Here is a 115343-nt window from a genome sequence, read left to right as displayed (position 1 = left end):
CATTTAGCCCCTCAACCGTGGTATTAAAATGCCCCACTTTTTCGCTAATCAGCGAAATACGCGATGACACGTCAACCAATTCACGATGAGAAGTTCGTGCCAGTTCCAAATTCAGTAAGGTCGATTCCGAGATATGGTGAGTCTGGTCGGTGACTTGGTTAATGCCTTGTGTGGTTTCATCACTGGCCACCCGCACCTGCTCTGCTAACGAAGATTGCTCTTTGGCACTGGCTAATGATTCATCAACGTTCTTGAAAGAACGGGCCGACTCCATCGCAATCCGCACCGCCATCAGACGCACATTGCTGATAATTTGCCGCATCTTAGCTAAAAAGCGGTTGTACGATTCAGATAACTCACGAATTTCATCGTAAGTCATCACCGGAATATTACGCGACAGGTCACCCTCACCTTGGCCAATATCATTGAAGATGCTGATAATCAGTTTGAGTGGTCGCACTATAAGATAGCGCAGATACCACACCATAAAGCCAATAAATACTAACGAACCGCCCCAAACCAACCATAGCTGCCATAAGAGAACACGAAACTTTTCGTGCACCTCAGCAGCCACACTCGCTTCCAACTGTGCCTGAGCCAAAGTGCGATTGATATCTGCAAAGCCAACATAGACTAAAAATAGAAAAACCAACTGAAATAAACTAATAAAGAAAAAACTACATAATTTTCGGCTTAATGAATTCCAAAACGTTTTTTCTATTGTTTCGTAGAAACGCCAAAAATTGTCCATGCTATCCCCCAATCCAACCAAGATGCCAGCCAAAAATGATTTCATTTGACATTTTTTGTATATTTTTATATTGGCGGCATCGGCATAAAATATAAAAAAGAAACAGAATTCTAATGCAAGAACGGCGAGATGTTTACCAAAAATTTGGCAATTTCTATGCTGCAGCGCAAGAATTCCCTAGTAATCACACAGAATTGATATTAACAACAAGCCTATTGCATATCGTGCAAAGAGCAAGGTATTTTTTATTCGGCACGGGTAACATTAGAGATATTCCTAAGAAATAATAGATATTAAAAAATGACAAAAACTTCTATGTCACGACAACAAAAAACCTTCAACTTAGCTTAGCCAATTTTTCAATACTTGCGCAGCAAGGTCAGGGTCTTCGAGAGGAAACAGATGACTGCCTTCCACTTGAGCAATATCAAGACCAAACTTATGTTGTAGCCAAGGCAAGAAATACGGCTTCACCACATTCGATCCTTTAGCAGCAATAAAGAGGCCAGGTATCGTCAATCGGTTCCGCTCACGGTATAGCGCATGTGGCAAGGTACGATAAATTTGATATTCCACCTGAGGTCGAAAGAACAAGCGCCGGCCTTGTTGATGTTCCTCAGTGCCATAACAAGCATAATCGCGTAACACTTGTGGATGAAACTTCGCAAACACCGACTTACTGGCAAAAAATCGCTGCGCCTCGTCCACCGAGGGCCAATAATCACGCCGGTTTAAGGTGTAACGTCCGGGCGTTAATTTATCTATCCAGCCTAGTTTCTTCGCCAACCATAAACTGCGGCCACGCCACGGTGGCATCAACGGTGAATCTACAATCACCACTTTCGAAAACAAGTCAGGACGTTGTAAAGCCGCCATCAGTGTCAAATAGCCACCCAACGAGTGGCCGACACCAATCACCGGCTGCTGATAAGTCTGTTCAATAGTATGAATCGTCTCAGCCACCAGATGCGGCCATCCATCAGTAATTGGATAGTGTGGGTTGTGACCAATACGATCCAGAAATCCAATGTCGAATTCAGGCCGCAAAGCGGCAAATAAAGCGTGATAGCAACCGGCAGGAAAGCCATTGGCGTGTGAAAAGTGAATAGTTGGCTTCATCAAAACTCCAAACGATCGTTTGAAAGTAGCAACATAACATGCAATATCAGTCAGGTGTAGCCATCTATCTTCATGCGCTTAGAGCCAAGGGCTCAAGTAGTAAAGAACAAGCCCAGCGATAAGCAAAATTTTTTAAAAGTTTTTTTCTTGAAAAATCAAAAAATTAGGCTACATACGTACATTTCTCAGCGGTTTTCTGCTAAAAAATGCTTGCGCTCAAAACCCAGCCATGATTAAATGCAGTTCTTCGCTGCAGCGACAAGCAAACAGCGACGGGTGGTTAGCTCAGTTGGTAGAGCGTCTCCCTTACAAGGAGAGGGTCAGCGGTTCGAATCCGTTACCACCCACCACTGCGGAGTGGTAGTTCAGTTGGTTAGAATACCGGCCTGTCACGCCGGGGGTCGCGGGTTCGAGCCCCGTCCACTCCGCCAACGCTTTGGAGCGGTAGTTCAGTTGGTTAGAATACCGGCCTGTCACGCCGGGGGTCGCGGGTTCGAGTCCCGTCCGCTCCGCCAAAGCACCTTTGCATTGTCTATCGTTTGGGCGGTTAGTCTCAGTTGGTAGAGCGCTGCCTTCACACGGCAGAGGTCACTGGTTCGAGTCCAGTACCGCCCACCAGAATTCAAAACGGAGTGGTAGTTCAGTTGGTCAGAATACCGGCCTGTCACGCCGGGGGTCGCGGGTTCGAGCCCCGTCCACTCCGCCAATCTTGTTTTACCCATCATCAAGCAAAAATTTTAAGGCACAATAGTGCTTTTTTTGCGTTGATAAACCATGCGTTTTTTCCCTTCCATTATTTGCTTATCAGTCTTATTAGGCCTGAGTGCTTGCCATAGCCTCGAAACAGTCCCCACCAGCCAAGCCACCCCCTTTAAGCAATATCGCCACATCACTCAGCAACATATCGCGCAACAACGCCAATTTGATGGTCGTTTTGGTCAACGGTTTGAAATCGAGGCCAATAGCCCACAAGAATGGCGGCCTGCCACAGCAAACCAGCCAAGCCGAGGTATTTTATTGGTTCACGGTTTAGGTGACTCGCCTTTTTCGTTCCATGATATCGGTCAGCAATTAGCCGCACAGGGCTTTTTAGTGCGTACCGTTTTACTACCGGGACACGGTACCAAGGTCGAGGATCTGTTAACGGTACGGTTTGCTGATTGGCAACAGGTCGTCAAACAACAGACTGAGCAGCTACAACGCGAAGTCGAACAGGTTTATCTTGGTGGCTTTTCAACAGGGGCGAATTTGGTGGTGCTCGAAGCACTGCAACGGCATCACACGGCCGGTTTATTGTTGTTATCACCCGCGTTTAAATCCAGCAATGCCTATGATTGGCTCACCCCTTGGGTGGCGCCCTTCAAACCGTGGTTACGCGAGCCAAGTCCAGACCGACCACAACGCAATCCTGTGCGCTATTTCAACACCCCAACCAATGGTTTTGCGCAGTATTACCACAGCAGCCGAGCGGTACGACGTGCACTGGCAGCACAAGCTTATCGCCGGCCAGTGGTGATGGTGGTGGCAGAACATGATTCCGTGATAGATGTCGAATTCTTAGCCAAACACTTTCAACAGTATTTTCCACATTCGTGCAGTCGCTTACTGTGGTATGGCAGACCCGAGACCGCAAACAAGTGGCAGTTCCCCCAGCTCTATTTCCAACCAGACCGCTTACCAGAACAACGTATCAGTCAGTTTTCCCACATGAGCGTTATGTTTTCACCACAGAATTGGGTGTATGGGCGACAGGGCAAAGTCCGGCTTTGTCACAATGGCCAAGCGCCATCACAACAACAGCAATGTGAGCAAGGTGCAGAAATGTGGTATTCCGACTGGGGGTATCGTGAGGCAGATAAAGCACACGCCCGCCTCACGTTTAATCCCTATTTTGATTGGCAAATGCAACACGTGGCGCAGGTTTTCAATAACACCACTTGCTCAATACCAGAAAAATAATCAGTACAACACTCGACTGCGTAAAGTACCGTCTAACGCGGCAAGGGTAGCCAAAGCCGCGTCCGGAGCCTCGCTGTCAGTATCAATCACCACATAACCGATATTGTCGCGGGTCTGTAGATATTGAGCGGCAATGTTGACGCCCGTGGTTGACAGCGCTTCGTTAATCCGCGCCAACATCCCGGGGCGATTTTCATGGATATGTAGCAGGCGTTTCTTGCCACCATGCGCCGGCAAAGACACCTCGGGGAAGTTCACCGCCGTGACAGTGGATCCATTATTGGAGTATTTGAGCAGTTTTGCTGCCACTTCTGCCCCAATGTTGGCCTGTGCTTCGAGCGTCGAACCACCAATATGTGGGGTCAGAATCACATTGCTGAGGCCACGCAACGGCGAGACAAATTCATCATCATTACCCTTCGGCTCGACTGGGAAGACATCAATCGCCGCCCCTCCCAAATGACCTTGTTGTAAGGCTTCTGCCAGTGCAGGAATATCGACCACCGTACCACGCGAAGCATTGATGAGGTGAGCACCTGCTTTCATTTTGGCCAACTCTTTGGCGGCAATCATGTTTTGAGTTTCTGGTGTCTCTGGCACATGCAAGGTCACCACATCGCTCTCAGCCAATACCTCATCCAAACTCGCCTGACGCGCATTGCCCAACGGCAGTTTGGTTTCGATATCGGCAAAAACCACCTTCATCCCCACCCCTTCGGCCAGAATGCCGATTTGGGTTCCGATATGGCCATAACCAATAATACCTAAGGTTTTTCCACGCACTTCGTAAGAACCCTCGGCCGATTTTGTCCAACCACCGCTATGGCACAAAGCGTTTTTATGTGGAATGCCACGCATCAACATAATGATTTCGGCTAACACCAGCTCTGCCACCGAACGGGTATTCGAGAAAGGGGCATTAAAAACGGGGATGCCGCGTCGTTGTGCCGCAGCAAGATCCACCTGATTGGTGCCAATGCAAAAACACCCTACCGCCACCAATTTTTTTGCCTCGGCAAACACCGCTTCGGTGAGGTGGGTACGCGAACGAATACCGACAAAATGGGCATCGCGAATGGCCTCTAACAGCTGTGCCTCGCCTAATGATTTTTTGTGGTACTCGATATTGGTGTAGCCATCAGCAGCAAAGGCATCCAAGGCGGTTTGGTGTACGCCTTCCAACAACAAGATTTTAATTTTGTCTTTGTCCAACGAGTAACGCGGCATGGTGTTTTCTCCAGGTCAATATCCGAGTAATATTCTCAACTATTATCCTCATAGAATCTCAGTTCTGCAATAAGACCGTAAGGAAAATCCGATATGACAACTTCGCATTCGCTTGCTGAACGTTTGGCCACCGCCATTCCTGCAGCGCGCATCGCTACCGATGATGATAGCCTACAGCGTTATGGCCGTGATTGGACACGTTACACCGAACCCCATGCCAGTGCGGTTGTTTTTCCAACCAGCACCGAGGAAGTTGCCGCTTTAGTGAAACTGGCAGCAACAGAACACATTGCCCTCGTTCCCTCTGGTGGCAGAACCGGTTTGTCTGGTGGGGCATGTGCCACCCAAGGCGAGGTGGTGGTGTCGTTTGATCGCATGAACCGCCTGCGTGATTTCAACCCGATTGACCGCACAGTCACAGTCGAAGCCGGCATGATTACCGAAGCTTTACAAAACTTTGCGACGGAGCAGGGTTTATATTTTCCAGTTGATTTTGCCTCGCGTGGATCGAGTCAAGTCGGCGGCAATGTGGCCACCAATGCTGGCGGGATTAAGGTATTGCGTTGGGGCATGTTCCGTGATTGGGTTGCAGGGATTGAATGTGTCACCGGCACCGGTGAAGTGTTACAGCTCAATCAAGGTTTGGTCAAAAACAATACCGGCTACGACCTACGCCATGTATTTGTCGGCTCGGAAGGCACTTTAGGGCTCATCACCGCCGTGACCTTACGTCTCACCCAACCACCGGCCCCTCTAGCTGTGATGGTGCTGGCAATCCCCGAATTAAGCGACATCATGACGGTCTTTGCCGCTGTCCGTGCAGCCTTGCCCTTAACCGCGTTTGAGTTTTTCTCTGAAGCAGCGATGGGCCATGTCCTTGCCCGTGGCCATGTCCGGCGTCCATTCGAGGGTAGTGCACCTTATTATGTGATTTTTGAGTATGAACATGCTCATGATGAGGACGAGGCCGCATTAGCTGTGTTTGAACAACTGCTTGAACAGGGCGTAGTGGTTGATGGTGTGTTAGCCCAATCTGATAGCCAAGCCCGTGATTTATGGCGCTTACGCGAAGACATCAGCGAATCCATTACCCCTCGTACTCCGTATAAAAATGATATTGCAGTGAAAGTGTCGCAAGTACCGGCTTTTGTCGCCGAGCTGGATGCTTTGTTAGCCGAACAATATCCTGATTTTGAAGTGGTGTGGTTTGGTCATATTGGCGATGGGAATTTACACATCAACATCCTGCGCCCAGAAGCGTGGGAGATCGACCGTTTCCGTGTGGCATGTGAGCGCGTCAATGAACTGGTATTCGCCCTGCTGGCACGTTTTAACGGCAGTATGTCAGCCGAACATGGGGTAGGTCTGCTTAAGCGCGACTATCTTCACATCAGCCGTAGTGAGGCGGAAATTGCCCTGATGCGTGGAATTAAAGCGGTATTTGACCCGCATGGAATTTGCAATCCGGGGAAAGTGCTAGCCTAAAACAATGAGGCCATACGATGCGATGGCCTCATTGACTTAATTTAAGCTGTGGTGGCTTCTTGCAAGCCAAGTTTTTCTTTCATCTGATCGCGCATGACGAATTTCTGAATCTTGCCAGTAATCGTCATCGGGAATGCTTGCACAAACTCGATATAGCGCGGGATTTTGTAGTGAGCAATTTGACCGCGACAAAATTCACGGATGTCTTCTTCTGTAGCAGTTTGCCCCTCTTTTAACTTAATCCAAGCGCATAACTCCTCGCCATATTTCTGATCCGGCACACCAATCACTTGCACATCTTGGATTTTGGGATGGCGATATAAAAATTCTTCAATCTCACGTGGATAAAGATTTTCGCCACCACGAATCACCATATCTTTCACCCGACCAACAATATTGCAGTATCCCTCATCGTCTAATACCGCTAAATCCCCAGTGTGCATCCAACCAGCGGCATCAATCGCTTCCGCTGTTTTGGTTTCATCACCCCAATAACCCAACATCACCGAATACCCTCGGGTGAGCAATTCGCCGGTGCTACCGCGAGGCACAATCCGTCCAGCGTTATCGACAATTTTCACCTCAACATGCGGATGCACCTGCCCAACAGTGGTAACCCGTTTTTCTAGGCTGGTGTGGGTTAGGCTTTGGAAGCTGACGGGGCTGGTTTCGGTCATACCATAGGCAATGGTCACTTCTGCCATATTCATTTCCGCCACCACCCGTTTCATCACTTCAATCGGGCATGGGCTACCGGCCATAATCCCCGTGCGAAGGGTAGAAAGTTGGTATTCCTCAAATTCAGGATGGTCGAGCACCGCAATAAACATGGTCGGCACACCGTGCAATGCAGTGCATTGCTCTGCTTCAACCGTTTCTAAAACCGCTTGGGCATCAAAGGCTTCAGATGGGAATACCATCGCTGCACCGTGGGTAATACACGCTAAATTGCCCAATACCATGCCAAAGCAGTGATACAACGGCACAGGAATACATAAGCGATCTTGTTCGGTTAAACGCATCGCTTCACCGACAAAAAAGCCGTTATTTAAAATATTGTGGTGCGATAACGTGGCGCCTTTAGGCTGACCAGTGGTGCCGGACGTAAACTGGATATTGATTGGATCATCAAATTGCAGCAGTGCTGCTTGTTCGCGCAGTGCCGCCTGTTCTTCGGCAGTGGGCTCAGCCAAGAGGCTGGCAAAATTCAATAAACCACGGCTTTGGCCTTCGCCAAGGCGAATCACGATTTCCAAATTGGGCAAACGCTGTGCTTTGAGCTGACCCGGGGTAGCGTTTTTCCATTCCGGCGCTAAGTCGTACAACATCTCTAAATAATCGCTGCTCTTAAACTGTGGCGACACAATCAAAGCCCGACAACCCACCTTATTCAGCGCGTATTCCACTTCGGAACGGCGATACGCTGGGTTGATATTCACCATCACCAGCCCCGCATAGGCGGTGGCAAACTGTGTTAACACCCACTCAACATTGTTTTGTGACCAAATCCCTATCCGATCACCGGCTTGCAAGCCCAGTCGCCGTAAGCCACATGCCATGCGTTCAACTTGCTCGAATAACTCGGCATACGTCCAACGAATGTTCTGATGCCGCACAATCAAGGCCGGACGATCAGCAAATTGTTGGCAGATTTTTGGGAAATAGGTTGCTAACGATTCACCAATTAAAGATTGATCGCTTGCACCGTGGACATAGCTAGGTAAAGGCATGGTGTCTCCTGTATTGTGATGCCTCAGCAAAAAAAGCCATTGAATGCTAGCGCATTTCGCTTACCATTACGTTAACGTAAACTTACCCCATTAAACAAGAGCCCGCCCACCGATCATGGAAAAAACCTACACCATCACCGAACTGGCCGATGAATTCGGCATTACCCTGCGTACCCTCCGTTTTTACGAGGAGCAAGGCCTTATCACCCCGATTCGTGAGGGCCGCCAACGTATTTTTTCGCGGCGTGACCGGGTGCGCCTAAAGCTGATTTTACGCGGTAAGCGACTTGGCCTATCCATCAACGAGATTCGTGAAATTATTGATTTATATGGTTCAAAACCGGATGAAGCCAGTCAATCGCTGAAATTATTGGCCTCGTTATCTATCCGCCGCCGCCAGCTCGAACAGCAAAAGCATGATATTGAAATCATCCTCGATGAAATCGAAAAACTCGAAGCCCATTGCCGCCAAGTATTGACCACCGCCACCACGCCAAACGAGGGGCAAAGCGACACGGCGTAAAGGCAATGGAGGTCATTTTGTTGAAGCCTGCATATTGACGCTTACGTCAACGTAACTTAAAGTCTCACTTACACAACCATTCTTACATCGGATTCTCGGAGGAGACCCATCATGATTAGCCTGCCATTTGATTTGGGTGAAGACTTAGATATGTTGCGCGACAGCGTGCGCCAGTTTGCACAAAACGAAGTGGCACCCCGTGCCGCTGCCATCGATCACGACAATGTGTTCCCAGAAGATTTGTGGAAAAAATTTGGTGATATGGGATTGTTGGGGATTACCGTCGATGAAGAATACGGCGGTGCCAACATGGGGTATCTGGCGCACATGATTGCGATGGAAGAACTGTCCCGTGCTTCGGCCTCTGTCGCATTGTCGTACGGCGCGCACTCGAATTTGTGTGTCAACCAAATCAAACGTAACGGTAATGCCGCACAAAAAGCCAAATATCTGCCCAAACTGATTTCAGGTGAACATATCGGTGCTTTAGCGATGTCCGAACCCAATGCAGGCTCGGACGTGGTGTCGATGAAATTGCGTGCGGATAAAAAAGGCGATCGCTATGTGCTCAACGGCGCCAAGATGTGGATTACCAACGGTGGCGATGCCGACACCTTAGTGGTCTACGCCAAAACCGATGTTAATGCTGGTCCACGCGGCATCACCGCCTTCATCATCGAAAAAGGCATGAAAGGCTTTAGCGCCGGCAGCAAGCTCGACAAATTAGGGATGCGCGGTTCGAATACCTATCCGCTGTTCTTTGATGATGTGGAAGTACCAGAAGAAAACGTATTGGGCGAAGTCGGTAAGGGTGTCAATGTATTGATGTCTGGTCTTGACTTTGAACGTGCCGTCTTAGCGGCTGGCCCATTGGGCATTATGCAATCGTGCATGGATATCGTGCTGCCTTACCTCAATGAGCGTACCCAGTTTGGTCAATCCATCGGTGATTTCCAACTGATGCAAGGCAAATTAGCCGATATGTACGTCACCCTTTCCGCCAGCCGTGCTTATGTCTATGCCGTTGGTCAAGCATTGGATGCCGGCCATCAAGGTCGTCAAGTACGTAAAGACGCTGCCGGTGCCATCTTGTATGCCGCAGAAAAAGCCACGCAAATGGCGTTGGATGCCATCCAATGTCTGGGGGGCAATGGCTACATCAATGAATACGCCACTGGCCGCCTGTTGCGCGATGCCAAATTGTATGAAATCGGGGCAGGAACTTCAGAAATCCGCCGCTGGTTGATTGGCCGCGAATTGATGGCCGAATTGCGTTGATTGTTTGAAGGACACTCCCCCATGCCTATCCTCGAATCAAAACTCAATCCACGCTCGGCTGACTTTCAGCTCAACGCGGAAAAAATGCGCAGCATCGTGGCCGATTTGCGTGAAAAAGTCGCAAAAAATGCTCTCGGCGGCGGTGAAGGCCCACGTGCCAAACACCTTGCACGCGGCAAATTATTGCCACGGGAACGGATCGATCTGTTGTTAGATGCTGGTGCGCCCTTTTTAGAACTGTCGCAACTGGCTGCCTTCGGGATGTATGACGACCAAGCGCCCGGCGCAGGGGTCATCACCGGCATAGGGCGAGTGTCTGGCGTCGATTGCATGATCGTCGCCAACGACCCTACCGTCAAAGGGGGAACTTACTACCCGATGACGGTGAAAAAACACTTGCGAGCACAAGACATTGCTCGTGAAAACCGGCTTCCATGCGTTTACTTGGTCGATTCTGGCGGCGCCTTCCTCCCGCTGCAAGATGAGGTCTTTCCAGACCGCGACCATTTCGGACGCATTTTTTATAACCAAGCCAATATGAGTGCGATGGGCATTCCACAAATTGCGGTGGTGATGGGATCGTGTACGGCCGGTGGGGCGTATGTCCCAGCAATGAGTGACGAAACCATTATCGTCCGTAATCAAGGCACCATTTTCTTGGGTGGCCCACCGCTGGTACGTGCTGCCACGGGTGAAGTGGTCACTGCAGAAGAATTAGGCGGTGCCGATGTCCATACCCGTATTTCGGGCGTAGCCGATCATCTGGCAGAAAATGACGCCCATGCTTTGGCGATTGCACGACAAGTGGTAGCCAATCTTAACCACCGCCGCGCCGACGACCTCACCCGCAGCGCCAGCTTGCCCCCACGCTACGCCAGCGAAGAAATTTACGGCGTGATTCCAGCCGATGCCAAAAAACCGTTTGATGTGCGTGAAATTATTTCTCGCCTTGTCGATGATTCGGCCTTTGATGAATTCAAACAAAACTACGGCACCACCTTAGTCACCGGTTTTGCACGAATTGATGGCTGGCCAGTCGGCATTATCGCCAACAACGGTATTTTGTTCTCCGAATCAGCGTTAAAAGGCGCCCACTTTGTCGAACTGTGCTGTCAACGCGGTATTCCCTTAGTGTTTTTACAAAATATCACCGGCTTTATGGTCGGGAAAAAATACGAAAACGGCGGCATTGCCAAAGATGGCGCGAAACTGGTTACAGCAGTGGCATGTGCCAAAGTCCCCAAATTCACCGTGTTGATTGGCGGTTCGTTTGGCGCAGGCAACTACGGCATGTGTGGCCGCGCTTACAGCCCACGCTTCTTGTGGATGTGGCCAAATTCACGCATCTCGGTGATGGGTGGTGAACAAGCCGCTGGGGTGTTAGCACAGGTCAAGCGTGAGCAATTGGGTGATGCGTTTACAGCAGAAGATGAAGAAAAACTCAAAGCCCCAGTGCGCGAACAATATGAACGGCAAGGCCATCCTTACTATGCCAGTGCGCGTTTGTGGGATGACGGCGTGATCGACCCAGCACAAACACGAGAAGTGTTAGCGTTGGCACTACAAGCGGCGTTAAACGCACCGGTTGAACCGACACCATTCGGTGTCTTCCGTATGTAAGCGAGGGCGATCATGTCATTTGAAACACTCGAAATCACCCAAGACGATGCCATCGCGACGGTTTGGATGAACCGGCCAGCCTTTCACAATGCTTTTAACGAAACGCTGATTAGCGAACTGACACAAGCGTTTAGCCAACTGGGACAGGATGACAGTGTACGTGTCATCGTGTTGGCAGGCCGTGGCAAAAGTTTTTCTGCTGGGGCGGATTTGGACTGGATGAAACGCGCCGCTGGCTACACCATCGAGCAAAATCGAGCCGATGCCGACAAATTAGCCACCATGTTGAAAACCATCTACCGTTGTCCAAAACCGACTGTGGCGCGGGTGCATGGCGCAGCCTTTGGGGGCGGCACAGGTTTAACTGCCGTATGCGATATCGCGATTGCCTCTGATGCAGCGGTTTTTTCCCTGTCTGAAGTTCGTCTTGGTTTGATTCCCGCCACGATTGGCCCGTATGTCGCAGATGCAATTGGCTGGCGACAAGCCAGACGCTATTTCTTGTCTGCCGAAAGAATGGATGCTGCCACCGCCATGCGTATTGGTTTAGTCCATGAAACCGTGGTGGCCGAGGCACTCGATAGCCGTTTACAAACCGTGTGTGCAGAACTGCTCAAAGGCGGCCCAGCGGCACAACATGCGGCCAAAGATTTGTTAGAAGGTTTGCGCCAAGGCCATCCCTTCGATGACAACTTGTTAGAAGATACCGCACAACGTATTGCGGCGATTCGCGCCACCGCAGAAGCCCGTGAAGGCTTAAGCGCATTTTTTGAAAAGCGCCCTGCCGCTTGGTTAGCGTAAGGAACTGTCAGTTATGTTCACAAAAATTTTAATTGCGAACCGTGGTGAGATTGCTTGCCGTGTCATTAAAACAGCACGCCGCATGGGGATCCGCACCGTTGCCGTGTATTCTGATGCCGACAGCGATGCGCTTTTCGTGCGGCTTGCGGATGAAGCCGTGCATATTGGCGGTGCGCCAGCGGCTGAAAGCTATTTACAAGCCGAGCGTATTGTCGAAGTCGCCAAACGCACCGGCGCACAAGCCGTCCATCCCGGTTATGGTTTCCTCTCGGAAAATGAAGGTTTTGCCGAAGCATGTGCCCGTGAAGGCATTGTCTTTATTGGCCCACCCGTGTCAGCAATTGCGGCAATGGGTTCAAAATCAGAAGCCAAAAAACTGATGGAAGCCGCCGGGGTGCCACTGGTCCCCGGTTATCACGGCGATGAACAAGCCCCCGATTTTCTGCGGCAACAAGCCGACCAAATGGGCTATCCGGTGCTGATTAAGGCCAGTGCCGGCGGTGGTGGTAAGGGAATGCGGATTGTTGAAAAGTCAGAAGACTTTATCGCCGCCCTCGAATCGTGCCAACGTGAAGCACGTGCTAGCTTTGGTAGTGACCATGTGTTGGTGGAAAAATACCTACAAAAACCGCGCCACATCGAAATTCAAGTGTTTGCCGATACTCACGGCAACACCGTTTATCTGTTTGAACGCGATTGCTCGGTGCAACGTCGTCATCAAAAAGTATTAGAAGAAGCCCCTGCCCCGAATATGGGCGAGGCACGCCGCCGCGATATGGGTGAAGCCGCCTGTGCGGCCGCACGCGCCGTGAACTATGTCGGTGCCGGCACGGTGGAATTTATTGTCGATACCACCGATGACCGTTTCTATTTCATGGAAATGAACACTCGGCTGCAAGTCGAACATCCCGTGACCGAAATGATCACTGGACTCGATTTAGTGGAATGGCAATTGCGGGTCGCAGCAGGGGAAACCTTACCAAAACAGCAAGCAGAGTTGGTGATTCACGGCCATGCAATCGAAGCGCGGGTCTATGCTGAAGACCCTTATAAAGGCTTTTTACCTGCCACCGGTACCTTACACACCCTGCGCCCACCGGCAGAATCGGCGTATGTACGGGTCGATACCGGCGTGGTCGAAGGCGACACCATCACCCCGTTTTACGATCCGATGATTGCCAAGTTGATTGTATGGGACGAAAACCGCGAGACCGCTTTGGCGCGGATGGAACGGGCGCTGAGTGAATACCAAGTGGTGGGTTTAACCACTAACTTGCCGTTCTTACATCGTTTGGTAACCCACCATGCGTTTGCTACTGCCGATTTAGACACCGGCCTGATTGCACGTTATCAAGATACCTTACTGACCCCACCACCAGCGATCAGTGCCGAAGAATTGGCCTTGTTAGCTGTCGCAGAAGTGTTAGCTGACAACCCCGACAGCCGCCGTGCCAGCTGGCGCCTCAATAGCGTGGCACAACGCAGCCTGCGTTTTGATGATCTTGAAGATGCTGATCGCCATTGGACAGTACAAATCAGCCAACAAAACGGGCAATTTTGTGTCATTGTTGACCAACAGCGTTTTGAATTAAGCGCCGAACGTCAAGGGGCGCGCCTGATTGCCACGTTGAACGGTCATCGCCGCCAAGTCGATGTATTTGCACAGGGGGCACAGCGGGTTTTGTTCAGCGCCACCCGTCGCGTCGCGGTCAATCGCCACAATCCCTTTGCAGTCAATGCCGCAGGGGTCCATGGTGATACCCACTTAAAAGCGCCAATGCCCGGGCGCGTGGTGGCCTTGCTGGCCGAAGTAGGTAGCCGCATTGAAAAAGGCAGCCCGTTGATGATTTTGGAAGCCATGAAGATGGAACACACGATTTCTGCGCCAGCAGATGGTGTGGTACAAGAGTTCTATTTTGCCGCCGGCGATCAAGTCGGTGATGGCGATGACCTCGTCGATTTTATGGCGGATTAACCCTCCCTTCAGGAGCCACTCACTATGCGAGTCAGAATTGTCGAAGTCGGGCCACGCGATGGCTTACAAAATGAAAAACAGCGCATCAGTACCGAGGTCAAAATCGAGCTGATTCGCCGCCTCGCCGCCGCCGGTGTCGATACCATCGAAGCAGGCAGTTTTGTCTCGCCCAAGTGGGTACCGCAAATGGCTGATACCAACGAGGTGTTAGCCGCACTCGATTTACATGGCAATATCAACTACCCAGTCTTAACCCCCAATCAATATGGCTTTGAACAAGCACTTGCCGCCGAAGTGAAGGAAGTCGCGGTATTTGCCGCTGCCAGCGAATCGTTCAGCCAAAAAAATATCAACTGCTCAATCAGTGAGAGCCTTGATCGCTTTTCACCCATCATGCACAGCGCCCAACAAGCCGGCATTCGGGTACGCGGCTATGTTTCTTGTGTGGTCGGCTGTCCGTATGAAGGTGAGATTGCCCCCAGCCAAGTGGCACAAGTGGCCCAGCGGCTATTGGACATGGGCTGTTATGAAATTTCGCTCGGCGACACAATCGGCAGCGGCAATCCGGCTAATGTGGCGCGGATGTTAGATGCAGTGTTAGATCATGTCCCTGCCGATAAACTGGCGGGGCATTTCCACGACACCTACGGCATGGCGATTGCCAATATTTACACCGCCTATCAAATGGGTGTGCGCGTGTTTGACAGTTCGATTGCGGGTTTGGGCGGCTGTCCCTATGCCAAGGGCGCCTCGGGCAATGTCGCAACCGAAGATGTGGTGTGGTTGTTCCAAGGGCTCGGTGTTGAAACAGGGATTGATTTGACACGCTTATTAGATGCCACCGCCTTTATCAGCCAAGCCCTCGAACGCGCCCCAGCCAGCAAAGTTAGCCAAGCGCTATTAGCAAAACGCAAGACACAATAAAAGAGACGAATCCCTATTGCAGGATTCATTGGAGGAGAAACCTACTATGTCCGCCCCGTTATGGCAGCCAAGCGCAGAACATATTCAATCCACTCGTTTATCGGCATTTATCCGCCACACTCGGCGTGAGTTTGCTGACTACCAAGCCCTACACCGCTGGAGTGTCGAAGACAGCGAAGCCTTTTGGCAAGAGGTCTGGCAATTCACTGGCATAATAGGGAACATGGGCAGCGAGCGCTTACGGCAACCCACGGCCATGCCCGGCGCGGAATGGTTTCCCCAAGCCAAATTGAATTTTGCCGAGAACCTCTTGCGGCGGCGTGATGAACGGCAGGCCTTGGTTTTCTGGGGTGAAGATCAGTGCAAAACCCAGCTGAGTTATGCCGAACTGTATGCAGCCGTTTCGCGATTGGCCCAAGCCTTACGGGCGCAAGGGGTGGGTGTCGGCGACCGCGTTGCGGGGATGATGCCGAACATGCCAGCCACCTTGGTTGCCATGTTGGCCAGCAGTGCTATCGGGGCGATTTGGTCGTCTTGTTCGCCTGATTTTGGGGTGGATGGTGCCCTTGATCGTTTTGGTCAGGTCGAGCCAAAAGTGTGGTTTGTGCCAGATGGATATTGGTATAACGGCAAGAAAATTGATATTGCCAGCAAAGTCAGTGCGATTGCCGCCGGTTTACCAACCGTCAGCCGCATTATCACCGTGCCATATATCCATGACGGCACGCTGGCAGGTTTCAGCGATGAACGGGCGCAAAATTGGGATGACTTCCTTGCCCCGTATCCGGCAGGTGAGATTGAGTTTGTCCGCTTGCCGTTTAATCACCCCCTCTACATTCTGTTTTCTAGCGGCACCACCGGCAAGCCAAAATGTATTGTCCACGGTGCCGGCGGCACGCTATTACAGCATGTCAAAGAACATCAACTGCATGCTGATGTGCGGGAAGGCGACCGCCTGTTTTACTTCACAACCTGCGGTTGGATGATGTGGAACTGGTTGGTGTCGGGTTTGGCTTCGGATGCCACGCTATTGTTATACGATGGTTCGCCGTTTGCCGCCGGTGGTAATGTGCTGTGGGATTACGCACAAGCCGAACATTGCACCCACTTCGGCACCTCGGCGAAATACCTTGATGCGGCGGCCAAAATGGGCTTAAAACCCGCACAAACCCACGATTTAAGTGCTTTACGCGCCATTTTCTCTACCGGTTCGCCACTGGTGGCTGAAGGCTTTGATTATGTCTATCGCGACATTAAAGCCGATCTCAATTTGGCCTCAATCTCTGGTGGCACCGATATTGTGTCGTGCTTTGCCCTCGGTTGTGCCAATTTGCCGGTTTATCGCGGCGAATTGCAATGCCGTGGTTTGGGAATGGCGGTCGATATTTTTAATGAACAAGGACAACCGGTGCGGCAAGAAAAAGGCGAGTTGGTGTGCACCAAGCCTTTCCCTTCGATGCCCGTCGCGTTTTGGAATGACCCCACCGGCGAAAAATATCGCAGCGCCTATTTTGGCCGTTTCGCCAATATTTGGTGTCATGGCGACTTTGCTGAATTAACCGAACACGATGGCATGATTATTTATGGCCGTTCGGATGCAGTGCTAAATCCGGGTGGTGTCCGTATCGGCACAGCAGAAATTTATCGCCAAGTCGAACAAGTCCACGAAGTGTTAGAGTCCTTGGCCTGCGGCCAACGCTGGGATGGCGATGAACGGGTGGTGTTGTTTGTTAAATTGCGAGAGGGCATTGCACTGGACGACAGCATCAGCCAACGGATTAAACAGCAAATTCGTGAGGGTGCCAGCCCACGCCATGTGCCAGCCAAGATTCTGCAGGTGGTTGATATTCCAAAAACCATCAGCGGCAAAATCGTTGAATTGGCAGTAAAAAATGTCATTCACAACGAACCGGTACACAACTTGGGGGCGCTGGCCAATCCTGATGCACTGGCACATTTCCGCGACAGAGCAGAATTACAAAATTAACAAAATCTCGGCTTTTCGCCGGTGAACTTAACAGCAATGAAAATGAGCCGAGGGGAGCCACACATTCCCCTCGGTTTTTCTGCTTTTTGACAAAACAGTGCGGCAATACGCTGTGCTACACTGCGGCCCATGTTTGCTTCTTCTCGTCGCGCTTGGCGCATTCGTCCTCTATTTCTTCTGTTGTTGGTATGTGGCTTAGCGCCGTTGTTGTGGCGACAAGAAACCCAGACCAACCAGTTGGCCTTACCTGCTCACTTTCCGTTTAGCCCAGAGCAGCGCATTGCAACCTATCGCGAAACCAGTTTGCCCACCGTCAGCGGTTCACCTTCGGTTCACGCCGCCAGTGCGGTGGCGCTAGAAGGGGGCCAGCTATTGGCTGTTTGGTTTGCTGGCAGCCGCGAAGGCGCCGCCGACGTTGCGATTTGGTCAAGCCGCTTTGATGGTGTCAGTTGGTCAACCCCACAAAAATTAGCCGACCGGCAGAGCACGATGCAGCAAACACAACGCTATGTGCGTAAAGTTGGCAACCCAGTGCTCTACAGCAGCTCAGACGGTGCGTTGCATCTGGTCTATGTCTCGGTCAGTTTAGGCGGTTGGGCCGGCAGTGCGCTTAACCATCGCATTTCCTACGATCAGGGCAAAACATGGCAACCGGCACAGCGCCTGATCAGCAGTCCCTTTTTCAATATCAGCACCCTCGCCCGCGCCCAACCTCTCGCATTACAAGATGGTCGGGTGTTGCTGCCGGCTTATCACGAGTTTGTGAACAAGTATCCACAGTTTTTATTACTGGATAAAGGAACGGTCCAAGGTTCGAGCGCGATTCTACGGGCAGTCGATACCCTGCAACCTGCCCCGCTTGCACTCAATGGGCAACAAGCGATGGCTTGGCTACGTAGCAGCGGGGAAACCCGCAAAGTGCAATTTGTCAGCAGCCGCGACGGTGGCAAAAAATGGAGCCCCCCGCAGGCCACCAATGTCGATAACCCTAATGCAGCGGTAGCCAGTGTGCGATTAGACGATGGTAAAATTTTATTGCTGGCCAACCCATCAACCGGTGGCCGCTATCATCTCGCGGCCTTTCTGTCGGATAACGGCGAACAATTTGAATTTGTCCGCAGCCTAGCCGGCAGCAGCACCCCAAGTGGTGACGAGTTTTCTTATCCCTACTTATTGCAACATAACGGGGTGATTGATTTGCTCTACACATGGCAACGCAAAGAAATTCGCCATGTGCGCTTTAACCGCGCTTGGTTACAAGCAGGCAAGGAGACTCTGCCTTGAATCCGCTTTCTTTAACTGATGCCGTCGGGCTGGCTGGGCAAGCATGGTTATTGGCCGCTTTAAGCAGTTATGGCCTGCGGCAACATAGCCCGGTGGTCGTGCGCTTTGGCATTGGTCTTGTGGTGTTTCTCTTGGCACTATCGCTACCGATTGCGGGTTTGTCTATCGCAGCTTGGTTGCGCGGTCTGTGGGGCGATTTGAGTATCAGCAGCATGTTGGTATTGTTATTCCTACAGCGTCAGCCACCCCGCGATCACTATCAAGGAGAAATTGCTGGCCTAACACGCCCAGAATGGTTAATCGGTTTGTTATTGCCAGCGCTGGTGTTGTATAGCAGTGCGTTGGGGTTTGTGCCGTGGGATGGTTATAGCCTCGGTTATCACACCCCATTTGCTATTGCCGTTGCTGCGGTTGCTTTGTTGTGGCATAGCTTGGGCTATCGCCTTGGCTGGTATTTGGTGTGTGGCTTAATTGCATGGCAGTTAGGGTTATTAGAATCCCAAAACCTGTGGGATTACCTGTTTGATGCAGGGTTAATTTTGGTTGGAGCAGTGCATAGTCTATACCGCTGGTGGCGGCCACTGTCACAGCGGCACGCCTATGGTCGCGGTTGGCTTTAATAATCGACCCCCAAATAGAGATAACCCGTGGCATCGCCACCCTTGGCATGTCCAACGCCCAAGAACAACGGCCCAAGCAAGGTATCGGTTACCACAAAAGCCGATGCCGCTGGAATCCACTCATCACGAACCTGAATCAGCCCTTGGCCTTCCCACACTCGCCCAGCTTCAAGGGAAAAACCCGCATACAAGCCGGTGCCAAACGGTTGTGACATGGCAGCAATTTGGCGATAACTCATTAGGCGTGCAAACGCTAAGCGTGAACCCAGCAGCTGTTTCGGTTTTAACCCCGATAAATTCAAGAAGCCTCCCAAGGCAAAGGCATTGACCTCGGCAGCACGGCCAAATTGTTGTGCATAACGGCCACTTAACCGCCACGTCTGTTTGCCCCAAGTCTGTGCCCAATCTCCGCGAGCCCGTAACACAGTACTGTCTTCACCAAGCAAATGCGCCAGCTCAGCACTGACAAAATAACCTTGGCGCGGCAGGCGTGGGTTATCAAATTGATCGATCAACAAGCGGCTAGAGAATTGGGTTAACCAACCGCGTTCATTAGCAAATAAACTCGGGTCGCCAACTTTGCGTTCGGCACTGATCCGGTTGCGTTCAATCCCTGTTCGCCATTCACCATAATTACCTAAATTAACCCCGACTTCGGCACGCAGATAGTTGCGATATAAGTTATAGCGAGAGTATTCATTGCCATCGATGTCATAGACACTAAATGGCTCGGCATTGCGCCCCGCACCCAAAGCAAAGAAATAGGGACTGGTGTAGCTGAAAGGCTGGAACCATTCAGTCGAGAAACCACCACCGCGCCCCAGCTCGAATTCATTACGCCATTCGCCACCGGCATCATTCAGCCAAATGCGGCGATGGCTGAATAACAAATTAAAGTCGCTGCTGTCGTCGGTATCAGCACGCAGCGATAAGCCAAAGCGCAGGTAGTTTGGTGCTTGTGCTCGTTCAAGTGCTTCAATGGTGAGGATGTTGTGCTGCTCACGTTGATCGAGGCGATAATTCAAGCGGTCAAAATCACCACTGGCAAATAAATGTTCAATTTGCTGGTGCAACTGCGGTTGATCTAACGGCTGCCCAGTTGTCACGGGCAAGGCCTGTTTAATCCATTCCCGATTGGCAATGTCTAACGGCTTGACTTCCACTTGATCGACACGCGGCGCGTGAGGTTGCCATTGTTCGCGGCGTTGTTTCCAAGCTTGATAGGCTTCTGGCGACACCGCAAAGCGTTGCAAGGCTGCCGCCAGCGGTTGAATCGCTTGTTGGCCTTTCAGCGCAAATTCAGTGCTTTTGCGGAAATCAGCAGCACTCAACGGCCCCAACTCAGGACGCAATACCATGTCTGCCGGTGTCAACAACGCCAGCTGCTGGCGTACGTTCTGCATAATGCCGACATTGGTGGTTTGCGCCAGCACATCAAACACTGTCTTAATTTGCTGTGGGGCGAGATTGTCTGAACCAACATCCACCACTAACAACACGTCGGCGCAGCGTTTTTGCTTAAGATTTTCAATTGGCAACTGGCGAGCCAACCCGCCATCGACCAACAAGGTGTCACCCTGCGCCACCGGATCAAACAAGCCCGGCACCGCCATGCTGGCACGCAATGCCGTTGCCAGTTTTCCCTCACGAAAAACCACCGCTTCACCCGTGGTTAAATCGGTAGCGACGGCTTCAAACGGAATCGGTAAACGATCGAAGGCCGCCACTTCAGCATCACGGGTTAACTCACGGATAAATAAATCAATTTTTTGTGAATTGATGGCACCACGCGGAAATTGGAATTGCCAATTACGCACCCCAAGCACAACATCAAAATAATTTTTGTAGTCATCACGTTTGCGTTGATATGGCACTTGTTCACGCGGCACCCGCCCCGACAAAATGCCATCCCAATCCGCCGTGGCAAAAGCACGCTCCATCGCTGGCAACGGCATTCCACTGGCGTAAAAACCGCCAATCAGCGAACCAGCGCTGGTCCCCGCAATACACGCCACCGGCACCCGCCATGCTTCCAGCTGTTTTAACACCCCCAAATGGGCAAAACCACGCGCACCACCGCCCCCCAGTACAAGCCCCAAACGCGGTGGTGTCGTTTGTGCTATCGCCACGCTAGAAAATAATGCCAACACCGCCGCCGTTTTTAGCCAACGCATCACAGTGCCCCACGTTGTGCAGCAGCAAAGACGGATAAGAACGCTGGGGTTAAAGCAGCAGGATGAGCACTGATGCGGAGGAGATGGGCACTGGCAGGATGAGGAGGGCGATGAATTGCAATCCCGTCTTGCCACAATCGCCGCTGAATGGCCTGTGCTTGTTCGACTTGTGGCAACACCACACAAACAAAATTAGTTGCCGAAGGCAACACACAGTAATCGAGTTGCTGTAGCGCCTGTGCCAGCTGATCGCGGAGGGCAATGCTATGTGCAACCAGACCACGCGACCACGCCGGATCAGCCAACGCCGCCAAGGCGGCTAACTGTGCCGGATGAGACACGGCAAATTGGATGCGAATTTGATCTGCTTTAGCAATGACTTCTGGCTCTGCCAACACATAAGCGACACGCATTCCAGCCAAAGCATAGGCTTTGGAAAACGTTCGAACACGCGCAGTATTCGGCAAGATCGTGCCTTGTTCGCTATCTTGATAAAAATCGATATACGCTTCATCAAGCAGCAAGAAGGTCTCGGCCGGTAAACGGGCACGGAAGGCGGCAATCTCAGCAAAAGAATAAACCGAGCCGGTGGGGTTGTCTGGATTGGCTACATACACCAGTTTGGCCTGATGTTGCTCAGCCGCCGCCGCCAAAGCGGTGAGATCGTGTTGCAGGGTCTCAGGATGGTAAGGATATTCAAATAAGCTCACACCACAACCGCGAGCAAAATAAGGGAAAGTGGGATAACTCCCTGCGGTTAACACCACCGCATCACCCACTTGGCAAAACAGACGCAAAAACAGCAATAACAGCGCATCCGCCCCTGCATCAACCGCAATGCAGTCGGCGTTCGTTCCCCATCGTTCAGCCAGTTGTTGCCGCAAATCACGGGCATACGGGTCGGGATAATAGGGCGCACAGTCGGCTAAATTAAGCTGTGCTACGGGATGTGCTGGATAAGGGGGACTTTCATTTGAACCAAGACGAGTTGGAACAGCATGCCCCAATTGTTGTTCTAATGTTCGAATCCCGGGGAAAGGGTTGATAATAGGATGTTGTAGATGTGGGACAAAAGTTGCCATATTGGTTTTCCTATGTTCAAAAGCGGCACAGAGACGAAAGGCAATAGCAAAAGCATAGAGGGCTTGAGTTGGCCTTGCGTTGTGCTAGATTGCCCATCATCTTGCCTCTATCACTTTGCGCGCGGTGCCCGATGCTAAAACCTCTCCGAATTGCCTCATACAATATCCACAAAGGCATGTCGCCGCTCAACCGCCGCCTTCAGTTGCCGAATATGGCCGAGAGTTTGCAACAACTCAACGCAGATGTGTTGTTTTTACAAGAAGTGCAAGGTCGTCATGGCCAACGCGCCTTGCGCTTTGCTGATTGGCCCCATGAGCCACAGCACCACTACCTCGCCCGCCGTTTGCAACACCGTGTTGCCTATGGCTTAAATGCCCACTATGCCCACGGTCATCATGGCAACGCGATCTTATCGCGCTTCCCGATTCAGCAATGGTGCAATCTTGATATTTCAGTCAATCGTTTTGAAAGTCGTGGCCTATTGCATTGTGAATTACAGCTACCACGCTGGCCGGTAACAGTATCGGCGCTGTGTGTTCACCTCAATTTATTGGCACGCGACCGCCGCAAGCAATTTTCTGCATTAAAAGACTATATTCAACGCGCCGTACCTGCCGATCATGCTTTGATTTTGGCAGGGGATTTTAATGATTGGCGTGGCGAAGCTTGCGACCATCTGAGCGAAGACCTTGGCTTGCAAGAAATTTTTCACCATCTCCACGGTCACTATGCCCGTAGCTTTCCGGCACGTTTCCCCTTGTTGTCATTAGATCGCATTTATGTGCGTGGTCTGGTGCCACATCATGCCGAAGTGCTGCGCGGCGCACCGTGGGGTGCCCTTTCCGATCATCTGCCCCTCGCGGCAGAACTGTTACCTCGCCTTTATCTGCACTGATTTTGTGATGGTTCATTCTTGGTATTCTGGCAATCAGGTTGATTTACTCGAAACCGGCAGCGAGTTTTTTCCTGCTTTATTACACGCCATCGAGCACGCCACACAGGAAATTCATCTCGAAACCTATATTTTCCGAATCGACAGTGCCAGCCAGCCGATTGCAATGGCCTTGGCAGCGGCAGCACAACGTGGTGTACGTTGTTATGTGTTGGTCGATGGGTTTGGCTCGCGTGATTTTCCTGAACAATGGCAACAACGCTTTCAAGCCACTGGCGTCGAGTTTTTATTTTTCCGCCCCGAGCGGCTACGTTGGTTACCACGGCGCAACCGCCTGCGCCGTCTGCATCGTAAATTGGCAATGATTGACGGCACGATTGCCTTTGTGGGGGGCATCAATTTACATCACGACTTGGATGATGCCGAACCCCATTTTTTGCCGCGTTATGACTATGCCGTGCGGCTACGTGGCCCGATTGTGTTGCCGATTTATCAAACTATCAAAAAAATGTGGCGGCGAGAACGGTGGTTGCGCGGTTCAATTGCCCCCGTTCCAAGATTGGTCCCCATACAACAGCCGGCTGGTGAGTTAAATGTTCGGTTTTTGACCCGCGATAATGTCCGTCATCGGCAAAGTATCGAAATTGAATACCTCAAAGAAATTCACAGCGCGCGCCGCGAAATCATCATTGCCAATGCCTATTTTTTACCCGGCTTTCGCTTTCGTCACGCCATCAAACATGCGGCACAGCGTGGAGTGAAGGTCAAAATTTTGCTGCAAGGTCGAGTTGACCATGCGATTTTTTACTATGCCACCCGTGTGTTGTTTCGTGATTTTTTGCGCGAGGGGGTCGAAATTTACGAATATCGTGCGGGGTTTTTACATGCCAAAGTGGCCATCGTTGATGGTTTATGGGCCACAGTCGGCTCATCCAATATCGATCCCTTTAGCTTGATGTTGGCACAAGAAGCCAATGTGGTAGTCAAAAACCATCTGTTTGCCGACCATTTGCGTGATCGGGTGGTGACACGCATTGAACAATATAGCCGCCCTGTGCACTTGCTACGACTACGGCATGCACATTGGCTAGAGCGCAGTTTGATGTGGTGTTGTTATGCGTTTGTCCGAGCAGCGGTAGGAATTGCAGGATTGGGGCAGCGTTATTTTCGAGGTTAATGGCTTGTCATGTCGGCGCTATCGCGTTTATTGTATCAATCACGACAACGGCAAAAAGGGAATTATCGCTATGTGGCATCGTGTCTTTTGCATCAGTGGCTTAGCCATGCTGTTCTCACTCCCCACCGCCCTTGCCACTTCGACACCACCGACGCCGCAAATTGTTGCCATGCCACAGCAAAAACCACTGCGTTTACCCAAAGTCGGGAAAAATCAGCAGCTCAGCGGCAATGTGAGCCAAGGACGGGTTCAGGATTACACGTTTCAAGGGCAAGAAGGGCAAGCCTTACGCATTTCACTACAAGGCTCGGATAGTCGCGTGTATTTTCTGTTGTGGCAGATTGAGAAAAGTGCACTGGTGGTGCCCGATACCCGAGATTGGTGGGGCACCTTACCGGAAGAGGGGAAATATCTATTACGCGTGTATACTTTTGAAGATGAACTCAACCCACTCCCCCATCAAGGGAACTACCCGTTCCGCCTGCGGATTCAACAGGCAAAAACTAAGTAAATCCATAGCGCCGCCGCCATAATCCTTCGGCGCTAAATACCAATAAAGCAGCCCAAATCAGGACAAAACCGGTCAGCCGGCCTGCATCGAGTCCCTCACCAAACACCAAAACACCGAGGGTAAATTGGATACTTGGTGACAGATATTGCAATAAACCCAACGTGGCTAAATCGAGCTGTCGGGCGGCGGCGGCAAACAGCAACAACGGCACCGCTGTCACCACACCCGCCCCCACCAATAAACTATTCACCTGCCACGACACTGCCGCACCAAACATCGCTGTGCCTTGCCATTCCTGCCACAACAAATAAGCCAAGGCCGGCAAAACAATCAGCCATGTTTCTAATGCCAATCCTTCTAACGAACCAAGCCGAGCAACCTTACGCAACAAACCATACGCACCAAAACTCGCAGCAATCGCCAATGCAATCCACGGCGGCACACCTGCTTGCCAGCCCATCCACGCCACGCCCATCATCGCCAATAACACCGCCATTTGTTGTGGCCGGCGCAGGCGTTCTTTCAATACGATTGCCCCCAACGCCACATTCAGCAGCGGTGTAATGAAATAGCCCAGACTAGCCTCTACCACATGCCCCGCGTTCACCGCCCAAATGTAAATCAGCCAGTTCGTTGCTAATAAAACAGAAGACAAAGCAAAAGCCTGTAGGGTTTTGCGGTCAAGTTGGGCCAGCCACGCCCATTGCTTACGCCAGCCCAAGATCAGGAATAACAACAGGGCAGACCAGATAATGCGGTGAGCAAGGATTTCCAGCGCGGGAACAGCAGCAAGCGGTTTCCAATAAAGGGGAAATAAGCCCCAAATGACATAGGCCAACAATGCCAACGTCACCCCATTTTCTTTCACATTTTGCGTCAGATTAGGCATAACCTTCTACTGATTAAACAAAGAAAGCCATCTTACGCTTAAACTGTGGTTTAGGATATGCAGCACAACAAAAAAGAACAAATGGTTTTAACAATGAAAAACAGGTAAAAAAAGGGACGCTTTCGCGTCCCTCTTTCATCTCATGCATCAGCGATTACAGCAAACCACGCACAGATTTCTTACGATCATGTTCATTCAGCAAGCGCTTACGAATACGAATCGATTGAGGTGTGATTTCAACCAGTTCATCATCATCGATAAACTCCACTGCCGATTCTAAAGTGAGTTTGATCGGTGTGGTCAAACGAACGGCTTCATCTGTCCCAGATGCGCGAACGTTGGTTAATTTCTTACCTTTAATTGGGTTCACAACCAAATCATTTTCACGGCTGTGAATCCCAATAATCATCCCTTCATACAACTTTTCACCCGGGCTAACAAACATCCGGCCACGGTCTTCTAAGTTCCACAAAGCATAAGCCACGGCTTCGCCGTTTTCTTGCGAAATCAACACGCCATTGTGACGGCCGGGCAAATCTGGTTTCACCGGACCGTAATCATCAAACACATGGCTCATCAAACCAGTGCCGCGCGTCATGGTCAAGAAATCGGATTGGAAACCAATCAAACCACGGGCAGGAATATGATATTCAAGACGTGTGCGGCCATTACCGTCCGATTCCATATTGGTCAACTCACCACGGCGGCGACCAATTTCTTCCATCACTGCGCCTTGGTGGTTATCTTCCAAGTCGATGGTCAAGTTTTCGTATGGTTCGCATTTCTCGCCATTGATTTCTTTGTAAACCACACGTGGCTTACCGACGGCCATCTCAAAACCTTCACGGCGCATATTTTCTAACAGAATGGTCAGATGCAATTCGCCACGGCCAGACACACGGAAAATATCCGCGTCGCCGGTTTCTTCAACACGCAAAGCCACGTTGGTCAGCAATTCTTTTTGCAGACGATCACGGATTTGACGGCTGGTGACGAATTTACCTTCGGTACCGGCCAAAGGCGAGGTGTTGACCATAAAGTCCATCGTCAGCGTAGGTTCGTCCACCGACAACATTGGCAAGCCAACAGGCTGTTCACGGTCACAGATGGTGACACCAATCCCGATGTCTTCCACACCAGAGATGATAATAATGTCACCAGCCTCGGCTTGTTCGACAGGAACGCGTTCGAGGCCTTTGAAACCCAACACTTGGTTAATCCGGCCTTGTGCCACTTGGTCTTCGTGGTTCATCACCACCACGGCTTGACCGGGTTTGATGCGACCATTCAACACACGGCCCACGCCTAAGCGGCCAGTGTAGGTGGAATAATCCAAAGCAGAAATTTGCAGTTGTAACGGCGCTTCAGCATCGCCGGGTGGGGTAGGCACATGCTCGAGAATCACCTCGAACAGCGGACGCATATCGGTTGATTCGTCTTCTAATTCGAGTTTGGCAAAACCATTGAGGCCAGAAGCATACACGATAGGGAAATCGAGCTGTTCATCGGTGGCGCCGAGCTTGTCGAACAGGTCGAAAGTTTGATCGACAACCCAGTCAGGACGCGCACCGGGACGGTCGATTTTGTTAATTACCACGATAGGGCGCAGACCCAAAGCCAAGGCTTTTTTCGTCACAAAACGGGTTTGTGGCATCGGGCCTTCTTGGGCATCGACCAACAGCAACACACCATCAACCATCCCCAACACCCGCTCAACCTCACCGCCAAAGTCGGCGTGTCCGGGGGTGTCCACGATATTGATATGCGTGCCTTGATATTCGATGGCAGTGTTCTTTGCCAGAATCGTGATACCCCGTTCTTTTTCGAGGTCGTTGCTGTCCATCACCCGTTCATCAACTTGTTGATGGTCACGGAAAGTGCCGGATTGGCGTAGCAGTTGGTCAACCAAAGTAGTTTTACCGTGGTCAACGTGAGCGATAATAGCGATATTGCGAAGGTTGCGAGACATGGAAGCTTCAGTGCGTTGAAAAATCGGCGAATTTTAGCACAGCGCTTTTCATCTCGTATGCAAGATTATGTTGCAACAAACAAAATCTAGTGTGGTAAAACCAAATATAAAACAATTGCCAACGAAAAAACCGACAAACTGTTGCCAATGAGCACAATCGATGCCACACGAGCCGGCTCTTGTTGATAGCGTTCCGCAACCAAGTAGTTCAACACTGCCGGCGGTAACACCGCAAACACCCACAGCAAAGCTTCTTGCATTGGTGGCAATGGAAAAGCCTGTAACCATAGCCCAGCCACCATCGCCCCCGACAACGGACACAAGATGCCGCCAATCACTCCGATTTTCCAATCGGCAAAAGAAATGCCAGCCATCCGTACCCCAAGCGCAAATAACATCAAGGGGATGGAAATATCTCCCAACATTTTCAGGGCGATTTGCAATGGTGCGGGAAGAGAGATTTGCCCCAAGCTGACCACCAAGCCAAATATCGTGGCCAGAATCACGGGCTGTTTAAACAGGGCGAATAATTTGGTTTTGTGGTCTAACATCCACAGACCAAGCGAGAAGTGCAACACCATTTCGACTAAAAAGACAATCACCGCCCCCGGCAGCCATTGACTACCAAACGCCAACACCATCACTGGAATCCCCATATTGCCGGTGTTGTTGAACATCATGGGTGGGACGAAGGTACGCCAATCGAGCCCTAACAGGCGCGCCACCGGCCATGCCAATAGCCCAGAGCCTAATACAACAGCCGTTGCGGCAGCGGCGAGGGGCAAATAGGCCATCACATGAAAATCTTTACTCGCCAACGCAGCAAACACCAGCGCAGGCACGAATAAATCCATGTTCAGTTGGTTTGCTGCCAACATATCGGGGCGGCGGAAGCGGCCATACAAGGTGCCGATAGCAATAATCGACAACACAGGAAATAAAATTTCGAGAATTCTAAAAAACATGCCAAACTCACGTTTTGATGGGGAGGCTAGTTTGTTCTTTCACTTCCTCCATCACCACATAAGTGTGGGTTTCGCGCACATGCGGCAGCGAGCTCAACATATCGCCCAACAGCACACGAAATGCTTGAATATCGTTGACGCGGATCTTTAATAAGTAGTCAAAGCCACCCGCCACCATGTGACATTCCAGAATCTCGGGGATGGTTTGAACGGCGCGATTAAATTCTTCTAATACCTCAGAGCTGGTACTGGTCAGCGTGACCTCCAGATAAACCAACATCCCAGCGTCGAGCAGATGGGGATTGAGGCGGGTGACATAGTCGCGGATATACCCTTCCGACTCCAAACGCTTCACCCGCTCCAGACAGGGTGTGGGGCTCAGATGAACACGATCGGCTAAATCAACATTAGAAATTTTGGCGTTGTGTTGTAAGACAGCCAAAATTTTACGGTCGATCAGATCGAGGGGTTTTTTATTTCGATTTCGCTTCATGGTTTTTTCACTGAGTTAGAGCTAAGGTACAGAAGTTATCGCTAGTTGTTTGCCATGCTTTTAGCATTATATGCTTTTTTCCCTGTCTTTACACGAATGTTGCAACGCGAAAAGTTTTAGTATCTACAAAAAAGCAAAAAACTAGATTTTTATCTTGCGATTTTGTCTTAATATGGTCTGATATATTGCATTACATCGAATATTATTGTCAAAAATCTCGAATTCGATGGAGCATCAAAATCATGTCTTTTCCAACGCTTGCCCTACCCCAAACCCCAAGCCGTCATGCCATCACCGCCGCATGGCGACGCGATGAAGGCGAATGTGTTCGCAGTCTGTTGAGCCAAGCCGATATTCCCGCTGGTGAGATTAAAGGGATCCAAGCGTTGGCGAAAAAACTGGTGAGCGATGTCCGCCATAAACGGACCCGCGCCAGCGGCGTCGATGCACTGATGCATGAATTTTCACTGTCGAGTCAAGAAGGGGTGGCCTTGATGTGCTTGGCCGAAGCCCTGTTGCGAATTCCCGATCAAGCGACTGCCGACAAGCTGATTCGCGACAAAATTTCTAAAGGCGATTGGGGCGCCCACTTGGGCCAGAGCCAATCGTTATTTGTGAATGCAGCCACATGGGGGTTGGTGATTACGGGTAAGCTGGTCAATACCCATAACGAAGCCGGACTCTCCCATTCCTTATCGCGCCTGATTGCCAAAGGTGGGGAACCGCTGATTCGCAAAGGGGTTGACTTGGCAATGCGGATGCTGGGCAAGCAATTTGTCACTGGTGAGACCATTGACGAGGCGCTGGCCAATGGCCGTGAGCGTGAAGCCCGAGGTTATCGTTTTAGTTACGATATGCTTGGCGAAGCCGCCATGACCGAAGCCGATGCTCAGCGTTATATGAAAGACTACGAAACGGCCATTCATGCGATTGGTAAGGCGGCGAATGGCCGAGGCATTATTGAAGGCCCCGGCATCTCGGTGAAACTGTCGGCGATCCACCCGCGTTATAGCCGCGCTCAACGTGACCGCGCTTTACAAGAATTGCTGCCACGCTTAAAAGCCCTATTCGTATTAGCCAAAAAATACAATATCGGTCTCAATATTGATGCTGAAGAAGCCGACCGCCTTGAACTGTCGTTGGATTTAATCGAAGCCATCGCCCACGATGACGAGCTGGCTGGTTGGGATGGAATTGGGATTGTGGTGCAGGCGTATCAGAAACGCTGCCCCTTTGTCATTGATTGGTTAATCGAGCTGGCACGGAAAACCGGCCATCGTTTTATGGTGCGCTTGGTCAAAGGCGCGTATTGGGATGCGGAAATTAAACGCGCCCAAGTCGATGGGCTCAGTGGCTATCCCGTCTACACCCGCAAGGTGTATACCGATGTGTCGTATATTGCTTGCGCGAAAAAATTACTGGCAGCACAAGATGCCATCTACCCACAATTTGCCACACACAATGCCTATTCGTTGTCTGCCATCTGGCATTTGGGTCAGGGCAAAGAGTTTGAATTCCAATGTTTACATGGCATGGGCGAAACCCTATACGATCAAGTGGTCGGCCAAGATAAACTCAACCGCGCCTGCCGGATCTATGCCCCAGTCGGTTCACATGAAACCCTATTGGCTTATTTAGTCCGGCGGTTGTTAGAAAACGGCGCCAATAGCTCATTCGTCAACCGCATCGTCGATGAATCGGTGTCGATAGATGAATTGGTTGCCGATCCGGTGGCACAAGCCAAACAACTGGCGGGCAGCCCCCATCCGCGTATTGCCCTACCACCACAGCTGTATGGTGCACAACGGTTGAACTCGAATGGCTTGGACTTAGCCTCGGAAGTCGCGTTGAACGAACTCGACCAAGCATTGACCGAACATGGTCATCAAGATTGGTTAGCCTGCCCTATCATCGCTGGTCAACCAAGCAATCATCCCACTGCCTTGCCCGTGCTCAATCCAGCGCAACATAGCGACATCGTTGGCCGCGTTATTGAAGCCGAATTAGACGATGTGGAACACGCGCTGAGCGCAGCAACTGCCGCCGCAGGTCGTTGGGCCGCAACTTCACCGATTGAGCGCGCCAATGTAATCGAAGCCTTTGCCGATCAATTAGAAGCACAGCGCAGCAGCTTCCTTGCCTTGGCCGTCCGCGAAGCGGGTAAAACCTTTGCCAATGCGGTGGCCGAAGTGCGCGAAGCGGTCGATTTTTGCCGCTACTATGCCTTACAAATTCGTGGGGGCGATGGCATTGTGTTCTCGCCAGAACGCACCCCAGCAGTTGGGCCGGTGGTGGCGATTAGCCCGTGGAATTTCCCGCTGGCGATTTTCGTCGGTGAAGTGATTGCTGCCATTGCCGCTGGCAACCCCGTTTTAGCCAAACCTGCTGAACAAACTGCTTTAATTGCTGCCCATGCGGTGCGCCTGATGCACCAAGCAGGCATTCCACACGATGTCGTGCAATTTCTGCCCGGTCGTGGTGAAACCGTCGGGGCCGCACTCAGCAGCGACCCACGGGTACAGGGCGTAATCTTCACGGGTTCAACAGAAGTCGCTCAAATCATTTCCCGCGCCGTAGCCAAACATGCGCATGATGTGGCGTTGATTGCCGAAACCGGCGGCCAAAATGCGATGATTGTCGATAGCTCGGCCTTGCCAGAGCAGGTTGTTACCGATGTGTTAAGCTCGGCTTTTGATTCTGCCGGCCAGCGTTGTTCCGCCTTACGCATTTTGTGTCTGCAAGAAGATATTGCTGATCGCGTTATCACCATGCTGAAAGGGGCGATGGATGAATTACGCGTCGGGAATCCAAACCGGCTCAGTACCGATGTTGGCCCCGTGATCGACCGCGAAGCACAACAGCAATTGCTCGGCCATATCAGCCAGATGCAGCGCACTGCCAAATGGATGTACCAAATCGCGTTACCAAGCGAATGTAGCGAAGGCAGTTTTATTGCCCCGACGCTGTTTGAAATTGACAGCATTCGCGAGCTCAAACGCGAAGTATTCGGCCCTGTCTTACATATTGTCCGTTTCCAAAGCCGCGAACTGCCCCAGCTGATTCGCGACATCAACGCCACTGGTTATGGTCTCACCCTTGGTATTCACAGCCGCATTGATGAAACCATCGACTTAATCACCAGCACTGCCCATGTTGGTAATATTTATGTCAATCGTAATATTGTCGGTGCTGTTGTGGGTGTGCAACCGTTCGGTGGTGAAGGCTTGTCGGGTACTGGCCCGAAAGCTGGTGGCCCGTTCTATCTGCAACGTCTGACCCGCGCCGCACAATGGCAAGCCCCAGCCAATCTGGCGCAAACTGGCGCACAGTCGGCACGACTGGATCACTTATTCGCCGCATTAACCAGTGTCCCAGAGTTGCAACAGGATAAAACACGGTTAGCTCAGTGGTTGCAAACCTGCCAACAGCTCAGCCTGTTGGAACGCGACATGCTGTTACCCGGCCCAACAGGGGAACGCAACAGCCTGCATTTTGCTCCACGCGGCACCGTATCATGTATCGCTGACAGCGCACGCGCATTAGCCATGCAGCTAATCGCAGCCTTTGCCACCGGCAATCGGGTGCGAATTGCAGATAACGCCGCAGCACAGACCTTGTTACCGCGCTTGCCTGATAGTTTAGGTTTGGCGATTGATGCCTTTGCCTTAAAAGCAGAAGACGTGAGTGCAGTATTATTCTCTGGTAACCAGAGTGAGGCACAAGCATTGCGTAAGGCATTAGCGGCCCGCGATGGCGCACGCGTACCGTTGTTGTTAGCGGAGGAGGATGGGCAATACAACTTGGCACGGTTGGTTGCCGAACGCGCTATCAGCGTCAACACTACCGCTGCCGGCGGTAATGCCAGCCTGATGAGTTTGACCGAGTCGGCCTAATCGCCGCTTTGTGCAGAAAAAATTACGCTCTGGTGACAGGTTTTTAACAAGAAAGCGGATAGTGCTGGAGCGTAAGCAAAAACATCCGGTAGAATCGTTTACAGCGATCTATCAGAGCGCATGATACTGTAATGATCGACTTATCCAGTGAATCATTCGGTTTTTTACTTCAAGGAAAGAGGAAGAACGATGCAAACAAGCAAGTTAGTAAAAATTTCTGCTGCAGTGGCCGCTGCCCTGACTTTAGTTGCCTGCGGTAAAAAAGAAGAAGCCCCCGCAGCACAAGCCGCCGCGCCTGCTGCCCCTGCTGCTGCCGAAGCGCAAGTGGTTAACATTGGTTTTGCCGCACCGCTGACTGGCCCACAAGCCCACTATGGTGAGGAATATAAAAACGGTGTGACCTTAGCGATTGAAGACGCGAACGCCGAAAACCCAACCATCGACGGCAAACCAGTCAAATTCCAGTTGCAAGCTGAAGATGACCAAGCCGACCCGAAAACCGCAACCCAAGTGGCACAAAAATTTGTTGATGCCAAAATCAACGGGATTATCGGTCACTTCAACTCCGGTACCGCGATTCCTGCTTCGAAGATTTATCACGATGCAGGCGTTCCGATGATTGCGATGGCAACGGCACCACAGTTCACCCAACAAGGTTTCAATACCACCTTCCGTTCGATGACCTCCGACACCCAACAAGGTGCGGTGATGGGTAAATTCGTGGTGGAAAAACTGGGTGCGAAGAAAATCGCCATCATTGACGACCGCACCGCTTACGGCCAAGGTTTGGCGGATGAGTTCGAGAAATCGGTGAAAGCCGCTGGTGGCGAAATCATCAAACGTGAATTCACCAACGACAAAGCCACTGACTTCACCGCAATTCTGACCACCATCAAAGGCGCTGGTCCTGACATCATCTTCTACGGTGGTGCTGATGCTCAGTCCGCGCCAATGGCAAAACAGCTCAAGCGTTTAGGGATCACCGCACCGCTGGTGTCGGGTGAAATGACCAAAACCCCAACTTTCTTGAAATTGGCTGGTGCAGAATCGGAAGGCACCATTGCGTCGTTGGCTGGTTTGCCACTGGAACAAATGCCAAAAGGCAACGACTACGCCACCCGTTACAAAGCACGCTTTAACCAAGACGTTGCCACCTACTCGCCGTATGGCTATGACGCGACTCGCATCATGATCGAAGCGATGAAGAAGGCTAACTCGGCAGACCCAGCGAAATACTTACCTGAGCTGGCAAAAACCGAATACGCCGGTGTAACCGCCGCCAGCATTTCGTATGACGAAAAAGGTGATCTGAAAAACGGTACAGTGACCGTTTACAAAGTTGAAGGCGGCGATTGGAAAGTGATGGAAACCATCCAATAATCCTTGTCTCTCCATTTTCTCTCCCTCAATTTGGCCCCACTCAGCAGTGGGGCTTTTTTATGGCGAAAAAAAAACCGCGTTCGAAAACGCGGCTGAGAAAGCAAGGAAATGCCCTGAACGCTTCTGTAGCAATACACAACAGAAATTCAGTGAGTATGGATTCTGCAGGCCATTTCTTAACAAGATCTTAAAATTTTATTTTGCAATGCAACAACTTAACGCTATTTTTCACCAAAAATCGCGCATTGAATTAAAAAAAGTGCAGTGCAATAAAGTAACAGCCTAATTCAGCTAAAATATCGCTTTTGATAACAAAAAATCATTATGCCGGACACTCATCTCTTGGCGGTGTGGTTGGTTGGTTTTCTTGGTGGGGGGCACTGCGTCGGTATGTGTGGCGGCTTGGCCTCTGCTTTAATGATGCAGCTGCCACCACAACGCCGCGCTTGGCCTTATTTATTGGCTGTCAACAGTGGCCGATTGCTGTCTTACACCGCTGTTGGTGCGTTAGTCGGTGGTATTGGTGGTTTAGGGATTGCCAGCCTCAACAGCCTCGGTGTGCAATGGGGCTTATTCTTTTTTGCCCAGAGCTTATTATTTTTGCTGGGTTTATACCTTGCTGGTATCAATGGTTGGGTGGGGCATATTGAACGACTGGGTCGCCCCATCTGGCGTCGCCTACAGCCGTTGTTACACACCATTCTGCCCATCCGCCATCTTGGTCATGCGGTGATTGCCGGCGCATTATGGGGCTGGCTGCCCTGTGGCTTGGTTTATACTGCCAGCCTTTCTGCCCTCGCTACCGCCAGCCCACAGCAGGGCGCGCTGTTAATGTTGGCCTTTGGCCTCGGTACCTTGCCCAATTTACTGTTGATTGGCTGGTTTGCCGACAGTCTTCGCCACACTCTACAAAAAGCATGGGTTCGCCGCGTGGCAGGGCTGTCTATTTGCCTGTTAGCACTCTGGCAGTTAGTGAGTGCGCTACAACACCCACACCTGTTTTAATCCACCACCGATGTTTAAATTCGGGAGTCTTACACTGTGTCTCGCCCACCTATCACACTCAGCGGACAACTTATTAAAGTACCGACCCATCGTTTTATCGTCTCTAAATCAGACTTAAATGGCAATATCACCTATGCCAACCGTATGTTTATGGAGATTTCTGGTTATTCTGAGGCCGAATTATTAAACAATCCTCATAACATTATTCGCCATCCAGACATGCCAAAAGCACTGTTTGCCCATTTATGGAAAACCTTAAAAGCCGGTATGGAGTTTTTTGGTTATGTTAAAAATTGCTCAGCACAAGGTCATGGCTATTGGGTTTTTGCCCACATCGTGCAAGAGCGTGATGCAGACGACAATATCGTGGGCTATAGCTCATTTCGTCGGGGTGCCAGCGATGACGCCATCGCGGTGTTAGAACCGATGTATCAGAAACTGTTGCAACAAGAACGCGCACTGGGCCCAGATGCGGCATGGAAACAATGGGAACAAGAATTAGCCACACAACAACATGACTACGAAAGCTTGATGTTAGCGCTTTATCAAAAAAGCCGTGGTCAACAGCAGAAAGCCAACCGATGATGACGACTCACTCTAGCCGCCGCATTGCACCGATTCCTTTCCTTCGTACCCAAGTCAATATTGCCCACAGTTTTTATGTGTTATCGAGCATAGCCATCGTTGTGTGGATGATTTGGCAATACCAAGCCCCAATTTGGCTGGTGCTCTATCCAATTATCTTGTTGCTGATTATTGTCCCCCACCGTATTTCGTTGCTGCGGGCGATTGCCACCCTGCGCGAAATGCACGAAACGCTTAAGCGTTGTAAAAAAGGGGAATTTCAACATCGCGTTACCGAAACAGTCGGCTTAGGTGAAGTGGGCAAGGTTGCATGGGAACTGAACGAGTTTTTAGACCACGTCGAGGCCTATTTCCATGAGTCCGACTCGGCTTTCCGCCGTGTGTATGATAGCCAACGCGCACGGCCACCGATTACCGAGGGTTTAGTCGGTCAACCTAAAGCCTCGCTCGAAAACATTGGCGTCGCCGTGCAAGCAATTCGTGATAGCCAAAGTGAACAGGCACGCAATACGCTGTTTTCACAGCTGCATGAAATGAATTCGGCAAACTTGACGCAAAATTTGGTCACGACACAACGCGATTTAATGCAAATTAACCAGCATATCGAATCGACCTACCACATTGCCGAACACAATATCGCTGCTTCACAAACTAGCAATGAACAAGCGGAAGCGATGACTGAAAACATGCAAGTGATGATTACCGGTTTACGGGCGATTCATGAACGTGTGCAAGGTTTGGCCGCCGACAGCAATGCCGTGATCCAAGCGCTGGGTACGATTACCGATATCGCCGAACAAACCAATTTATTGGCGCTCAATGCCGCAATTGAAGCAGCACGGGCGGGTGAAGCGGGGCGCGGGTTTGCGGTGGTGGCAGACGAAGTGCGGCTGTTAGCGGAGCGCTCAAAACAAGCGGCCAACGGCATCAGCACCACCATCGAAGGCTTCACCGCCCGTACTGGCCATATCAGCAACGAATCACAACAAGCCGCCACCCAAGCCGACGCTTTACAAACGCGAGTACAAGCCTTCCGCGCCACGTTCAAAAATCTATCGACCTCCAGTCAACAAACGTTGGAACAACTTTCGTATGCCCGTGACCGCGCCTTTGCCTCGTTAGCGAAGGTTGACCACATTGTGTATAAACAACGTGCCTATCTAACTATCCAAAACCCACAACAACACCAAGAAGAAGCCAAAGCAGTGGCCGTCGATCACCATAACTGCCGTTTGGGTAAATGGTATGAAGAAGGCGTTGGTAAACAACGCTTTGCCGGTACGCCGAGTTATAGCAAACTCGACCGCCCCCATAGCGCCGTACACAGCGGTGTGCATCGTGCCGTGCATTTAGCAGAAGGAGATTGGATGCACAATGCTGAGCAACGGACAGCGATTGTCGCCGCGATGCAGGGTGTCGAGCACGCCAGCGGTGAGGTGATTGAATTATTAGATCGTTTGGTTGACGAGCTACATGCTTGAGGACTCTCCCCTTGCTGGTGGATATTTTCCACTCCGCAAGGGGGAAACCGAGGTTAGACGGTGCGGAATTGACCAATCGCCTGTTCTAATACCGCTGACAACTCGCGCAACTCCCCAGCCAATCGCGCCGCTTCACCTGCAGCATGATAATTTTCACTGCTCATCGAGGCGATGGTTTCAACATGGGTAGCGATTTGTTGGCTCGACTCGCGCTGTTCTTGCAAAGCTTGGGCAATATCCGCGATTTTTTCCATTGACTCGGTGTAGCTGGTGCGAATTTCGGTTAATGCTGAGGCGGTGCGTTTGGCCAAGGTTTCACCGTGAGCAATCAGTTCATCCGCCTGCCGCATATTGTCCACCACTTGGCTGGTATCGCCTTGGACAGCACGGATTTTGACATCAATTTCTTGTGTGGCCGTGTTGGTACGTTCGGCCAATTTCCGCACCTCATCCGCCACCACCGCAAACCCGCGCCCGGCTTCACCTGCCCGCGCTGCTTCAATCGCAGCATTGAGCGCCAATAAATTGGTTTGCTCGGCAATTTCACGAATAATCATCACGATATTACCAATCTCAGTTGAACGCTGATCGAGCGTCGCCACCACATTGGCCGAACCCAATAAATGCTGTGCCGTGCGGCTGATTTCTTTTGCCGTTTGTTGTGCCAGTTGCTCACCCTCGGCGGCGGTGTCGTTCATATTACGCGCCCGCTGTTCTAAGGCATTGGCACTGTCTGTGACATGGCTAAAACTGACCGACAGTTGTTCAATGGCGGCAGCGGCACTCGAAGCTGCATCGGCCTGTTGTTCTGCGGTAGAAGACACTTGATTTGCCACACCAGATAAACCACCGGCAGAATCAGCCGCATGTTTTGCATTGTGGCCGGCTTCGGCAATCAAATTACGCATGTGTTGCACTAAGCGGTTAAAAGTCGCCGCCACCGTGCCAATTTCATTGCGACCCAAATCAGGGATGGTATGAGTCAGGTCACCGCTTTGCCCGACATGCGCCACCGCCTGTTGTAATACCGACAGTGGCCGATTGATAGAACGCACCATCACCCACTGCGCCAGCAAGCTAAACACCACCGCCACCGCTGCTAAGACAGCCAATACCAATAAAATCATCTCCGTACGCTGTGCTAATTCAGCTTGGCCTTGTTCCAGTTGGCGGTTGCTTTCGGCAACCGCTTTAGCCAGCGCCAACTCCATATCGCTCACTGCGCTTTTATACCAAGCCAGTTGCTGATTCAGGTTTTCCGCATCACCAATTTCACCGCTGGCCAAGCCGCGATAAATTGCCTCAATCCCTTTTACATAGGCTTCAAAACGCGATTGCAACAAAGTATCTGGGCGGCCATCGTCTTGTTTAAGTTGTAAGGTGGTTAAGGTTTGCTCGACTTTTTGCCGTTCGTTATCCCATGCTTTTTTTGCTTCATCGCGACGGCTAGACGTTGCATAATGAATCACAATGTCTTTTTCATGGGCACGAATGGCGCCGATATGTTGGCGTAAATCGCTGACAGCATGTAAGGTGGGCAAATGTGTCCGGCTGAGTTCATCAACCTCGTATTGCATCCGTTTCACCCCCAACCATGCCGCTACCGCCGTCACAATCAACAGTAACAACAGCAACAGCTGGCCCAGCGCCAAGCGGGTTTTAATAGAAATATCAGCAAGTAGGTTCATACACGGGACGTCCTCTGATCAAGAGAACACCATCGCGCCACGAAGTGTTGGACGCTGGCGGAAATGGTGCGGTAATAAAGGGTGAGAGATTGTAGCGATGAATAAGCAGGTTTTATTCCAGTTATACGCCACAAAACAAAAGATTTCCGCAAGATAGCCGATTTTTGTTTATACATTGCGCTAATTTTCATAGCTCATTTAGCATAAACAACTTTTTTATATCGCACACTGATAAATTTGATCTATATCAGTGCAAGCCCGTAAGATACGGTGAGATTTAACACTCATGTTTTGGCACTGAAATCATAAAAAATGAGAGACAACATGACTTTGCAATCGCGTTTGTTGCGCCTCAATCGCATCTGGTATGGCGCTTTATTGTTGCTGGCAAGTGTGGTGTTTGGCTTGAGTTCAGCGGCATTACAAACCCCTGAATGGTCGCCGCATGGTGGCTGGCAAGTGTTGTGGGGCGGGCTGATGTTGTTGAGCTTTGCGCTACAACTGCTCGCGCTCGCCGGCTTGATGGTCAAACGCCGCCGCTAGCGGCTAATCGCTTGCTTTTACTGGTTTTTTTGTTGACGAGGCTATCGTGAATGATTAGCCTCTGCCCCTTTTTTTCTCAATGAGCTTTTCCATGTCTCGATCTCCCGAACTGTTATTACCCGCCGGTTCTCTCGACAAAATGCGCGCTGCCTATGATTTTGGTGCAGACGCCGTTTATGCCGGCCAACCCCGCTATTCTCTGCGCGCTCGCAATAACGAATTCAAATTAGAAGAACTGCAAACCGGCATCCGTGAAGCACATGAACGCGGCAAATTGTTTTATGTTGCCAGCAACTTATTGCCACATAACAGCAAAATCAAAACCTATCTGGCGGACATGGCACCGGTGATTGCCATGAAACCCGACGCCTTAATCATGGCCGACCCCGGTTTAATTATGATGGTGCGCGAGAAATGGCCAGAAGTCCCGATTCATCTGTCAGTGCAAGCCAACACCGTCAACTATATGGGGGTGAAGTTTTGGCAAAAGCTCGGCATCAGCCGCATCATTCTGTCGCGTGAACTGTCGATTGAAGAAATCGCCGAAATCCGTCAGGAATGCCCTGATATGGAGCTTGAAGTGTTCGTTCACGGTGCGCTGTGCATTGCCTATTCTGGCCGCTGTTTGTTATCGGGTTATTTCAACCATCGCGACCCCAACCAAGGCACCTGCACCAACGCCTGCCGCTGGGATTACAAGGTACACGACACCACCGGTGATCAATCGGGCGATGTGGCACCGCAGGTCATTCGCTTTGACATGAACCAAGCATTGGAAGAAGCCAATCAAAGTTTTGCCGCCTGTGGTGGGGCAGAGCGTCATCCTTTGGCCGATAAAACCTATTTGCTTGAAGAAAGCAACCGCCCGGGTGAGCTAATGCCGATCATGGAAGATGAACACGGCACCTACATCATGAACTCAAAAGATCTCCGTGCGATTGAGCAAATCGAAAAATTGGTGGCCATTGGGGTGGATTCACTGAAAATCGAAGGCCGCACTAAGAGCTTGTATTACGTTGCGCGTACTGCACAAGCCTATCGCCGTGCCATTGATGATGCAGTGGCAGGCCGTCCGTTTGATGTGACGTTGTTGGCTGATTTAGAAGGGTTGGCCAATCGTGGCTATACCCCGGGCTTCCTCGAACGTCATCAGACCCAAGATTATCAAAACTATTTATATGGTCATTCACAAGCGAAAAAGAGCCAATATGCCGGTGATGTGATTGGCGTGGATGAACAGGGCTTGGCGATTATCGAGGTGAAAAACCGCTTTGCCGTCGGTGACACCATCGAAGTGATTCACCCCGAAGGCAATCGGATGGTGCCATTACAGCAGTTATATAGCGGTAAAACGGGTGAGGCGATTGAAGTGGCCGCCGGTAATGGGATTCGCGTGAAAGCCAATCTGGGTCAACCTGTTGCAGGTGCTTTGCTGGCACGTTGCTTTTAAGTATTAGGAAAGAGGGCAAATGGCCGGTTTACAACTTGGGTATTTATTAGGTGGCATCGGTTTATTTTTATTGGGCATGACCTTAATGACCGATGGCCTAAAATTGGCAGTTGGGCCGGCCTTGGGTAAATGGCTAAAACGATGGACGGCAACGCGGCTACGAGGCTTGCTGTTTGGTATGGGTGCCACCGCGTTGGTGCAATCTTCCACCGCTATCACCGTTGCCGCCATCGGTTTTGTCAATGCCGGTTTATTGCCCTTAAGCCAATCGCTTTGGGTATTTTTTGGCTCGAATGTCGGTACCACGTTCACCGGCTGGCTAGTGGCGATTTTGGGATTCAAGATTAAACTTGATGCCGCTGCTTTGCCGCTGATTGGCCTTGGGATGTTATGCAAACTTACCGGCCCAGAAACGCGCCGAGGGGCATTAGGCGGTGCCGTGGCTGGTTTTGGGATTTTGTTTCTCGGCATTGGCTTTTTACAGCAAGCTTTTGTTGCCGATAGCAGCAGCCTCGATCTGAGCCAATTATCGGGATATGGCTTCTGGTCGGTGTTGGCCTTTACGCTGGCAGGGATTGTGCTGACCGTGGTGATGCAAGCCTCGGCAGCCGTATTAGCGGTGGTGTTGACCTTGGCCGAAGCAGGGGTGTTACCGCTGAATGAAGCTGCCGCCGCCGTGATCGGTGCCAATATTGGTACCACCGCCACCGCCGTGTTAGCCGCCATCTCAGCCACACCCAATGCACAGCGCGCAGCCTTAGCGCATGTGATGTTTAATTTGTTGACGGGCATCACCGCGCTGGTGTTATTGCCAGCTTTATTACAACTGATTGCCAACATTCAACAATTGCTAGAATTGACCCCTTCCCCCGCGATGAGCCTTGCGCTATTTCATACCTTGTTTAACTTACTTGGGGTGATATTGATGTGGCCGCTGACTGAACGCTTGGGCAAATTTTTAGCGCAGCGTTTCACCACTCAAGAAGAAGAGCAAGGTCGCCCCCGCTATATCGACCGCAACGTGGCCGCCGTTCCATCGTTGGCTGTTGATGCGTTATATCGGGAGGTGATTCGTTTGGGAGGCATGTGCTTGCAGCAAACCCAAGCCATCTACCACCCCACCCATGTTGCCAATCCGCCGCTTAAGCTGGATGCAGTGCCGATGTTGTCGCAAAGCATTGTCGATTTTGTGAATACAGTAAATCAGCATGTGATGCCACAAGATACATCGCGCCATCTGGCCGCCTTGTTGCGTATCCACCGTTACTACGAGGTCTGTTATGAGTTGGTGCGTGAGGCCACACCATTACGGCCTCATGTCGCCAAACTCGCCGCTACACCGAATCCGCTGTATCACGATCATTTGTTGCCGTGGTTAGAGCAAGTCGGCTGTGTCCTACAACAACTCGACCCCACGCAAGCGGATTTTCTCGAGCGCCCGATTGCTGGCATTGAGGCAATCGAGGAAGGGTATCAAACCCTGAAAGTCTATTTGTTAGAACAGGGGGCATCGGGGGGATTAAGTGTAGAGAAAATGGATGAGCTCATTCGTTATTGCAGCGATTTGCGCCGCTTGTTAAAACAAGCCCACAAAGCCGCCCACACCTTAAATAGCGTTCATCCACATCAAGAAAACGCACCGCAATTTGATTAAACCGTCTCAACATTGAATCAACGACATAAAAAAACGGGGCTAAACTAACCCCGTTTTTCTTGCATCAACCCAATAACAATCAGCTATTGTTTTGCGCCCCGACAGCAGCCAAGGCCACCATGTTCACAATACGACGTACCGAGGAAATTGCGGTAACGATATGAACAGGTTTCGCTGCACCCATCAAGATTGGCCCGATGGTGACGCCGTCGGCAGCCGATACGCGCAACAAGTTGTAGCTGATATTAGCCGCTTCAACATTCGGCATAATCAACAGGTTGGCGCTGCCTTTTAAGGTGTTGGAAGGCAATGCCTCGTTGCGGATATGTTCAATCAAGGCGGCATCGCCTTGCATCTCACCGTCCACTTCCAAGTTTGGCAACCGTTCTTGAATCAGATCCAACGCCTCACGCATTTTGCTGGCCGAGTCGCTGTCGCTGCTACCAAAGTTAGAATGCGACAACAACGCCGCTTTTGGCACGATACCGAATTTCTTCATTTCGGTGGCGGCCAATTCGGTAATGTCGGCGATTTGTTCAGCAGTCGGATTCGGATTGACATAGGTATCCGCAATAAAGATGTTCCCTGTTGGCAACATCAACGCATTCATCGCGGCTAAGGTTTTCACCCCTTCTTTCATCCCAATCACATCTTTGATATAGCCCAGATGTAAGTGGTAATGACCGAAGCTACCGCACACCATCGCATCCGCTTCGCCTTTACGAATCAACAACGCACCAATCAAGGTTGTACGGCGGCTGACTTCGCGGCGGGCGACTTCTGCCGATACACCACGGCGTTTCATGATTTCGTAGTAGTCAGTCCAGTATTCTTTGAAACGAGGGTCGTTTTCGTTGTTGACCAGTTCAAAGTCAATGCCGGGGCGAATTTTCAAGCCTAAGCGGTCAATCCGGCTTTGCACCACCGAAGGACGACCAATCAGGATAGGGAAGGCCAAACCTGTCGAAACAATTTCTTGGGTTGCGTGCAGGATGCGCTCATCTTCACCTTCCGCCAACACCACCCGTTTTTTATCCGCTTTTGCCGCAGCAAACACCGGTTTCATAAACAGGTTGGTTTTATAAACATATTGCGTCAGCTTATCGACATAGCTATCGAAATCGGCGATAGGACGTGTGGCCACGCCGGAATCCATCGCTGCTTTGGCTACCGCAGGGGCGATTTGAATAATCAAACGTGGGTCGAACGGTTTTGGAATCAGATATTCTGGGCCAAATTTCAGTTCTTGGTTTTCGTACGCACTGGCCACCACATCGCTTTGCTCAGCCATCGCCAAATCAGCAATCGCACGCACACACGCCAATTTCATTTCTTCATTGATGGTGGTAGCGCCAACATCCAACGCCCCACGGAAGATGAACGGGAAGCACAAGACATTGTTAACTTGGTTAGGATAATCAGAACGGCCAGTACCGATGATGGCATCAGGGCGCACTTCTTTCACCAACGGCGGCAAAATTTCTGGCTCGGGGTTGGCCATTGCCAAGATCAGCGGATGTGCGGCCATGCTCTTGACCATGTCTTGGGTCACCAATTTTGGCCCCGACAAGCCCATGAAAATGTCTGCACCAACCATGGCATCCGCTAATTTACGTTGGCCGTTGTCAACAATCGCATAGCGTTGTTTCGACTCGTCCATCTTTTCATCGCGGCCTTGGAAAATCACGCCTTTTGAATCACAGACGGTGACGTTAGTACGCTGCACACCCAAGGCAACCAATAAATCCAAACATGCAATTGCCGCTGCACCCGCGCCAGAACACACCACGCGCACATTGCCAATTTCTTTGTTGACCAAGCGCAGGCTATTTAACACTGCCGCCGCTGCCACAATCGCGGTACCGTGTTGGTCATCGTGAAACACCGGAATATTCATGCGTTCACGGCATTTTTTCTCGATGTAAAAACACTCGGGGGCTTTGATATCTTCGAGGTTGATCCCGCCAAAGGTCGGCTCAAGGGCACAAATAATGTCAACCAGTTTGTCTGGGTCGTTTTCATCGACTTCTAAGTCGAACACGTCGATCCCAGCAAACTTTTTAAACAGCACCCCTTTCCCTTCCATCACTGGCTTACCTGCCAAGGGGCCGATATTACCCAAGCCCAACACGGCGGTGCCGTTGGAAATCACTGCCACTAAGTTGCCGCGTGCGGTCAGGGTGTTGGCTTCGGCAGGGTCTTCAACAATCGCTTCACACGCTGCTGCCACGCCGGGGGAATAGGCCAGTGCCAAGTCGCGCTGAGTCGCTAAGGGTTTGGTGGGGGCAACTTGAATTTTGCCACCCGTGGGAAAACGGTGATATTCCAGCGCGCTCTGACGCAATTGCTCGTCCATTCGGAACTCCTAGGTTTCTTCTCTGATTGATTGTGGGAGGAAGACTTATTATGTTGGTATACGCGATTCGGTCGCTGCAGCAAGAGGCCGGATTATAGCCCTGTCAGATTATTGCTGCAGGCCGATGGCGCAGGTTTGCAAAAGCATGACGCGACTTTAGACTGAAAAAAACGCATCTGGCTGCGTGCAAGATGCGTTTTTTGGCAGAAAGTTGCTTACATACCTAACATATTTGGCAACCACAACGAAATAGCAGGGACGTAGGTAATCAACATCAAGTAACCAATCATCACCAAAATCCACGGGGCGCAGGCCTTGGTCACATCAGTTAAGCCCATTTTTGCAATCCCAGAGGCCACATAGAGATTTAATCCAACCGGTGGGGTAATCATGCCGATTTCCATATTCACGGTCATGATAATCCCAAGGTGAATCGGGTCGATGCCTAATGCCATCGCAACAGGGAACAAAATCGGTGCAGTAATCAACAACACCGAAGACGGCTCCATAAAGTTACCCGCCAACAGCAACAACAAGTTCACCACCAACAAGAACATCCACGGGCTCAGCCCCATGTGGTTAATCCAGTCAGCTAAGTTTTGTGGGATGTTTTCACTGGTCAACAAGAATGAGAACAACACTGCGTTGGTGATGATATACAACAACATCGCCGACATATTGGCCGAATCTAACAACACCTTCGGCACTTGTTTCCAAGTCAAATCTTTGTAGATAAACAAGGCGACGATAAAGGCATACACCGCACTCATCGCAGCAGCTTCGGTTGCGGTGAAAATACCGGAATAAATCCCGCCAATCACCACCACAATCAACAACAAGCCCCAAATCGATTCGCGTAAAGCCGCTAAACGCTGACCCCAGCTGGCTTTAGCCATCCGTGGATAATTGCGTTTTTTCGCCACTGCCCATGTCACACCCAACAACACCGCTGCCAACAACAACCCCGGCACAATACCGGCGATAAACAATTTACCAATCGAGCTGTTGGTCGAAACGGCATAAATCACCATCACAATCGAAGGCGGAATCAAAATCCCCAAACCGCCAGATGTCCCGATCACCCCAACACCAAACGATTTTGGATAACCTTGTTTCACCATCGCAGGCAATAAAATCGAGCCAATCGCCACCACGGTTGCCGGAGATGAACCGGACACCGCTGCAAACAAAGCACACGCCACCACACCGGCCAGCGCCAAACCACCGTGCCAATGTCCGACCATCGAGCTGGCAAAGTTAATCATCCGCCGCGCCACACCACCGTGGGTGAGGAAATTACCGGCCAAGATAAAAAACGGAATCGCCATGATTTCGAATTTTTCGATGCCGGTGAACAGCTTTAACGCCACCGATTCAATCGGTACCTCGGTCATGGTGAACAAGAAAGTCAGCACCGTCAGGCCGAGGGAAATCGAAATCGGCATCCCTGTCAGCATCAACACTGCCAACAAGGCAAAAATAATCATGCCATTCATGGTTTAGCCTCCGGTTTTCTTGTTCTTGTTGTGTTGCAATGCTTCAGGATGCCCAGCATGAGCGTGTTCGATTTCTTCTGCTGCTTCAATCGCTTCGCCAACGGTGGTAGGCACTTCCTCTTCCAAGCCATCGACATGACCATGATCGTGATGAGGCAATTCGCCGGTGCGTAAAAACTCAACGAACACTTGCATAAAGCGGAAACACATCAGATAAGAACCGAGGGGGATGGCCATATAAACAATCCATGTCGGCCATTCCAAATCGGGGGTGACGGGGCCTTCGTAGATATCGACCACTTCCATACCAAAGGTGGTCAACACCGCATAATTCATCCCGTTATGCCATACAAAATGGCTGCCGAGGGAACCGACAATAAAGGTAAATAAAGCACCAGCGGCTAACCCTAACAACACAAATTTATTACGCAGGGGGGTGCTTAATTTATTGATCAACACATCCACACCGACGTGAATACCCGTCCGCACACCATAGGCAGCGCCGAATTTCGCCATCCACACAAACATCAAAATACACAGCTCTTGCGCCCATGCGAGGTTGATACCCGCAGCAAACTCACCAAACATTTCCGTGGTCGCGGCAAAACGGTGTACAACCGAAACGAAGATAATCACAGTGGCCAACGCAATCAGCGTCGCCACCAGTGTCTCTTCTAACCGGTTGAGTAATTTCATCAACATGATAATAACTCCGAAAAAAACGCCCGTTGGTCATGACTTAACTACCGACACGACAGCAACAGGCGTTTTGCGACAGGGAGGATTACTGCGCGGTAAAGCCAGTCTCTTTGTAAATCGACTGAATCAAATCAGCCCCGATCCGGCTTTCCATTTTCTTGTGCACCGGCACCAATGCCGCTTTCAATGCCGCTTTCTCAGCTGGAGTCGGGGTGTAAATCGTGGTTTTGCCCGATTTCTTCACCGACTCGAGATCACGCAGGTTTTGTTGTTCTGCAATTTGGTTAGCGTATTTCGTTGCATCAACCATCGCACCTTCTAAGGTGGTACGCACATCCGCTGGCAAACCGTCCCAGAATTTCTTATTCACAATCACCGCATAACCTAAATAGCCGTGGTTAGACAGCGTCAGGTGTTTTTGCACTTCGTGCATTTTTTGGGTGTAGAAGTTAGAAATCGGGTTTTCGGTGCCATCTACCACGCCAGTTTGCAAGGCTTGGTACACTTCGGAGAACGCCATCACTTGTGGCAAGGCACCCAAGGCGCGCACTTCTTCTTCCAATACTTTGGAAGATTGAATCCGCATCTTCAGGCCTTTGAAATCAGCGGGTGCTTTCAAAGGTTTGTTGGCCGAGAAAGCTTTGAAGCCGTTATCCCAAAACGCTAAGCCAGTGATACCTTTGGTTTGCAATTTACCCAACAGTTGTTTACCGACTGGGCCTTCGGTGACTTTATGCAGGTCTTTGTAATCATCAAAGATGTAAGGTAAATCGAAGACTTCGAATTCTTTCACCCCCAATGGGCCAAATTTGGCCAAGCTTGGTGCCAACATTTGCACCGCGCCCAATTGCAAGGCTTCCAGTTCTTCTTTGTCTTTATAGAGCTGGCTGTTTGGGTAAACTTGCACTTTCACTTTACCCTTGGTGCGTTCTTCAGCCAGCTTTTTGAAATGTTCAGCGGCTTTGCCTTTTGGCGTATCTTGGGCCACCACATGGCTAAATTTGATGACAATTTCAGATGCCATCACCATCGGTGAAGCCAACACGCCAACGGCCAAGGCCAGTGCACTTAATTTGAATTTCATCTTGCGTTCTCCTCTGTGACATTTTGTTGTGAGATAGCTCAACCTTAGCTTGCTCTTGCCATGCCCGCTATTAGGGAATTCCGCATTAGGGAAAACCCTAATTAAGCACTATCGTGATACCGAGACCGCGCAAAATGGGCCATGATGGGCACAGCCATGAAGCACGAGAAAGCAAAATCGCGATGAGAAAGCCATTAACAGGGCGTTGGTTATGGTGGGGGCCAGCCTTTGCCGTAGTGGGGTTGTTGGTATTGTTCAGTTTGCTGATCGCTCTGATTTATCGCGACACCCAAGACGAACGGCGTGATGGGCTGATTCAAGATATTTTATGGCTGGAACAAACCTTGCGCCTCCATTTCCAAAGCCATCAAGATTGGGCGGCGGCGGTGGCACAAGACCTTGCTCGTGACAATATCAATGCCGTGCATTTCAAATCTGCTGCCCGTTTGTTGCTACGGGAAAACCGCGAACTGGTACAAGTCGATTATCTCGACCCCAAACACCAATTGATTTGGCACGTCAGCCGCGTCAGTGATGAAATCACCGCCAACGACAGCGCCAGCGAATTTGCCCAACAAGATGCCCTCAATAGTGGTCGCAAAATGCGTAGCGCCGCCTACAGCACCCTCTATTTACCCAGCAAACGGCCTATGGTGGATATGGTGATGCCGATGTATCGCCAAGGGGAATACGCTGGTGCCGTCCGGCTGACCTATTCCCTCAATGGGTTGCTCTACCATCATGTGCCGTGGTGGATTGCACAAAAATATCAAATTAGCATCGTCAATCTCGATGGCACGGTGTTAGCCAGTAAATTCAATATTGGCGAACGTGCCGCCGCCCTGAGCCATGAAATTGACTTCACTCCACCCGGACATGGCTTACGCCTACGCGCCACCGCTTATCGTGTGGGGTTGGGACTGAGCTTGCCCTTATTAGGCGGGGGGATGTTGTTATCCTTGGTCTTTCTACTGTTGAGCCTGTGGCGTGTGCGGCAACATATCCGCCATCGGCAGCAGGTCGAAGCCCATTTACGGGCAGAAATGGAATTGCGCGCCGCCATCGAAGACACCATGCAAAATGGTTTATTGGTTTTAGATGAACAGGGACGAATTGTGCGGGTGAACCGCGCCTTAGGTGATATGCTGGGGTATAGCCAAACCGAACTGATTGGCGATGCCCCTCCCTATCGTTTTGTTCATCCAGAACAATATCCTGCTTGGCACAGCGCGCTGAATGCCATTCAAGCTGGTGAAGTGCCAAAATTTGGTTTTGAATTGCGCTGTCAACATCGGCAAGGTGAAGCGCTCGATATTCGTCTGTATGCCGCCCCGCTCCCGCCACAAAGTCGTGGCCGAGGGGTGTGGTTGGCGTCGTGTTATGACATCACCGAATTAAAACGTAAACGGGAGGCAATTCAGCTGGCGCATAGTCGGTTAGAAAATACCGCCCGTTTGGTGGCATTGGGCGAAATGGCATCGAGTTTGGCGCATGAGCTTAACCAGCCTTTGGCTGCAATCACCACGTATTCCAAAGGTTCGCTGCGGCTATTAGAACAAGAAGCAGGCCATACTAAACTGCGTGAACCGTTGGAAAAAATGGTGGCGCAATCACAACGGGCAGCGGATATGATTCGTGGCATTCGGGGATTTGTGAAAAAACGGGCGCCCCGTTTGCAACTCAGCGAGCCGGCCCGTGTCATTCAATCGGCGTTAACCCTGACCCATTCCTTGCTCACGGAACGAAAAGTGCAAGTTGACACTCGATTGGATGCCGTTCCTGCCTTAGAAATGGATCCGGTGTTAATTGAACAAGTGTTAGTGAATCTATTACGCAATGCCATTGATGCGGTCAGTGCAACAGCACAACAAGAACGGCGGGTGCATGTTGCCAGTTATGTCGAGGCCGACCATTGGCGAGTTGAAGTCGCAGACAATGGCCCGGGGTTGAGCGCAGAAGCGCGTCAACAACTGTTCACCCCGTTTTTTACCAGTAAAGAAGAAGGCATGGGGATGGGGTTAAATATCTGTCGGTCGATTATTGAACACCACCGTGGTCAATTTGCTTTGTATGACCTCGATTGCTTACCTGCTTGTGGTTTCAGGGGTGCCTGTTTTTATTTCACCTTGCCGCTGCAAGCAAACACCACCGAGCCATGCCAAAGCACAGCAACGGCATGTTAAAATTATTTTTTGCCCACCCCTTTTGGAGTAAAACCTGAATGAGCGCCTCTTTGTTTGCCGCCGTCGAAATGGCCCCTCGCGATCCTATCCTCGGCTTAACCGAAGCGTTTAATGCCGATACCCGCAGCACCAAAGTCAATTTGGGCGTGGGCGTGTATTACGACGACAACGGCAAAATTCCGCTGTTGGCCGCCGTCAAAACCGCCGAAGAAGCGCGTCTGAAAGCCGCCCCACCGCGTGGCTATCAGCCTATCGAAGGCAATGCTGCCTACAACACTGCCGTGCAAAATCTGTTATTTGGCACAGGTTCTGAATTGGCAACATCTGGCCGTGTGGTAACGGCGCAGGCACTTGGTGGCACTGGTGCCCTGAAAATTGGTGCAGATTTCCTCAAACGCTTAAACGCTGATGCCACCGTGTATATCAGCGATCCTTCTTGGGAAAATCACCGCGCTTTGTTTGAAGCTGCTGGTTTCCCTGTTGATACCTACCCCTACTACGATGCTGAGACCCGTGGTGTGAACTTTGAAGGCATGAAAGCCAAATTGTTGGCGATGGCCCCCGGTTCGGTGGTGATTCTGCATGCGTGCTGCCACAACCCAACCGGCGCCGATTTAAGCGATGCCCAGTGGGATGAAGTGGTTGAGGCTTGCCGTGAGCGTGGTTTGGTGCCGTTCTTAGACATGGCTTACCAAGGTTTTGCGGATGGTATCGACGCGGATGCTGTGGCCGTGCGTGCTTTCTCGGCATCGGGCTTACAATTCTTTGTATCTAGCTCGTTCTCGAAGAGCTTCTCTTTGTATGGTGAGCGTGTCGGCGCCTTGTCGATTATCACCGCTGATAAAGAAGAAGCCGGCCGCGTGTTGTCGCAGCTGAAACGCGTCATTCGTACCAACTACTCCAACCCACCCATTCACGGTGGTGCAGTGGTGGCTGCGGTGTTGGGTAGCAGCGAACTGCGTCAAATGTGGGAAGATGAATTAGCCGGTATGCGTGATCGTATCCGTGCCATGCGTAGCAGCTTGGTCGAAAAACTGGCGGCTAAGGGCGTGAATCAAGACTTCTCGTTCGTGGTAAAACAACGCGGCATGTTCTCGTACACCGGTTTAACCTCGGCACAAGTCGATGTGTTACGCAATGAATTTGGCATCTATGCCGTCGGCACTGGCCGCATTTGCTTGGCTGCTTTGAATAGCAACAACATCGATGCGGTGGCTGATGCTATCGCCGCTGTTGTGAAATAATTTTTCACTCGCACAGTTATCACACCGCCGGCATAGTCCGGCGGTGTTTTTTTATGCAAAACAAGGCGACAACGCCGAAAAAATACACTATGTAAAGAAAGGAGCCTTTGTTTAGATTCGCCATTTGCTTTTGAGAGGAGTTGACGCCATGCCTAGTTATTTTTCTCGCCAAGCGTATTTCAACGATACGGTGATGCTCACGCTGACTCATGGTCATGCCAATACGTGGACACCCGATGTTATCCACGCCTTTCAACAGCAGTTAAGCGAGTTACAACACCAGATTAGCGAACCCGATGCACCGTGGCGGGTGTTGATTATTACTGGCGAGGGTGAACGCTATTTCTCGGCGGGTGCCGACCTCGATCAGTTGGCACAACAAAACCAAAGCGAGCGTCAAGCAAGCCATGCCGCTTTTGCTGAGTTATTACAACAACTGTTGCAATTCCCCCTGCCAACGATTGCCGCTATCAATGGCTATGCACTGGGTTGGGGATTAGATTGGGCATTGGCGTGTGATGTCTGTGTTGCAGAAACACCGGCCCGCTTAGGCTATCCCGAAGTCACCCACGGTTTAACGCCCTATTTTGCTTCGGCCTTACTGGCTAGGCGGGTCAGTCCCATTTGGCAACAACGTTTGATGATCAGTGGACAAACACTCAGCAGCCAGATGGCGCAACACATTGGGCTGATTGAAGAGAAAGTGGAGAGCGGGTGCGCCAAAATTGCCGCACTGAGCTTGGCACAAGAATGGCGGCAAGGTGCACCGCATTTACAGCGCCAGCTCAAACAACAATCGCTCAACACCATGCCAGCGTTTCACCTGCTGTTTAATGCGTGGCCTGAATCACCACAAGAGGCAGAACAAGGCCTGCAAGCCTATCAGCAAAGGATGGCACCGTGGTGGAGGGAAACAGACGATTAAAGCCATCACCGCACAAAACAAAAACCCCAGTCATTGCTGACTGGGGTTGGTGTTCTTGGCTCCTCGACCTGGGCTCGAACCAGGGACCTACGGATTAACAGTCCGGCGCTCTACCGACTGAGCTATCGAGGAAAAGATGCGTTGCATCGAGGAAGCGAATAATAGAGTAACCCGCCTCCGCTGTCAACAGGGGATCAACAAAAAGTTCATCCCCTTTTTCGCTTAGCCTTGCGTTTCGACTTGCACCAACGGTGTGGCAGTTGTCGCGGCAGCGTTTGGACGCGCCACATCGCGGCGGCGCACCACATTTACCGGTACAGGCTCAACCATCACCACAGCAGGCGCAACCGAGGTTTCCACTTGCTGCAAGGCAGCAGGCGCACTGGTAGAGGCAGGTGCCGTAAACCATTGTGCTCGAGCTGTACGCCAGCCAGCGGTGGGTGCTGGTGCTGGTGCTGGTGCTGGTGCTGGTGCTGGTGCTGGTGCTGGTGCTGGTGCAACAGGCTCCGGCATTGCCTCAACCGCCGCAACAGCTGCCACAGGTGTATTGACCGCTTCTGGGACAGTCATTGCTACAACTGTCTCAACCTCCACCACCGGCTGTGGTTCGCTGACCTCGGCGACCACTGATGCCACAGTTTCAATCACCGCAGGTGTCTCAATCACAACCGGCGTGACAATCTCTACCGGAGCCGGTGCGGGAACCGGTGCAGGCAGTGGCTGTTCCACCATTGGGGTAGATTCCACCACCACAGGGGCAGGCGCAACAACAACGGGAGTAGATTCAACTTGCGTTGCCACCGGTGTCGTTTCAATTTGCGCCATCACAGGAGCCGCTACCACAACCGCAGGCGGCGTAGGTTCGACAACCACGGCCGGCGCGGTTTCTACTACCGGCGGCGTTACCACAGGCTCAACCACGGCAACAGGGGCAGGGGCTTCCTCTACTGCTGGGGGTAAATCAGCCGTGGTGCTCATCACCGGTGCCGGTGCTGCAACAACTTCAGCCACAGGGGTAGGGACGGGCACGGGCACGACAACCGGAGCGGGTTCAACCACAGGCGCCACAACGGGTGTCGCGACCACCGGAGCAGGTGCAGGTGCTGCCGGCGCGGCTTCAACCACAGTCGGTGCCGCCACCACGTTAGTCGGCACAACGGGGGCTGTTGCTACCACCGGCGTTGCCGCAGATTCTTCAGCCGCCACCGCAGTTTGGTTTTGTGCATCGTCACGACGCTCACCACGGCGATTACGACGGCGACGGTTTGGCCGTTCGCGTGTTTCCTCAACCCGTTCTTCATGCTCTGGTGGCAAATCGGCAGTGGTCATGGCCATCATCGGCGCAGGGGCAGGTGTTGCCACCGCTTCAGGTGCGGTATTAGCAGCTTGAGCCGCTGGCGCAGGGTTAGGCTCACGACGAGGACGACGACGTTCGCGTGGCGCTTCCACCATCTCGGCCGCTTCTTGCTCGACTCGTGGCGCGCGACGGTCGGTTTGACGTGGCTCACGCGGTTCTTTGGTCTCTTGCGGCGTACGACTTTCGATGGCAGGAGAAGGTGGCCGACGACGTGATTCGCGCGTTGGTTCTTCTGCTACTGGCGCAGCTACGGGACGCTCTGGCCGTGGTGGGCGGGCAGCAGGCGCTGGACGACGAGGCTCTCGGCGGGGCGGCGGTTCGCGCTTCACCGGCTCGGCCACGGGGGGTGCAGCCACAACAGGAGTCGGTTCAGGCGTACCTTTGAACCATGCCACAATCCGATCAATCAAACCCATTGGCCGTGCAACAGGCGCAGGGGTGGGCGCAGGTGCGGGGGCGGGTGCAGCAGCTTGATCGCGGCTCGAGATCGGCGCAGGTTGGTCGGGGGTAATCCCTTGCACAGCGGCTTGTTGCCGCGCTGGTCGTTCACGTTCTTGTGTATAACTCGCAGCAAGCGAATCCATCGGTTTAGCCGCACGACGATAGCTCGGCAGATTTTCGTCTGCCTCATTCATTTCATCGTGACGAATACGAGAGATTTGGTAGTTAGGTGTTTCCAAGTGCATATTGGGGATCAACACCACACTGACACGCAAGCGTGCTTCAATCCCAAACAATTCTGCCCGTTTTTCATTTAATAAGAACGTCGCTACATCCACCGGCACTTGGGCATGAACCGCCAAGCTATGGTCTTTCATCGCTTCTTCTTGAATGATGCGCAGAATATGCAAGGCCGACGATTCTGTACCACGAATAAAACCGGTGCCATGACAACGCGGACATGGCATGTGGCTGGTCTCACCAAGGGAAGGTTGCAGACGTTGACGCGATAGTTCCAACAGGCCAAAACGGGATAATTTGCCCATTTGTACCCGCGCCCGATCGGTTTTCAGCGCATCTTTTAAGCGATTTTCGACTTCACGTTGGTTTTTTGGGTTGTCCATGTCGATAAAATCGATCACGATCAAACCACCCAAATCGCGCAAACGTAGCTGACGAGCAATCTCTTCTGCCGCTTCCAAGTTGGTATTTAGCGCCGTGGCTTCGATATCAGCGCCCTTTGTTGCACGGGCTGAGTTGACGTCCACCGACACCAAGGCCTCGGTATGGTCAATCACAATCGCACCACCAGAAGGCAAAGCGACTTGGCGCGAGTAGGCGGTTTCGATTTGGTGTTCGATTTGGAAACGCGAGAACAGCGGCACATCATCATGGTACAAGCGTACCCGTGCCACATTGCCCGGCATCACATGGCTCATAAATTGGCGTGCTTGTTCGTACACTTCTTCAGTGTCGATCAAAATTTCGCCAATATCAGGCTGGAAATAATCGCGAATGGCGCGGATCACCAAGCTGCCTTCCTGATAAATCAAGAAAGGTGCTGGCTGTGCACCCGCAGCGCCTTCAATCGCGCTCCACAGTTGCAAGAGATAGTTTAAATCCCACTGCAATTCTTCGAGCGAGCGACCAATGCCAGCGGTGCGAGCAATCAAACTCATGCCGCGTGGCGTCGAGAGCTGACTCATCAATTCGCGCAGTTCGTTACGCTCTTCGCCTTCAATGCGGCGCGATACCCCACCGCCACGCGGGTTATTTGGCATCAACACCAAATAACGACCGGCCAAGCTGATATACGTGGTCAGTGCAGCGCCTTTGTTACCGCGCTCGTCTTTTTCCACTTGAACAATCAGCTGCATGCCTTCGGACAACACATCCTGAATGCGTGCATCACGACCTGCATCTTGGGTATGGAAATAGGCGCGAGAGATTTCTTTAAACGGTAGAAAACCGTGGCGTTCAGAACCGTAATCGACAAAGCACGCTTCTAGCGAAGGCTCGATACGGGTAATGATTGCTTTATAAATGTTGCCTTTTTTTTGTTCTTTGCCGACGGTTTCAATATCTAAATCAACCAGTTTTTGTCCATCGACAATCGCCACTCGCAGTTCTTCTGCTTGGGTGGCGTTAAATAACATACGTTTCATCATGTGTTCCTTGCGCGACACACACGCAAGGACGCAGCGAGTATTTGACACGTTCTGTTTCCGTTCAGAACGATAGATCGATCAAAAGATTTTCAGTAACAGACAATAAAGAGCAGGATCGAGGGTAATTTAGCGAGCCGCCAGCCTTGTTCACAGTTTTTTTGGGCTATGGCGCAGGGCTTCAACGCGGGGACTATTCCTATGTTGGGTCAAACTTTGCTGCAATGCCCTTGTCGATTCAAGACAGGGGACGGAAATCTCGTGAGTGCGTGTCGCGTATAAATGCTTTACCATCGCTGCTTTTCGGTGAGCGAATACAACCGAGAACTGCCTAAACGATCACAATGAAGTTGGCAGGCCAAAGCATCAGGTCGATGAAACGGGAGGGAAAACCACTCTGTCATCGCCGGCTTTGTGTCGAGGTGTCGGCAGTTCTTGCATCATTGTGCATCACCCCAACCGCCAGATCGCGGTTTGCTTTTTTGCCGCGCCAACAGGGCAAAGGCAAGCGAAAGCCAACGAAGTATAAGCAAGATGACCCTCATAAGCAAAGACTCTGTCACATTGTTGACACTTGATGACAACGATGCCGGACAACGCATCGATAACTTTTTACTGCGCCACCTCAAAGGGGTGCCAAAAAGTCATGTCTATCGCATCCTCCGCAGCGGCGAAGTCCGCGTTAATAAAGGCCGGATTGATGCGAGTTATCGCCTTCAGGCCGGCGATATTGTCAGAATTCCGCCGGTGCGCGTGGCCGAACGCAGCCAAACTGGCCCTATCGCGCCAGCCCAACAATTTACCGTGGTCTTTGAGGATGACGCTTTATTGGTCATCAATAAGCCATCTGGTGTTGCTGTGCATGGCGGTTCAGGGGTGTCGTTTGGTGTGATTGAACAATTGCGTTCAGCCCGCCCTGAAAGCCGCTTTTTAGAGTTAATTCATCGCCTCGACCGTGAAACTTCGGGTTTGTTGATGATTGCGAAAAAGCGCAGTTGTTTGGTGAAAATGCACGAAGTGATGCGTGGCCCACGGATTGATAAACGCTATTTGGCGTTGGCCTGTGGTCAATGGCCCGCTAAGCTAAAAGATGTAACCTTACCGTTGCATAAGTATTTGCTGCCAGATGGTGAGCGGCGGGTGCAGGTACAGAGTGATGGCAAAGCCGCCCATACTCGTTTTCGCATTATGCAACCGTATGCCGATTTCACTTTGGTTGAAGCCCAGTTAAAAACCGGCCGAACCCATCAAATTCGGGTACACATGCAATCTTCTGGCTATCCGATAGCAGGGGATGATAAGTATGGTGATTTTTCTCTCAACAAACAGTTAGCCAAACAAGGCCTCAAGCGCATGTTCCTCCATGCCGCTCGCCTGCAGTTGAAACACCCGCTTACCGACGAGCCGTTAGTGCTAGAAGCGCCACTACCGGATGATTTAAGCCGTTTTTTAACCGAGTTACAGCCATGATTGCCTCTCAATTTCGCCTTGTAGTGTTCGATTGGGATGGAACCTTGATGGACTCCACCGCCCACATCACCCGTTCGATTCAACTCGCTTGTCAAGATTTAGGCTTGCCCATTCCCTCCCGTGAGCGCGCCAGCCACGTGATTGGGTTGGGATTGGTTGATGCACTACAACATGCTTGCCCCGAACTTAAACCAACACAGTACGCTGAGATGGTCGCAGCGTATCGCCATCATTATTTGGCACGCGATACCGAAGTGGCATTATTTGATGGCGTGGAAGCCGCTTTGGCGCATTACCAACAACAACCAGATATTTTTCTGGCGGTTGCCACAGGGAAAAGCCGGATGGGATTGGATCGCGTGTTAAATAGCACTGGCTTAGACCGCGTGTTTCATGCCACGCGGACGGTAGACGAATGCCAATCTAAACCTCATCCACAGATGTTGTTAGAGTTGATGGCTTATTTCGCGGTTGATGCAACAGAAACGGTGATGATTGGTGATACCACACATGATTTATTGATGGCCCAACACGCGAACACCCACGGTATTGGTATTGCCTCTGGTGCACATCCTGCCGATGCCCTACAACAGACACAGCCACTGGCTTGTTTTTCTTCTTTTGTTGAGTTTGACCAATGGCTACGCCCTCGGCTCAGTGGCTCTGCAGCAGCGACAATCTAAGCGAGGGTGGGCTTGGCATGCGCTTTGAAGTCGCAGGACAAGCTGCTTTTGCCATTCGCTATCAAGGCCATGTGTATGCCTACTTAAATCAGTGTCGGCATATTCCGGTTGAAATGGATTATCGTGATGGTGATTTTTTTGATTTATCAAAACACTATCTTATCTGTGCGCTACATGGTGCGACTTATCAACCAGACACCGGATTATGTGTGCGAGGGCCATGCCGTGGCAGCCGGTTACACTCGGTCAAGGTTGAAGAACGTGATGGGCAAGTCTATCTGGTACCGCCCGCTTGCAATGGAGAGAATTCGCGATGAATGACCCAAATTGGGAACGCAGTGTATTAGAACGGGTGGCGCTGGCTGCCGTTACCGAACAACGCCGTGCCCGTCGGTGGCAAATTTTCTTTCGTTTTGTGTGGCTAAGTTTGATTGCTGTGCTGGTATTTAGCAGTCTATTTGGTACCAAACCAGAACACCTCGCCAGCAGCATCAACGGCCACACGGCACTGATTCGTTTGGAAGGCGCCATTTCCAGCGAAAACCAAACCGCCGATTATCTGATTGAAGGGCTCGACAGCGCCTATCAAGACAGCAACACCAAAGGCATTATCATCCAAGCCAATAGTCCGGGCGGCAGTCCAGTGTTGTCAGGCCGTGTCTTTGATGAAATCCGCCGCCAGCGACAAAAACACCCCGAGATTCCAGTGCATGTGGTAGTTGAGGAAGTCTGTGCTTCGGGGTGTTATTACATTGCCAGTGCTGCTGATAAAATTTTCGTTGATAAAGCCAGCATTATCGGTTCGATCGGGGTGTTGTCCGATGGCTTTGGCTTTACTGAAGCCATGGCGAAATTAGGCGTGGAACGTCGCTTGCAAACCGCCGGCAACAACAAAGCCTTGGGTGATCCGTTTTCCCCAAGCAAAGAGAGCGATCAACAATGGCGGCAACAACTGTTAAATGGCATTCACAACCAGTTTATTCAGGCGGTGAAACAAGGTCGCGGCCAGCGTTTACGCAACGACCCTGATTTATTCAGTGGTCTGGTGTGGTTGGGTGAACAAAGTATTCCGCTTGGATTGGCAGACGGCTATGGCAGTGTACAATCGGTGGCCCGAGAGGTGATTAAAGCGGAAGAAGTGGTCGATTTTTCGCCTCGTGGTGATTTGGCGGATCGCTTTGCGAAGCGCTTTGGTGTTGAGTTTAGCAGTGGTGTGCACAGCTATCTAAATCAGCTATTCAGCCCACAATTGCGTTAATCGTTGCTTGAGGAGATCCAACATGGCCCGCCGTCGTCAAAACACGGAAGAACACGAAAACCTAGAACGTTGGATGGTGTCGTATGCCGACTTTGTTACCTTGTTATTTGCGTTCTTTGTGGTGATGTATGCCATCTCCTCGGTCAACGAAGGCAAATACAAAGAACTGTCAGCGGCGGTGATTTCAGCGTTTCGTGATGGTTCGATTACACCAACGGTGTTGCAACAAACGGGTCAGGCGGCTAACTCGATGGTGGCAATTGAAGACCCGAAAACCATCGCTGAGCATGTCAAAAGCAACACGGAAATCGAACGCCAAGAGCGTATTGCACGGCTAAACCGTGCGCTGTTGGCGGCACTCGACCCCTTGGTCAAAACAGGCCAAGTGAAAGTCACTCAAGATAAGTTTTCAATCGCGGTGGAAATCAACGACAGCGCGCTGTTTGAATCGGGCCGCGCGCTGCCACGCGGCATGTCGGCGGATATTTTAGGGCAAGTCGGGCAAATTCTTGCGAATGACGATCATCCCGTACGGGTCGAAGGGTTTTCCGACAATATTCCCATCAGCACTGCCCTCTATCCTTCGAATTGGGAGCTTTCAGCGGCTCGCGCCGGCAGTATTGTGCGACTGTTCCAAGAAAGTGGTGTCCCCCCTGCCCGTTTAGTGGCAATTGGCCGCGCTGAAACACGACCGATTTCCGACAATCACACCGCAGAAGGCCGCGCCAAAAACCGCCGTGTCGCTATCAGTATTCTGCTCGACCGCCGCAATGACAGCTCGGTGCCCATTGATGCCCTTAGCAGCGTTGACCGCAGCGAATAACCTCTTTTCTTTTTTTTGATTGTATTGCAATGAGCATGCTTTATTCTTTGCTGCGTCCCTTGCTGTTTCGTTTAGATCCTGAGCAAGCGCATGAAGTCAGCCTCAATGGGCTGCGCGTCTGTAATAACTATGGCCTTGATACTCTCTTTGGCTCGCGTCCGGCACCGCTGCCGATTGAAGTGATGGGGATGACCTTTCCTAATCCAGTGGGGATTGGCGCGGGTTTGGATAAAAATGGTGAGTATATTGATGCCTTGGCCGGCCTTGGTTTTGGCTTTATCGAAGTCGGTACGGTTACCCCTAAACCACAGGCAGGTAACGATAAACCGCGTCTATTCCGCTTTCCGGGGGCAGATGCCATCATTAACCGAATGGGATTTAATAATCACGGTGTGGATGCGCTGCTGGAAAACCTGAAAAAGACCCGCTATCGCGGTATTTTAGGGATTAACATCGGTAAAAATGCCACCACACCGATTGAATCAGCGGTGGACGACTACCTGATTTGCATGAATAAGGTATATCCTTACGCAAGTTATATCACCATCAATATCTCTTCACCGAATACCAAAGGTCTGCGCGATCTGCAAAATGAAGCAGCCTTATCGGTGTTGCTGTCTCAGCTCAAAATGCGTCAGTTAGAGTTGGCCGATCAGACGGGCCGTTATGTGCCGTTGGTCGTAAAAATTGCCCCCGATTTGACCACCGAGGCAATTGCAGGGATAGCGAAATTATTTATTGAACATCGGATTGATGGTGTGATTGCCACCAATACCACCTTATCTCGTGATGGTTTAATGCACCTGCCGGGGGCAGAACAGCAAGGCGGGATGAGTGGGGCGCCGCTGAATAGCAAATCGACACTGGTGATTCGCGAGTTGGCGTTACAACTCGAAGGTGCGGTGCCGATTATCGGGGTCGGAGGCATTACTCGCGGCGGAGATGCGTGGGAAAAAATTGATGCCGGTGCCAGCTTGGTGCAAATCTACAGTGGTTTGATTTTCCGTGGCCCAGTGTTGGTTAGCGAATGTGTCGAAGCTGCCCGCCCCTTCTTGGCTGAATTAGAAGCCAAACGGCAAAAACAGCGTGCGATGTGGCAACAGGCCCGCGCCGAAGCCGAAGCGGCAAAAGCAGCAGCAGAAGCACAGGCGGCTAACGCGGCCACAACCGACAGCCAACCTCCCGCAACGGCTTAAATCGATCCCTCTAGCCGTTGCCAACGGCCTTGACTGAGGCGCTCTAATGGCTGGAAGTTGGTTTTATAAGCCATCTTCCGGCACTCTTTCACCCAATACCCTAGATAGAGATAGGGTAAGCGCAGGCGGCGGCAGAGTTCGATTTGCCACAGTACGTTGTACGTGCCAAAACTTGCATTTGTCGGCTGGGGATCGAAAAAGGTATAGACCGCTGACAAGCCATCATCTAGGCGATCAATCAAACTGACCATACGCAAGGTTTGGTCTGGCTCACGAAACGTCGCTAACCAGCTCTCCATCGTGCTTTTGAGAATAAAATCGCTATATTGTTGGCGATCGTCTTCTGCCATGCTGCCGCCATCATGCCGTGCCTGTTGGTAGCGGTTGTAGAGCTGATAATGTTCTTCATCAAAATGCAGATTGTGCAGTTGGGCCTGTAGCGGCTGATGCCGGCGCCACAATTTGCGCTGGGTACGACTGGGTTCAAATTCTGCCACCGGCACCCGCACCGAGATACATTTCACACAGTCATCACAATAGGGCCGATAAATAAAATAGCCACTGCGGCGAAAACCACTGCGTACCAGTTGGCTATAGGTGTGGACATCCATACCATCGCTGGGCACCGCCACTTGTGAACGTGCTAGATGGTCGTCCAGATAGCTACACGGATAGGGTGCAGTCGAATAAAAATGTAGGCTGGTTAAGCGATCAGGGGCACGATGGGTCATGAGCGAATTCCTTTTCCCACAGGCCAGCAGGCGCTTCCTGTTGTGTGGCAGTCGCAAGATGTTGCAAAAAACTTGCCCGAGGGATTAAACGCCCCCCCATACGGGCTAAATGTGGGGTGTAGATTTGACAATCTATCAACAAAAAACCGGCTTGTTGCAAATGCTCAGCCAGACACACTAATGCTAGCTTAGATGCGTCTGGTCGCAATGAAAACATCGATTCTCCGTAAAACATGCGCCCGATTGCCACCCCATACAGGCCACCAACGCGTTCACCCTCCATCCATGTTTCTACCGAATGGGCATACCCAAGGCGATGCAACTCGGTATAAGTCGCGATCATCTGCGGTGTAATCCAAGTGCCATCTTGTCCCGGGCGTGGCATCGCTGCACAAGCGCGCATCACTGCCGGAAAGTCAGTGTCAAACGTCACCCGCCACGGCCGGTTACGGCGTACCTTGACCAAGGCACGAGACAGATGCAGTTCATCGGTATACAGCACCATTCTTGGATCGGGAGACCACCAAAGAATTGGTTCACCGGCAGAGTACCAAGGAAAAATGCCTTGCTGATAAGCGCGTAGCAAAGTCGTAGGCGACAGCGCCCCTCCCGCCGCCAACAAACCATTTGGCTGTGTTAGGGCCCGTTCGGGCGAAGGGAAGGGCGCTTCAGGCGACAAAAACGGAATCATGTCGCGTTGTGTTGCAAGTGCTCACAGTCGGTCTTGGTACATTCTGCATACAGATACATGGCATGTTCTTGAATGCGGAAGCCATGTTTAGCGGCCACTTTATCTTGTAAAGCTTCAATCTCCGCGTCAAAGAACTCAACGACACGGCCACATTGCACACAAACCAGATGATCGTGATGATGGCCTTGATTGAGCTCATACACCGCTTTACCGGTCTCAAAATGATGTCGAGTTAAGATGCCAGCTTGTTCAAACTGGGTCAGCACTCGATACACCGTGGCCAAACCAACGTCGATATTTTCTAGCAGTAACTGACGATAGACATCTTCTGCCGACATATGACGCAGTTCAGAGGTTTCAAAAAGGTTTAAAATTTTGAGCCGAGGGCCGGTTGCTTTTAAACCAATGTCTTTAAGATGATGTGCTGGGTTCATAACGAGTGTGTCGCAAAGTCAAATCATTCGGTTATGATACAGCCCTTCACCGCCAGTTGCCTAATCACAGGCAGGCGCCCATGCTGTTGCACAGGACTGTCATGCGAATTTTACTTTCTGTTTGCCTTGCCGCTGTACTTGGCGGCTGCAGTATCTCTCAGCTACCCACTTGGTTATCACCACATGCCATCGATATCCAACAGGGTAATGCCATCACGCAAGACCAAGTTGATAAACTGCGTCCCGGTATGACGCGACAACAGGTACAAGCGATTGTCGGCACACCGTTGTTAAAAGATATGTTCCATGCCAATCGTTGGGACTACACCTATCAGCACTATCGTAAACATCAGCTGATTGGCAAGGCCCACCTGACGTTGTACTTCAAAGGTGAAGTCTTGGAACGAATCGAAGGGCAAGCTTTGCCTGATAGCACACGTCAAGACACAACCCCTCAGTCGTAATTTTTCTTTTTAAGCTGTGAGAAAATTGTTTATGCAACGTCGTATTGTGATTGCAGGTAGCAGTGGCCGCATGGGACGGACCCTGATTGAAGCGGTATTTAGCCACCCCGACGCGGTGTTACATGGTGCGCTAGAGCGCTGTGGTAGCGAGTTTATCGGTCACGATGCCGGGATGTTGGTTGGTCAACCTTGCGGTGTGTTGATTTCTGATGATGTCGACGCTGTGTTAGCTGGGGCAGATGTCCTGATCGACTTTACCCGTCCCGAAGCCAGTTTGACCTATCTGGCAGCGTGTCAGCGTCATCAGGTTCAGCTTATTTTAGGCACGACTGGGTTTGATGATGCCGGTAAAGCCGCTATTCGTGCTGCTGCCGAACAGATTGGAATTGTCTTTGCACCGAACTTCTCGGTTGGGGTCAATCTGACTTTCAAATTATTGGAAATGGCAGCCAAGGTATTAAACGATGGCTACGATATTGAAATCATCGAAGCCCATCACCGCCACAAAGTCGATGCCCCGTCGGGTACTGCATTGCGAATGGGCGAGGTGATTGCCGATACCTTAGGCCGCGATTTGAAAACGTGTGCGGTGTATGGCCGTGAAGGGGTAACGGGTGAACGTGATCCAAATACCATCGGCTTTGCCACTGTGCGCGCTGGTGATGTGGTCGGCGACCACACCGCGTTGTTTGCCACTGTTGGCGAGCGCGTGGAAATCACTCATAAAGCCTCTAGCCGCATGACTTTTGCCAGTGGTGCTGTCCGTGCCGCGCAATGGTTGGCAGATAAACCCCACGGTTTATTTGATATGCAGGATGTGTTGGGTTTGCGCTGATTGTTGGCTTTATCACGCGGTAGGCGTTTTGCCATCGGCTTATTGTTGTTATTGAGCATCAACAGCGCCTACCTCTTGCTTATCCATACCGACGCACTGCCACAGCAAGCCATCACCGACATTGTGTGGCAGCTACGTTTACCACGTTTGCTGACTGCGATCAGTGTCGGGGCGATCTTGGCGGTGTGTGGCACAGCCATGCAAGCCCAATTTCGTAACCCACTGGCCGACCCGGGGTTGGTGGGAGTTGCAGGTGGGGCGGGTTTAGGTGCGGCCTTTGCAATTGCCCTACATAGTCCAGCGGCCGTGGTTGCCATCGCTGCTTTTGCTGGTGCGCTCGGTGCCAATGTGTTGGCTCAGTTTCTCAACCAACAACAGCAACCGCAGTCTCTTCTCTTAGCCGGTGTCGCTATCAATGCCCTAAGCGGTGCAATTTTAGCGGTGTTGTTTAGTCTGGTTTCCGATCCGGTGTTACGCAGTATCCAATTCTGGTTGTTAGGCAGTTTTGCCTATACCTCACTCCCCCAAGCCATCATGCTATGGGGTATCAGTGTCGCGGTGTGTGGGTATTTTTTACGCCGCGCTACGGCGCTGAATGTATTGCTATTGGGCTCGGCACAAGCCTACGCCCTCGGCTTGGATGTTAAACGAGAACAACAGTCCCTTAATTTGGTGGTGGCTTGCGGTGTGGGAGGGGCGGTTGCAATGACAGGGATGGTAGGTTTTATCGGCCTGATGGTGCCCCATATCCTCCGCCGCTGTGGAATCGGACATCACCGCCAGTTGATTCCGCTGGCTGCCCTCGCGGGTGGAAGCCTTGCCTTAGCCGCTGACACAGTGGCGCAATACTGTGCACCTCCGTTGGATTTGCCCGTTGGCGCGATGACCAGCCTCGCAGGTGCGCCATTCTTTCTTTACTTGCTACGCCAACAACAACGACCATGTTAAGTTGCCATGCTTTGAGTCTCGATCAACGTTTACATGATATTGACGGGGAATGGCACACTGGCCAAGTGACCGCCATTTTGGGGCGCAATGGGGCGGGTAAATCGAGTTTATTACACCTGCTTGCTGGGGTGTTGACGCCCTCGCGTGGCCGTGTGACGTTGCGTCAACGCCCCCTCAACGCCTATTCCCCTGCAACACTGGCACAACACCGCGCGCTGATGTTGCAAGACGCCACCCCCATTCTTGGTTTAACAGTGACAGAAGTATTGGAAACAGCCACTTTTGCCAAACACCGCCCACCCACACCACAACAAATCGAACGTGTATTAACCGAATTAGACTTATACCCTCACCGACAACGTCCACATCAACATCTGTCAGGAGGGGAACGCGCTAAGGTTGCATTCGCTCATGCGGTGTTACAGCTGCGCTGTTCGGATGCAACACCGCGTTATTTGTTGTTAGATGAACCCTGCGCCGCCCTCGATTTGGCCGCACAAGAACAGTTGTTACAGTATTGTCAGCAGCTCGCCCAACAAGAACAAATTGGGGTGGTGATGGTGTTACACGATCTCAATCAAGCCATGCGTTATGCGGATGCGGTAGGGGTATTACAAAATGGCCGCTTAGTCGCCTATGGTCCACCACAGCGTTGTTTAACCGCCTCGCAAATTCATGCTATTTGGCAACAAGAGGTGGTGTTACTGCCTCATCCCCAACCACCGCACCGGCCGATTATCGTGCCCACACAGACGCTTTCAGCCTAAAAAAGGCGCTGTGCTAAAATGGCTGCCGTATCGTATTCCTAATCATTTGAGGACAACATGGCAGGTCATTCTAAGTGGGCCAATATCCAACACCGCAAAGGCCGTCAGGATGCAAAACGCGGACAAATTTTCACCCGTTTGATTAAAGAGATTACCGTTGCCGCCAAAATGGGCGGGGGTGATGCAGCCATCAATCCCCGCTTGCGTTTGGCTGTCGATAAAGCACTCGACGCCAATATGCCAAAGGACAATATCCAACGGGCAATTGATCGTGGTACCGGCAATTTAGAAGGGGTGAACTACGAAGAAATGCGCTACGAAGGCTATGGCATTGGTGGCGCAGCGGTGATGGTGGATTGTCTGACCGACAACAAAACCCGTACCGTAGCCGATGTGCGCCATGCGTTTAGCAAACATGGTGGCAATCTTGGCACCGATGGCTGTGTCGCCTTCCAGTTTACCCATTGTGGTTACCTTATCTTTGCCCCCGGCATCAACGAAGACGCGCTGATGGAAGCCGCGTTAGAAGCCGGTGCCGATGATGTAATTAACCATGAAGATGGTTCGTTAGAGGTTATCACGCCACCGTATGACTTTGTCAATATCCGTGAGACGTTAGAAAAGGCTGGCTTTAAAGCTGAAATGGGCGAAGTTACCATGCGGGCACAGAATGACACAGTGTTAGAAGGTGATGATGCTGTCAAAATGCAGAAACTTTTAGATGCGTTAGAAAGTCTGGATGATGTGCAAGAGGTTTATACCTCTGCCGTGTTTGACCAAGCCTAATTGTCGATTGAATTAAACAAGAAAGAAATACCATGTCTATCGCCCATCCTGCCTCGGTTTATCTTCATCGCCGACAACATCTCTTGCAGCAGGTGGGCGATGGTGTGGTGGTGTTGGCCACAGCGCCAGAGCGCCAGCGCAATGCCGATGCCCACTACCCCTATCGCTTTGATAGCAATTTTTACTATCTCACCGGTTTTACCGAACCCGAGGCGGTGGTGGTACTGGATGGCCGTACCGGTAAAAGCATTTTGTTTTGTCGCAGCAAACACGAAGAACGTGAAATTTGGGATGGTTTCCGCTATGGCCCTGCGGCAGCGGCGGAAGAATTTGCCTTTGACGAAGCACACCCCATTGAAGAATTAGCCAACCAGATGCCCACCTATCTGGCAGACCGACCAGCGATTTACTACCCATTAGGTCAATGTGCCAGTTTTGACCGGCAAGTGTTAGATTGGTTAGACCAAGTCCGTAGCAAAGCACGTTTAGGCATTCAAGCCCCATCGCAGCTGCATGACTTACAGCCTTTATTGGCAGAAATGCGTTTGTTTAAGGATGAGCACGAACGCACCTTACTGCGCCAAGCCGCTCGTATTTCAGCCCAAGCCCACCGCCTTGCGATGCAAGCCAGTCGCCCCGGTCGCTACGAATATGAAATCGAAGCAGTGTTACTGCATCATTTTGTTGCCAGTGGTGCACGTGCACCAGCGTATGAATCCATCGTTGCCAGCGGTAAAAATGCCTGCGTTTTGCACTATGTCAGCAACCGTGACCGCTTGCGCGATGGTGAGTTGTTGTTAATTGATGCGGGGTGTGAATACCACGGTTACGCTGGTGATATTACGCGAACATTCCCGATCAATGGCCGGTTCACCCCAGCTCAACGGGCGGTGTACGATATTGTGTTGGCTAGCCAACAAGCAGCGATTGCCGCCTGTCAGGTCGGTGCAAGTTGGGACACCCCAGCCAATGCGGCTCTCACCATTTTGGTACAAGGCTTGATCGATTTAGGCTTATTACAAGGCAGCGTTGACGGCAATATCGAAAACGAAAGTTATAAACGGTTTTACATGCACCGCATTGGCCATTGGCTGGGCCTAGATGTCCATGATGTCGGGGCCTATAAGCAACAAGGTGTGTGGCGTCCGCTACAAGCAGGGATGGTAACCACCATCGAACCCGGCTTATATATTCGCGCTGGTGACGGTGTACCGACTGAATTCGCCAATATCGGCATCCGTATTGAAGACGATGTGTTAATCACCGAACAGGGACATGAAGTATTGACTGCGGAAGTCCCGACTGATCCGGTGGTGATTGAGACATTGATGGCAACCACGAAGGGATAACCCATCATGCAAAATACCAGCCATGATTTTGATGCCATCATTGTCGGCGCCGGCCCCGTGGGGACGGTCATTGCCCTACAACTGGCAAAACAAGGCCGGCGGGTCGCCGTTGTTGAAGCTCGCGCCAGCCGTGTCAAAACCGACAGCACGACACAAGATCCTCGGATTCTAGCGCTTTCACGTTTGAGTGTCGATTTACTACAACAAGCCGGTGTCACCCTTCCAGTCAAGCAACTGACTGCGATTCAACAAGTCCATGTCAGCCAAGCCGGTGCCTTTGGCCGCACTTTACTCAGTGGGGCCGATATTGGTGTGACTGACTTGGGCTATACCATGGCCTATCACGATCTCGACCAAGCGGTGGGACACGCACTTAACCAAGCGCCCATCCATTTGTTTCAAGGGTGGCGTGGGGAAAAAATCGGTAATCTTGCTGCGTATGCCAGCTTAACCATTCGTCACCCTGAACAGGGTCAACAACTGTTGACCAGTAAATTATTGATCGCAGCCGAGGGCGGCAGCGTCTTACAGCAACTTCCCAGTTTGCATCATCATGTTCATGACTATGAACAATCGGCCCTATTGTGCCGTTTAGCCCTCGCTGAGGGTTATCAACACCAACACATTGCCTATGAACGCTTTGCCGAAGGTGGGCCTTTTGCCTTGTTGCCGGTGGGGTCGGAGATGATGTTAGTGTGGACACGCCGCCATGCCGCTGCGGAAGCCTTGCTTAACAGCACCCCAGCTGAGTTTCTTGATGCGCTGCATCAAATTTGTGGTCATAAGCTGCGTTTTGCTGCCTGTGTCAGCCCACCGCAGGCCATTCCTCTGCGCTTAAAATTAGCGAACAAACTGCATGCCGGACGAGTGGTGTTAGTGGGAAATGCAGCACAAACCTTACACCCAGTGGCAGCACAAGGCTTGAACCTCGGCTTGCGTGATGCAGATACTTTATTACCTTTATTGGCACATGCTCGCGATATTGGTGCACCGGCATTGCTGCATCGCTACCAACGCCAACGTCAACGTGACCGCCTAACGATTACTGCGTTTACTCACAGTCTAATCGGTCTGTTCGATCATCACGATCCTATCAGCCGTCTAGGGCGTGGCATTGCGCTTTCTGCTTTGGACATGCTGACTCCACTACGACAGCGATTTACACATAAATTAGTCTTTGGCTTGGAGTATTGAGCGATGAATACAGCCCATTATGATGTAGTAATTCTGGGTGGCGGGTTGGTCGGTGCAAGCTTGGCGTTAGCGTTATCGCGCAAAGGATTACACGTCGCCGTGATTGAGCCGCATCCTCCAAGCGAACGCCAGATTACACTCGATGATGACACCGAATGGGATGCGCGGATTTACGCTATCAGCCCAGCCAATCGCCAATGGTTAGAACAAATAGGGGCTTGGCCACAGGAACACCGAGTGGGGAATGTGCACGCCATGCAGGTAAAAGGCGATCACGGTGGCGAAATTATGTTCGATGCCCACGACGCTAAACAAAAACGGTTGGCATCGATTGTCGAAAACCGTTGGTTGTTGCACAGTATTTGGCAGCAGTTGTTGGTATCTGAGGTTTCGCTTTACACCCCTGCTCAAGTCAGTGCCTTTGTCCGCGAACCAGATCGCGTGTTGCTTACCCTGCAGGACGGTAGCCAGCTAGAAGCAGCTTTGCTGGTTGGATGTGATGGTGCCAATTCATGGGTTCGTGAACAAATTGGCATCAAGGCCAAAATCAAACCCTATGGTCAATCCGGCGTCGTGGCAAATTTCCATTGTCAATACTTACATGGTGATATTGCCCGTCAATGGTTTGTCGGTGACAGCATTTTGGCGTGGTTGCCATTGCCACAACAACGCATTTCGATAGTTTGGTCACATGCCAACCCCGACAGCTTGCTGTCATTATCCCCCGAAGCATTAGCCGAAAAAGTTGCCGCCGCAGGCCAACATGCCCTCGGGCATTTCACCACCCTCACCCCCGCACAAGCCTTCCCTCTGCGGTTAATTCAACCCGAACACATGATTAGCCAACGGGTAGTACTCGCTGGCGATGCCGCCCACACGGTGCATCCGCTCGCCGGACAAGGCGTCAACCTAGGGTTTGGTGATGCTCGCGAATTAGAACGCTTATTGGGCAATGCCAAGGGCAGCGATGTAGGTGAATGGCTGTTATTGCGGCGCTATGAACGTGCCCGCCGTGAAGCCGTGCTGGCAATGCAACTTGGATGTGATGCACTGCATCAGTTGTTCCATACCCAACTACCGTTATCGCGTTGGGTACGCAACACCGGACTCAACCTCACCAACCATATCGGCCCAGTCAAACGCCAGTTGGCACGTTACGCCATCGGCTTTTAAGGAGTGTATTTTGTTTGCTATTCCCCGCCACTTTTTGCGCACCACTACGTTACTGACCCTGAGCGCAACCCTGCTCGCCTGCCAAGCGCAAGCGGCCGATGAAAGCCAAACGGTCAAAAAATTGTTTAGCCAAAAGTTTCCACAACGTGAAGTGGTGCAGGTGCAAGCCAGCCCAGTCAGTGGGGTGTATGAAGTGGTGTTAGCTGGACGGCAGGTGGTCTATACCGATGCCAAAGTTGCGCACATGTTTGTTGGTGAGTTAATCGATATTGAAGGTCGAGTGAGCCTCACCGAGGAACGGGTGGCAGAACTGTCCCGTGTTGATTGGAAAACCTTACCTCTCCAGCATGCCATTCAAGATAAACGTGGTAACGGTCAGCGGAAAATCGCGGTGTTTTCTGATCCAGATTGCCCGTTTTGCAAGAAGTTAGAAAAAGAAGGCCTCGCCAAGCTCGATAATGTCACGATTTACACCTTTCTCTATCCATTAGAGCAATTACACCCGGATGCAATGCGTAAATCGGCACAAATTTGGTGTTCAAAAGATAAGCTACAGGCGTGGGCACAAACCATGCGCAATAACCAAGCCACCAGTGGCAGCAGCGATTGCAAAACACCACTGGCCGAGATTCAAGCCTTAGGCCAGAAATTGGGCATTCAGGGCACACCGGCGTTGATTTTTGAAAGCGGTAAGTTGGTTGCTGGCGCAATTCCGGCGGAAGATATTGAAAAATTGTTGAGCCAGAAAAAATAATCAAACGACTGTTTGACAGCATCCATAACGGCTGGCACAATCAGTCCATCTCCTGATTTCCACCAAGGGAAAGATACGATGTCTGATTTGGCCTCTTTGTTTGCCCAAGCTCAAGCCGATGTGAAAACACTGGCAGAAAAGCCAGACCCACAAACCCTGTTACAACTGTATGCCTTGTTTAAACAAGCCAGCAGCGGTGATGTCAGTGGCGAACGCCCAGGGATGATGGATTTCATCAATCGCAGTAAATACGATGCTTGGGAAAAGTTAAAAGGCCAATCTTCAGATAGCGCGATGCAAGCATATATTGACTTGGTCAATCGGTTGTTAGGTAAGTGATTTCTGCTTCTCTCTCTTCACCCGCACAATGTGCGGGTTTTTTTATGGGTGCGCCCTATTGAGCGCACCCATAAAAAAACAGCCTCTATCGCTAGAGGCTGTTCAAGTAGAGCCACACCCAATTTGACTGCACTACAGAGATCACACCTTAGAAAGCAAAGTGATCTTCTTCTAAGTCCATCAACGGCTTAGCACCTGCTTTCAAGGTCACAATCAAGCTATGAATTTCAGGGAACAACTTGCTGAAATAGAATTGTGCTGTTTTCACTTTCGCCTCATAGAAGCCAGTCTCAGCGCTGCCAGCGTCTAATTTCTCAAGCGCCACTTTCGCCATCCATGCCCAGAAATAACCATACGTCAGATGGCCCACCAAACGCAGATAATCTGTGGCTGCCGCGCCAGCTTCATCTTTATTCATCATCGCCCCCATGCCAATTTGCATGGTGATTTCAGCCATTTGCTTGTTCAAACCATTTAATGGCTCAAGGAATGGGGTTAAGCGGCTGTCGGCACTGTTTGCTTCGCAGAATTTGTGGATGCGCTTAGTAAATTTACGCAATTTCTGCCCTTGATCCATCAACACCTTACGGCCTAACAAATCAATCGCTTGAATCCCGTTGGTACCTTCATAAATTTGCGAGATACGGCAATCACGCACCAACTGTTCCATCCCCCATTCGCGGATAAAACCATGACCACCAAACACTTGCATCCCTAAATTGGTTGCCAGATAACCGTTATCGGTCATAAAAGCCTTTGCCACTGGCGTCAGCAAGGCCACTAAATCTGCGGCCTCTTGGCGAGCTTCGGCATCGGGAGATTTTTCTTCAATGTCCAACTGCAAGGCCAAGAAGGCGGTAAAGGCACGGCCGGCTTCGGTATATGCTTTTTGCGTCAACAACATACGGCGGACATCAGGATGAACGATGATTGGATCAGCAGCTTTTTCTGGTGCTTTTGGCCCATTCAAAGCACGCATTTGCAAACGCTCTTTAGCGTATGCCAAGGCACCTTGGAAAGCAGCTTCACCCAAACCTAAGCCCTGCATACCACACCCTAAACGTGCGGCGTTCATCATGGTGAACATACATGCCAAACCTTTGTTCACTTCACCAATCAGATAGCCTTTAGCACCATCCAAGTTAATCACCGCAGTGGCGTTGGCTTTAATGCCCATTTTATGTTCCAGTGCACCACAGCTCACCGGATTACGTTCACCTAACGAACCATCTTCGTTAATCAAAAACTTCGGCACAATAAACAGCGAAATGCCCTTCACATCTTTCGGGGAATCAGGCAAGCGTGCCAATACTAAGTGAATGATATTGTCGGATAAGTCGTGTTCACCTGCCGAGATAAAAATTTTGGTCCCTGTAATGAGATAGCTACCATCTGCAGCAGGTTCAGCGCGGGTTTTTAATAAACCCAAGTCAGTACCGCAGTGGGGTTCGGTCAAACACATGGTGCCGGTCCATTCACCGGAAACCAATTTAGGCAAATAAGTGGCTTTTTGTTCAGGGGTACCGTGGGCATGGATAGCCGAGTAGGCACCATGACTCAAACCGGGGTACATCGACCATGCAACGTTGGCAGAACATTGCATTTCCATGATCGGGAAACCGAGAGTTTTTGGCATGCCTTGACCGCCGTATTCGGGATCACAATCCAAGCCAGTAAAGCCCAATTCGCAGAATTGTTGATAGGCCTCTTTAAAACCAGCAGGCGTAGTCACCGATTTGGTAGCAGGGTCGTACACACAACCGGCTTCGTCGGCAGCGCGGTTGATGGGTGCTAATTCATTTTCACAAAACTTGGCGCCAGCCTCGAGATAAGAGGCAAATACATCGGCAGTGGCTTCTTCATAGCCAGGCAAGGTTGGAATGATATTTTGGACTTCAATCAACTCGTTGAGGACAAAGTCGAAATCGCGCAGGGGGGCTTTGTAAGCAGGCATGATGTTTCTCCGATCCGTGGGTCAGGACTGTGTCGTCCTGTTAGCAGTTAAGCAACGGGGTGAAGCGTATCGCCCTTTTTTGTAGAACGCAACGATTTTTCAAACGATTGTTTGGAACGGTTGTTTGTTGCATGGCAACAACGCAACGAAAAAGTGGCTTGAACAACATCGAAAAATCTGCGTCACGGCACCACTTCAGAGCTACGACGCGCCAAGAGGAAAACAGTTCATGTCCCGCAAATGGTTAAAAGCCAATCTTCCTAGTTCAGAACATATTTCACAAAATCGCTATTTACGCTGGATGCAGCCTTGGTTAGCAGGCCATTATCTTTGGACGTTACACCGCCGCAATATGGCGCGGGCAGTGGCGATTGGCTTGTTCGCGGGTCTGATGCCGGGGCCAACACAGATGTTAACCGGCGGGGTTATGGCCTTGTTATTGCGAGCAAATTTACCGCTTACTTTATTTGTGACGCTCTACACCAACCCACTGACTATCGTGCCATTATATCTATTAGCCTATCGCTATGGCGCATGGCTATTAGGCACTGATACACAAGCCAATATCAGCATGGCACCCGATTTTTCACTCGCCACATTTGGCAGTTGGCTGGCACAAATGGTAGATTGGGCGGTTTCTTTAGGCCCTGCTTTATTGGTAGGCTTGCCGGCCTTGGGTTTGTCATTCGCCGTTGTCGGTTATCTATTAGTCATCATCGCGTGGCGGGGGTTTATCGTGTATTTATGGCATCGTCGAAAGGTGCAACGTGCAGCTCGCTGAACAAACGCTGACTTCATCCATCCTTGCCCAAGGACATTTTTTGACCCTTAAACGCGATACGGTCGTGCTTCCCAATGGTCAACATGCTGAACGCGAATACCTTGAACATCCCGGTGCCGTGGCAGTGTTTGCCTTACCTGAGCCAGATACGGTCTTGCTGGTCGAGCAGTTTCGTTATCCCCTACGCCGTACTTTTCTCGAAGTCCCTGCCGGAAAGATCGACGCGGGAGAAACGCCACTCGCCACGGCACAACGAGAGTTACAAGAAGAAACGGGCTATCAAGCCGCTAGGTGGTATGCCCTCGGTGAAGCACATCCCTGCATTGGTTATTCCAATGAGCGAATCGTTTATTTCGTCGCAGAAGACTTAACGTGGGTCGGACAAAATTTGGATGAGGGAGAGTTTGTGAACGTCAAACGTTACCCCATCGAGACACTGCAACAACTCGCCCTACAAGCCACAATCAGTGATAGCAAAACCATCACAGGCCTATTTTGGTTAAATGCCTTTTTATCTGGAGCATTAGCACGTGAGCGCCTTTGAACGCCATCGCGATCGCCGAGGGGAACTTCGCGTTCCTGCCCATTGTCCAGCACAAGTGCGTGTGTTGTTGACTCAAGAGACTTTTGAAGCACGCTGCTTTAATGTCAGTGCCGGAGGGATGGCGTTGTTTTGCACGTATGTCCCTCGTTTTGAAGAACAACTCGAAGTGATTGTGATGCCACCATCCATCGGTGGCCGTGCAGCAGAACCGCTACGAGCACGAGTTGAAGTCAAACGGTGCGAACGACTCGAACGGGGCGATCTGTATGAAATTGGTGTCAGTATCGTCGAAGTATTACCGTATTACTGAGTATTAGCTGGTCTGTTTCCTCTCAATCTTTCCTGCCTCTTGCTGTTTTTTGCCCCTAAAAATCTAAAAGCATACAATTTATTCATTTTTTAGCCTGTCGGCGAAATTTATTGTGCTATACCAAAAGTGCGGCCCGTTGACATCACACCGCCCATTGGCCTTACGAAGGAGCACCATGATGAATGCCGATATCTTTAGTCGTTTCTCTGCCCGATACGATAAGTCGCGTGAAGAAGAGTTCTCCTTGCAGGAGTATCTGGAGATTTGCAAAAACGATCCCAGCGCGTACGCCACTGCAGCAGAACGGATGTTGACTGCCATTGGGCAACCAGAGCTGCTCGACACACGCAATGACCCACGCCTGTCACGCATCTTTGCCAACAAAATCATCAAACTCTATCCCGCTTTTCGCGAATTCTATGGCATGGAAGAAGCCATCGAACAAGTCGTGGCCTATTTCCGGCACGCAGCCCAAGGCTTAGAAGAGAAAAAACAAATTCTTTATCTGCTCGGGCCAGTCGGTGGTGGTAAATCCTCAATTGCTGAAAAGCTAAAAGAGTTAGTCCAACATGTTCCGTTCTATTGTCTGAAAGGTAGCCCAGTCAATGAATCTCCACTGGGTTTATTTAGCGATCAAGAAGACGGTGCCTTATTGGAGGAGGAATATGGTATTCCCCGCCGCTACCTGCGCACCATTCCCAGCCCTTGGGCAGTCAAACGACTACACGAATTCAATGGTGACATCAATCAATTCCGTGTGGTGAAACGCTACCCATCGGTTTTAAAACAATTGGCCGTTGCAAAAACAGAACCTGGGGACGAAAACAACCAAGATATCTCGTCTTTAGTTGGTAAAGTCGATATCCGTAAGTTGGAAAAATATGCACAAGACGACCCCGATGCTTATAGCTATTCGGGTGGACTGTGCTTGGCCAACCAAGGTTTGCTTGAATTTGTTGAAATGTTCAAAGCACCGATTAAGGTGTTACACCCCCTACTAACAGCCACACAAGAAGGCAATTTCAAAGGGACTGAAGGATTTGGGGCGATTCCATTTGATGGGATTGTTCTGGCACACTCGAATGAATCGGAATGGAAGCAATTCCGTAACAATAAAAATAACGAAGCCTTTTTGGATCGTATTTATATTGTCAAAGTGCCTTATTGCCTACGCGTCAGTGATGAAATCAAGATTTACGAAAAACTGATTCGGCACTCCTCACTTACCCAAGCTCCATGCGCCCCCGGCACCTTAAAAATGATGGCGCAATTTGCCATTCTGTCACGGCTAAAAGAACCGGAGAATTCAAACTTATTTAGCAAAATGCTGGTGTACGATGGAGACAACCTAAAAGATACCGACCCAAAAGCAAAGTCGATTCAGGAATATCGGGATTTTGCTGGGGTTGATGAGGGGATGACTGGCTTATCCACTCGTTTCGCTTACAAAATTTTGTCGCGTGTTTTTAACTTCGATCACGCCGAGGTGGCAGCGAATCCTGTTCATTTGTTGTATGTGCTAGAACAACAAATTGAACGTGAGCAATTTCCACAAGAAGTAGAGCAAAAGTATTTAACCTTTTTGAAAGAATACTTAGCGCCAAAATATGTGGAATTTATTGGCAAAGAAATTCAAAAGGCGTATCTAGAAAGTTACTCTGAGTATGGTCAAAATATCTTTGATCGCTATGTCACCTTTGCTGATTACTGGATTCAAGACCAAGAGTATCGCGACCCAGACACAGGAGAGATTTTCGACCGTAATTCGCTCAATAGCGAATTAGAGAAAATTGAAAAACCAGCAGGGATTTCTAATCCAAAAGACTTCCGTAATGAGATCGTTAACTTTGTTTTGCGAGCACGCGCAAACAACGCTGGACAAAATCCACATTGGACAAGTTACGAAAAATTACGGCAGGTTATCGAGAAGAAAATGTTCTCGAATACAGAAGAACTGCTACCTGTGATTAGCTTTAATAGCAAGGCAAGCGTAGAAGATGTGAAAAAACACGAAGATTTTGTCAATCGCATGGTAACCAAGGGTTATACACCAAAACAGGTCCGGCTATTATGTGAATGGTACCTCCGCGTACGTAAATCTTCTTAAAGCAGTTTTGGCGCGTCCTCATTGCCTCATTTTATCTGGAGTTGACCATGGCCCATTTAATAGACCGCCGTTTAAACGGAAAAAATAAGTCAGCCGTCAACCGTGAGCGTTTTTTGCGTCGTTTTAAAGCACAAATTAAACAATCGGTTGCAAAGGCGATAAAAGGACGCGCCATCACTGATATTCAAACGGGTGAGAAAATCTCTATTCCATCAAAAGATATTTCTGAACCGGTGTTTCAACACGGATCAGGAGGGATTAAAGAGATGATTCACCCTGGCAACCAAGATTTTATTCGGGGTGATCGTATTGCACGACCACAAGGCGGAGGAGGCGGTGGTGGGGGCGGCAAGGCGAGCAATCAAGGCGAAGGAGAAGATGATTTTGTCTTTGAACTTAGCCGCGAAGAATTCATGAAAGTCTTTTTTGAAGATCTTGCTTTACCTAACTTAGTGAAAACACAGTTGCTTGGTACGCACGAAATGAAAAGTGTGCGGGCAGGTTTTATTAACGATGGTACGCCGACCAATATCAATATTGTTCGCTCATTGCGAGGGGCACTTTCTCGGCGTATTGCACTATCAGCACCTATTTTATCGGAACTGACACAAGCCGAAGAAGAATTAGATGAACTACTTGAACTGGCTGACGAACAGTCTTTCAGAGTAAAAGATCTGCGAGAAAAAATCCGTCACTTACGCAGCCGGCTGTATACCATCCCATTTATTGATCCTTTTGATTTAAGGTATAACAACCGTATTAAGCGGCCTTTTCCAACCAGTCAAGCAGTGATGTTTTGTATCATGGATGTCTCTGGCTCAATGGATGAAAATAAAAAAGATATTGCCAAACGATTTTTTATTTTGCTTTATCTTTTCCTAGAAAAACAATATGAAAAAATAGAGCTGGTGTTCATCCGACACCATACCAGTGCAACAGAAGTCTCTGAGCATGATTTCTTCCACTCCCGTGAATCAGGTGGGACAGTGGTGTCTTCTGCCTTAACATTATGTTCAGAAATCATTCAAAAACGCTATCCAACTGAAGATTGGAATATTTATGTTGCTCAAGCCTCGGATGGGGATAACTGGGACAGCGATTCTAGTCAATGTAGCTCTATTTTATTAGAGAAAATTTTACCTTGTGTGCAGTATTATGCTTATATTGAAATCACACAGGGAGAACCACAAAACTTATGGCATGAATATCAAAAAGTTGCTGAGCAGATTAAACACTTTGCGATGCAAAAAATAAAAACTGCTGCAGATATTTATCCCGTTTTCCGTGAATTGTTTAAAAAACAACCTCATACTGTTACATAGCTAACAGTATCGGAAAAAGATAAGGACTTCTGGCCATGAAACCGACCCCTATTTCAACTTCGTCAGAATGGTCTTTTGATCTGATTGAAAAATACGACCGAGAAATTATGAAAATTGCCTGTGGTGAATATCATCTTGATATTTATCCAGTACAACTCGAAATTATCACAGCAGAACAGATGATGGATGCCTACTCTTCTGTTGGAATGCCAGTTAACTACCATCATTGGTCATTTGGCAAACAATTTGTTGCAACAGAAAAAAGTTATAAACGTGGGCAAATGGGTTTGGCCTATGAAATAGTGATCAACTCTAATCCTTGTATCGCTTATCTGATGGAAGAAAATTCCATGATGATGCAAGCATTAGTCACAGCACATGCGGCTTATGGCCATAACAGTTTTTTTAAAGGCAATTATTTATTCAGAACTTGGACAGACGCAGAAGCAATCATTGATTATTTAGTTTTCGCAAAAAACTACCTTGCTGATTGCGAGCGAATGTATGGCATTGATGCAGTTGAGGATCTATTAGATTCATGCCATGCCTTGATGAATTATGGTGTCGATCGCTACAAGCGGCCACAAAAATTGTCATTAGCAAAAGAAAAAATCCGCCAAAGTGAGCGTGAGCATTATTTACAGCTGCAGGTAAACGATTTGTGGCGCACCATTCCGCGACGAAATACAGATACCGAGATCAATGCTCCAGCTCGTTTTCCTACAGAACCACAGGAAAATATCCTTTATTTCATTGAAAAATCAGCGCCCTTATTAGAACCTTGGCAACGCGAAGTCATTCGAATTGTGCGAAAAATCGCCCAGTATTTTTATCCACAACGCCAAACCCAGGTCATGAATGAAGGGTGGGCAACCTTTTGGCACCACACCATTCTAAACCGACTCTACGAAAAACAGTTGGTGACGGATGGTTTTATGATGGAATTTCTGCAATCACACACCAATGTTGTACTACAACCACCGGTACATAGTCACTGGTATTCAGGTATCAATCCCTATGCGCTTGGATTTGCTATATATCAAGATATTTGTCGGATTTGTCGTGAGCCAACAGATGAAGATAGGGCATGGTTTCCCGATTTAGTTGGCCAAGATTGGCGTGAGAGTATTGAATTTGCCATGCGTAATTTCAAAGACGAGAGTTTTATCTCACAATACCTTTCACCAAAGGTCATTCGTGATTTTAGATTATTTGCCGTGAGAGATGATGATAAAGACGATAAACTTCTCATCCCTGCTATTCACGATGAAACAGGGTATGCTGAGATTCGTCGTACGCTATCTGAACAATATAATTTAGGTTCGAGAGAGCCTAATATTCAGGTATGGTCGGTTAATCTACGCGGGGACCGTAGTTTAACTTTACGCCATTTTATGCATCAAAGACGGCCATTGGGAAAAACCACCGACGAAGTATTAAAGCATGTTTGCAGATTATGGGGGTTTGATGTGCGTTTAGAATCTGTTGACCAGCAAGGGCAAATATTACAAACTCACGAATGCAAAGCCCCCGAGCACAACAGCTTATTCTAAAAAAACTGTGTTGATAACGCCTTAACGAAGTTGTTAAGGCGTTTTTATTGTTGAGAGCAATTGCAACATTGCCTGAATATTTTGCTCATAAATTTCACCAATAACATGAGCGAATGCTGGTATAGAGAAATATAAAGCAATAAAGCCAATTGTCAGTGTTAAGGGGAAACCAAAGGTAAAAATGTTGAACTGTGGTGCAGCACGAGTCATCACACCAATCGCCAAGTTAGTAATCAGTAATGCCCCCACAACGGGAATAGACAATAAAAACCCTAGGGAAAATATGTTAGCTCCCCATTCAGCTAACACTTTGAAACTGGCTTTAGGAATCGACTCTAAACCAACAGGCAATATGCGAAAACTATCGACCAGCGCAGAGATTAAAACCAAATGGCCATCCATCGCCAAAAAAAGTAAGAAGACAAAAGTGGATAAAAATCGAGAAAGCGCGGGGACTTGTGCACCAAATTGTGGATCAAAAAACATGGCGAAACCCAAACCCATTTGCATGCTCATCAGCATGCCAGCCATTTCTACCGCAGCAATTACCAATCGCATCACCATGCCCATTGCGGCACCAATAATGACTTGATAGAAAATATTAGCGAGCCCCTCAGCGGAAATAACCGGTGCTTCTGGCATCGCAGGTAATAACGGTGCAATAATAATCGTTAATGCAATGGCAGTAGCAACACGAACTTGTCGGGGAATTGTTCGTGTCCCAAAAAACGGATCGACCATAATAAAACCGGCGATACGGCAGAATGGCCAAAAAAAGCCTGATAACAGTAATGCAATCTCTGTATCAGAGATTTCTACCATACCCATATTTTGGCTTTCATTTAACCAATCATATTTGGAATACCGCTAATTAAACGCACGGTAAATTCCATCATTGTCCGCAGCATCCAAGGACCGGCTAAAATAAGCACCACGAACATAGCCAACAACTTTGGAATAAAAGTTAAGGTCATTTCGTTAATCTGGGTTGCTGCTTGCAACACGCTGACCAAAAGACCGATGACCAGCGCCACAGCAAGCAATGGTGCTGAAACAATAATTAAGATAAACAGCGCATTCTGAATTAGATTAATGGCCAGCTCTGGACTCATGGTTTTTCCTATGAAACATAAAAGCTTTGTACCAAAGACCCCATCAATAGAGTCCACCCATCCACTAGCACAAATAGCATTAGCTTAAAAGGGAGTGAGATAATAATTGGCGAAACCATCATCATACCCATTGACATCAAGACTGTTGCTACAACTAAGTCAATAATTAAAAATGGAATAAAGACAAGAAAACCAATTTGAAAAGCAGTTTTGATTTCACTAATCACGAAAGCAGGTACTAAGGTTTTTAAACTAATATCTTCTGGTCCATTGGGTTTTGGACTACGAGAAATTTCAACAAAAAACTCTAGATCTTTTTCTCGAGTTTGTCTCATCATAAACTCTTTGAATGGTTTACTTCCTCGCTCAAAAGCCTGATCCATAGTCATTTTATCTTCAGCAAACGGCTGCCAAGCATTTTTATAGGCGTCATCAAACACAGGTGCCATGATAAAAAAAGTTAGAAACAATGCTAATCCCAATAAAACCTGATTTGGTGGTGATTGCATTGTCCCTAGGGCTTGTCGCAGTAAAGCAAGCACAATGACAATACGAGTAAAAGAAGTCATCATCAATATCGCTGCAGGGATAAATCCTAATGCAGTGATAAACACCAACATTTGCAATGATAATGAATAGTTTGTCCCACCGCCTGCAGTGGGAGTGCTATTCATCAGAGGAAATGAAGGTGTCGCAAAAACGAATTCAGCTAACCCAAACAGTAAGGGTAAACAGAACAACCATGCTTTTTTATTCATGGGAAGAACGATTCTGATCTTGGGCATGAGAAGCAGGCCCTTTGATATGAGTAAGCGCAGTACGGAAACGCTCGGCAAAAGAAACCGGAACAATAGTATCTGCGTCGGCAGGACGCGGTAGAGTGTGCAGGACATTCACTGATCCCTGCGCCACCCCTAGCACCAACCAAGATTGGTCTATCTCAACAATCACAACCCGCTCACGCGGTCCTACCATGACATGGCCCACGACCTTAGCATGGGCAGGCAGACCAAATGCAGATTGACCACCAAGCTTTTTAAGTGCCCATGCCATCAAGAAAATCAGGCCGAGTACAAATAATAGGCCAAAAGCCGCTTGGGCGAACTGTGACATGGGAGAGGTGAGCAACGATGAGGTAGGTGCACTCTCTTGTGCTAGGACAATAGAAGAGAAAGATGTAAACAGAAGCGCTGCCACAAAGGACAGCGCTCTGTTAAACCAACACACAACGGTCTGTATCACTTCTGTAACCGACGTAAACGTTCAGCAGGTGTAATAATATCGGTTAAACGAATACCAAATTTATCGTTTACCACCACCACTTCACCTTGAGCAATCAAACAGCCATTGACCAACACGTCCATTGGTTCACCAGCCATACCATCTAATTCAACCACTGAGCCTTGAGCCAATTGCAACAAGTTACGGATGGCAATTTTTGTTCTACCCAGTTCAACCGTCATATTAACGGGAATATCGAGAATCATATCCAGATTACCGCCTGCAGCGGTTATCGGATCAGAAGGGGCAAGCTCTTGGAACAGGCCTGTGGCCAAAGTGGGCCCAGATTGAGCAGGCTCTGCAGGAGCAGATTCGTGATCGGAATCAGTTGATTCCTGTTGTTCCGCCATTGCGGCTGCCCAATCATCCATACTTACTGGTTCGTCACTCATTTTAAATTACCCACAAAAAATTGGCCTTGGCAGTGACTGTTATTTAGGTCACCCGACACGCCATCCAAGTTTAAATAGCATCGCTTCCTAGGCTGCTGACATCACTGATTTCTTGTGCACCAGCAAGTACCCGATCCACCTTCAGCGCATACTGCCCACCCACAACACCATATTTACACTGTAAAACGGGAATACCCGAAACATCAGCGACAATCGTTTCTGGTATTTCTAGTGGAATAATATCGCCTTCTTTTAAGGTCAGAATGTCACGCAGCGTAATTTCTGTTTCAGCCAAGTTAGCAACTAATTCCACCGCTGCTGTTTGTACTTGGCGAGATAACAGATTTACCCACCGGTTGTCCACCTCGGTACGGTCAGCAGCCATCGTACTCGATAATAAGTCCCGAATGGGCTCGACCATCGAATATGGCATACAAACGTGGAAATCACCACCGCCGGCACCCAGTTCGATTCGGAATGTCATCGAAACGACCACTTCCGTCGGTGTTGCGATGTTAGCAAACTGTGTGTTCATTTCTGAACGGATGTAATTGAATTCTATTTCATATACTGGCTGCCATGCTTTTTGATATTCCAAAAAGACAACATCTAAAAGACGACGAATAATTCGTTGTTCAGTTGCCGTAAAATCACGGCCTTCAACCCGCACATGATAACGACCATCCGAACCAAACAAATTATCGACAATCAAGAAGACTAAATCGGGGTCGAAAATTAGCAGTGCAGTCCCGCGCAGGGGTTTGACATGGCACAGGTTAAGGTTAGTAGGTACAACAAGATTACGAATAAATTCACTATATTTTTGTACTTTAACCGGACCTACAGAAATTTCTGCATTACGGCGGATAAAGTTAAATAGACCAATCCGAAGGTTACGAGCAAAACGCTCGTTAATAATCTCCAAGGTTGGCATCCGGCCACGAACAATGCGCTCTTGACGACCAATATCATAGTTGCGTACTGGGGTTCCCCCCAGTCTCGCCTCGTCATCATTGTCATCCCCAGTGACCCCGCGCAGCAGGGCATCAACTTCTTCCTGGGAGAGAATATCGTCTGCCATATTCGCCCGTTACTGATTCTGAACAATGAAAGAGGTGAAAACCACGCCAGTCACTGGTGCAGAAAGACCAGAATCTGACACAGACTCATTAATCACTTGGCGAATCTGATTTTTTAATTTTGCTTTGCCTTCTGGTGTCGCCAGTTCTTCACTGGTTTTTGATGAAAGCAACATAATCAGTGCACTGCGAATTTTTGGCATATAGGCTTTAAGCACTTGAGCATGGCCACCGTCGGCAAGTTCTGCTTGAAACTCAATTTGCAGCATGCCACCGCTACCGGCCAAATTCACCACAAACGTATCAATTTTTTCGAAGACCGGCAATTCAGAGACTTTTTTTGGAGCGGCTCCCCCATGACCTTCTTCTTTTTTACCTAAAAAGAGATAGGCAACGGCGCCAGCCAGCGCTAAAACGACGACTAATAAGCCTGCAACCAGAATGACCATTGTTTTTTTGTTACCGCTAGGTGCTTTTTCTTCTGACATAACTTTACCCATGCAATTTGAAACAGAATTTTAAAAGGCCACTCTTCACAACACAAAATGTACCTTTGCTAAATAGCAGAGGACATTCTAGAGAGAGGGCCGTTTGTTCACAACAAAGGCCCTCAATATCGGCTGCCACTGGATATTACCCCAAAAGCAGGGGTTCCGAACATTACGCGTAAACACTCAGTTGATCATCACCATCAACAGATTTCACTGGAGCAGGTGTCACAGGCGGAGAAACAGGGGCAGCAGTCGGCATACCATGAACAGAGAATTTTGGTGCAGATTCATCTTGGCGAGACGATTGATTTTGTTGCATAAAAGCCATCTGGGCTGCTTGACGCTCTTGAGAGTCACCAGAAGACACTTGAGCACCATTCAATTGAATACCATTATCTGCCAGCATCGCTGCTAAACGTGGTAAGTGTTGTTCTAAGGTATCTTTAGCTTGTGGTGTTGCTGCAACAAATAGAACGCTCGCTTGATCTTGATGCAAGCGGAGAGAAACTTCGATAGGCCCTAAATTGGGTGGATTCACCTGCATCTGAGCCACATCCATCTTGGTATTGACCATCATCAATAGATTTTGGCCTAATTCCTTACCCCATTTTGGATCAGGAGACATCGGGGTGTGAACGTGTAAGACCTTGGCTGCTTCTGATGACTGCATGTGAGGTTTTTCTTGGGGCGTCAGCAATGACGTCACGACATTCGGAGCAACAGGGGTAGAAGCAGTTTCATCGGCAAATGCCGGCAAAGAAGTGTCAACCACCGGCAAATTTTTCTGTGGTTGAGCCACCTCGGTTGATAGAAACAATTTGGCTGCCAAAGGATCTATCGATGTAGTAGCAGTCGCAGCAGGTGCTAATGCAGTAGACGGTTGCTTATCTAAAGAGATCGGAGAAAAGGGAATGCTTGTCGGAGCAGTTTTCTGCTCCATCGACATCAACAAATCAACAGGATCTTCTGCTGAGTTTGTTAGCGCTGCAAACGTTTCTTTAGATAGGTTTTTTTCTTCCTTGCCGAACAAACCAGAAGCGAAATCGATTTCGTCTAAGAGATTCTCGTACATCCCATCCAAAGCAGGATCAGAGGATACAGCTGTTGCCACAGACATTAGAGATTGATCAGGAGGCGTCAGAGCTGCCTGATCTAATGTTGGTGTTTTTTGTGCCGGGGTATTATTTTGATTTCTTGTCAAAACGGGATGAGAGGGCACCCCGATCATCATCAGATTTGTAATAGCAGCTTGCAAATCTTTTGATAAGTCTTGTTCTTTTTGTGTGCCCTCTTTTGTGCTCAGGCCAGTTATCTCTGATGTTTGAGGACTGGCAGCAAGTGCTGATGAAACTTTGCTATCAATAGATTTTGGGTCGGAAACTAAAGCTTCCGCTGCTTTATCTGCAGACAGACGTTCACCCAATAATTGTGAAAACACATCCGAAGCTTTTTCCTGTTGAGGAGAAAGAGGACTGCTTGAAGTAGTAGCAGGCGGTGCACTGCTGACGACAGTAATCGCCATAATCAGCTCCTGAGAAGAAAGAGACAAGTGACAAGATAAAGCAACTTTTGCACCATGCTCTTTTCACGAAATTGGTTACTGAGAAAGCGAACGCACAGTAAAGGCACGCGTTGCCAATTCATCAGTCTGTTTTTGCTCACGCCGCATTTGTTGCTGCAACAACCGTTGTTGCTCTGCAGTATGTAAAGTTTCCATTGCTTTGAGATGTTGGCGGGCAGTCTGCCATTGGTCTCGTGTTTCTGCATATATCACTTCACACGTTTTCACTTCTTGTAGTTGGACTTCCACCGCAGATTCCAAACGCTCTAAGAAACGTTGGTAATCCAACCACTGGGCCACGCCAATCCCAACCGCACCCCGTTCTATACGACGGTTACGGTACTCGGCTAAAAATGATTCAACTTGTTGTAACTTACGTTGCGCGGTGGACAAGCTCTGTTGTGCCATTCCCATACGATTCGCTGCAGCATCAAGTTTTTCTTGTGCCAAACGAATCAGAAGTTGGTACTTGCTGACAGGTGGCATCAGTTGGCTCCATTCACCAGTTGAAACAGATTGCCAATACTTTCCTGATAGTCATGCGATTGCCGCATTTCTTGCATTAAAAACTCTTGCATCACCGGATGCAACTGAATCGCCTTATCTAACATTGGATCAGAGCCGCTCATATAGGCACCAACGTTGATTAAATCACGATTGCGCAAGTAACGTGAGTAAAGCTGTTTAAAGTAGCGGGCGGCTTGCAGCTGATCGCGAGACACAATGTCATTCATCACCCGACTAATCGATTGTTCAATATCAATTGCAGGATAAACCCCCGACTCAGCAATTTGCCTAGATAAGACAAAGTGACCATCTAAGATAGCTCGGGCCGAATCAGCAACAGGGTCTTGCTGATCATCACCTTCAGATAACACGGTGTAGAAGCCAGTAATCGAACCACCCCCTGCTTTACCATTACCCGCTCTTTCGATCAGTTGTGGCAATTTCGCAAATACAGAGGGGGGATAACCTTTAGTCACGGGTGGTTCACCAATCGCTAGGGCAATTTCACGTTGTGCCATGGCATATCGAGTGACTGAATCCATCAACAATAAGACATCTAAGCCTTGGTCACGGAAATACTCTGCCAAAGCTGTCGCATAGGCGGCGCCATGCAGTCGCATCAGCGGTGGCATGTCCGCTGGTGCTGCCACCACAACCGAACGTGCTAACCCTTCTTCTCCAAGAATTTCTTCAATAAAGTCTTTTACCTCGCGCCCCCGCTCACCGATCAAGCCCACTACGACCACATCAGCTTTGGTAAAACGCGCCATCATGCCAAGCAATACCGATTTACCCACACCAGAACCGGCAAATAAGCCTAAACGCTGGCCACGTCCCACGGTTAGTAAACCATTGATCGCACGAACGCCGACATCCAACACATCTCGTACAGGTGTGCGATCAAGAGGGTTAATGGGTTGACTGTACAAGGGATAGAAATCATCTGGCTCTAGCGGGCCGGCGTCATCAAGGGGGCGGCCAAGTGAGTCGAGAATTCGCCCAAGTAACTTATGTCCTACCGGAACTTGTCGGCCATATGGCCCCTGTGGGCAAACTGCCACATTTTGCTGGCCATAGCGTGGTGGATGATAGGGACGTAATGGCGCAACAGCAGTGCCTGGAACCAAACCTTGAACATTCGACACTGGCATAAGATACATATTATCTGCTGAAAAACCTACGACTTCTGCCTCAACATGTCGTCCTTCAGGTAATTCAACGACACAAGCACTCCCTACCGGCAAACGGACGCCAACCGCCTCCATCACCATACCAGTCACCCGTGTAAGTCGGCCTTTAATCAACCATAACGGAGAATGTGTAATCGTCTGTTGGCATAGAGAAAGATAATCCAGCCATGGTTTAATTGGCGCTGACATTGCCAGTTCCCAAAGCATTAGACAACGCTTGCCAGCGTTGTTGTAAGGATAAGTCAATGCTCAGCACAGGGCTATCGAGTAGGCATCCACCACGATCTAACGCAGGATCGGGAATCAATTGCCATGATTGAGACAAGCGCTCTTCACTCAGATAGTGTTTCATCACTTCAATATCATCTGGATGGAGCCGTAACTTAGCCTGTTGAATCGAGTCAGGTAAGGTAGAAAGCGCTTGTTTTAAAACATCTAACACAGCATCTTGTTTGATTTGAATGTGTGAAGCAACGATCTTTTGTGCACAGGATAAGGCCAGCTGCAACAATGCAGGCGCAATACTCTGGTCAACATCGGTCACAGAAACTTGCAAACGCTGTTGAATATCAAGAAACTGTTCATAAGCCTGATTGAACTCCGTGCTTGCCTGAGTATGACCAGCTTGCCACCCTTCTTTATGGCCGGCTTCAAATCCTGCCGTTTTACCAGCCTCAAAACCCGCTTGAAAGGCTTCTTGATGAATGGCTTCAATTTCTGCGGCAGTGGGATAAATGCGAGCGGGTTCGATCTCAACGGTTTCGACAACAACCGGATCTGAATCCTCTTCTACAGTAGAAGAACCCGAGGCGTATTCTGAGGTCGTGGCATCAGGCACACCTTCATTGGTCGTAGTCGATGTGGTGGCAACAGCCTCTTCAAGTTGATGTAAAGGCGACAAGGCCCAAGGCGTCCACTGGACACCTTCTTGGGCAGAAATAATCTTACTCGACAACGCCTTCCTCTCCAGCCTTCGTCAACACAATCTGGCCTTCATCGGCCAATTTGCGCACAATTTTCAGAATCTCTTTCTGCTCTGCTTCAACCTCAGACACTTTAACTGGCCCTTTGGCTTCGAAGTCATCCTTCAGCATTTCAGCAGCACGCTGAGACATATTCTTGAAGATTTTTTCTTTGAGTTCCTGACTGGTACCTTTAAGCGCAATGATAAGAGATTCGGACGAAATCTCGCGCATGATGACCTGAATCGAGCGGTTGTCCAATTCGATAAGGTTTTCGAACACAAACATCTTGTCTTGGATTCGCTGAGCCAATTCCGGATCGTACTCGCGGATAGCACCCAAGGCCGATGTCTCAACACCACTGCCCAAGAAGTTAAGAATCTCAGCAGTAAGCTGTTCGCCACCCATTGCGCTTTTCTTGACGCGATCAGAGCCAGACAACAACTGAGTCAACACCTCATTCAATTCACGCAGGGCTTGTGGTTGTACGCCTTCCAAGGTGGCAATCCGCAAGAGAACATCATTACGCAAACGCTCTGTGAAATGCTGCAGGATTGCACTGGTCTGGTCTGGTTCTAAGTGCACAAGAATGGTTGCAATAATCTGAGGGTGTTCATTACGAATCAGATCTGCTGCATTCGATGGATCCATCCATTTCAGGCTCTCAATACCCGCATGGTCATTACCCTGCATGATCTTATCAAGCAGGTTGGCAGCCTTGTCTTCACCAAGTGCTTCTGTCAACACATTGCGTAGATATTCGTCAGATGCACCGACAGAAGCACGCATTTGCGCTTCTTCACGGAACAGATTTACTGCTAGATCGATTTCATCAAAGCTCAAGTTAGAGATTTGAGTCATCACAGTACTGATTTTTTGCACTTCTTTTGGACCGAGGTATTTAAAAACCTCGACGGCATCAGTTTGCCCCAAACTAAACAGTAATACTGCACTACGACGAACACCGGCATCACTCATCGCCACTCACCCATTCTTTAATGATTTGTGCCGCCATCCGTGGATCATTTCTCACGATTTGACGTGCAGCCTCAAGGTTGGCCTCATATAGACGTCGTTGGATTTCACGTTCATCCAGTGGTTCACCGGTAATTTCATCTTTCGGTGCAGCCCCAGCTTCTTCGGCCCCCTCCATGCCAGGTAAAGGCGGCGGCGGATTAAGAATATCGCGCACGATTGGACGAACAATCCACAACAGGAGATACAGTAACAATAGACCGACCAAGGCATATTTGATCAGACTTTCTGCATTCTCTGTGGCATAGGTAATAAAGCGATCTTGTAAGGTTTGGGTTTCTAAATTCTCTGCAAAAGCGGTGTTGACCACGTTCAAAGAGTCGCCACGATCTTGGCTATAGCCCATTGCTTCACGAACAAGATTATTGATTTGTTGCAGTTCATTGGCACTTAAGGGAACAAATTTGGCATTGCCTTCAGCATCCACCTGACGTTTGTAGTTAACCACCACCGCTGCAGATAAGCGTTTCACTGTTCCTACAGGCGATTTGGTATGTTGAATAGTCCGGTCAACTTCAAAATTCGTTGTCGTTTCCCGATTAGACGCCACAGGAGGGGTATTACCAGCCTGCTGACCGCCAGGTAACAAACCAGCTTGAGTGCCAGGGGGAAGCTGAATTGGCGCAGCAGCTGCATTAGGCGGTTGGTTAGCCAACGCACCGGGGACACCACCGACTTGATCAGTTTCGCGTTTTACACTTTCAGCCGTTTGTTGGCTACGAATGGCAGACTGATTGGGTGGCGAATTCGGTGTATAAATTTCGGCAGTTTGTTCAACTTCAGAGAAATCGACCGCCGCCGTCACCTCAGCACGAACATTTTCCTTACCAAAAATGGGTTCTAGGATGGTTTGGATACGCTTAACAAAATCTTGCTCTATTTGTCTAACATAGGCGAGTTGGCGTTTATTTAAACCAGAATTGTCGTTGTTAATATCTGACAAATTGGATAGTAAATTGCCTTCCTGATCAACGATGGTAATGTTTTTAGCAGGTAATCCGGGAACACTGGAAGACACCAAATTAATCACACCAGAGATTTGACCTGCATCGAGCACCCGACCAGGGAACAGCGACACCATGATAGAAGCAGTCGGTTTTTGTTGTTCACGCAAAAACACGCTGTTTTTTGGGATGGCAAGGTGCACACGCGCAGATTCAACAACGTTGAGTGATTCAATCGTACGAGCCAGTTCACCTTCAATTGCACGTTGATAGTTAATTTGTTCCGCAAACTGGCTGATACCAAATTTTTGGTTATCCATCAGTTCAAAGCCAGCGCCACTTGCCTTGGGCAAACCTTGGGAAGCAAGTTTTAAGCGTGTTTCATAGACGTTTTCGGTTGGCACCGAAATCACTCCACCAGGCCCAAGCTGATAGGGCACGTTCATTTGTTGGAGCGCAGCGGTAATTTGACCGCCATCTTTATCAGAAATGTTGCTAAACAGGACTTTATATGCAGGTTGTTTATTCCATAACACCAATGCAATGATGATTGCCACGATTGCAGCAAGCCCTGCAAAAAGCAGTATTTTTTTATTGGAAGGGAGGGTTTTGTATCTCTCAACCGCTTCACGGATCCGTGTTTGCAGGGTCATCGAATTTTGCTCTGCCAGTTCAGCCATATCATCAGGGAATTTTTTGCACGTTGAGTCCTGCCGTACTGAGATTACACTCAGCACAGGCACAAGGTCGTATTATCATACGAAAACACGATTATATTTGTGTGTTCATCACTTCCTGATAAGCAGAGACCAATTTATTACGCACTTGCACCATGGTCTGGAATGACAAGCTGGCCTTTTGTAAAGAAATCATTACATCATGCAGATTGACAGTTTCATCGCCTAGCTCAAATTTCTTCTGTAACGATTGAGAGGCTTGTTGCAAGCTGTTCACATCTTTCAGTGCAGAGCCCAGCACATCAGAAAAGTCAACGCCAGGAACAGATTCCTGACCGGCGATGGGGGTTGCTGGTTTATTTGTCGCTAGCGCGGAAACCGCGCGTAACTCGCCAAGTAATTGGTCAATACCTTGCGTGCTCATAATGTATTCCTCAATGTGAAAGCGAGCTATCAGGGGGGGTTAAGGCAGAAGAAGGAAGCGCTGTTTCCTCTGTATCGTCCATCCGATATCTTTGCAATTTGTAGCGCAACGTCCGTTCGCTAATCCCTAAGCGTTGAGCTGCAAGTTTTTTGACGCCACCCACAGAAGATAGGGTATCAAGGATATGTTGCCGCTCCAAGCTACGAATGTCTGATTGCACTGTCTCTGACCCAGACCGCAAAGCTGATATTTTGTTTTCTTTATTCGTCAACATCAGATCAGCCGCATGAATCACACCACCCGATGCAAGCACACATGCTCTCTGCATCACGTTTTGTAACTCGCGGATGTTACCGTCCCACGCATGGGCAGTCAAACAATGCGCAGCATCTGCCGATAAAGACCAAGCATGTCCTGTGCCAGATAAAAAAGCTTTGGCCAAAGGCAAAATATCTTCTTTTCTTTCTCGCAAAGGCGGGATAGAAACGGGAAAGACATTTAAACGAAAGTATAAATCTTCTCGAAATCGACCTGCAGCCACTTCTTCTTCAATGTGGCGATTACTGGTTGAAATGACTCGAATATCCAAGCGGATTGCGCGCTGACTCCCCAAGCGCTCTAGTTCTCGCTCTTGCAAAACTCTCAGTAATTTTGCTTGAAGTTGCAACGGCATCTCGCTGATTTCATCCAGTAACAGTGTACCACCTTGAGCCTGTTCAAATTTGCCTACAAAACTCTGGCTGGCACCGGTAAACGCGCCTTTTTCGTGTCCAAATAAAGTCGATTCTAACAAGTGCTCAGGAATTGCCGCACAGTTGACGGCAACAAATGGGCCTGTTGCCCGTGGCGAATGCTGATGCAGAAAGCGCGCTAACACTTCTTTTCCAACACCACTTTCACCATGTAAAAACACGCTGGCATCACTGAGCGCAACCTTACCTAACAGAGCCAACAACGCTTTCATTACTTTGGATTCGGCAATGATACCCATTGCTGCCTCAACCTGATTGATGACAGAGGAAGCATTACTCGCTCTTCCAATACAGCGAGCGACTTCATCTAACAACACATCTGGTTCAAATGGTTTTTGTAAATAATGCGCGGCGCCAGCTCTCAACATTTCCACCGCTTTATCTAATTCACCGTATGCGGTCATTAAGATAAATGGAACCACTAAACTTTTCTGTTTTAATGCTGCAAATAAAGCATAGCCATCCATCGGCTGCATCTGTGCATCTGATATGACCAAAGCAACTTTATGTTGTTTGAGAATATGTAGCGCCGATCTTCCCTCTTTTGCTGTCAAAGTTTCATATCCTGCCAAATGCAGAGTATCGACAATGGCTTCTAACAAAGCATCATCATCCTCAACAACAAGAATGGGTAGCGTTGGCTTAGACATCTTTATCTCGCAATATGAGCTGTTTGCTGTGTCAATAAACCTAATAACCGTGGTGCAATGTGTTCAATCGATAACACTTCAGCTACACCACCAAGGGCAATCGCTTCTTTTGGCATACCAAACACCACACAAGACGCTTCGTTCTGGGCAATCGTATAGGCGCCGGTTTGCCGCAACTCTGCCAGTCCCCGTGCGCCATCTCGTCCCATCCCAGTCAATATCACACCAATTGCTGCAGCACCCAGCATATTAGCACCTGAACGAAATAGCACATCCACCGAAGGCCGATGGCGATTGACCTCATTACCACGGCTTAGGGCAACAAAAAATTGCATACCACGCTTCTGCAACATCAAGTGAGCAAAACCAGGTGCGATATACACATGGTTTGCCTTGATCATTTCACCCTCTTCTGCTTCTTTCACCGTCAATTCACATTGCGTATTGAGTCGATCTGCGAACGATTTGGTGAATACTTCCGGCATATGTTGTGCGATCAAGATAGGAGGAAATTGAGCAGGCAGCGCAGTCAACACCGCTTTGATTGCCTCAGTTCCCCCTGTTGAGGCACCAATTAACACCATCTTTTCTGTCATGCGGCTGTTACAACAACAAGGATGCAGAGGGAGAACCACATCAGCAGTATAGCTTGGCGTCAGTTCAAAGGGTTTTTGTGTCGCAGGCTTTAACATAGGGAGCAATCAGATAGAAAAGAGACTCACACAAGCACATCCTTGCCTCGCCAGATCACATATTCAAACAAGGTTAACCACAACTCTAGCAGGAAACAAGGCCTGTACGCGAAAAATCGCAACAAACAACAAAAACAAAATTCACTCTTGCTTTATACCCTAAAAGATGCCTGATGAAAACCGCGTAAAATATGAAGAAAAATTGCGATAAACACATAAAACAAAAATTTGTCTGATAAAAAATAAAAGCGCCTGTTACGGCGCTTTCCAGACCTAATCAGAAAAATAATCTATTAAGGATTAACTAATTCATTAATTGGAATGTCTTCTTCTGCTTGTGATGGCAACCCGACTTTTTTATCGCGCATTTGTAAGTAGGTATCTCTCATCAAAGAGTACGGATCCAGCGCAGCCTCTTCCAACAGTTTTTCACTACCAAGGAGACGTGCCCGCTGGTTGATGACATTGACGCCAACTAGCGTATTACGTGTCGGTACATCGTGTTGTACGTAGTGATCGAGGGGGTTAGAAACGAAATCAACACCGGTACCAATCGTATCCCGTACAGTCGAGGGCCCTAATAAAGGCAACATCACATAATCACTATTTTTCCAACCATAATGCGCTAAAGTATCACCAAATCCACTCTTTTGACTTTTTAATCCCATCGGTGAAGCAATATCAAGCAAACCGCCAAAACCAAATACTGTATTGACTGCAACGCGGAAAAAATCATTCAGCGCTTCTTTTGGTTTTAATTGCACAGCATGATTGGCAAAACTGACAATATCTTTCATATTGTCAAAAACGTTACTCACCCCTACCCGAACCGGCTCCGGTGTCACCGTTTTGTATCCTTCAGCAACCGGCTGAATCACATATCGATCAGCTTTCTGATTAAAAGAAAACACGACTCGGTTAACCGGTTCAAAAGGATCTCGGGCATGACGCTGTTCAACACTGGCACACGCGGTTAAGGTCAGCACCAAGGCTGTCGCCATCACCGAGCGCCTATTCAATACGGGTAACAAAATGAGAAACTCCATATAAGTCAGCGAGATCTAAAAAGGCCTGAGGCAGATGACAATGCACAAGCTCGACCTTCTTTGTCACAGCTATTCTTTGTAACTGCAATGCCAGAGCAACAGCAGCAGAATCAACCTTATCCACCGCTTGCCAATCAAAACAGACAACCCCACGCTGCAATGCTTGACTCATTTCACGTTCAATGTTTGCGGCCTCATAAAACGTGACGTTGCCCTTTAGCTGCCACGCCGACAACTCAGCTTTTGGCGATGAAAGCATCATTTTTCTCTTTTAATGACTTAATTAAGCCATCAACACCCGATTGGCGGATGATATCGTTGAAATTATTCCGATAAACAGTCACCAAGCTCGCGCCTTCAACAGAAACATTGTAAACCTTCCATTCACCGGCAACTTTATATAGTGAATAATCAACCTGCACATTCTTACCATCCCCCATTGCCACTTGGCTACGCACGGTAGCTTCGTTGCCATCGGCAGAAATGACAGGGTTAGATGCGACGTTGACCTGTGCATTACGGAAACGGAACATGGTTGAAGTATAGGTACGGACCAGTAAGGTTTTGAACTGCACTTGCAGTTCTTCCTGCTGTGCAGAAGAGGCCTCTTTCCACCCGCGTCCTACGGCTAGGGCTGTCATGCGTTTAAAATCAAATTTTGGTATGGCAATTGCCTCGACTTCGGCACGAACTTGACGACTATTCTTGCCATCATCTTTCTTCAGTGTATCTAACACCTGCCGTGAAGCCTGACGCACCATCGCATCAGGGGTGTCATTCGCTAACGCAACAGTAGAGGGCAGTAAGCCAGCACAGAAAACGATGGGCATTAACCAACGCTGTAAACTTTGTAACATACTTTATTTTCCTTAATTAAATAATGATGGTTCAGTTGGACTGGTCGGTTTTTCGGCAAAGTTCAACATAAACTTACCAACCAGATCTTCTAATACTAATGCAGATGAAGTGATGCCAATCTTATCGCCTGCGGCCAATTGGATATCATCACCACCATCTAACAACCCAATATATTGTTCACCCAATAGACCTGCAGTCAAAATTTGCGCGCTGACATCCTTGCTAAAACGATATTCACTGTTCAATGCCAAAGTAGCACGAGCACGCATGGTTTTTGTATCCAAGGCAATCGATTCGACTCGGCCCACCAATACACCAGCGGCTTTCACTGGCGCTCTGACTTTTAGACCGCCGATATTGTCAAATTCGGCATACACCACATAGCTCTGCACGCCAGAACCGAAGGAGGTCAGGTTTGCGACTTTCAGTGCCAAGAATAACAGCGCACCAAGACCAATCACCGCAAAGACACCAACCCACAAATCTATCGTACCGCGTTGCACCATTCTTGAATCCTTAGAACATAAAAGCCGTTAAGATAAAATCGAGGGCTAAAATCACCAGTGCAGAAGTCACCACAGTTCGAGTGGTTGCGCCCGATACACCGGCAGCAGTAGGTACCGCATTCACCCCCTCAAATACTGCAATCAGCGTCACCGCTATCCCAAAAATCACACTTTTAATCGCACCATTCACCACATCATAGTGAAGATCAACATTCGATTGCATTTGTGACCAATAAGCCCCTCCATCGAGACCAATCATCACCACACCAACGAAATAACCACCCACAATTCCACACACATTAAATACAGCAGCAAGTAAGGGCATTGATAACACACCAGCCCAAAAACGAGGGGCTAACACCCGTGCTATCGGGTTCACCCCCATCACTGCCATCGCGTCTAGCTGCTCGGTGGCTTTCATCAGACCAATTTCTGCGGTCATGGCACTGCCAGATCGACTGGCGAATAACAAGGCAGCCAATACCGGACCAAGCTCACGCAGCAAAGACAATGCCACCAAGGTGCCAAGTGCCTCTGTAGAACCAAAACTATTGAGCGTGGTATAGCCTTGCAGAGCTAACACCATCCCGACGAAGGTACCAGACACAACAATGATCAATAATGACAACACACCCGCAAAATAAATCTCACGGATTAACAGAGGCAGTCGCTGTAATGTCTGTAAAGAATTGATTAACAACAGAAACAAAAAGCGCATGGCAAAACCAAAACGCCAAACACCTTCTATAACCAGATGCCCAACTCGACGTAAGGGGTACAATAAATCAGGCAAATGAATCTCCTCAGGACGTTAAACCAAGTTCAGTAGCATAATCAGCCGCAGCATAGTGCAACCTTACAGGGCCATCCGCTTCACCTTGGACAAATTGCTTCACAAATGGGTCAGTCGAAACACGCACTTCATGCGGTGTCCCTTGTGCGACAATTTTTCCCTCGGCAATAAAATACACATAATCTAGTATATTCAGCGAAACATGCACATCATGGGTAACCATCACTGCCGTTGTTTTAAGCGCATCATTAAGACGGCGGATCAACACAGCAATCGTACCGAGTGCAATCGGGTCTAAACCAGTAAAAGGTTCATCGTACAGCATTAACGCAGGGTCTAAGGCAATCGCCCGCGCCAAGGCGACCCGACGCGACATCCCCCCTGATAGCTGGGATGGCATCAAATTCGCTGTACCACGCAAACCCACCGCCTGTAGTTTCATCAACACCAAATCACGAATCATTGCCTCTGGCAATTGAGTATGCTCACGCAGCGGAAATGCCACATTTTCAAATACATTCAAGTCGGTAAACAAAGCACCAAATTGAAACAACATCCCCAAACGCCGACGCAATACTAGTAAGTCCCGATCAGAAAGCCGATTGATCTCACAACCATCGACCCAAACAGAACCAGACTGTGGTTTCACCTGACCCGACAATAGACGCAGCAATGTTGTTTTTCCGCAACCCGACCCGCCCATTATGGCAACTAGCTTACCTTGCGGTATAGATAGTGAAATGTCTTGCAAAATAGGCTTTGTGCCGTAGGAAAAACTAACATTCTTAAGTTCTATGAAAGGTTTGTAATCTGTTTCACTGCACATATACCCACCCAGCAAGCACATTAGCATTGCAAATAAAAAAGCGAGATGATAAATATCACCTCGACAGACGGATTATATTCCGTGATGAATTGAGATACCAAATTGTTGCCGTCAATTGGGCGTGGAGTCGACAACCATGGGAATGCAATTTCATATTAGAGCATGCCAACAAGCAAAAATTCCTTTGCTGCTGACGGTTATGTTATCGCTAACGGCGTGTCAGCATCGACCTCCAACACCTTCGCCGCATCATCTTTCCCCACCAGTCCATCCATCCCCTACTGTTTTATCCACTCCTGATATCAAGCCATCCTTACCCAGTTTGGTTGAACCAGCCCCCAAAACTTTTTCTTTAGTCGTTTCACAAGCCCCTGCACGTGATGTCCTCACCCAAATAGCAAAAGAGGCAGGGCTCAATGCCGATGTCCATCCAGCAATCAATGGTCTGATCACAATCCATGCAGTTAAACAATCTTTACCAGCTATTTTAAATCGTATTGCACAACAAGTTGCCATCCGTTGGCGCATGAGCGATCAGGCTATCATTATTGAGCCAGATACACCCTATCTAAAACACTACCAAATCAACCACTTAAACCTAAACCGTCAATATAAAACAGAAATTGGCGCAAGCTCAGTCGTCAAAGCCAGTGGCAGTCATAGCATTATCCCAGGCAATCAATCAGGGCATAAAGCAGGATCATATAGTCAATTTCAAAACGAGGCACATAATCACTTTTGGCAGAGTTTACAAAATCATCTTGAAAAAATTCTGCAAGAACGTAGCCATCCACCAACCATCGTCGATTCAACGCCAAAATCCAGCGAACAAAAATCGAATCAACACATAGCAACAATTCAAAGTAAAGACAGTTTTTCTCAAACGTCTAATTTTGTTTCAATTCACAAAGAGACTGGCATTGTTTCCATACTGGCAACTGAAAACCAACATCAAAAAATCTCTCAACTGATTAAAGAAATAGAACTTCAAAGCAACAAACAGGTCATGATAGAGGCAACCATCATTGAAATAGAACTGTCACATGAATATCAAATGGGTATTGATTGGCAAGGAATATTTCAAGAAGGACGTTACCGCTACCAACAAAACTTTGCCCGTTATATCAATAGCAGCCCAATACCAAAATTCAATGCTGCATTACCTGTTTTTGAATACATCTCTCGCAGTGGAAATATACAAAGCACAATACAAGCATTAGAAAGTTTTGGCAAACTCAAAGTTTTATCCAGCCCTAAAATTATCTCTTTAAACAATCAACCTGCTATTCTGAAGGCAGTACAAGATATCCCTTATTTTACCATGCGAGTTAATATCTCCGAGGGTAACAATAATCAGGTCAGCCGAACCAGTTACGAAAGTAATTTAAATACTGTTTCAGAAGGCATAGTCCTCACTATTTTGCCGCAAATTTCCGATCAAGGAAAAATAGCAATCAACATTCGTCCAACAATCTCTTCTGTTATTGGATATATCAGAGACCCGGCCATTGATTTAGCACTTTCACAACAAGCTAAAACTCACTCAGTTGATGTAAAAAGTGAAATCCCTATCGTGCAGATTCGTGAATTGGAATCAACACTGTTCCTTCAAGATGGTCAAGTTGCTGTTCTTGGTGGCTTAATTAAAGACCAGATTAAAGAAAACAATATAGGTTTGCCCTTTATTAGCCGTCTGCCAGTGCTGGGTAATGTATTTAAGTATCAAACGGAAGAAACCAAAAAAACAGAACTGGTGGTTTTGATCAAACCAACGTTAATTTCTAAGCCTCACCCAAACCTATTAAATGGAGATTAATATGAAAATTAAGCCAAAAAGTGAATTTAACTTTCCAGACAGATCGCACCATCAAGAGATAGAACAATCTTTACATCAACAATCGATTCAAGAGACAGAGACAAAACAAACAAAAAACATCAAACCCGTGTTGATTGTGGGTAGTATTTTCACTTTTGCGGGATTTTTATTTGGCACAGATCTTACTTTGTTTAGTGCTAAAGCCGAACAAGTTCCTCAGATAGAAAAGAGTACACAAAAAGCAACCAATGTTCTACCGGAACCACCTATTTCAGAAGAAAACCTGGAAGAACAACTACTTGATAAACTCGCTAGAGAATATCCGGCACCATCATCTGTTATCGATGAAGACAATAAAAAAGTAGATATAGAAAAAGAGGTGCTAGGTTTCAAAACAGTTTCTCCTACCGAGAAACCTCTATCTGTAGCAAAGGAAGATCGCCCTCCCAAACAACGCTACTTTTTTGATCAGCACGAAGAAGAACAAATAATAAGTAAGACAGTTGGCAAAGATATGACAGCAGACCAGATATTCTTATATGGAATTGAGTTGGCAAAAATTGGTGACTGGCAACAAGCACAAGAGAATTTCTTTATTGCTTATGAAATGCAACCGAAGCAGGCCGATTTTGCTTTTAATTTAGCAGTTAGCCTTGATCAACTCGGTTTAAAAAATCAAGCCATCCTATTTTATAGGAAATCGATAGAACTTATACAACAAGGATCTTCTTATCAATTTAATACTGAGCAAGTAGAGAATCGTCTTTCTCAAATTGAAAAAGTTAGCTGAGATAAAAGAATGGATGATAAAAAAATTGGCAGACTCCTCATTGAAAAAGGGTTTATCAATGAGCAGCAACTCTCGATTGCACTCGAAGAACAAAAACATAGGGCAACAAAATCAAAAATTTGTAATCTTATGATTGAAATGGGATTTATTGATGCTGATGTTTGCTATCAATTGCTAGCTCAAAAATTAAAGGTAAAAAGCATTGATGATTTTGACAAAACCAATAAACAAAATTTTCAATTTACCGAACAACAGTTGCTAGTGCTTGAAAAGCATCTAGCCTTTCCGTTGCGGTTTGAAGAAACAACTAACACAATTAGTCTAGCGATTAGTGATATCAACCAGTTCTTTTCCATTGATTTTATTAGGGAAAACTTCTTCAACCCTTCAGCCAAAGTTGATATTTTTCTTTGCAGCCAAAAAACCATACTCAACTTTCTACAGCGGCACTTTTTGAAATATCAGCCAGTGAATTCAAATCAAGAAAATTTCTTAGAAATGGTTTTTAGAACTGCGATTGCTAGAAAATGTTCTGACATTCATTTTCAACCACAAGAATACTTCACCCGGCTCTGCTGGAGAATAGATGGCGAGCTACAAGAAATAGCCCTTATTCATCAAAAGAAATGGCCTACTCTTCTAGGAAAAATAAAATTCTTAGCAAATTTAGACATTAGCGATAACCGAAAAGCACAAGATGGTCGTTTCAGTGCCGATATTTTTGGCAAGAAAATGGACTTTCGTGTCTCAGTTCATCCCACCCTATTTGGTGAAAACATTGTGATTCGTATTCTTAATTTTAGCGACAATATTTTCCAGTTAGAAAAACTTGGCTTTTTACCTGAACATTTGAAAATTATTAGTAAGATTACGCAGCAACAACAAGGTTTAATTATTGTTACAGGGGCAACAGGCAGCGGAAAAACAACAACCTTATATAGTTTATTACAACAGATAAACAGCCCAAAAATAAACATCATGACTTTAGAAGAGCCAATCGAATATATCATGCCTATGATCAGACAAACATCATTGACAGATAACAGTAAAATTTCTTTTTCAGATGGTATCAAATCTTTATTGAGACAAGACCCAGATGTTATTTTAGTGGGTGAGATTCGGGATACTGATACCGCTACCATGGCAATCAGAGCAGCAATGACAGGCCATCAGGTATATGCAACCTTACATGCTAATTCTGGATTGGGCGTTGTTGCACGACTCATGGATCTTGGTATTAGCCATGAACTGATTGCAATGAATTTAATAGGAGTAATTTCGCAAAAATTAGTCAAAAAATCATGCGGATGCATTAAAGAAAAGCGCTCTATTTGTCCAATCTGCCAGGGGTCTCGGACATTAGGCAGAATAGTCATTGCAGAAGTGATTGCTTTAGACAAAGATATTGCATTTGCCATTTCAAACAAAGAATCTTTATTAAAAATAGAAACGACACTTCTAAACCAAGAAAACTATTTCTCAATCGAGCAAGATATAAGAAGAAAAATAGAGATTGGTCTTTTAGACGAAAAAATCACCTCTGTTTAAATAGGGGAAATCATGAAAAACTACTGCTATAGGTCTATCGATAACCATCAAAGAATCCACACCGGATGTATTCAGGTAGAAAGTGTTGCGGAGTTAGAAAAATCATTAAAATCACGCAATCTTTTTCTGATTGAGTATGCAATAAAAAGTGAAAGTATAGAAAACAGATTTTCTTTTAATAAAAAAATCAAAGTCGAACAGCAAATTCAGTTACTATTTGAATGGCTACTCTTACTAGAGTCTGGTATTACCGTTGTATCCTCAGTAGAAAGTCTAATTGAATCTAGTGAAACCCTTATTCGAAAACATGCTTTGCAAGCGGTGCTCATTGGCTTGGAACAAGGTAAACCATTACATCAGGCATTAAGCAATAACGAAGTTTTCTCACCTATGGTTAAAGAATTTATCAGAATTGGTGAGAACAGTGGCAGTCTTATTTCAAGCATAAAATATGCTTATTCATATTTAGAAGAACAAAAAGCCAATCAAGAAATCATAAAACAAGCAATGTTATATCCATTGTTTACTGTGTCAGTTGGATTGGGCGCTGTAATTTTTTTAAGTTATTGGATGTTGCCAGAATTAGCGAGCTTCTTATTAAGCTTAGATCAGGAACTCCCTACAACAACCATAATACTAATTGCCATAGCCGATTGGTTACAAAAAGATAGCAGCCTCTTACTACCAATTTTCATTCTTTTATTCTTGATTATTTTCGTCTCGGTGAAAACAGGTTTAATTTCACATTACCAAATCGGGGTTTTTTACTGGAAACTGCCGATTTTCGGGCCAATCAAACAAATGATTTTTATCAGCCAGTTTAGCCGGCTTCTTAGCATTACCTTAAATAGCGGATTAACGCTACCAGAAGCGATAAAAATAAGCACACACATCAGTAAAAATAAATTTGCTGAACAGCAGATTGATTCTATTTATAAGAAGATAGAGCAAGGACTTTCTTTTCATCACGCTTTAAACCAGTCACAGTTGCTACCTAAGGTGGTCGTTTCTCTAATTTATAACGCAGAAAAAACAGGTCGGATCATCCCTTGTTTGGATTACATTTCTGAATTTTACCGTCAAAAAGCTAATCGACGACTACAAAAGATACAAAAACTTATCGAGCCCTGTTTAACATTATTGATTGGTTCAATACTCGCTTTTTTCATTGTAGCAACACTTGGCCCATTATATGAACTTGGTGGCCAATTAGGACAATAAAAATGAAAAAAGCGATTGTTTTTATTGAACCCCATCAGATAGAAACCTTCTTTTTTCAAGGAAACAGCAGTAAGATTGATCAAATAGCCGCTTTATCAATAAATAACCAGCAACAATCTAACTGGCTCAACGATTGGGAGAATCTACTACAAAACAATAAAAGAACAATTTTTTACTTTGTATTAAGTAGCACGCTAATCGATTGCAAGGTAGAACAACTGCCTAAAATGAGTGTCATTGATCAAAAAAGAGTACTATATCGGCTTCGACATGCTCAAAAACAAGATGATACTATCTATCAATTAAAAGGAGAGCATTTGTTCTGTTATAGTATTAAAAAAGACGAGTTGATCGAAAAAATATTTACAGTAGCAAGCGAGGTAGGGATTGAGGTATCAAAGGTTATCAATATCTTCGATTTATTTACCAATACGATTCTAAAAAATTCAAAACATACCGATATTTGCTATCAAGCCGAGAGACTATTACACTTCTACACTTATCAAGATGGCCTCTTGAAAGCGAAGAGAGATTTATACTTACAACAAGAACCAGAATGGTTAACACAGGAGATTGATAACTGGCAAAAGTCCACTGGACAAACAAACAAGATACTGACCATTACATCAAAAGCCGAGATAGTCATTTTATTCAATCCAGCCATCAAAAAAATCAATAGTTATCCTTTACCTGATTTACGCAAGATGTTTTTTAATCGTCAGGCTATAAAGAGAGGCAATAGAGGCATCTGGCTCACATTATTTATCAGTATCTTATCTATTTCTAGCTTTGGCTTTTTGTACCAACAAGAGCAAGAACTTACAAAAGCGATTGCGTTACAAAAACAGCAATTCATTACAGCTGAAAGGCAAAAGGCTAAACAGCAACAGCAAAATCAGGTGTTAAGAAGATTACAACAATTCGACTCTATTAGGCCACCAGAAAAGTGTTTTAATATTATTGAAAAGACGATCAAAAAAGCATGGCCATTAAAAATCAAACACTACACTTGGCAATATGAGATTACGGAAAAAACATCGCAGTTAAAAATCACTCTCGACCTTGACACTATCACTGATATTACTCCACATCATGCAATGGTATGGACACAAGCCGTGACTAGCTCGCTAAAAAAACAAGGATTACCAACAGCTATTGAGCAATCGCCCCTACCACTACGAGTAGATCAAGATTGGACAAGTCATCAAGTCAAAAATCATTCCGCTTTCAAACTGACTATCGATGTTGAAGATATAACAAAATGTCAGTGATTTTTTATTGCGAGTGCGACCATGTATTTCTTACTTAACATCAAAGATATTAATCAACATTTACCACCAAAAAATACTATCAGGTTGTTGGTTTTTTGTATGGTACTGTCGATTTTTTTCGCCGGTTATGCTTTTTACTGTTATAACAAAGTCTATGACTTAAAAAATCAGTTACAACAGTATCAACAGACTACTGTTTCGACTAAGCAAAATATGTCCCTACAAAAATACAAATTGAAAAATAGCCGTTTATTCGAAACAGAAAACCGAGTCTCTCTTTTACAAACATTAGAGAAGCTGGAACAAAGAAAAGTGATCTCAGCAAATTGGCAACTTCGTTTTTCAATAGCAGATCGACACAAACAAGATCTGTGGCAAACCACGACCGTTACCTTACAAATTGGCTTACAAAAAGATAAGCAACTATTTGAATTAATTGACTTTTTAACGCAACGCGAAGGTGTGTTATCACCCACGCGCTGCCATATACAACGATTGGAAACAGAAACGGCGATGGCGGACTGTCATCTACAATGGTTAACCGTCTCTGCCGCAGGTCAACAAGCTTTCAACGACTAGCAAAGTGCTAACGTATCACGTGCAATCGTGCGTTCCTCATCCGTGCCAAGTGCCAGCGCCAACGGACTACCAGCCGCTGTGATTTGCCCCTCTTTACCTCCCACGCACACTGCATTGGCCTGGGCATCAACACGATAACCAAATAAACCCAAACGCTGTAAGGTACGAGCACGTAAACTTGGTGCATTTTCACCAATGCCACCCGTAAAGACCACAGCATCAATCCGTGGCAAATTGGTCATCAAACCGGCAATTGCTTTCGCTAAACGATGAACAAACACTTCCAATGCCAAGTGAGCTCCCTGATGACCTTGTGCTTCTGCCTCTAACAATTCTCGGCAATCGTTGCTCAACTCAGATAACCCCAACAAACCACTCTTGCGGTTTAACAGTTCATTCACACCCTGCACATCGGTTTTCAACACTTCGCATAAGAACGGCAAAATACCTGGGTCAATATCACCCGAGCGCGTTCCCATCACCAAACCTTCTAGTGGTGTCAGGCCCATGGTGGTATCAACACTTTTGCCGTCCACAATCGCACAAGCAGACGAACCGTTACCCAAGTGCGCGCTGATCATACAAATTTCATCGGTTGGCTTGCGTAACCATTGAGCGGTACGTTGGCACACATAGCGATGGCTGGTGCCATGGAAACCATAGCGACGCACACCATGTTCCTTATACAAGGACATCGGCACTGCATATAAATAGGCATGTGATGGCATGGTTTGATGGAAAGCAGTGTCAAAAACAGCCACATGAGGTAGGTGAGGCAAATGTTGGCGAGCCGCATGAATCCCAATTAAGTTGGCAGGGTTATGCAGTGGTGCCAAAGTAGAACACGCCTCTATTGCCGTTAACACGTCATCGTCAATGGTGATAGCCCCTTGAAAACGCTCTCCCCCGTGAACAACACGATGTCCTACAGCCCGCACTTTGGTCATCAAATCGCGTTTGTCCAATTCAGCCAACACGGCCTGCATGGCTTCACTGTGAGCCCCTTGCTGCAGATCGAATTCGTAGCCCTCATCACCCTTGAATAGCACATGTGCCCCCGGCTGTCCCAGCCGTTCAGCCAAACCTTTTAATGCTACCTCGCCGGTTTCTGGGTCTAACAAAACAAATTTCAGAGAGGAACTACCACAGTTAATCACCAACACAGAAGACATCGATTTCTCCAAAAAGGGGGCGGATAGGCCAAAGGCACAACCAGCCTAGGATACCAGACATGCCAAGAAGATAAAGCCAACTTTACGACATGGATGTTAAAGATATGTGAGCAAAATCCCTCGATTTAACCTGCTTTTTACTAAAACTTTGATGAAAAACTACTTTTAGCAAGTTTTTTTCACAAAAGGCTTGCATCTCCATACGCTTACGGCGACAATCCGGCCCCTTGCTTTCAAGCCAACTCACACCACAACTTTGAATTGGCTAAGTAAGAAATAGGTATCCGCAAACTCGTTTCAGCGAGATTCGGCTGGTCTTGATTCTTCAGATATTGGGGATTGGGAATAATGTCTGATCTGGCGAACGCGCATACTCTGCGCGCCTCCTCCACGCAACTTCCGGTCGATGTTTACTTCGATCCGGCCATTTATCAATTGGAACAAGAACGTTTGTTCCGCAACGCTCCGCAATACTATGGACATGAGCTGATGGTGCCGAATATCGGTGACTATCACACTTTGGCGTGGATGGATCACGGCAAAATGCTCAAACGAGTAGAAAGCGGTGTGCAGCTATTGTCGAATGTCTGCCGACATCGGCAAGCCCTCATCCATAAGGGTCGCGGCAATGGTGATCTTATCACCTGTAATATCCACGGTTGGACTTATGATAATCAGGGCGTTTTAGTCGGTGCACCTCATTTCGCCGATAATCCTTGTCTAAATCTGGGTAAAACACAGTTGGTCTCTTGGAATGGCTTGTTGTTTGACGCAAAACGCGACATTCAACAGGATTTAGCCAGTCTAGGTGTCGCCCAACATCTGAGTTTTGATCAATACGCCTACTCAGAATCTGTCACCACTGAATACGACTTCAACTGGAAAACCTTTATCGAGGTGTATTCAGAAGACTACCATGTTGATCCGTTCCACCCTGGTTTGGGCAACTTTGTTGACTGCAGCGAGTTGAAATGGGAATGGGGCCGACAATACCATGTGCAAACAGTTGGCGTGAAAAATCGTCTGGCACGGGCAGGCAGTCAGGTTTACAGCCAGTGGCACCAAGAAGTGCTCAAACAGTACCAAGAAAAACAACCCGAGTTTGGCGCAATCTGGTTGACCTATTATCCAAACATAATGGTGGAGTGGTATCCCCATGTGTTAGTGGTCAGTGTCGCGATTCCTCGTGGCCCAGAAAAAACCACCGTCATCACTGAGTTTTACTACCCAGAAGAAATCGTGTGGTTTGAGCCTGACTTTATCGCAGCAGAAAAAGCAGCTTACTTTGAAACCGCTGTTGAAGATGATGAGATTTGCTACCGGATGCACGAAGGCCGCCGTGCCCTGTGGCAACGTGGTGAATCCGAAGTCGGCCCTTACCAATCGCCAACCGAAGATGGAATGCAGCATTTCCATGAATACTACCGGCGCGAAATGGGTGCAGATTTTGTAAAAGCCCGCTAAGCTGACCACAGTTGTTTGCTCATACGCCCCCACCTCGGGGGCGTTTGCTCGTCTGGCCTTTACCGAGACTGTCTCCATGACTTCATTTACTAGCCAAGGCTTTGCCCTACCCTCATGGTGGAATGGGCGTTTTGCCAGTCAAGATACCGCACAATCACTACGCGAATTGGTCGCCAGTGGTGCTAACAGCATCTCTATCGTAGCAACGGCTTACACCAAAGATCGTTTTTCTAGCACGATCGTTGCCGATGGCCGCACCGAATCAGCCGCGAATATCGCCACAATCTTACAAGCTGCACAACGCTATTCGAATGTAGAAGTCATCTATAAGCCGCATTTCAGCCCACAAACTGATGACTGGCGTGGCCGTTTTGCACCGACCGATCCCGAGGCTTGGTTTCAGACCTATCGCACTTGGATTGTTGAACAGGCAACATTGGCACAAGCCAATCAGGTGGATGTGTTTGTGTTAGGAACAGAATTCAGCTCCTTGGCTATCAGTCGTTATCAAACACAGTGGACAGACATCATCCAAGCGATTCGGGGGGTCTACCAAGGACAACTCACCTATAGTTCCACCTTGAGCGCCGCCCTGAATGTACCTTTTTGGGATCAGCTTGATTTTGCCAGCGTGACTGCCTATCCAGTAAGCGCAGGGAGTTACGCGGTCAACGCAGCACAAGTCATGGAAAGCTGGTACCTTGGTGTAGGAGGGGAAATAGCACCCTTAACCCAAATCAGTGCCCTGCAAAACGCCACCGGACATCGTGTGTTAATCACCGAAGCAGGCTATCGTAGCATCGACGGTGCAGCACTCAAGCCGGAAGACTACGAACAAAACACCACCGTTGATGTGCAGGAACAACAAGCCGCCCTACAAGGCATGTTATCGGCACTCAGTCAATTTTCCACTCACACCGGCGGCTTACAAGGCATCCATCTGTGGAATTGGGAAACACAACCCAGTGTTAATTTTAACAACAGCGACAGCGGTTATACCGTACAAGGGAAACCGGCTTACCAAACGGCCACACAGTGGTTTCAGGCCGACACACCGCCAACCACCTTACAGTTATTAGATGGCCGCTGGCAGTCTGATCTGTGGCTTATCGGCAAAGACACAGCCGAATTGGTTTTACTCAACCAAACGGGGCAAGCGGTCTTAGCAGGTGGAGGCGATGATCGGATTGCCTTACAACGTGGATCTCATTGGATTGATGGCGGCAGTGGTAACAACACCCTTTCATTGCAATCCTCCGCCAGTGGCAGCACCGTATTTTTCGGAACCGATAACGACAGCGTGGGGGTGGTGTGGAATGAAAGCGGTGTCAGCCTATTCCGCCACATCCAAGCAATAAACGGTAGCCGCTATGACGATACTTTGATCGGCAATGATCAAAATAACCTCTTTTACACCGAAGCAGGGCAAGACAATGTAATGCTGCGTGGTGGTGATGATGAAGTTTACCTTGGCCTAGGCAATAAGATGGTCGATGGCGGCAGCGGCCTCGATAAGGTGAACTACAGTGGCGTGGGCACTGCCATCACAGCCAGTGGTGACACGCACTTATGGCAGGTTAAACATGGTGAATTTCAAGATGTGCTATTGCAAGTGGAACATCTAATAGGTAGCCCATACGCCGATAACATCCGTTTTGGTGAAGGTACACAAACGCTTGATGGCGGTGGCGGGCGCGATACCTTAGGCGGAGGAACGGGGGCTGATCGCTTTGAAATCACGCGCGCGGCAGCGAGCGGAGATACCGCTACCCTCATGGATTTTCGCGCGGGTGAAGATCAACTGGCGTTAAGCAGCAAAGTATTTATTGCCGCAACCCAGCAAGACTGGCAAAACGTCTCCTCACTGACCACCAGCAGCCCAGCGCGCTACCTGCTCGATAGCCAAACGCGAACCTTATACTACGATGCCGATGGCAGCGGCAGTGCATTTGCTGCGGTTTCAGTGGTGAGCTTCGCTAGCAGCAGTGATTTGCCACAGTGGGCAGATATGGTGTGGTTTTAACTGGCGTGCAATTGAAACACAAGCGGCACTTCCGCCCATGCTGACACCGCCTGTTCCCCCTCGCGGGCGGGTTCAAAACGCCAGCGCGCCACCGCTTCTTGCGCAGCTTCATCCAACGGGGAATAACCACTGCTGCGGGCAAGACGAATCACATCGGCACGCCCCTGTGAATTGACTTTTACCCGCAATAGTACGGTGCCTTCCCATCCCATCTGGCGGGCAGTCCGTGGATAGCGCGGTGGGGGATTGTCTAAATAGGCCAAATCAAAACGTGGTGCTTGAAAGTGACTCGGCCGTGAGGATGACTCAGTTGTCACAACCACAGGGACGGCCGAGGCAGCCGGTGGCGATTCTGCAACCGTCTTGGTTACAGGCTCGGTTTTAGTCTGTGCACGAACAGAAGGTGCAGTAGATGACACTGGTGCTGCAGCCGGCGCGGGTGTTGAACGCTTAACCACCGGTGGCGCAGCGCGTGAGGGGGCAGCATTCGCGGCTGGAGTGGGAACAGTGTCAGCAACGGCAACAGGCGGTGCGGGCAACAATTCAATCCATTGTGCGGTCAGGGGTGCCACCATTGGCGTGATAGCCACTGCCGGAACCCGAGTGTGTTGCACACCCCAAGTCAACAGTGCAATCACCCCACCATGCAATAACACACTCCCCAAAGCAGCACTGGCGGCGCGAGGTGTGACCGATGCCGAGACAGGCGCACTATGCAGAGGCTTTAACATGGTTTACCTCATGTAACACATCAAAACGCCAACCATGACTTTCTTGCACCACACGAATCGGCCAATCGTAGGCAATGCTCAACGCTTCGCTGTCGAGTACACATGCCGGTGGGCCAGCGCGCAAAACACGGCCTTGATGCAATAACACCAGCCAATCAGCATACTTTGCCGCCAATTCTAAATCGTGTAACACCGCCACCACCGTTTTTCCCCGCGCAGTCAAGGCAAATAGCCGCTGCATTAAAATCTGGCGATGACGTAAATCAAGATGATTCGTCGGTTCATCCAATAATAAAGTTGGCGTATCTTGGGCTAAAGCCTGTGCAATCACTGCACGCTGACGCTCCCCCCCAGACGCCTGTTGATAACGCTGTCCAGCCAAAGCGGTCAGCTCTAGCGCCTGCAAAGCCTGTTGTACCCGTTGCCGATCGTCTGCCTTCGGCAACGCAAAACGGCCAAGATGAGGACGGCGCCCCAACATCACGAAATCTTCAATGCTCAAACTGCAATCACTCGGCGGATGTTGCCCCACCCAAGCAATCTGCTGGGCACGTTGTCGGGCTTTTAATTGAGTGACCGGCTGGCCGTGATACATCACCTCGCCCTGTTGCGGTGGTAATAAGCCCGCTAGATGGCGTAACAAAGTGCTTTTACCCGCTCCATTGGGCCCAATCAAGACACACAAGCTGCCACGAGGAATCACTGTATTGACAGATTGCAGAATGGTTTTATGACCCATTTGCAAAGAGAGTTGGTCTATTTGAAATGCAGACAGTGCTGTTTCATGGGCCACAGGCAGGGGAATTGCATCGCGTTGCATCAGTTGACCTTTCTTTGCCGATACCAGAACAACCAGATAAAAAACGGTGGCCCAGTGAATGCAGTCAGCAGGCCGACGGGAATCTCAATGGGATACACCACCAGACGGGATACCGTGTCCATCGCCAGTAAAAATAAACCACCCAGCCAAGCCGACAGCGCAATCAACCGCCGCCGACTTCCCCCCACCACCAAAGCAAGCGCATTGGGCACCATCATGCCCACAAAACCAATGACCCCCGACAACGCCACCGCAGCCCCCGTTGCTAATGCTGCTGCAACAATGACCCAAGCGCGGGTTGCCGCTAAAGACAATCCCAAACCGTGGGCGCTGTCTGTACCTAATGCCAAACAATCTAAATCGCGTCCCAAGGCAATCAATAACAGCAGAGCAAGCGCAATCGCTGCTGCAGATACACCTAACGGCGAGGTACTGGCCCCTGACAAATTACCCGCCAGCCATGCCATTGCACCACGCAAGGTCAGATCATCGGATAAGAACAGCACTAAACTGGTCATGGCACCGATAAAAGCTGCAATCACTAAACCCATCAGCAACAACGCCGCTTCACTGTTTCCCGCTACTCGCGACAACAATAAAATCAGGCCAGTGCTCAATAAGCCCCCGACAAATGCAGCCAGTGGTAAACCAAAACTGGCGGTCCCACCCCACGCAATGAGTAACACCACCCCCAACGCCGCACCGCTTGACGTTCCAATCAAACCCGGATCGGCCAATGGGTTACGAAACAAGGCTTGTAGCGCGGCACCACTGCCTGCCAATGCCGCACCAACCAGCAAAGCACTGGCAATGCGTGGCAACCGGAGTTCTTGTAATAAGGGGTCTTGCCAATCCGGCCATGCCCACAGCCCCCCTTGCCCCGTGATCGCCACGATCACCACCAACACACTGACAGCTACTGCCAACCCATACCCTACGGCTTGATGACGCATTACAGTTGTCCTAGCTTGCTCACCGCTTTCGGACTGTCCAAATCAATGCGGAACATTTCCCCAGCCGGCAATTCATACACCCGACCTTTTTGTCCGGCCGGTGTTAATGCAATTTCAGGACGCGCCAACAAACCGGCACGACCGCCAGTGATAGCACGATTGTGATCGGCCACCACAATCACATCCGGTTTCAAGCTACGCCAAGCCTCACGCGATAAGGGCTTAAAACCGTCATGCTCGGCGATATTGATACCACCAGCAGCACGAATCAGAGTATCGGCAGCGGTGTTTTTACCGGCAACCAAACTCCCGTCATACGTGAACAAATAGCGCACACCCGTTGCCGTCTTTGCCGTCATCCCCTGTTGCCATTGCTGCGCCAGCTGCTCTGCACGCGCCGACTGTTCTAACAAACGGCCAATCTCACGAATACTATTTGCAAAATCACGCCCATCTTCATGTTGGCTCACTTGTTGCGCAGGAATGCCCAATTTTTGTAATTGAGGCCAAATGGTCGCCGGTTGTGCCAAGCTGCTTCCTAACACCAGCTGAGGCTTTAAGCGGGCAATCGGTTCAACGCTCAATGAGCGATTAAAACCAATCACCGCTGCCGAAGCCAAGGCAGGGTGTTGGCTAGAGCGATCTCGACCAATGACTGTTGGCGCGGCACCTAAGGCCACCACCACATCCGCCACATCGGCCGTCATCACCACAATCCGCTCTGGCGCGGCAGCCCATACAGGACATGCCAACAGCGCCAGCAGTGCTGTCGAAAGAGACTTACGCCACATCACCATCTTCCACCGCCAACTCACTGACCAACTTCACCCAACTGGCCAGCTCTGGCTTACCCGGTTTGCGTTCACCAAACAGCGTGACAATCGATTGACCATGCGCATCAAACAGTTCCAGCGACGTCAACATGCCGCAGTCACCCGGCTTTTTGACCACCCACGCTTCTTGAATCAAATCAGTACGCAAGTGAAGGTTGAAATTAGGATCTAAGACATTCAACCATGGCCCTAAACGCTCCACACGATGAACAGGGCCGGTATGAATTTGAATGCAGCCGCGATTGCCTGCAAATACCATAATCGGGGTTTCAGTTTCGCTGGCACGATGTAACAACGGCTCGATGGCATCTTTTGCCACCGTCCACGCATGGCCTTCTGGTGCCAGACGGAACGCCTGTTGCCGCGACACCTTATGCTGTGTCAGCAAACCATGAAAATCATGTACATCTTTTAACGCCAACCAACCTGCCCGCAGCCCCGCCACATCAATGGCGTCATCAGGGAGTTCTACCGAGGAAGCAGGGACGGTATCAATCACCAATGGCAGCAAGGTTGTCTGTAAATCTTGCTTGACGCTATTAAAAGCCGACACATCACTTTGCGGTGTCAGGAAAATTTTATGGATTGCCTCACCATAGCGATCGAATACTTGAATACTGCGCTGTACTTTATCGTCAGTTTGACGATGCTCTACCGCAAAAACATATTTCCAATGAGAGAGAAACAACCGCAAATCGATTTCTGGATTTAATGCCAGACCCATATTTCCGTTAATGCTGATATTGTCGTACAAACCAATTTTTTCGTGGACGCAAGCCTCATTGCGCGTTAATGCCATCACAGGCCCGAGTGTCCGCATAGCCATCAACAAAGTTGGCCAATCCGCCTTTAATGCCACGGCATCAGGGTCGGCAGCCACCAACTCTGCTTCACTGATGGCTAACTGCCGTGCCGCATCGCGAATTCGCATCTGTGGCATATCTCGTTTTAAAGTAGCAAAAGCTTGCCATAACGCTTCTGGCGCACGTTCCATAGTTTCTCTTCCTTATCATGTTGTGAATGGATAGCGATTAGAAAAAGCGATATTCCATCGTACCCGCCACACTGCGACCGGGTTGGGAATAGAAGTCCAACACTGCACTATTGGCAGCAAAGCCCTTCACATCGCTCCAATTCCAATAAGTTTTATCAAAGACATTGAACACCCCCGCATTGATGCGTAGCTGTTTATTGACTTGCCAATACGCAGTTAAATCGACAACGCCATAACCTGCAGGGGCAAAGCCAGCGGTAGCCTGACCTCGGCTATCCGTCGATTGCGGCACGCGACTCTTAGCCGCAGCAAAACGCAGC

The 115343-nt window shown here is 49.0% G+C and carries 104 protein-coding genes and 6 tRNA genes (2 of these 110 only partly in view); 60 read left to right on the top strand and 50 right to left on the bottom strand.

Going from position 1 to position 115343, the window contains the following annotated elements; genetic code table 11:
• Positions 1 to 796, bottom strand: the beginning of a protein-coding gene (locus ACYVJG_RS01990; RefSeq protein ID WP_460429526.1) for a methyl-accepting chemotaxis protein. It extends 1058 nt beyond the left edge of the window; 796 of the gene's 1854 nt are visible here — the first part of the coding sequence; it begins with the start codon at positions 794 to 796; its stop codon lies off the left edge, out of view.
• Between the two features lie 297 nt (positions 797 to 1093).
• Complete coding sequence (locus ACYVJG_RS01985) at positions 1094 to 1870, bottom strand: alpha/beta fold hydrolase (protein WP_460429525.1); 777 nt, start codon at positions 1868 to 1870, stop codon at positions 1094 to 1096.
• Positions 1871 to 2144: 274 nt separating this feature from the next.
• On the opposite strand from ACYVJG_RS01985, the gene ACYVJG_RS01980 reads away from it, so the two are divergent.
• From ACYVJG_RS01980 to ACYVJG_RS01955, 6 genes are all read left to right on the top strand, one after another.
• Positions 2145 to 2220, top strand: a tRNA-Val gene (locus tag ACYVJG_RS01980).
• A gap of 4 nt (positions 2221 to 2224) precedes the next feature.
• Positions 2225 to 2301: transfer RNA gene (locus tag ACYVJG_RS01975), tRNA-Asp, on the top strand.
• 7 nt (positions 2302 to 2308) lie between these two features.
• Positions 2309 to 2385 (top strand) — tRNA-Asp (locus ACYVJG_RS01970).
• Between the two features lie 26 nt (positions 2386 to 2411).
• Positions 2412 to 2488 (top strand) — tRNA-Val (locus tag ACYVJG_RS01965).
• A gap of 11 nt (positions 2489 to 2499) precedes the next feature.
• Positions 2500 to 2576: transfer RNA gene (locus ACYVJG_RS01960), tRNA-Asp, on the top strand.
• 68 nt (positions 2577 to 2644) lie between these two features.
• Positions 2645 to 3829 (top strand): alpha/beta hydrolase, encoded by a 1185-nt coding sequence (locus tag ACYVJG_RS01955; protein ID WP_460429524.1) that lies wholly within the window; start codon positions 2645 to 2647, stop codon positions 3827 to 3829.
• Here the strand turns inward: ACYVJG_RS01955 and serA are convergent, their stop codons facing one another.
• Complete coding sequence (gene serA, locus ACYVJG_RS01950; RefSeq protein ID WP_460429523.1) at positions 3830 to 5056, bottom strand: phosphoglycerate dehydrogenase; 1227 nt, start codon at positions 5054 to 5056, stop codon at positions 3830 to 3832. It abuts the gene before it with no gap.
• Between the two features lie 93 nt (positions 5057 to 5149).
• Here serA and ACYVJG_RS01945 point away from each other — a divergent pair, with 93 nt between their 5' ends.
• Positions 5150 to 6541 carry an FAD-binding oxidoreductase gene (locus ACYVJG_RS01945; RefSeq protein WP_460429522.1) on the top strand — a complete coding sequence of 464 codons (1392 nt, stop codon included), beginning with the start codon at positions 5150 to 5152 and terminating at the stop codon, positions 6539 to 6541.
• A 41-nt stretch (positions 6542 to 6582) separates the two neighbouring features.
• On the opposite strand, the gene ACYVJG_RS01940 is transcribed toward ACYVJG_RS01945, so the two are convergent.
• Positions 6583 to 8271: an AMP-binding protein gene (locus ACYVJG_RS01940; protein WP_460429521.1), complete on the bottom strand. Its 1689-nt coding sequence runs from the start codon at positions 8269 to 8271 to the stop codon at positions 6583 to 6585.
• A 115-nt stretch (positions 8272 to 8386) separates the two neighbouring features.
• Between ACYVJG_RS01940 and ACYVJG_RS01935 the strand changes: the two genes are divergently transcribed.
• The 9 genes from ACYVJG_RS01935 to ACYVJG_RS01895 all read left to right on the top strand — a co-directional run bounded on the left by ACYVJG_RS01935 (position 8387) and on the right by ACYVJG_RS01895 (position 19283).
• Entirely contained in the window at positions 8387 to 8794 is a 408-nt protein-coding gene (locus ACYVJG_RS01935) for a MerR family transcriptional regulator (RefSeq protein WP_022652554.1), read from the top strand.
• Between the two features lie 108 nt (positions 8795 to 8902).
• A complete protein-coding gene (locus ACYVJG_RS01930; RefSeq protein ID WP_444541695.1) occupies positions 8903 to 10072 on the top strand; it encodes an isovaleryl-CoA dehydrogenase in 1170 nt (389 codons plus the stop codon).
• A 21-nt stretch (positions 10073 to 10093) separates the two neighbouring features.
• A complete protein-coding gene (locus ACYVJG_RS01925; RefSeq protein ID WP_460429520.1) occupies positions 10094 to 11692 on the top strand; it encodes a carboxyl transferase domain-containing protein in 1599 nt (532 codons plus the stop codon).
• Between the two features lie 12 nt (positions 11693 to 11704).
• Positions 11705 to 12493 carry an enoyl-CoA hydratase/isomerase family protein gene (locus ACYVJG_RS01920; RefSeq protein WP_460429519.1) on the top strand — a complete coding sequence of 263 codons (789 nt, stop codon included), beginning with the start codon at positions 11705 to 11707 and terminating at the stop codon, positions 12491 to 12493.
• Positions 12494 to 12506: 13 nt separating this feature from the next.
• The gene (locus ACYVJG_RS01915; RefSeq protein WP_460429518.1) at positions 12507 to 14468 is read left to right on the top strand and encodes an acetyl-CoA carboxylase biotin carboxylase subunit; all 1962 of its coding nucleotides are present in this window, start codon (positions 12507 to 12509) and stop codon (positions 14466 to 14468) included.
• A 24-nt stretch (positions 14469 to 14492) separates the two neighbouring features.
• Positions 14493 to 15392 (top strand): hydroxymethylglutaryl-CoA lyase, encoded by a 900-nt coding sequence (locus tag ACYVJG_RS01910; protein WP_460429517.1) that lies wholly within the window; start codon positions 14493 to 14495, stop codon positions 15390 to 15392.
• 46 nt (positions 15393 to 15438) lie between these two features.
• A complete protein-coding gene (locus tag ACYVJG_RS01905) occupies positions 15439 to 17379 on the top strand; it encodes an acetoacetate--CoA ligase (protein ID WP_460429516.1) in 1941 nt (646 codons plus the stop codon).
• Positions 17380 to 17508: 129 nt separating this feature from the next.
• Positions 17509 to 18663 carry a sialidase family protein gene (locus ACYVJG_RS01900; protein WP_460429515.1) on the top strand — a complete coding sequence of 385 codons (1155 nt, stop codon included), beginning with the start codon at positions 17509 to 17511 and terminating at the stop codon, positions 18661 to 18663.
• Entirely contained in the window at positions 18660 to 19283 is a 624-nt protein-coding gene (locus ACYVJG_RS01895; RefSeq protein WP_460429514.1) for a hypothetical protein, read from the top strand. Before ACYVJG_RS01900 ends, ACYVJG_RS01895 begins: the two co-directional genes overlap by 4 nt.
• Here the strand turns inward: ACYVJG_RS01895 and ACYVJG_RS01890 are convergent.
• Positions 19280 to 21457 carry a patatin-like phospholipase family protein gene (locus ACYVJG_RS01890; protein ID WP_460429513.1) on the bottom strand — a complete coding sequence of 726 codons (2178 nt, stop codon included), beginning with the start codon at positions 21455 to 21457 and terminating at the stop codon, positions 19280 to 19282. The genes ACYVJG_RS01895 and ACYVJG_RS01890 overlap by 4 nt on opposite strands.
• The gene (locus tag ACYVJG_RS01885; protein WP_460429512.1) at positions 21457 to 22539 is read right to left on the bottom strand and encodes a pyridoxal phosphate-dependent aminotransferase; all 1083 of its coding nucleotides are present in this window, start codon (positions 22537 to 22539) and stop codon (positions 21457 to 21459) included. Before ACYVJG_RS01885 ends, ACYVJG_RS01890 begins: the two co-directional genes overlap by 1 nt.
• 131 nt (positions 22540 to 22670) lie before the next feature.
• Between ACYVJG_RS01885 and ACYVJG_RS01880 the strand changes: the two genes are divergently transcribed.
• The 3 genes from ACYVJG_RS01880 (at position 22671) to ACYVJG_RS01870 (ending at position 25120) form a co-directional block, all read left to right on the top strand.
• On the top strand, positions 22671 to 23435 hold the full coding sequence (locus tag ACYVJG_RS01880; RefSeq protein ID WP_460429511.1) for an endonuclease/exonuclease/phosphatase family protein: 765 nt from the start codon (positions 22671 to 22673) through the stop codon (positions 23433 to 23435).
• Between the two features lie 7 nt (positions 23436 to 23442).
• A complete protein-coding gene (clsB, locus tag ACYVJG_RS01875) occupies positions 23443 to 24609 on the top strand; it encodes a cardiolipin synthase ClsB (protein ID WP_460429510.1) in 1167 nt (388 codons plus the stop codon).
• A 70-nt stretch (positions 24610 to 24679) separates the two neighbouring features.
• Entirely contained in the window at positions 24680 to 25120 is a 441-nt protein-coding gene (locus ACYVJG_RS01870) for a hypothetical protein (protein WP_460429509.1), read from the top strand.
• Here the strand turns inward: ACYVJG_RS01870 and rarD are convergent.
• The 4 genes from rarD to ACYVJG_RS01850 all read right to left on the bottom strand — a co-directional run bounded on the left by rarD (position 25113) and on the right by ACYVJG_RS01850 (position 29436).
• On the bottom strand, positions 25113 to 26009 hold the full coding sequence (gene rarD / locus ACYVJG_RS01865) for an EamA family transporter RarD (protein WP_460429508.1): 897 nt from the start codon (positions 26007 to 26009) through the stop codon (positions 25113 to 25115). The genes ACYVJG_RS01870 and rarD overlap by 8 nt on opposite strands.
• A 154-nt stretch (positions 26010 to 26163) precedes the next feature.
• A complete protein-coding gene (gene typA, locus ACYVJG_RS01860) occupies positions 26164 to 27978 on the bottom strand; it encodes a translational GTPase TypA (protein ID WP_460429507.1) in 1815 nt (604 codons plus the stop codon).
• Between the two features lie 86 nt (positions 27979 to 28064).
• Entirely contained in the window at positions 28065 to 28943 is an 879-nt protein-coding gene (locus ACYVJG_RS01855) for an AEC family transporter (RefSeq protein ID WP_460429506.1), read from the bottom strand.
• A gap of 7 nt (positions 28944 to 28950) precedes the next feature.
• Positions 28951 to 29436 carry an Lrp/AsnC ligand binding domain-containing protein gene (locus ACYVJG_RS01850; RefSeq protein WP_460429505.1) on the bottom strand — a complete coding sequence of 162 codons (486 nt, stop codon included), beginning with the start codon at positions 29434 to 29436 and terminating at the stop codon, positions 28951 to 28953.
• 242 nt (positions 29437 to 29678) lie between these two features.
• Here ACYVJG_RS01850 and putA point away from each other — a divergent pair, with 242 nt between their 5' ends.
• The 5 genes from putA (at position 29679) to ACYVJG_RS01825 (ending at position 37780) form a co-directional block, all read left to right on the top strand.
• A complete protein-coding gene (putA, locus tag ACYVJG_RS01845; protein ID WP_460429504.1) occupies positions 29679 to 33329 on the top strand; it encodes a trifunctional transcriptional regulator/proline dehydrogenase/L-glutamate gamma-semialdehyde dehydrogenase in 3651 nt (1216 codons plus the stop codon).
• Positions 33330 to 33518: 189 nt separating this feature from the next.
• Complete coding sequence (locus tag ACYVJG_RS01840) at positions 33519 to 34709, top strand: branched-chain amino acid ABC transporter substrate-binding protein (protein WP_022653951.1); 1191 nt, start codon at positions 33519 to 33521, stop codon at positions 34707 to 34709.
• Between the two features lie 324 nt (positions 34710 to 35033).
• A complete protein-coding gene (locus tag ACYVJG_RS01835; RefSeq protein ID WP_460429503.1) occupies positions 35034 to 35714 on the top strand; it encodes a sulfite exporter TauE/SafE family protein in 681 nt (226 codons plus the stop codon).
• A 36-nt stretch (positions 35715 to 35750) separates the two neighbouring features.
• A complete protein-coding gene (locus tag ACYVJG_RS01830; RefSeq protein ID WP_460429502.1) occupies positions 35751 to 36299 on the top strand; it encodes a PAS domain-containing protein in 549 nt (182 codons plus the stop codon).
• Entirely contained in the window at positions 36296 to 37780 is a 1485-nt protein-coding gene (locus tag ACYVJG_RS01825; RefSeq protein WP_460429501.1) for a methyl-accepting chemotaxis protein, read from the top strand. The genes ACYVJG_RS01830 and ACYVJG_RS01825 overlap by 4 nt, the downstream gene beginning before the upstream one ends.
• 53 nt (positions 37781 to 37833) lie before the next feature.
• Here the strand turns inward: ACYVJG_RS01825 and ACYVJG_RS01820 are convergent, their stop codons facing one another.
• Positions 37834 to 39468 (bottom strand): methyl-accepting chemotaxis protein, encoded by a 1635-nt coding sequence (locus tag ACYVJG_RS01820; protein WP_460429500.1) that lies wholly within the window; start codon positions 39466 to 39468, stop codon positions 37834 to 37836.
• 324 nt (positions 39469 to 39792) lie between these two features.
• Between ACYVJG_RS01820 and ACYVJG_RS01815 the strand changes: the two genes are divergently transcribed.
• The 3 genes from ACYVJG_RS01815 to ACYVJG_RS01805 all read left to right on the top strand — a co-directional run bounded on the left by ACYVJG_RS01815 (position 39793) and on the right by ACYVJG_RS01805 (position 43115).
• Positions 39793 to 40011, top strand: coding sequence for a hypothetical protein (locus ACYVJG_RS01815; RefSeq protein WP_022653956.1), 219 nt, complete (start codon positions 39793 to 39795; stop codon positions 40009 to 40011).
• A 91-nt stretch (positions 40012 to 40102) separates the two neighbouring features.
• Positions 40103 to 41461, top strand: coding sequence for a prephenate-dependent tRNA uridine(34) hydroxylase TrhP (gene trhP, locus ACYVJG_RS01810; RefSeq protein WP_460429499.1), 1359 nt, complete (start codon positions 40103 to 40105; stop codon positions 41459 to 41461).
• Between the two features lie 19 nt (positions 41462 to 41480).
• On the top strand, positions 41481 to 43115 hold the full coding sequence (locus ACYVJG_RS01805; protein ID WP_460429498.1) for a Na/Pi cotransporter family protein: 1635 nt from the start codon (positions 41481 to 41483) through the stop codon (positions 43113 to 43115).
• A 79-nt stretch (positions 43116 to 43194) separates the two neighbouring features.
• Here the strand turns inward: ACYVJG_RS01805 and ACYVJG_RS01800 are convergent, their stop codons facing one another.
• The 4 genes from ACYVJG_RS01800 to ACYVJG_RS01785 all read right to left on the bottom strand — a co-directional run bounded on the left by ACYVJG_RS01800 (position 43195) and on the right by ACYVJG_RS01785 (position 48750).
• Positions 43195 to 45471: an NADP-dependent malic enzyme gene (locus ACYVJG_RS01800; RefSeq protein ID WP_460429497.1), complete on the bottom strand. Its 2277-nt coding sequence runs from the start codon at positions 45469 to 45471 to the stop codon at positions 43195 to 43197.
• Between the two features lie 215 nt (positions 45472 to 45686).
• Positions 45687 to 46967 carry a TRAP transporter large permease gene (locus tag ACYVJG_RS01795; RefSeq protein WP_460429496.1) on the bottom strand — a complete coding sequence of 427 codons (1281 nt, stop codon included), beginning with the start codon at positions 46965 to 46967 and terminating at the stop codon, positions 45687 to 45689.
• A 3-nt stretch (positions 46968 to 46970) separates the two neighbouring features.
• A complete protein-coding gene (locus ACYVJG_RS01790) occupies positions 46971 to 47669 on the bottom strand; it encodes a TRAP transporter small permease (protein ID WP_460429495.1) in 699 nt (232 codons plus the stop codon).
• A gap of 82 nt (positions 47670 to 47751) precedes the next feature.
• Complete coding sequence (locus tag ACYVJG_RS01785) at positions 47752 to 48750, bottom strand: TRAP transporter substrate-binding protein (RefSeq protein WP_460429494.1); 999 nt, start codon at positions 48748 to 48750, stop codon at positions 47752 to 47754.
• A gap of 182 nt (positions 48751 to 48932) precedes the next feature.
• Between ACYVJG_RS01785 and ACYVJG_RS01780 the strand changes: the two genes are divergently transcribed.
• The 3 genes from ACYVJG_RS01780 (at position 48933) to ACYVJG_RS01770 (ending at position 53102) form a co-directional block, all read left to right on the top strand.
• On the top strand, positions 48933 to 50933 hold the full coding sequence (locus tag ACYVJG_RS01780; RefSeq protein WP_460429493.1) for a sensor histidine kinase: 2001 nt from the start codon (positions 48933 to 48935) through the stop codon (positions 50931 to 50933).
• 38 nt (positions 50934 to 50971) lie between these two features.
• The gene (locus ACYVJG_RS01775) at positions 50972 to 52177 is read left to right on the top strand and encodes an amino acid aminotransferase (protein WP_022653167.1); all 1206 of its coding nucleotides are present in this window, start codon (positions 50972 to 50974) and stop codon (positions 52175 to 52177) included.
• A gap of 148 nt (positions 52178 to 52325) precedes the next feature.
• On the top strand, positions 52326 to 53102 hold the full coding sequence (locus ACYVJG_RS01770; RefSeq protein WP_460429492.1) for an enoyl-CoA hydratase-related protein: 777 nt from the start codon (positions 52326 to 52328) through the stop codon (positions 53100 to 53102).
• A 56-nt stretch (positions 53103 to 53158) separates the two neighbouring features.
• On the opposite strand, the gene ACYVJG_RS01765 is transcribed toward ACYVJG_RS01770, so the two are convergent.
• Positions 53159 to 53234, bottom strand: a tRNA-Asn gene (locus tag ACYVJG_RS01765).
• 90 nt (positions 53235 to 53324) lie between these two features.
• Positions 53325 to 56564 carry an Rne/Rng family ribonuclease gene (locus tag ACYVJG_RS01760; RefSeq protein WP_460429491.1) on the bottom strand — a complete coding sequence of 1080 codons (3240 nt, stop codon included), beginning with the start codon at positions 56562 to 56564 and terminating at the stop codon, positions 53325 to 53327.
• A gap of 534 nt (positions 56565 to 57098) precedes the next feature.
• Between ACYVJG_RS01760 and rluC the strand changes: the two genes are divergently transcribed.
• Genes rluC through ACYVJG_RS01730 form a run of 6 tightly spaced genes read left to right on the top strand, consistent with a single transcriptional unit; the run spans position 57099 to position 61994 of the window.
• Positions 57099 to 58034, top strand: a complete 936-nt coding sequence (gene rluC / locus ACYVJG_RS01755) for a 23S rRNA pseudouridine(955/2504/2580) synthase RluC (protein WP_460429490.1) — start codon at positions 57099 to 57101, stop codon at positions 58032 to 58034.
• Positions 58031 to 58717: an HAD family hydrolase gene (locus ACYVJG_RS01750; protein ID WP_460429489.1), complete on the top strand. Its 687-nt coding sequence runs from the start codon at positions 58031 to 58033 to the stop codon at positions 58715 to 58717. The genes rluC and ACYVJG_RS01750 overlap by 4 nt, the downstream gene beginning before the upstream one ends.
• Positions 58718 to 58734: 17 nt before the next feature.
• Positions 58735 to 59034, top strand: coding sequence for a Rieske (2Fe-2S) protein (locus tag ACYVJG_RS01745; RefSeq protein ID WP_460429488.1), 300 nt, complete (start codon positions 58735 to 58737; stop codon positions 59032 to 59034).
• Positions 59031 to 59975 carry a S49 family peptidase gene (locus ACYVJG_RS01740; RefSeq protein ID WP_460429487.1) on the top strand — a complete coding sequence of 315 codons (945 nt, stop codon included), beginning with the start codon at positions 59031 to 59033 and terminating at the stop codon, positions 59973 to 59975. Before ACYVJG_RS01745 ends, ACYVJG_RS01740 begins: the two co-directional genes overlap by 4 nt.
• Before the next feature lie 22 nt (positions 59976 to 59997).
• Positions 59998 to 60798, top strand: a complete 801-nt coding sequence (motD, locus tag ACYVJG_RS01735) for a flagellar motor protein MotD (protein ID WP_460429486.1) — start codon at positions 59998 to 60000, stop codon at positions 60796 to 60798.
• A gap of 35 nt (positions 60799 to 60833) precedes the next feature.
• A complete protein-coding gene (locus ACYVJG_RS01730) occupies positions 60834 to 61994 on the top strand; it encodes a quinone-dependent dihydroorotate dehydrogenase (protein WP_460429485.1) in 1161 nt (386 codons plus the stop codon).
• Here the strand turns inward: ACYVJG_RS01730 and ACYVJG_RS01725 are convergent.
• From ACYVJG_RS01725 to fur, 3 genes are read right to left on the bottom strand one after another with little or no spacing between them, the layout of a single operon-like run.
• Positions 61991 to 62725 (bottom strand): arginyltransferase, encoded by a 735-nt coding sequence (locus ACYVJG_RS01725; protein WP_460429484.1) that lies wholly within the window; start codon positions 62723 to 62725, stop codon positions 61991 to 61993. The two genes, ACYVJG_RS01730 and ACYVJG_RS01725, sit on opposite strands and share 4 nt — an antisense overlap.
• Positions 62706 to 63416: a leucyl/phenylalanyl-tRNA--protein transferase gene (gene aat / locus ACYVJG_RS01720; protein WP_460429483.1), complete on the bottom strand. Its 711-nt coding sequence runs from the start codon at positions 63414 to 63416 to the stop codon at positions 62706 to 62708. Before aat ends, ACYVJG_RS01725 begins: the two co-directional genes overlap by 20 nt.
• On the bottom strand, positions 63413 to 63850 hold the full coding sequence (fur, locus tag ACYVJG_RS01715) for a ferric iron uptake transcriptional regulator (protein WP_460429482.1): 438 nt from the start codon (positions 63848 to 63850) through the stop codon (positions 63413 to 63415). Before fur ends, aat begins: the two co-directional genes overlap by 4 nt.
• A gap of 101 nt (positions 63851 to 63951) precedes the next feature.
• Here fur and ACYVJG_RS01710 point away from each other — a divergent pair, with 101 nt between their 5' ends.
• The 10 genes from ACYVJG_RS01710 (at position 63952) to ACYVJG_RS01665 (ending at position 72459) form a co-directional block, all read left to right on the top strand.
• Entirely contained in the window at positions 63952 to 64314 is a 363-nt protein-coding gene (locus tag ACYVJG_RS01710; RefSeq protein ID WP_460429481.1) for an outer membrane protein assembly factor BamE, read from the top strand.
• Between the two features lie 31 nt (positions 64315 to 64345).
• The gene (gene dapB / locus ACYVJG_RS01705; protein ID WP_460429480.1) at positions 64346 to 65149 is read left to right on the top strand and encodes a 4-hydroxy-tetrahydrodipicolinate reductase; all 804 of its coding nucleotides are present in this window, start codon (positions 64346 to 64348) and stop codon (positions 65147 to 65149) included.
• Positions 65150 to 65152: 3 nt separating this feature from the next.
• Positions 65153 to 66097 (top strand): FecCD family ABC transporter permease, encoded by a 945-nt coding sequence (locus ACYVJG_RS01700; protein ID WP_460429479.1) that lies wholly within the window; start codon positions 65153 to 65155, stop codon positions 66095 to 66097.
• Entirely contained in the window at positions 66091 to 66864 is a 774-nt protein-coding gene (locus tag ACYVJG_RS01695; RefSeq protein WP_460429478.1) for an ABC transporter ATP-binding protein, read from the top strand. Before ACYVJG_RS01700 ends, ACYVJG_RS01695 begins: the two co-directional genes overlap by 7 nt.
• A gap of 57 nt (positions 66865 to 66921) precedes the next feature.
• Positions 66922 to 67650 carry a YebC/PmpR family DNA-binding transcriptional regulator gene (locus tag ACYVJG_RS01690; RefSeq protein WP_460429477.1) on the top strand — a complete coding sequence of 243 codons (729 nt, stop codon included), beginning with the start codon at positions 66922 to 66924 and terminating at the stop codon, positions 67648 to 67650.
• Positions 67651 to 67682: 32 nt separating this feature from the next.
• Positions 67683 to 68999 (top strand): Xaa-Pro aminopeptidase, encoded by a 1317-nt coding sequence (gene pepP / locus ACYVJG_RS01685; RefSeq protein ID WP_460429476.1) that lies wholly within the window; start codon positions 67683 to 67685, stop codon positions 68997 to 68999.
• A gap of 6 nt (positions 69000 to 69005) precedes the next feature.
• Positions 69006 to 70193, top strand: a complete 1188-nt coding sequence (locus ACYVJG_RS01680) for an FAD-dependent monooxygenase (protein ID WP_460429475.1) — start codon at positions 69006 to 69008, stop codon at positions 70191 to 70193.
• 3 nt (positions 70194 to 70196) lie between these two features.
• Positions 70197 to 71366 carry a UbiH/UbiF family hydroxylase gene (locus tag ACYVJG_RS01675; RefSeq protein ID WP_460429474.1) on the top strand — a complete coding sequence of 390 codons (1170 nt, stop codon included), beginning with the start codon at positions 70197 to 70199 and terminating at the stop codon, positions 71364 to 71366.
• Between the two features lie 10 nt (positions 71367 to 71376).
• A complete protein-coding gene (locus ACYVJG_RS01670) occupies positions 71377 to 72120 on the top strand; it encodes a DsbC family protein (protein WP_460429473.1) in 744 nt (247 codons plus the stop codon).
• 78 nt (positions 72121 to 72198) lie between these two features.
• The gene (locus ACYVJG_RS01665; protein ID WP_022653146.1) at positions 72199 to 72459 is read left to right on the top strand and encodes an acyl-CoA-binding protein; all 261 of its coding nucleotides are present in this window, start codon (positions 72199 to 72201) and stop codon (positions 72457 to 72459) included.
• 148 nt (positions 72460 to 72607) lie between these two features.
• Here the strand turns inward: ACYVJG_RS01665 and ACYVJG_RS01660 are convergent, their stop codons facing one another.
• Complete coding sequence (locus ACYVJG_RS01660) at positions 72608 to 74413, bottom strand: acyl-CoA dehydrogenase C-terminal domain-containing protein (protein WP_460429472.1); 1806 nt, start codon at positions 74411 to 74413, stop codon at positions 72608 to 72610.
• 229 nt (positions 74414 to 74642) lie between these two features.
• Here ACYVJG_RS01660 and ACYVJG_RS01655 point away from each other — a divergent pair, with 229 nt between their 5' ends.
• From ACYVJG_RS01655 to ACYVJG_RS01630, 6 genes are all read left to right on the top strand, one after another.
• Positions 74643 to 75194: a DUF2062 domain-containing protein gene (locus ACYVJG_RS01655; protein ID WP_460429471.1), complete on the top strand. Its 552-nt coding sequence runs from the start codon at positions 74643 to 74645 to the stop codon at positions 75192 to 75194.
• A complete protein-coding gene (locus tag ACYVJG_RS01650) occupies positions 75181 to 75738 on the top strand; it encodes an NUDIX domain-containing protein (RefSeq protein WP_460429470.1) in 558 nt (185 codons plus the stop codon). Before ACYVJG_RS01655 ends, ACYVJG_RS01650 begins: the two co-directional genes overlap by 14 nt.
• Entirely contained in the window at positions 75725 to 76048 is a 324-nt protein-coding gene (locus ACYVJG_RS01645) for a PilZ domain-containing protein (protein WP_460429469.1), read from the top strand. Before ACYVJG_RS01650 ends, ACYVJG_RS01645 begins: the two co-directional genes overlap by 14 nt.
• A 178-nt stretch (positions 76049 to 76226) precedes the next feature.
• On the top strand, positions 76227 to 78155 hold the full coding sequence (locus ACYVJG_RS01640) for a PrkA family serine protein kinase (RefSeq protein WP_460429541.1): 1929 nt from the start codon (positions 76227 to 76229) through the stop codon (positions 78153 to 78155).
• Positions 78156 to 78202: 47 nt separating this feature from the next.
• Positions 78203 to 79477, top strand: a complete 1275-nt coding sequence (locus ACYVJG_RS01635) for a YeaH/YhbH family protein (protein WP_460429468.1) — start codon at positions 78203 to 78205, stop codon at positions 79475 to 79477.
• A gap of 35 nt (positions 79478 to 79512) precedes the next feature.
• Positions 79513 to 81030 (top strand): SpoVR family protein, encoded by a 1518-nt coding sequence (locus ACYVJG_RS01630; RefSeq protein ID WP_460429467.1) that lies wholly within the window; start codon positions 79513 to 79515, stop codon positions 81028 to 81030.
• A 33-nt stretch (positions 81031 to 81063) separates the two neighbouring features.
• Here the strand turns inward: ACYVJG_RS01630 and fliR are convergent, their stop codons facing one another.
• From fliR to ACYVJG_RS01520, 22 genes are all read right to left on the bottom strand, one after another.
• Positions 81064 to 81858: a flagellar biosynthetic protein FliR gene (gene fliR / locus ACYVJG_RS01625; RefSeq protein WP_460429466.1), complete on the bottom strand. Its 795-nt coding sequence runs from the start codon at positions 81856 to 81858 to the stop codon at positions 81064 to 81066.
• Positions 81859 to 81872: 14 nt separating this feature from the next.
• Positions 81873 to 82142: a flagellar biosynthesis protein FliQ gene (gene fliQ, locus ACYVJG_RS01620; RefSeq protein WP_022653135.1), complete on the bottom strand. Its 270-nt coding sequence runs from the start codon at positions 82140 to 82142 to the stop codon at positions 81873 to 81875.
• Between the two features lie 8 nt (positions 82143 to 82150).
• Entirely contained in the window at positions 82151 to 82900 is a 750-nt protein-coding gene (gene fliP / locus ACYVJG_RS01615) for a flagellar type III secretion system pore protein FliP (protein WP_460429465.1), read from the bottom strand.
• Complete coding sequence (gene fliO / locus ACYVJG_RS01610; protein WP_460429464.1) at positions 82893 to 83255, bottom strand: flagellar biosynthetic protein FliO; 363 nt, start codon at positions 83253 to 83255, stop codon at positions 82893 to 82895. Before fliO ends, fliP begins: the two co-directional genes overlap by 8 nt.
• Before the next feature lie 125 nt (positions 83256 to 83380).
• Positions 83381 to 83815, bottom strand: coding sequence for a flagellar motor switch protein FliN (gene fliN / locus ACYVJG_RS01605; protein WP_022653131.1), 435 nt, complete (start codon positions 83813 to 83815; stop codon positions 83381 to 83383).
• A gap of 70 nt (positions 83816 to 83885) precedes the next feature.
• On the bottom strand, positions 83886 to 84896 hold the full coding sequence (gene fliM / locus ACYVJG_RS01600; RefSeq protein WP_022653130.1) for a flagellar motor switch protein FliM: 1011 nt from the start codon (positions 84894 to 84896) through the stop codon (positions 83886 to 83888).
• A 9-nt stretch (positions 84897 to 84905) separates the two neighbouring features.
• Positions 84906 to 85382: a flagellar basal body-associated FliL family protein gene (locus ACYVJG_RS01595; RefSeq protein ID WP_460429463.1), complete on the bottom strand. Its 477-nt coding sequence runs from the start codon at positions 85380 to 85382 to the stop codon at positions 84906 to 84908.
• A gap of 172 nt (positions 85383 to 85554) precedes the next feature.
• Positions 85555 to 86907, bottom strand: a complete 1353-nt coding sequence (locus ACYVJG_RS01590) for a flagellar hook-length control protein FliK (protein ID WP_460429462.1) — start codon at positions 86905 to 86907, stop codon at positions 85555 to 85557.
• Positions 86908 to 86982: 75 nt separating this feature from the next.
• A complete protein-coding gene (gene fliJ / locus ACYVJG_RS01585; RefSeq protein WP_460429461.1) occupies positions 86983 to 87432 on the bottom strand; it encodes a flagellar export protein FliJ in 450 nt (149 codons plus the stop codon).
• Positions 87432 to 88832 carry a flagellar protein export ATPase FliI gene (gene fliI, locus ACYVJG_RS01580; RefSeq protein ID WP_460429460.1) on the bottom strand — a complete coding sequence of 467 codons (1401 nt, stop codon included), beginning with the start codon at positions 88830 to 88832 and terminating at the stop codon, positions 87432 to 87434. The genes fliJ and fliI overlap by 1 nt, the downstream gene beginning before the upstream one ends.
• Positions 88816 to 89598 (bottom strand): flagellar assembly protein FliH, encoded by a 783-nt coding sequence (locus ACYVJG_RS01575; protein WP_460429459.1) that lies wholly within the window; start codon positions 89596 to 89598, stop codon positions 88816 to 88818. Before ACYVJG_RS01575 ends, fliI begins: the two co-directional genes overlap by 17 nt.
• Positions 89588 to 90583 carry a flagellar motor switch protein FliG gene (fliG, locus tag ACYVJG_RS01570; RefSeq protein WP_460429458.1) on the bottom strand — a complete coding sequence of 332 codons (996 nt, stop codon included), beginning with the start codon at positions 90581 to 90583 and terminating at the stop codon, positions 89588 to 89590. Before fliG ends, ACYVJG_RS01575 begins: the two co-directional genes overlap by 11 nt.
• Positions 90576 to 92237, bottom strand: coding sequence for a flagellar basal-body MS-ring/collar protein FliF (gene fliF / locus ACYVJG_RS01565; RefSeq protein WP_460429457.1), 1662 nt, complete (start codon positions 92235 to 92237; stop codon positions 90576 to 90578). The genes fliG and fliF overlap by 8 nt, the downstream gene beginning before the upstream one ends.
• Positions 92238 to 92355: 118 nt before the next feature.
• The gene (gene fliE / locus ACYVJG_RS01560) at positions 92356 to 92685 is read right to left on the bottom strand and encodes a flagellar hook-basal body complex protein FliE (RefSeq protein WP_460429456.1); all 330 of its coding nucleotides are present in this window, start codon (positions 92683 to 92685) and stop codon (positions 92356 to 92358) included.
• Between the two features lie 10 nt (positions 92686 to 92695).
• Positions 92696 to 94087 carry a sigma-54-dependent transcriptional regulator gene (locus ACYVJG_RS01555; RefSeq protein ID WP_460429455.1) on the bottom strand — a complete coding sequence of 464 codons (1392 nt, stop codon included), beginning with the start codon at positions 94085 to 94087 and terminating at the stop codon, positions 92696 to 92698.
• Positions 94088 to 94089: 2 nt separating this feature from the next.
• The gene (locus ACYVJG_RS01550; protein WP_460429454.1) at positions 94090 to 94779 is read right to left on the bottom strand and encodes a CheB methylesterase domain-containing protein; all 690 of its coding nucleotides are present in this window, start codon (positions 94777 to 94779) and stop codon (positions 94090 to 94092) included.
• A 293-nt stretch (positions 94780 to 95072) separates the two neighbouring features.
• The gene (locus ACYVJG_RS01545) at positions 95073 to 95765 is read right to left on the bottom strand and encodes an MlaA family lipoprotein (RefSeq protein ID WP_460429540.1); all 693 of its coding nucleotides are present in this window, start codon (positions 95763 to 95765) and stop codon (positions 95073 to 95075) included.
• A 25-nt stretch (positions 95766 to 95790) separates the two neighbouring features.
• Positions 95791 to 96087, bottom strand: coding sequence for an STAS domain-containing protein (locus ACYVJG_RS01540; protein WP_460429453.1), 297 nt, complete (start codon positions 96085 to 96087; stop codon positions 95791 to 95793).
• Positions 96062 to 96682 carry an MlaC/ttg2D family ABC transporter substrate-binding protein gene (locus ACYVJG_RS01535; RefSeq protein WP_460429452.1) on the bottom strand — a complete coding sequence of 207 codons (621 nt, stop codon included), beginning with the start codon at positions 96680 to 96682 and terminating at the stop codon, positions 96062 to 96064. The genes ACYVJG_RS01540 and ACYVJG_RS01535 overlap by 26 nt, the downstream gene beginning before the upstream one ends.
• Positions 96683 to 96694: 12 nt before the next feature.
• Entirely contained in the window at positions 96695 to 97186 is a 492-nt protein-coding gene (gene mlaD, locus ACYVJG_RS01530) for an outer membrane lipid asymmetry maintenance protein MlaD (RefSeq protein ID WP_460429539.1), read from the bottom strand.
• A gap of 13 nt (positions 97187 to 97199) precedes the next feature.
• Positions 97200 to 97982, bottom strand: a complete 783-nt coding sequence (gene mlaE / locus ACYVJG_RS01525; RefSeq protein ID WP_460429451.1) for a lipid asymmetry maintenance ABC transporter permease subunit MlaE — start codon at positions 97980 to 97982, stop codon at positions 97200 to 97202.
• 10 nt (positions 97983 to 97992) lie between these two features.
• Entirely contained in the window at positions 97993 to 98808 is an 816-nt protein-coding gene (locus ACYVJG_RS01520; RefSeq protein WP_460429450.1) for an ABC transporter ATP-binding protein, read from the bottom strand.
• A 136-nt stretch (positions 98809 to 98944) separates the two neighbouring features.
• Here ACYVJG_RS01520 and ACYVJG_RS01515 point away from each other — a divergent pair, with 136 nt between their 5' ends.
• From ACYVJG_RS01515 to ACYVJG_RS01490, 6 genes are read left to right on the top strand one after another with little or no spacing between them, the layout of a single operon-like run.
• Positions 98945 to 100624, top strand: a complete 1680-nt coding sequence (locus ACYVJG_RS01515) for a type II secretion system protein GspD (protein ID WP_460429449.1) — start codon at positions 98945 to 98947, stop codon at positions 100622 to 100624.
• Between the two features lies 1 nt (position 100625).
• Positions 100626 to 101414, top strand: a complete 789-nt coding sequence (locus ACYVJG_RS01510; RefSeq protein WP_460429448.1) for a tetratricopeptide repeat protein — start codon at positions 100626 to 100628, stop codon at positions 101412 to 101414.
• Positions 101415 to 101423: 9 nt separating this feature from the next.
• Positions 101424 to 102962 (top strand): GspE/PulE family protein, encoded by a 1539-nt coding sequence (locus ACYVJG_RS01505; RefSeq protein ID WP_460429447.1) that lies wholly within the window; start codon positions 101424 to 101426, stop codon positions 102960 to 102962.
• A 12-nt stretch (positions 102963 to 102974) separates the two neighbouring features.
• A complete protein-coding gene (locus ACYVJG_RS01500; RefSeq protein ID WP_460429446.1) occupies positions 102975 to 104183 on the top strand; it encodes a type II secretion system F family protein in 1209 nt (402 codons plus the stop codon).
• A gap of 2 nt (positions 104184 to 104185) precedes the next feature.
• The gene (locus tag ACYVJG_RS01495) at positions 104186 to 105454 is read left to right on the top strand and encodes a hypothetical protein (RefSeq protein ID WP_460429445.1); all 1269 of its coding nucleotides are present in this window, start codon (positions 104186 to 104188) and stop codon (positions 105452 to 105454) included.
• Between the two features lie 21 nt (positions 105455 to 105475).
• Positions 105476 to 106033 (top strand): hypothetical protein, encoded by a 558-nt coding sequence (locus ACYVJG_RS01490; RefSeq protein ID WP_460429444.1) that lies wholly within the window; start codon positions 105476 to 105478, stop codon positions 106031 to 106033.
• On the opposite strand, the gene ACYVJG_RS01485 is transcribed toward ACYVJG_RS01490, so the two are convergent.
• Positions 106030 to 107205, bottom strand: a complete 1176-nt coding sequence (locus ACYVJG_RS01485; protein WP_460429443.1) for an acetate kinase — start codon at positions 107203 to 107205, stop codon at positions 106030 to 106032. The genes ACYVJG_RS01490 and ACYVJG_RS01485 overlap by 4 nt on opposite strands.
• A gap of 348 nt (positions 107206 to 107553) precedes the next feature.
• Here ACYVJG_RS01485 and ACYVJG_RS01480 point away from each other — a divergent pair, with 348 nt between their 5' ends.
• Together ACYVJG_RS01480 and ACYVJG_RS01475 are read left to right on the top strand one after the other, a co-directional pair.
• Positions 107554 to 108669, top strand: a complete 1116-nt coding sequence (locus tag ACYVJG_RS01480; RefSeq protein WP_460429442.1) for an aromatic ring-hydroxylating oxygenase subunit alpha — start codon at positions 107554 to 107556, stop codon at positions 108667 to 108669.
• Between the two features lie 76 nt (positions 108670 to 108745).
• A complete protein-coding gene (locus ACYVJG_RS01475; RefSeq protein ID WP_460429441.1) occupies positions 108746 to 110692 on the top strand; it encodes a glycoside hydrolase family 113 in 1947 nt (648 codons plus the stop codon).
• Here ACYVJG_RS01475 and ACYVJG_RS01470 read toward each other — a convergent pair.
• The 6 genes in view from ACYVJG_RS01470 to ACYVJG_RS01445 are tightly spaced (at most 37 nt apart) and all read right to left on the bottom strand, a layout consistent with a single transcriptional unit that may run on beyond the window.
• Entirely contained in the window at positions 110689 to 111423 is a 735-nt protein-coding gene (locus tag ACYVJG_RS01470; RefSeq protein ID WP_460429440.1) for an energy transducer TonB, read from the bottom strand. The two genes, ACYVJG_RS01475 and ACYVJG_RS01470, sit on opposite strands and share 4 nt — an antisense overlap.
• Positions 111404 to 112243 (bottom strand): ABC transporter ATP-binding protein, encoded by an 840-nt coding sequence (locus ACYVJG_RS01465; protein ID WP_460429439.1) that lies wholly within the window; start codon positions 112241 to 112243, stop codon positions 111404 to 111406. Before ACYVJG_RS01465 ends, ACYVJG_RS01470 begins: the two co-directional genes overlap by 20 nt.
• The gene (locus ACYVJG_RS01460) at positions 112243 to 113196 is read right to left on the bottom strand and encodes a FecCD family ABC transporter permease (RefSeq protein ID WP_460429438.1); all 954 of its coding nucleotides are present in this window, start codon (positions 113194 to 113196) and stop codon (positions 112243 to 112245) included. The genes ACYVJG_RS01465 and ACYVJG_RS01460 overlap by 1 nt, the downstream gene beginning before the upstream one ends.
• Positions 113196 to 113987, bottom strand: a complete 792-nt coding sequence (locus ACYVJG_RS01455; protein WP_460429437.1) for a heme/hemin ABC transporter substrate-binding protein — start codon at positions 113985 to 113987, stop codon at positions 113196 to 113198. Before ACYVJG_RS01455 ends, ACYVJG_RS01460 begins: the two co-directional genes overlap by 1 nt.
• On the bottom strand, positions 113977 to 115023 hold the full coding sequence (locus tag ACYVJG_RS01450; protein WP_460429436.1) for a hemin-degrading factor: 1047 nt from the start codon (positions 115021 to 115023) through the stop codon (positions 113977 to 113979). The genes ACYVJG_RS01455 and ACYVJG_RS01450 overlap by 11 nt, the downstream gene beginning before the upstream one ends.
• A gap of 37 nt (positions 115024 to 115060) precedes the next feature.
• On the bottom strand, positions 115061 to 115343 hold the end of the coding sequence (locus ACYVJG_RS01445; RefSeq protein ID WP_460429435.1) for a TonB-dependent hemoglobin/transferrin/lactoferrin family receptor. The gene runs 1991 nt beyond the window's last position; 283 of the gene's 2274 nt are visible here — the last part of the coding sequence; the start codon falls outside the window, past its right edge; it ends in the stop codon at positions 115061 to 115063.

The sequence above is a fragment of the Aquaspirillum soli genome (assembly GCF_054781915.1).
Note: the sequence above shows the minus strand (reverse complement) of the source record. Positions and strands in the feature narration are given on the sequence as shown.

What these genes read in the sequence shown, in the direction of transcription:
- fliM (WP_022653130.1), bottom strand. Translation starts at nt 84,896, where the DNA reads ATGGCAGACGATATTCTCTCCCAGGAAGAAGTTGATGCCCTGCTGCGC.
- fliQ (WP_022653135.1), bottom strand. Translation starts at nt 82,142, where the DNA reads ATGAGTCCAGAGCTGGCCATTAATCTAATTCAGAATGCGCTGTTTATC.
- ACYVJG_RS01750 (WP_460429489.1), top strand. Translation starts at nt 58,031, where the DNA reads ATGATTGCCTCTCAATTTCGCCTTGTAGTGTTCGATTGGGATGGAACC.
- ACYVJG_RS01460 (WP_460429438.1), bottom strand. Translation starts at nt 113,196, where the DNA reads ATGCGTCATCAAGCCGTAGGGTATGGGTTGGCAGTAGCTGTCAGTGTG.
- ACYVJG_RS01780 (WP_460429493.1), top strand. Translation starts at nt 48,933, where the DNA reads ATGAGAAAGCCATTAACAGGGCGTTGGTTATGGTGGGGGCCAGCCTTT.
- ACYVJG_RS01825 (WP_460429501.1), top strand. Translation starts at nt 36,296, where the DNA reads ATGATGACGACTCACTCTAGCCGCCGCATTGCACCGATTCCTTTCCTT.
- ACYVJG_RS01555 (WP_460429455.1), bottom strand. Translation starts at nt 94,087, where the DNA reads ATGTCTAAGCCAACGCTACCCATTCTTGTTGTTGAGGATGATGATGCT.
- ACYVJG_RS01805 (WP_460429498.1), top strand. Translation starts at nt 41,481, where the DNA reads ATGGCCGGTTTACAACTTGGGTATTTATTAGGTGGCATCGGTTTATTT.
- ACYVJG_RS01940 (WP_460429521.1), bottom strand. Translation starts at nt 8,271, where the DNA reads ATGCCTTTACCTAGCTATGTCCACGGTGCAAGCGATCAATCTTTAATT.
- ACYVJG_RS01550 (WP_460429454.1), bottom strand. Translation starts at nt 94,779, where the DNA reads ATGTTAAAGCCTGCGACACAAAAACCCTTTGAACTGACGCCAAGCTAT.
- ACYVJG_RS01730 (WP_460429485.1), top strand. Translation starts at nt 60,834, where the DNA reads ATGCTTTATTCTTTGCTGCGTCCCTTGCTGTTTCGTTTAGATCCTGAG.
- ACYVJG_RS01455 (WP_460429437.1), bottom strand. Translation starts at nt 113,987, where the DNA reads ATGTGGCGTAAGTCTCTTTCGACAGCACTGCTGGCGCTGTTGGCATGT.
- ACYVJG_RS01480 (WP_460429442.1), top strand. Translation starts at nt 107,554, where the DNA reads ATGTCTGATCTGGCGAACGCGCATACTCTGCGCGCCTCCTCCACGCAA.
- aat (WP_460429483.1), bottom strand. Translation starts at nt 63,416, where the DNA reads ATGATTCCGTTTTTGTCGCCTGAAGCGCCCTTCCCTTCGCCCGAACGG.
- ACYVJG_RS01675 (WP_460429474.1), top strand. Translation starts at nt 70,197, where the DNA reads ATGAATACAGCCCATTATGATGTAGTAATTCTGGGTGGCGGGTTGGTC.
- ACYVJG_RS01800 (WP_460429497.1), bottom strand. Translation starts at nt 45,471, where the DNA reads ATGGACGAGCAATTGCGTCAGAGCGCGCTGGAATATCACCGTTTTCCC.
- fliF (WP_460429457.1), bottom strand. Translation starts at nt 92,237, where the DNA reads ATGACCCTGCAAACACGGATCCGTGAAGCGGTTGAGAGATACAAAACC.
- ACYVJG_RS01505 (WP_460429447.1), top strand. Translation starts at nt 101,424, where the DNA reads ATGGATGATAAAAAAATTGGCAGACTCCTCATTGAAAAAGGGTTTATC.
- ACYVJG_RS01835 (WP_460429503.1), top strand. Translation starts at nt 35,034, where the DNA reads ATGCCGGACACTCATCTCTTGGCGGTGTGGTTGGTTGGTTTTCTTGGT.
- fur (WP_460429482.1), bottom strand. Translation starts at nt 63,850, where the DNA reads ATGAACCCAGCACATCATCTTAAAGACATTGGTTTAAAAGCAACCGGC.
- fliE (WP_460429456.1), bottom strand. Translation starts at nt 92,685, where the DNA reads ATGAGCACGCAAGGTATTGACCAATTACTTGGCGAGTTACGCGCGGTT.
- ACYVJG_RS01740 (WP_460429487.1), top strand. Translation starts at nt 59,031, where the DNA reads ATGAATGACCCAAATTGGGAACGCAGTGTATTAGAACGGGTGGCGCTG.
- fliG (WP_460429458.1), bottom strand. Translation starts at nt 90,583, where the DNA reads ATGAGTGATGCCGGTGTTCGTCGTAGTGCAGTATTACTGTTTAGTTTG.
- ACYVJG_RS01935 (WP_022652554.1), top strand. Translation starts at nt 8,387, where the DNA reads ATGGAAAAAACCTACACCATCACCGAACTGGCCGATGAATTCGGCATT.
- ACYVJG_RS01595 (WP_460429463.1), bottom strand. Translation starts at nt 85,382, where the DNA reads ATGTCAGAAGAAAAAGCACCTAGCGGTAACAAAAAAACAATGGTCATT.
- ACYVJG_RS01850 (WP_460429505.1), bottom strand. Translation starts at nt 29,436, where the DNA reads ATGAAGCGAAATCGAAATAAAAAACCCCTCGATCTGATCGACCGTAAA.
- fliR (WP_460429466.1), bottom strand. Translation starts at nt 81,858, where the DNA reads ATGGGTATGGTAGAAATCTCTGATACAGAGATTGCATTACTGTTATCA.
- pepP (WP_460429476.1), top strand. Translation starts at nt 67,683, where the DNA reads ATGTCTATCGCCCATCCTGCCTCGGTTTATCTTCATCGCCGACAACAT.
- ACYVJG_RS01450 (WP_460429436.1), bottom strand. Translation starts at nt 115,023, where the DNA reads ATGGAACGTGCGCCAGAAGCGTTATGGCAAGCTTTTGCTACTTTAAAA.
- ACYVJG_RS01510 (WP_460429448.1), top strand. Translation starts at nt 100,626, where the DNA reads ATGAAAATTAAGCCAAAAAGTGAATTTAACTTTCCAGACAGATCGCAC.
- ACYVJG_RS01870 (WP_460429509.1), top strand. Translation starts at nt 24,680, where the DNA reads ATGTGGCATCGTGTCTTTTGCATCAGTGGCTTAGCCATGCTGTTCTCA.
- ACYVJG_RS01710 (WP_460429481.1), top strand. Translation starts at nt 63,952, where the DNA reads ATGCGAATTTTACTTTCTGTTTGCCTTGCCGCTGTACTTGGCGGCTGC.
- rluC (WP_460429490.1), top strand. Translation starts at nt 57,099, where the DNA reads ATGACCCTCATAAGCAAAGACTCTGTCACATTGTTGACACTTGATGAC.
- ACYVJG_RS01500 (WP_460429446.1), top strand. Translation starts at nt 102,975, where the DNA reads ATGAAAAACTACTGCTATAGGTCTATCGATAACCATCAAAGAATCCAC.
- ACYVJG_RS01945 (WP_460429522.1), top strand. Translation starts at nt 5,150, where the DNA reads ATGACAACTTCGCATTCGCTTGCTGAACGTTTGGCCACCGCCATTCCT.
- ACYVJG_RS01985 (WP_460429525.1), bottom strand. Translation starts at nt 1,870, where the DNA reads ATGAAGCCAACTATTCACTTTTCACACGCCAATGGCTTTCCTGCCGGT.
- ACYVJG_RS01770 (WP_460429492.1), top strand. Translation starts at nt 52,326, where the DNA reads ATGCCTAGTTATTTTTCTCGCCAAGCGTATTTCAACGATACGGTGATG.
- ACYVJG_RS01475 (WP_460429441.1), top strand. Translation starts at nt 108,746, where the DNA reads ATGACTTCATTTACTAGCCAAGGCTTTGCCCTACCCTCATGGTGGAAT.
- ACYVJG_RS01855 (WP_460429506.1), bottom strand. Translation starts at nt 28,943, where the DNA reads ATGTTTTTTAGAATTCTCGAAATTTTATTTCCTGTGTTGTCGATTATT.
- ACYVJG_RS01955 (WP_460429524.1), top strand. Translation starts at nt 2,645, where the DNA reads ATGCGTTTTTTCCCTTCCATTATTTGCTTATCAGTCTTATTAGGCCTG.
- ACYVJG_RS01665 (WP_022653146.1), top strand. Translation starts at nt 72,199, where the DNA reads ATGTCTGATTTGGCCTCTTTGTTTGCCCAAGCTCAAGCCGATGTGAAA.
- ACYVJG_RS01790 (WP_460429495.1), bottom strand. Translation starts at nt 47,669, where the DNA reads ATGTTGATGAAATTACTCAACCGGTTAGAAGAGACACTGGTGGCGACG.
- ACYVJG_RS01880 (WP_460429511.1), top strand. Translation starts at nt 22,671, where the DNA reads ATGCTAAAACCTCTCCGAATTGCCTCATACAATATCCACAAAGGCATG.
- ACYVJG_RS01725 (WP_460429484.1), bottom strand. Translation starts at nt 62,725, where the DNA reads ATGACCCATCGTGCCCCTGATCGCTTAACCAGCCTACATTTTTATTCG.
- ACYVJG_RS01490 (WP_460429444.1), top strand. Translation starts at nt 105,476, where the DNA reads ATGTATTTCTTACTTAACATCAAAGATATTAATCAACATTTACCACCA.
- ACYVJG_RS01640 (WP_460429541.1), top strand. Translation starts at nt 76,227, where the DNA reads ATGAATGCCGATATCTTTAGTCGTTTCTCTGCCCGATACGATAAGTCG.
- fliI (WP_460429460.1), bottom strand. Translation starts at nt 88,832, where the DNA reads ATGTCAGCGCCAATTAAACCATGGCTGGATTATCTTTCTCTATGCCAA.
- ACYVJG_RS01795 (WP_460429496.1), bottom strand. Translation starts at nt 46,967, where the DNA reads ATGAATGGCATGATTATTTTTGCCTTGTTGGCAGTGTTGATGCTGACA.
- typA (WP_460429507.1), bottom strand. Translation starts at nt 27,978, where the DNA reads ATGTCTCGCAACCTTCGCAATATCGCTATTATCGCTCACGTTGACCAC.
- ACYVJG_RS01760 (WP_460429491.1), bottom strand. Translation starts at nt 56,564, where the DNA reads ATGAAACGTATGTTATTTAACGCCACCCAAGCAGAAGAACTGCGAGTG.
- ACYVJG_RS01590 (WP_460429462.1), bottom strand. Translation starts at nt 86,907, where the DNA reads ATGGCGATTACTGTCGTCAGCAGTGCACCGCCTGCTACTACTTCAAGC.
- trhP (WP_460429499.1), top strand. Translation starts at nt 40,103, where the DNA reads ATGTCTCGATCTCCCGAACTGTTATTACCCGCCGGTTCTCTCGACAAA.
- ACYVJG_RS01535 (WP_460429452.1), bottom strand. Translation starts at nt 96,682, where the DNA reads ATGTTACAAAGTTTACAGCGTTGGTTAATGCCCATCGTTTTCTGTGCT.
- ACYVJG_RS01910 (WP_460429517.1), top strand. Translation starts at nt 14,493, where the DNA reads ATGCGAGTCAGAATTGTCGAAGTCGGGCCACGCGATGGCTTACAAAAT.
- ACYVJG_RS01775 (WP_022653167.1), top strand. Translation starts at nt 50,972, where the DNA reads ATGAGCGCCTCTTTGTTTGCCGCCGTCGAAATGGCCCCTCGCGATCCT.
- fliJ (WP_460429461.1), bottom strand. Translation starts at nt 87,432, where the DNA reads ATGCCACCTGTCAGCAAGTACCAACTTCTGATTCGTTTGGCACAAGAA.
- serA (WP_460429523.1), bottom strand. Translation starts at nt 5,056, where the DNA reads ATGCCGCGTTACTCGTTGGACAAAGACAAAATTAAAATCTTGTTGTTG.
- ACYVJG_RS01905 (WP_460429516.1), top strand. Translation starts at nt 15,439, where the DNA reads ATGTCCGCCCCGTTATGGCAGCCAAGCGCAGAACATATTCAATCCACT.
- ACYVJG_RS01520 (WP_460429450.1), bottom strand. Translation starts at nt 98,808, where the DNA reads ATGTGCAGTGAAACAGATTACAAACCTTTCATAGAACTTAAGAATGTT.
- motD (WP_460429486.1), top strand. Translation starts at nt 59,998, where the DNA reads ATGGCCCGCCGTCGTCAAAACACGGAAGAACACGAAAACCTAGAACGT.
- ACYVJG_RS01900 (WP_460429515.1), top strand. Translation starts at nt 17,509, where the DNA reads ATGTTTGCTTCTTCTCGTCGCGCTTGGCGCATTCGTCCTCTATTTCTT.
- ACYVJG_RS01485 (WP_460429443.1), bottom strand. Translation starts at nt 107,205, where the DNA reads ATGTCTTCTGTGTTGGTGATTAACTGTGGTAGTTCCTCTCTGAAATTT.
- ACYVJG_RS01690 (WP_460429477.1), top strand. Translation starts at nt 66,922, where the DNA reads ATGGCAGGTCATTCTAAGTGGGCCAATATCCAACACCGCAAAGGCCGT.
- ACYVJG_RS01885 (WP_460429512.1), bottom strand. Translation starts at nt 22,539, where the DNA reads ATGGCAACTTTTGTCCCACATCTACAACATCCTATTATCAACCCTTTC.
- ACYVJG_RS01470 (WP_460429440.1), bottom strand. Translation starts at nt 111,423, where the DNA reads ATGTTAAAGCCTCTGCATAGTGCGCCTGTCTCGGCATCGGTCACACCT.
- ACYVJG_RS01820 (WP_460429500.1), bottom strand. Translation starts at nt 39,468, where the DNA reads ATGAACCTACTTGCTGATATTTCTATTAAAACCCGCTTGGCGCTGGGC.
- rarD (WP_460429508.1), bottom strand. Translation starts at nt 26,009, where the DNA reads ATGCCTAATCTGACGCAAAATGTGAAAGAAAATGGGGTGACGTTGGCA.
- ACYVJG_RS01815 (WP_022653956.1), top strand. Translation starts at nt 39,793, where the DNA reads ATGACTTTGCAATCGCGTTTGTTGCGCCTCAATCGCATCTGGTATGGC.
- ACYVJG_RS01540 (WP_460429453.1), bottom strand. Translation starts at nt 96,087, where the DNA reads ATGATGCTTTCATCGCCAAAAGCTGAGTTGTCGGCGTGGCAGCTAAAG.
- ACYVJG_RS01515 (WP_460429449.1), top strand. Translation starts at nt 98,945, where the DNA reads ATGGGAATGCAATTTCATATTAGAGCATGCCAACAAGCAAAAATTCCT.
- fliN (WP_022653131.1), bottom strand. Translation starts at nt 83,815, where the DNA reads ATGAGTGACGAACCAGTAAGTATGGATGATTGGGCAGCCGCAATGGCG.
- ACYVJG_RS01840 (WP_022653951.1), top strand. Translation starts at nt 33,519, where the DNA reads ATGCAAACAAGCAAGTTAGTAAAAATTTCTGCTGCAGTGGCCGCTGCC.
- fliP (WP_460429465.1), bottom strand. Translation starts at nt 82,900, where the DNA reads ATGAATAAAAAAGCATGGTTGTTCTGTTTACCCTTACTGTTTGGGTTA.
- ACYVJG_RS01695 (WP_460429478.1), top strand. Translation starts at nt 66,091, where the DNA reads ATGTTAAGTTGCCATGCTTTGAGTCTCGATCAACGTTTACATGATATT.
- ACYVJG_RS01630 (WP_460429467.1), top strand. Translation starts at nt 79,513, where the DNA reads ATGAAACCGACCCCTATTTCAACTTCGTCAGAATGGTCTTTTGATCTG.
- fliO (WP_460429464.1), bottom strand. Translation starts at nt 83,255, where the DNA reads ATGTCACAGTTCGCCCAAGCGGCTTTTGGCCTATTATTTGTACTCGGC.
- ACYVJG_RS01785 (WP_460429494.1), bottom strand. Translation starts at nt 48,750, where the DNA reads ATGAAATTCAAATTAAGTGCACTGGCCTTGGCCGTTGGCGTGTTGGCT.
- ACYVJG_RS01655 (WP_460429471.1), top strand. Translation starts at nt 74,643, where the DNA reads ATGTCCCGCAAATGGTTAAAAGCCAATCTTCCTAGTTCAGAACATATT.
- ACYVJG_RS01635 (WP_460429468.1), top strand. Translation starts at nt 78,203, where the DNA reads ATGGCCCATTTAATAGACCGCCGTTTAAACGGAAAAAATAAGTCAGCC.
- clsB (WP_460429510.1), top strand. Translation starts at nt 23,443, where the DNA reads ATGGTTCATTCTTGGTATTCTGGCAATCAGGTTGATTTACTCGAAACC.
- ACYVJG_RS01660 (WP_460429472.1), bottom strand. Translation starts at nt 74,413, where the DNA reads ATGCCTGCTTACAAAGCCCCCCTGCGCGATTTCGACTTTGTCCTCAAC.
- ACYVJG_RS01925 (WP_460429520.1), top strand. Translation starts at nt 10,094, where the DNA reads ATGCCTATCCTCGAATCAAAACTCAATCCACGCTCGGCTGACTTTCAG.
- ACYVJG_RS01680 (WP_460429475.1), top strand. Translation starts at nt 69,006, where the DNA reads ATGCAAAATACCAGCCATGATTTTGATGCCATCATTGTCGGCGCCGGC.
- ACYVJG_RS01465 (WP_460429439.1), bottom strand. Translation starts at nt 112,243, where the DNA reads ATGCAACGCGATGCAATTCCCCTGCCTGTGGCCCATGAAACAGCACTG.
- ACYVJG_RS01915 (WP_460429518.1), top strand. Translation starts at nt 12,507, where the DNA reads ATGTTCACAAAAATTTTAATTGCGAACCGTGGTGAGATTGCTTGCCGT.
- ACYVJG_RS01745 (WP_460429488.1), top strand. Translation starts at nt 58,735, where the DNA reads ATGCGCTTTGAAGTCGCAGGACAAGCTGCTTTTGCCATTCGCTATCAA.
- putA (WP_460429504.1), top strand. Translation starts at nt 29,679, where the DNA reads ATGTCTTTTCCAACGCTTGCCCTACCCCAAACCCCAAGCCGTCATGCC.
- ACYVJG_RS01890 (WP_460429513.1), bottom strand. Translation starts at nt 21,457, where the DNA reads ATGCGTTGGCTAAAAACGGCGGCGGTGTTGGCATTATTTTCTAGCGTG.
- ACYVJG_RS01495 (WP_460429445.1), top strand. Translation starts at nt 104,186, where the DNA reads ATGAAAAAAGCGATTGTTTTTATTGAACCCCATCAGATAGAAACCTTC.
- ACYVJG_RS01920 (WP_460429519.1), top strand. Translation starts at nt 11,705, where the DNA reads ATGTCATTTGAAACACTCGAAATCACCCAAGACGATGCCATCGCGACG.
- dapB (WP_460429480.1), top strand. Translation starts at nt 64,346, where the DNA reads ATGCAACGTCGTATTGTGATTGCAGGTAGCAGTGGCCGCATGGGACGG.